The sequence below is a fragment of the Constrictibacter sp. MBR-5 genome (genome assembly GCF_040549485.1).
GTDB lineage: Bacteria > Pseudomonadota > Alphaproteobacteria > JAJUGE01 > JAJUGE01 > Constrictibacter.
This window is the reverse complement of the sequence record NZ_JBEPTK010000011.1, coordinates 57260-167115: the sequence shown is the minus strand read 5'-3', so window position 1 is coordinate 167115 and position 109856 is coordinate 57260. Positions and strand designations below refer to the sequence as shown.

Here is a 109856-nt window from a genome sequence, read left to right as displayed (position 1 = left end):
GGCCGGCGCGCCGCGGCCGCTCCGCCTCGCCTATCTGGGACAGGTCCTGCTCGCGCGCGGGCGCCAGTTGCGGCCGCAGCGCCAGTTCCGCCAGGCCGGCATCGAGCTGATCGGCTCGACCGCGCCCGAGGCCGACGCCGAGGCGATCGTGCTGGCGGTCACCGCCCTGTCGGCGCTCGGCCTGCGCGACATCACCGTCGACCTGAACGTGCCGACGCTGATCCCCAGCCTGTGTGCCGACCTGGGCTATGCCGGCGGCGCGCTGACCCGTCTGAAGGCGGCGCTCGACCGCAAGGACGCGGCGGCGGTGGCGCGGCTGGCGGAGAAGGGCAGGGAGACCCTGCTGGCGCTGCTCGACGCGGCGGCACCGGCCGAGGAGGCGCTGGCGCGTCTCGAACACATCGCGCTGCCGGCGGACGCCGCGGCGGCGCGCGCCGAGCTGGCGGCGATCGTGCCCTGCATCCGGGCGGAGCTGCCCGACCTGACGCTGACGGTCGACGCGGTGGAGCATCGCGGATTCGAGTATCACAGCGGTACGAGCTATACGATCTTCGGGCGCGGCCTGCGCGGCGAGCTCGGCCGCGGCGGACGGTACATGGCCGGCCACGGGTCGGACGGAGAGCCGGCGGTCGGCATGACGCTGTTCATGGACGCCGTGCAGCGCGCGGTCCGGCAGCCGCCGGCGCCGCCGCGCGTGTTCCTCGCCTACGGGACGCCGCCGGAGGAGCGGCGCCGTCTGCAGGCGGACGGCTGGATCACGGTGGCGGGCCTCGAGCCCGCCGACGACACGCGCGCCGAGGCGCAGAGAATGGCATGCACGCACGCGCTGATCGACGGCGTGGTGGAGCAGTTGGAGGATCGCGGCTGATGGGCAACGTTTCGGTCGTCGGCGCCCAGTGGGGCGACGAGGGCAAGGGCAAGATCGTCGACTGGCTGTCGGAACGCGCCGACGTCGTCGTGCGCTACCAGGGCGGCCACAATGCGGGGCACACGCTGCAGGTCGGCAACCAGACCTACAAGCTGAGCCTGCTGCCCTCGGGACTGGTGCGCGGCAAGCTGTCGATCATCGGCAACGGTGTCGTGGTCGACCCCTGGGCGCTGCTGGCCGAGATCGAGCGCGTCGCCGCACAGGGCGTGAAGGTGACGCCGGAGAATCTGCGCCTCGCCGAGAACGCCGTGCTGATCCTGCCCTTCTACGGGCAGCTCGACCGCGCCCGCGAGGAGGCGCGCGGCGAGGCCAAGATCGGCACGACCGGCCGCGGCATCGGAATCGCCTACGAGGACAAGGTAGCGCGCCGCGCGATCAGGGTGTGCGACCTGGCCGATCCGGCGGTGCTGGAGCAGAAGGTGCGCGACCTGCTGCTGCACCACAACGCCTTCTTCCGCGGCATGGGCCAGCCGGAGATCGCGCTGGACGACGTGCTGCCGCCGCTGACCGAGGTCGCGCCGAAGGTGGCGCCGTTCGTCGACCGGGTATGGGAGCGGCTCGACGAGGCACGGCGCGCCCGCCGGCGCATCCTGTTCGAGGGCGCCCAGGGTGCGATGCTCGACATCGACCACGGTACCTATCCCTACGTCACCTCGTCCAACACGGTCGCCGGCGCGGTCGGCCCGGGGTCGGGCATCGGGCCGGGGTCGGTGGGCTACGTGCTGGGCATCACCAAGGCCTACACGACGCGGGTCGGCTCCGGGCCGTTCCCGAGCGAGCAGCTGAACGACATCGGCAAGCTGCTCGGCGAGCGCGGCCGCGAGTTCGGCGTCGTCACCGGCCGGGCGCGGCGCTGCGGCTGGCTCGACGCCGTGCTCGTGCGCCAGGCGGTGAAGGTCGGCGGCATCCACGGCATGGCCCTGACCAAGCTCGACGTGCTCGACGGCCTGCCCGAGATCAAGGTCTGCGTCGCCTACGAGCACGAGGGCAAGCGGCTCGACCATTTCCCGGCGTCGCAGCGCGTCCAGGCGGAGCTGACGCCCGTCTACGAAACCATGGAAGGCTGGAGCGACAGCACGCGCGGCGCGCGCAGCTGGGCCGAGCTGCCGGCGACCGCGGTCAAGTATGTGCGGCGCGTCGAGGAGCTGGTCGGCGCGCCGGTGGCGCTGCTGTCGACCAGCCCCGAGCGCGACGACACGATCCTGGTGCGCGACCCGTTCGAGGACTGAGGCGGCGCTGCGCCTCGCTCAGAGCGGCCAGAAGAGCAGGATCGCGGGCACGCCGACCGCGACGACCAGAAGTTCCACCGGCAGGCCCAGGCGCCAGTAGTCGCCGAAGCGGAAGCCGCCGGGCCCCAGGATCAGCGTGTTGTTCTGGTGGCCGATCGGCGTGAGGAAGGCGCAGGAGGCGCCGACGGCGACGGCCATCAGGAAGGCGTCGCCGTCGACCTGCAGCCGTGCCGCGGTGCCGATGGCGATCGGGCACATGACGGCGGCGGTCGCCGCGTTGTTCATGAAATCCGACAGCGTCATGGTCACCACCAAGATGAGGGTCAGGGCGATCACCGCATGGCCCTGCGCCACCCCCTCGATGAGGATCCGGGCGACGAGGTCGGCCGCGCCGCTGGTCTCCATGGCCGCGGCGACGGGGATCAGCGCGCCGAGCAGCACGATCACCGGCCAGTCGACGGCGTCGTAGACGCCGCTCGGCGGCACGACCCGCAGCACCATCGCGGCGAGGACGCCGAACGCGAAGGAGATCGCCGCCGGCAGGAGCCCGAAGGCCGCACCCGCGACCGCGAAGACCATGATCCCCGCCGCAATGGCCGCCTGCCGCCTGTCGGGCAGCCGCAGGGCGCGTCCGGCGAGGGGCACGCAGCCGAACTGGCTGGAGAAGGCGGACAGGCTCTCCGGCGGCCCCTGCATGAGCAGCACGTCGCCGTGGCGCAGCGGCGTCGTGCGCAGCCGCGTCACCGACCGCTGGCCCTGCCGCGAGATGGCGAGGAGGTTGACGCCGTAGCGGCTGCGCAGGCCGATGTCGCGCGCCGAGCGGCCGGCCAGGTCGGAACTGGGCAGCACGACCAGCTCACCGAGGACGACCTCGTCGGAGGCCGGCGAAGGTTCCTCGTCCGCCGCGGCGTCCTCTTCCTCCGCCGCGGCGGCGCTCGACGGAGGCCGATCCGCAACCGGGGCGGCGGCCGGGTCATCGGGAGTGTCGGCGGCCTTCCCCTTCTCCTCCGCTTCCGCTTCCGCTTCTTCCTCCTCCTCTTCCTCCTTGCGGACGGCCTCCTCCAGCCGCACGCCGAGGTCGGAGAGGACTGAGGCGAGGGCACGGGGTTCCGCTTCGATCAGCAGGATGTCGCCGGCGCGGATCTCGCGCTGCGGGTGCGGGGCGGAGATCCGGACCTCGTTGCGGATCAGGCCGACGATCTGCGCCTCGCCCTGCTCCAGCAGCGCCTCGACGGCGTGCAGCCGCATGCCTGCGGTCTTGCTGTCCTCCGGCACCCGGACCTCGGTGAGGTACGAGCCCGTCTCGAACGTCTCCGTGTCCGTCCGCGCGCGGACCGGCACCAGCCGCCAGCCGACCAGGACGACGAAGACGACGCCAGCGAGCGCGACCGCCGCCCCGACCGGCGTGAAGTCGAACATGCCGAAGCTGCCCTCGCCGGAGCCCGCCCGGAAGCCGGAAACGATGAGGTTCGGCGGCGTGCCGATCAGGGTGGTCATCCCGCCGAGAATCGACCCGAAGGCGACCGGCATCAGGATGCGGCCGGGCGGTATCCCTTCGCGAGTCGCGACCTGGATGGCGACGGGCATGAGCAGCGCGAGCGCGCCGACATTGTTCATGAAGGCGGACAGCACGGCCGCGAGGATCGTGAGCGCCCCGATCATGACGGTCGGGCCACCGGACCGCGGGAGCAGGGTGCCCGTCAGTATGTCGACCGCGCCCGACGTCTGCAGGCCGTGGCTCAGGATCAGCACGCACGCCACGGTGACCACGGCCGGGTGGGCGAATCCTGCGAACGCTTCGGGCGCCGGCACCAGTCCGGCGACGACGCAGGCCAGGAGCGCCGCGATCGCGACCATGTCGTGGCGCCAGCGGCCCCAGACGAACAGTCCCATGGTCGCGGTCAGGATCGCGAGGATCGCGGCTTGATCGTTGGTCATTCGGAGAGCGGTCCGGAAGGCGGTGAGGCAGGGTCCAACGTCGCGGCAGGCGGCGCGGGGGTCAACCGTCGCACGATGCTACGCCGCCGGAACGTCTTCGGCGTTGCCACGTTGAGGATGATCGGGGGAGTCGCGCAAAGCGGCGGTCACTCTGCAGAAGGAGCGGGAGACGGTATCCGGAGACGGTCGGCCGGCAGGTAGCCGGGACTCGTCTCTGCATGGTGCGAGGCCTCGATGTACGCGAACCGTCTGGTCGTGATCCTGGAAGACGACCCCGGCATCATCGCCGTGGCACGACGGGTGTGCGATGCGGCCGCCATACCGGCACTGAGCTTTTCGACCGTGGCCGAGTTCCTCGCGGGGCCGCTCGTCCCGGACAGCGCCGTGATCCTGCTGGACCTGGGCCTGGGCGACGGCAACGGGATCGACATCCTGCGGGCCTTGGCTGCCCGTCGCTGCGGCGCCGTGATCTACCTGATGAGCGGCCAGGACGACCGGCTGCTCGGCACGGTCCAGAAGCTCGGACAATCCTATGGGCTGGACGTGCGCGGCATTCTGCAGAAGCCTTTCTCCCTTGCGGACCTCCAGGCGGCGATCGAGGCGAAGCCCGCCGGGACGAATGCGGCCGTCGCCGGCGCGACGGTCGTCGAGGAACTCCACCGCGCCATCATCAGCGGCGAGTTCTGCCTCCACTACCAGCCGAAGATCGCGGTGGCGACGGGCGCCATCGTCGGCTGCGAGGCGCTGCTCCGCTGGGAGAAGCCGGGTGTCGGCCTCGTGCAGCCGGGGGAGTTCCTGCCGATCGCCGAGGAGGCCGGCCTGATGAACGCCATCACGCGATGGGTCCTGCGCGAGGCCGTGGCACAGGCAGCGCACTGGCGGGCGGAAGGACTGCAGTTCGGCGTCGCCGTCAACATGCCGGCCGACATGCTGAACGAGATGCACCTGCCCGGACTGATCGACGGCCTGCTGCGAACCTACGAGTTGCCGGGTCGGCTGCTGACGCTCGAGGTCACCGAAGCGGCCGCGATGAAGAATCTGCTGACGGCGGTGGACGTGCTCGCCCGGGTGCGTCTCCTGGGCGTAACGCTGTCGATCGACGACTTCGGTACGGGCCACGCGTCGATCGTCAAGCTGCGGCAACTGCCGTTCAACGAGATGAAGATCGACCGGTCCTTCGTGCGCGACATCGATCGCGATGCGGATGCGCGGGTGCTGGTCGGGGCGATGATAACCATGGGGCACAGCTTCGGCATGACGACGGTGGCCGAGGGTGTCGAGCACGCCCACGATCTGGGCCGCCTCGAAAGCCTGGGCTGCGTCGCGGCCCAGGGCTTCCACTTCAGCCGGCCGTTGCCCCCGGCCGACTTCCTGTCGTGGACAGCGCGCCACGGCGCCGGCGATGGCGAAGCGCTGCGACCGCACGCCGTGGTATGATCGGCGGCCGTCGCTCGCGAGTCGCCGGGGCGAGGCGCGAGAGAGGCGGTACCTCTCGGTGCAGAATCTAAATGCCGGGATACCGCGCGGGCATCAAGCTCTCAGGTCCCCCTGAAACGCCCGAGGGCCCAGCCGTTTCCGGCTGGGCCCTCGGTTTGTCTGGTGGAGCCAAGGGGAGTCGAACCCCTGACCTCTTGAATGCCATTCAAGCGCTCTCCCAACTGAGCTATGGCCCCAGAGTGCGAGCGGCGCGGCGCCGCCCGCGGCATGAAATAGTCGGCCGTGCGGTCTGAATGCAAGGCCTAAAATCGCATCCCGTCAGCGATCGGGATCGTCGTCGTCGCCCTTGTCGATGACCTCGGCGACATCCTCGTCGTCCTCGCCGATGTCGGCCGTGTCCTCGAAGACCTCGTCCTCGTCCTCGTCCTCGACCTCCACCTCGATGTCGGCCTCCTCGTCGGAAGCCTCGGGCGACACCGCGGCCGCCGGCGCACGCTTCACCTTCGGCATCGCGTCCGCGGCCGTCGAGCGAAGCCGGCGGTTGCGTGCGAAAAGCTCCGCGGTGTGCTCATGGCCGCACTTCGGGCAGATGATGACGGCTCTGTCGAGGTCGTAGAAACGTGCACCGCATTGCAGGCACGTCCGCTTCGTCCCCAGTTCCGGGTTCGCCAAGTCTCAATCTCCGCTTCGTGCCGCACCTTTCGGGGGCGGCGCGTGCAATTGCCAGATGCGCCGCAGCCTGTCAAAAGGAAACGCAAAGGTGCGATGGGTTTCTCGCTGCGCTGCGCGCCCTTATGTAGTGCGCCGCGACGGTTTTGGAGTGCGATAATGGTCGAAAAGCGCGTGCCCGATGCGGAAGGCGCGGCACATGACGCCGCCGGCGGGCCGCTGCGGTCGTCGCGCTGCGAGGCGCTGTCGGGCACGATCGCCGTGCCGGGCGACAAATCCATCTCGCACCGCGCCGTGATCCTCGGCGGGCTCGCCGTCGGCGAGACGCGCATCACCGGCCTTCTCGAAGGCGAGGACGTGCTGCGTACCGCCGCCGCCCTGCGGGCGCTCGGCGCCGAGGTCGAGCGCTGCGGCGAAGGGGACTGGCGCATCCACGGCTGCGGCGTCGGCGGCCTCGCCGAGCCGTCCGACGTGCTCGACATGGGCAATTCCGGCACCGCGGCCCGCCTGCTGGCCGGCGTCGTCGCCACGCACCCGATCACGTCCTTCATGACCGGCGACGCGTCGCTCCGGCGCCGGCCGATGCAGCGCGTCATCGCGCCGCTGTCGCAGTTCGGGGCAGGGTTCGTATCGCGGCAGGGCGGCCGGATGCCGCTGTCGATCATCGGCGCGCGCACGCCCGTGCCGATTACCTATGAACTGCCGGTCGCATCCGCGCAGGTCAAATCGGCCGTCCTGCTCGGTGGCCTGAACGTTCCCGGCCGAACCACGGTGATCGAACCGGAAGCGACGCGCGACCATACGGAGCGGATGCTGCGCCACTTCGGCGGCACCGTCGACGTGGTCCTGGACGGCGGCGTGCGGCACATCTCGGTGGTCGGGCAGCCGGAGCTGCTCGGTGCCGCGGTCGACGTGCCGGGCGACTTCTCGTCGGCCGCCTTTCCGATCGTCGCGGCGCTGCTGCTCCCCGGCTCCGACATCGTCATCGAGAATGTCGGGATGAATCCGGGCCGCAGCGGCCTTCTGACGACGCTGCTGGAGATGGGAGCGCGCATCGACCTGCTGAACGCGCGCGAGCGCGGCGGCGAGCCGGTGGCCGACCTGCGGGTCAGGGGCGGCGCGCTGCACGGGATCGAGGTTCCGGCCGAGCGCGCGCCCAGCATGATCGACGAGTATCCGATCCTCGCGGTGGCGGCCGCCTTCGCCGACGGACCGACGGTGATGCGTGGCCTCGCCGAGCTCCGCGTCAAGGAGAGCGACCGGCTCGGTGCCACCTCCGACGGTCTCGCCGCCTGCGGCGTCGAGGTGCGGGCGGGTGCGGACGACCTGACCGTGGTCGGCGGTGCGGTGCGGGGCGGCGCCGAGATCGCGACGCAGCTCGACCACCGGATCGCGATGGCGTTCCTCGTCCTCGGTGCCGCCAGCGAGCAGCCGGTGCGGGTCGACGACGCCGCGCCGATCGCAACCAGCTTTCCGGGCTTCGTCGCCCTGATGAACAGCCTCGGCACCGCCATCGGCCCGGCGGCCTGACCGATGACGTCCGGACCTCTCGTCATCGCGGTCGACGGTCCTGCTGCGGCCGGCAAGGGGACGCTCTCGCGGCGCCTCGCCGACCGGCTGGGCCTCGCCTATCTCGATACCGGGCTGCTCTATCGCGCCGTCGGCCGCCGTGTGCTGACCGCCGGCGGCGACCCGTCCGACGCGGCGGCGGCGACCGCGGCGGCCGCCGCGATCGGGGTGGCCGATCTCGATCATCCCGACCTGCGCGACGAACGCGTGACCGACGCGGCCTCGAAGGTCGCCGCCGTGCCCGAGGTGCGTGCGGCGCTGCTGGCCTTCCAGCGGAGCTTCGCCGCCGCGCCGCCGCCCGGTGCGGCCGGGGTGGTGATGGACGGGCGCGACATCGGCACGGTGGTCTGCCCGGACGCCGGGGTGAAAATATTCGTGACCGCGTCGCCTGAAGAGCGAGCGCAGCGTCGGCATAAGGAGTTGCTTGGGCGCGGTACGGCTAGTATATATGCGCGCGTTTTGGCTGATGTCATTGCGCGCGACCAGAGAGATAGTGAGCGTGAAGCTGCGCCGCTGAAGCGGGCAGCGGATGCGTTCGTACTGGATACGACCGCTCTCGATGCCGATGAGGCTCTTGCAGCTGCTCTTCGCCATATCGAAGCCGTAACCGGGGGCGATCCGTGTCGATGACCCTTCGGCAAGTTTCGTTTTGGTCGTCGCGCTTGGCTGACCGCCCGACACATCACACGGGATTTCCCGCGGCTCGCCCGAACGTCGGGCATTGCGGCGGGTCATCTATTGGAGAAACCGACCGGATCCATGGCTGAAACCTTCACTGCAACCCAAACCGAAGCCGGCTCCCACATGGGAGAGGACTTCGCTGCGCTTCTCGCTGAATCCCTGGGCGATACGGCCGCCTTCGAAGGGACTGTCGTCAAGGGCACCGTCGTCTCGATCGAGAACGACATGGCCCTCATCGATGTCGGGCTGAAATCCGAGGGGCGCGTGGCGCTCAAGGAGTTCGCGGCGCCGGGGCAGCCTTCCGATCTCAAGGTCGGTGACGTGGTCGACGTCTATGTCGAGCGTCTCGAGGACAAGAACGGCGAGGCCATGCTGTCGCGCGAAAAGGCGCGGCGCGAGGAGGCGTGGACGCTTCTGGAGAAGTCCTTCCAGGATGCCCAGAAGGTCCAGGGCGTCATCTTCGGCAGGGTCAAGGGCGGTTTCACCGTCGATCTCTCCGGTGCCGTGGCATTCCTGCCGGGCAGCCAGGTCGACATCCGCCCGGTGCGCGACATCGGCCCGCTGATGGGCACGCCGCAGCCGTTCCAGATCCTCAAGATGGACCGCAGCCGCGGCAACATCGTCGTGTCGCGCCGGTCGGTTCTCGAGGAGTCTCGCGCCGAGGCCCGCAACGAGCTGGTCGCGACGCTGAAGGAAGGCCAGATCCTTCCGGGCGTGGTGAAGAACATCACCGACTACGGTGCCTTCATCGACCTGGGCGGCGTCGACGGCCTGCTGCACGTGACCGACATCGCGTGGCGCCGGGTGAACCACCCGAGCGAGGTGCTGCAGATCGGCCAGAACGTCGAGGTGCAGGTCATCCGCTTCAACGCGGAAACCGGCCGCATCTCGCTGGGCATGAAGCAGCTCCAGGCCGACCCGTGGGAGGGCGTGCAGCTCAAATACCCGGTCGGTGCGCGCTTCAAGGGTCGCGTCACCAACATCACCGACTACGGCGCCTTCGTGGAGCTGGAGCCGGGCGTCGAGGGTCTGGTGCACGTCTCCGAGATGAGCTGGACCAAGAAGAACGTCCATCCCGGCAAGATCGTGTCGACCAGCCAGGAGGTCGAGGTCCAGGTTCTGGACGTCGATCCGGAGAAGCGGCGCATCAGCCTCGGCGTCAAGCAGACGATGGCGAACCCCTGGGACGACTTCCTGGCCAACCATCCGGTCGGCAGCGAGCTCGAGGGCGAGGTCAAGAACATCACCGAGTTCGGTCTGTTCGTCGGCCTCACGCCGGAAATCGACGGCATGGTGCATCTCTCGGACATCGATTGGGAGCGTCCGGGCGAAGACGCGATCAAGGACTTCGAGAAGGGCACCCAGGTCCGGGTCAAGGTTCTCGACGTCGACGTCGAGAAGGAGCGCATCAGCCTCGGCATGAAGCAGCTGGCCGAGGATCCGTTCGAGACGGCGGTCGGCGGCATCCGCAAGGGCCAGGTGGTCACGGGCACGGTCACGTCCGTCCATGACGGCGGCCTGGAGCTCTCGCTGCCGGGCGAAGCCACGGGCGTCATCCGCCGGGCGGAACTGTCCCGCGACCGCGGCGAGCAGCGTCCGGACCGGTTCGCCGTCGGCGAGAAGGTGGACGCGAAGGTCACCTCGATCGACCGCAGCGCCCGCCGGATCACGCTCTCGATCAAGGCGCTGGAGTCCGAGGAAGAGAAGAAGGCCATGGCTCAGTTCGGCGCCACCGACAGCGGTGCCAGCCTGGGTGACATCCTGGGTGCGGCCCTCCGCGGGCGGCAGGCGGCGGCCAAGACCGACGACGACCAGAAGTAAGGGCACGCCAGTGCCCCTACCCGCTCACTGGTGCCGCGAAAGGCACGTAGACGACCTATGAGCCTCGAAGCGGATACCATCGTGCACAGCCGGCGCCTCAGGCGCCGGCTGATTTTTTGGCGGACGCTGGCGGTGATCGCTGTCGTGGCGATCGCGGTCGCCGTCGTCCAGCGGCTCACCGCCGGCGATCTGGGCCGGTTCGGCCAGTCGGCCTACGTCGCCCGGATCAGCCTTTCCGGCGTCATCACCGACGATCGCGACCTCCTGGAGACACTCGAGGACGCCGCGTCCGACGCGCGGGCCAAGGCCATCATCGTCGCCATCGACAGCCCCGGCGGCACCGTCGTCGGCGGCGAGGCGTTCTACGCGGCGCTGCGGGAGGCGTCCGCCGAGAAGCCCGTCGTCGCCGTGATGGGGACGACCGCGGCCTCCGCCGCCTACATGGTGGCGATCGGCGCCGACCGGATCTTCGCCCATTCGGGTACGGTGACCGGTTCCATCGGCGTGCTGCTGCAGACGGCGCAGGTGACCGACCTCCTGCAGTCGATCGGAATCAGCCCGATCTCGATCAAGAGTTCGCCGCTGAAAGCGGTGCCGTCGCCGGTCGAGGAACTGACCCCCGCCGGCCGGGAGGCGGCGCAGGAGGTGGTCGACGCCATGTACCGGATGTTCGTCGACATGGTCGGCGACCGGCGCGGCCTGTCGGGCGAGCGGCTCGCCGCGGTCACCGACGGGCGCATCTTCACCGGGCGGCAGGCGGTCGAGCTGGGTCTGATCGACAGCGTCGGCGGCGAGAAGGCCGCGCGGAAATGGCTCGCGGACGAGAAGGGCGTCGACGAAGACCTGCCCGCCGTGGACATGGATCCGGACGAGGAATTCTCGTTTCTGGGCACCGCCAGTTCCATGCTGTTTGGAAAAAGCCTTTCCTCAGAGAGGCTTATCCTTGACGGTCTGATTTCGGTCTGGCACGCTGACCTTCGGTCGTAAGCTCGCCCGCGTCCGCGTCGTCGAGCTGGAGCGTCCGGGGAGCTCGTGCTGATGACCAAGTCCGAACTCATCGCCCGCCTCACGGAACGCAATCCGCACCTCTACCAGCGGGACATCGAGCGCATCGTTTCGACGATCTTCGAGGAGATCGCGGTGGCGCTGATGAACGGCGATCGGGTGGAACTCCGCGGCTTCGGCGCATTCTCCGTCCGCCGCCGCGAGGCCCGCGCCGGCCGCAATCCCCGCACGGGCGACACCGTCCAGGTGGAGGCCAAGCAGGCGCCGTTCTTCAAGGCGGGCAAGGAACTTCGCGAGCGGCTCAACGCTTCGAACGAATGACGGCGACCGCCATCGGTATCGCCCGCCCGTGCGCGGGAGTGATACTGTCGCGGTTCAGCGTACCGGATCGAGCCCCAGCCCGGGCGCCCCATAAGGATTACGAGCAGGCCTGATGCGTATCATTTCGTGGGTGGTCGCCCTCATCGTCGGCATCGCCATCATCCTCTTCGCCGTCTCCAACCGGCAGATGGTCGACATCGGCCTCTGGCCGCTGGACGGAACGCTGGCGGTCCGGCTCTACATTGCGGTCCTGGTCTGCGGCCTGGTCGCCTTCCTGGCCGGCGGCGTCGTGAGCTGGCTGTCGGCGGCGCCGACGCGCCGGCTGTCGCGGCACCGCAAGCGCCGGATAGAGGATCTCGAGCGGCGCCTCGCGCAGATGGAACAGCGCGAGCGGACGCGCGCCGATGCGGCCGTGGCGGCACAGGCGGCAGCGTCGGCCGAGACGGCACCGCCGTCGCGCCAGCTCGCCGCCGTCCGCGCCTGACGCCGTGCGGCAGCTCGACGCCCGGCAGGTCGCGGACGCCCTGCCGTATCCGGGCCTGATCGAGGCGCTGCGCCAAGGGTTCCGCGACGGCGCCACGGTGCCGCTGCGCAGCCACCACACCATTCCGACCGGCGGTACCGACGCCACGCTGCTGCTGATGCCGGCCTGGGCCGAGGGCGGTCCCGTCGGGGTCAAGATCGTCACGGTCTATCCGGACAACGGCGCACGGGCACTGCCGGCGATCCATGGGCTCTACCTGCTGCTGGACGGTGCGACGGGCGTGCCGACGGCGCTGCTCGACGGGCCGACCCTCACCGCCCGGCGCACCGCCGCCGCGTCGGCGCTGGCGGCCTCCTATCTCGCGCGCGCGGACGCGAGGGAACTCCTGCTGGTCGGGACGGGCGTGATCGCCGAGCAGCTCGCCCATGCGCATGCCGCCGTCCGGCCGCTGACGCGGATTTCGGTCTGGGGCCGGTCCGGGGAGAAGGCGGCCGCTCTGGCGGCGCGCCTCGCCGCCGAGGGCCTGCCCGCCGACCCGGTGGCGGATCTGCAGGCCGCGGCGTCGGCCGCCGACATCGTGTCGTGCGCGACGCTCTCGTCGACGCCGCTGATCGTCGGCGACTGGCTGCGCGGCGGCGCGCATCTCGACCTCGTCGGCGGCTTCACGCCGCACATGCGCGAGGCGGACGACAGCGCCGTGCGGCGGGCGCGCCTGTTCGTCGACACCCGCGACGGCGCGCTGAAGGAAGCGGGCGATATCGTCGATCCGCTGCGGCGCGGCGTCTTCAGCGAGGACAGGGTCGAGGCCGACCTGTACGACCTGTGCCGGGGAACCCATCCCGGCCGGACGTCGGACGGCGACGTCACGCTGTTCAAATCGGTGGGGACGGCGATCGAGGACCTCGCAGCGGCGCGGCTTGCCGTCTCGGCGGGTTAGGCGCGTCGGCCGACCGCGCCGGTCAGGCGCTGGCGCGGAGTTTCAGCTTCAGGCTGGTCACGGCGTAGATGTCGAGGCCGGTGATGTCGGCGACGGCGCTCAGGCTCAGACTGGTCTCGTTCAGCAGGACCTGGGCGAGGGCGGAGGGGCTGCGGCCGCCCCGCCCGCGCGACTTGCGGGCCGTCCGCGGCGGTTGGCGGTGGTGGACGCGGTGCAGTTCCTCGTCCAGGCCGCGCGCACGCGCCGCCCGCAGGGCTTCCTCGCGCCGCCGCTTGTCGGCGACGATGAAGGCGTCGGTGAGGTGTGCGCTGCGCACGACGCCCGCCCAGAAGGGATCGACGGGCGGCGGCACCACGTCGGGATCGGGCGGCGCATCGTAGGCGGCGGCCTCGTTCAGCGTCATGCCGTGGCGGGCCGCCAGGCGCTCGGCGGCCGCGAGGGCATTCTCCCGCTCGCCCGGAAACGAGGTGCGTGCCGCCAGTTGGAGCAGGTTGTTGAACCGCTCCCTGTCCGCCGTCGTGAAACCTTGCGTCACCGAATCCATATCCGTCACGTGGGGCCAGCAAACTTAATGGCCACTTAAGCGCGGCGAAAGGGCAGGGACAGCCCCATCGTCCCGCGATCTGTGGACGGGGCGGGCAGCCTGCGCTACACCGCGAGTCATGTCTGGCGAGGGAGCAACTATGCCGATCGGTGCTGCTGAACGCATCATCTGCGCCATCGATACCCATGATCAAGCGGTTGCCGAGTCCCTCGGCGGCCGGGTCGGCGGCCGCGTGGGCGGGTTGAAGCTCGGCCTGGAGTTCTTCCTGGCGCACGGCCAGGCGGGCGTGCGGCGGACGGTGGGCGACAGCCGGCTCTTTCTCGACCTGAAGCTGCACGACATTCCGAACACGGTGGTCGGCGGCCTGCGCTCGGTCCTGACGCTGCGTCCCTGGTTCCTGACGCTGCATGCCGCGGGCGGCGGCGAGATGATGCGGCGCGCCGCGGAGGCCGCCAAGGCGGCGGCCGACGGCGAAGCGCGGACGAGGCTGCTGGGCGTCACGGTGCTGACCAGCCTGGGCGACGCCGACCTCGCCGCGACGGGCCAGTCGCGGCCGGTTCTCGACCAGGTGCTGCGGCTGGCGCGCCTGGCGCGCGAGAGCGGTCTCGACGGGGTGATCGCGTCGCCGCACGAGGTGGCGGCGGTGCGGGCCGAATGCGGCCCCGACTTCCTGATCGTCACGCCCGGCGTCCGCCCGGCCTGGTCGGCCATGGACGACCAGAAGCGCGTCATGTCGCCGGCCGAGGCGGTGGCCGCCGGTGCGGACTATCTGGTGATCGGAAGGCCGATCACCCGGGCCGACGACCCGCGTGCCGCGGTGCATCGAATCGTCGAAGAGATCGAGGCGGTCCATTGAGCATCGAGACGAAGATCTGCGGCGTGAACGCGCGCGCGGCACTGGATGCCGCGATCGATGGCGGCGCGTCGCTCGTGGGTTTCGTGTTCTATCCGCCGTCGCCGCGCTCGCTGACGCCTGAGGAGGCGGCACCGCTGGCCCGGGCCGCCGGGTCCGCCGTAGTGCGCGTGGGGCTGTTCGTCGATCCGACCGACGACGAACTCGACCGGACCATCGGCAAGGTGCCACTCGATCTGCTGCAGCTGCACGGCAAGGAGAGCCCAGACCGCGTGGGGGCGATCCGGCGCCGGTTCGGGATTCCGGTGATGAAGGCGATTCCGGTGGCCGTCGCGGCCGATCTCGCCGTGGCGGCGGACTATTTCGACGTGGCGGACCGCCTGCTGTTCGACGCCAAGCCGCCGAAGGACCTGAAGAACGCCCTGCCGGGCGGCAATGCGGTCAGCTTCGACTGGCGGCTGCTGGCGGGCCGGACGTGGCCGCTGCCCTGGATGCTGTCGGGCGGCCTGCATGCGGACAACCTCGCCGAGGCGGTGCGCATCACCGGCGCGTCGGCCGTCGACGTGTCGTCCGGCGTCGAGGAGCGTCCGGGCCGCAAGGATCCGGCGCGGATCGGAGCCTTCCTGACTGCTGCACGGCGCATCGGCTGATGGCCACCGCAGACCCGATGCCGGCGCCTGCGCCGTCGGAGCGTCCCGTCGTCCGCGCGCTGCCGCGCAAGCATCAGCGGATGAAGGCCGGCCACCCCTGGCTCTATTCCAACGAGATCGAGATGACGGCGGCGCTGAAGGCGCTGCCCGCCGGCTGCATCGTGGACATCGTCAATGCGGGCGGCGAGCCGCTCGGCTCGGCGATGTTCAACGCGCGCTCGCTCGTCGCGGCCAGGGCGATCGCGCGGGCGCCGGGCGTGGCGCTCGACCGTGCGCTGATCGAGGCGAAGCTGCGCGCGGCAGTCGCGTTGCGCGACAGGATCGTCGGCGTTCCCCACTACCGCCTCGTCCATGCGGAAGCGGACGGGCTGCCCGGCCTGATCGTCGATCGCTTCGACGATGTCGTGGTGGTGCAGGCGAACACGGCCGGCATGCAGCGTGCGGAAGAGGCGGTGCTCGACGCGATCGAGGCGGTCCTGGCGCCGCGCGTCGTGGTGCTGCGCAACGACAGCCCGGTGCGGACCCTGGAGGGGCTCGATCTCGGCGTCCGCCTCGTCAAGGGCGCGCTGGACGGCCCGATCGCACTGGTCGAGAACGGCGTGCGGTTTCTGGCAGACCCCAGCGTCGGGCAGAAGACGGGCTGGTTCTTCGACCAACGCGACAATCGCGCCGCCGTGGCGGCGGTCGCGCGCGACGCCCGCGTGCTGGACGTCTTCGCCTATACCGGCGGCTTCGGGGTGACGGCCGCCGTCAACGGCGCGCGCGAGGTCACCTTCGTCGACCGGTCCGACGCAGCCCTCGCCCTGGCCGAGCAGTCGGCCGGCCTCAACGGCGTGGCCGACCGCTGCCGGTTCGTGCGTGCCGCCGCCTTCACCGAGATGGAACTGCTGAAGGCGAACGGAACGGTCTTCGACGTGGTGGTCGTCGACCCGCCCGCCTTCGTCAAATCGCGCAAGGATCTGGCGGCCGGGTCGCGCGGCTATGTGAAGGTGACCCGCATGGCCGCTGAGCTGGTGGCGCCCGGCGGGTTCCTGTTCACCGCGTCCTGTTCGCACAATGTCGGTGCGGAGCTGTTCGCCGACCTGGTGCGCAAGGGCCTGGAGACCGCCGGCCGCAGCGGGCGCATCCTGCGCTCGGCGGGCGCGGGGCCGGACCATCCGGTCCACCCCTTCCTGCCGGAAAGCGCCTATCTGAAGGGCCAACTGCTGCAGTTGGATTGAAGTATCGTAGCTGGTTCCAGCGATCTCACTTCGACTGTCCTCCCCGGGCAAGGGGCGGAGCCCCGCCGACCCGGGGACCCAAGGGTGCGGCGCAGCGCTTGCCCTGGGTCCTCGGGTCTGCGCTTCGCTTCGCCCGAGGATGACAGTCGGAGAGCGGTACGGTCAGAGCGAGTGCGTTCAGGTCGTCAGGATCGCGACCGTCTGGCCTTCCTCGATGCCTTCGCCTTCCTCGACCAGGATCTCGGCGACGGTGCCGGCCGAAGGGGCGCCGACCGGGATCTCCATCTTCATGGACTCCACCATGATGATCGCGTCCTCCTCGCCGACCTTGTCGCCCACCGACACCTCGATGCGCAGGACGTTGCCGGGGATTTCGGACTTGATCTCGATCTGGCTCATTCTGGTCTCCTGATGACGAAGGGGTGGCATCGCGTACCGCGTCACGCCGCGGCCGCGATCTCCTCGAAGAAATGACAGGCCGCGCGGTGTCCGTCACCTGCGTCGCGCAGGAGCGGTTCCTCCTCGGCGCAGCGCGGCCGGGCGAAGGGGCAACGCGTGCGGAAGCGGCAGCCGCTGGGCGGGTTGATCGGGCTCGGCACCTCGCCGGACAAGCTGACGTCCTGGAAGACGGCCCTGGGCGGCGTCGTCGCGGTCGCGGCCCGCAGCAGCGCCTGCGTATAGGGATGCAGCGGCTTGCGGTACATGTCCTTGCCGGCGGCGGTCTCGACCATCTTGCCGAGATACATGACGGCGACGCGGTCGCTCATGAATTCGACGACCGCGAGATCGTGGGCGATGAACAGGTAGGTGAGGTTCAGCCGACCCTGCAGGTCCTTGAGCAGGTTGAGCACCTGGGCGCGGATCGAGACGTCGAGCGCCGACACCGGCTCGTCGAGGACGATGAAGGCGGGATCGACCGAGATGGCGCGCGCGATCGCGATGCGCTGGCGCATGCCGCCGCTGAACTCGTGCGGGTACTGGTCGAGGCTGGCGGCGGGGAGGCCGACGAGGCGCAGCAGTTCAGAGACGCGCTCGCGCAGTTCGGCCCGCCCGACCTTCTGCTGCACCGAGATCGGCTCGCCGATCAGGTCGAGCACGGTCTGGCGCGGGTTCAGCGACCCGTAAGGGTCCTGGAAGACCGCCTGAACCGACCGGCGGTAGTCGAGTTCCCGGCGCTGCGACATGTTCGCGAGATCGTGGCCCGCCACCGTGAGCTTCCCGGCGGTGACCGCCTCCAGATAGAGCATGAGCCGGCCGAGCGTGGTCTTACCGCAGCCCGATTCGCCGACGAGGCCGAAGGTCTCGCCGTGCCGGATCTCGAAGCTGACACCGTCGACCGCATGCACCACCTGCGGCGCGCCGCGCCAGGAGCGTCGCGGCTGATGGAAATGCTTCACCACGCCCTCGGCGCGGACGAGGGGGTCGGGGCTCACTGGGCGGTCTCCGGGACGCGGTCCGTGGCGTGCAGCCAGCATCGGGCGGCGCCGCTGCCGACGGGGAAGGCGGGCGGATAGGCTTCCGAGCAGCGCGCATGGGCGTGCGGGCAGCGCGGCGCGAAGCTGCATCCCGGCGGCAGGTCGCGCAGGTCGGGAATGGTGCCCTCGATCGCCTGCAGCCGCTCGCGCGTGTCGCCCATCTGCGGGATCGAGGCCAGCAGGGCACGGGTGTAGGGATGCTGCGGCTTGGCGAAGATGTCGGCGGTCACGCCGCTCTCCACGATGCGCCCGGCATACATGATGACGACGCGGTCGCAGAGGCGGCGGACGATGCCGAGGTCGTGCGTCACCAGGATGATCGAGGTGCCGAGCCGGTCGCGGATCTCGGCCAGGAGGCCCAGGATCTGCTCCTGGATCGTCACGTCCAGGGCGGTGGTCGGTTCGTCGGCGAGGAGCAGGCCGGGCTTCAGCGCCGTCGCCATGCCGGCGAGGACGCGCTGCTTCATGCCGCCGCTCATCTGATGCGGATAGTTGGAGAGCCGCTCCTCGGGAGAGGGGATGTGCACCTGGCGCAGGATCTGGATCGCGTTGGCCAGGCGCTCGCGCGCCCCCAGCGGCGAGTTGAATTTCAGCACCTCGCGGATCTGGCTGCCGACGGTGAAGACCGGATCGAGCGCCGTCATCGGGTTCTGCTGGATCATGGTGATGTCGCGACCGCGCAGCGCGCGCATCTCCTCCTGCGACTTGGCCAGCAGGTCCTCGCCGCGGAAGCGGATGCTGCCGCTCACCTGGGTGCCTTTCGGCAGCAGCCGGACGAGCGACGAGCAGAGGGTGGACTTGCCGCAGCCGGACTCGCCGACGATGCCCAGGATCTCCCCCGGCGCCACGTCGAAGGAGACGCCGTCGACGGCGCGGACGGGGCCGCGGTTCGACGGCAGGTGCGTCTTCAGGTCCTCGACCCGGAGCAGGGGCGCGGATGCGGTGGTTCCGTCCATGCGTTCAGTCCATCTGCTGGCGCGGGTCGAGGCGGTCGCGCAGCCAGTCGCCGGTGACGTTGAGGCTGAGCACGGTCAGCAGGATGGCGAGGCCGGGCATGACGGTGATCCACCATGCGACGGTCATGTAGCTGCGGCCGTCGGCCAGCATCAGGCCCCAGGAGATGGCCGGCGGCTGCACGCCGAGACCGAGGAAGGAGAGCGAAGATTCGAGGATGATCACGCGCCCCAGGTCCAGCGTCGCCAGGATGATGATGCTGTTCGTGATGTTCGGCAGCACGTGCTTCACCGCGATCCGCCAGCGCGGCTGGCCGGCGACGCGCGCCAGCGCCACGAAGTCGCGATGCTTGATCGACAGCACCTCGCCGCGGACCAGCCGGGCGTAGCGGGCCCAGTTGGTGATCGCCATGACGATGATGATGTTGGTGATGCTGGTGCCCAGCGCCGCGACGAAGCCCAGCGCCATCAGGATGAACGGCATCGCGAGGAAGGCGTCGACGACCCGCATGATGAGGGCGTCGATCGCGCCGCCGATATAGCCGGAGGTCAGCCCCAGGATGATGCCGACAGCCCCCGCGATGGCGATGGCGAAGAACGATATGAGCAGCGACAGCTGCGCGCCGTAGATCAGGCGGGACAGCACGTCGCGGCCGAGATTGTCCGTGCCGAGCGGGTAGGCGAGCATGCCTTCGTCCTGCCAGACCGGCGGCGTCAGCGAATGCAGGAAGCTGGCTTCGGCGGGATCGTGCGGGGCGATCCAGGGGGCCAGCAGTGCTGCGACGAGGAATATGACGACCATGACGGCCGCGGCGATCGGCAGGCCCTTGAAGTTGCGGCGCAGGCGGCCGGCGAAGGTCGTGCGCGGCAGCGAGGCCGAAGGGGAAGCGGGTATGGTTGCCACGGTCAGTACCTGATCCGGGGGTCGAGCCAGCTGTAGACCAGGTCGACGGCGAGGTTGATCAGCAGGAACAGCAGCGACGCGACGAGAACCGCGGCCTGGACGACCGGGTAGTCGCGGCTGTTGATCGCCTCCACCACCATCTGGCCGAGGCCCGGCCAGGCGAAGACGCGTTCCGTCACCACGGCGCCGGACAGCAGCACGCCGAACTGCAGCGCCATGTAGGTGATGATCGGGATCGCCGCGTTCTTCAGGGCGTGGCGCGTGACGATCACCCATTCCGGCAGCCCGGAGAGGCGTTCGAACCGAACGAAGTCGCTCTGCATCATCTCCAGCATGCTGGAGCGCGTGAGCCGCGCGATGGCGGCGGCGGAGTACCAGCCGAGCGTCACCGCGGGGAGGATGAGGTGGCTGAGGCCGCCCCGGCCCGAGGAGGGCAGCAGGCCGAGATCGACGGCGAACACCATGATCAGGATGAGGCCCAGCCAGAAGGTCGGCGTCGACTGGCCGACCGTGGCGAACCATCGCGCCAGCTTGTCGATCCAGCTCCCACGGCGGACGGCCGCGAGCACCCCGATCGGGATCGCGATCAGCACCGCGAGGATCATCGACGCCACCGCGAGTTCGAGCGTCGCCGGCAGCCGGTCGATCACGAGGTCGAGGGCGGGCTCGCGATAGCGGAACGAGGTGCCGAGGTCGCCGCGCAGGGCGTTGCCCATGAAGGTGAGGTACTGCTCCGGCAGGGAGCGGTCGAGGCCGAGCTGCTTGCGGAAGAACTGGCGGTCCTCCTCGGTCGATTCCGTCGGCAGCAGCAGCAGCGTCGGATCGCCCGTCAGCCGCGCGAGCCCGAAGACGATCATCGTGACGAAGATCGCCGTGACCACGGTCTGGCCCAGCCGCTTGATGATGTAGCGCATCATGTCGGAAACGATCCGGTACGCGGGGCCGGCGCGCCCCGCCCGGTCCAGGCGTGGACGGGGGCGGGGGCGCCGGCGCTGCCGTCCGCTGCGGTCACTGCTTGCTCAGCTGCCAGAAGACCGGCCAGGAGACGTTGGCGCGCGGCTTCCAGTCGACGTTCTTGCGCGCCGCGTCCGTGTTGTCGGTGGTCCAGAGGATGATCCACGGCGGGTCGTCGTAGAGCCGCGTGAAGATCTTGCGCAGGTGCTCCGTCCGCTCCTTCGGATCGACGATGCTGTTCGCCTCGTCGATCATCGGATCCAGTTCCGGATAGCTCGACCAGGAGAAGTAGCCGTCCGTGCGGATGTTGCGCGGCAGGCGGCCCATCGGGTCGTTGTTGTAGTCGGTCCAGTTCTGCCAGAAGAGGCCGTAGGTATCGAACTCCTTGGCGCCCAGCTTCGCCAGCCACGCCCCGTATTCCAGGAACTCGGTCTCGGTCTTGATGCCGACCTGGTTGAGATAGAAGGCGACCGCCTCGAGCACTTCCTTGCTCTGCGCGGCGCGGCCCGGCGCCAGGCCGAACATGCGGTAGGTCTTGGAGAAGTCGAACTTCTCCTCCTCCAGCATCTTCTTCGCCTTCTTCGGGTCGTAGGCGTAGGGCTCGCGGTCGATGTCGCAGCCGATGATGTCCTTGTGGCAGGGCCCGGTGGACTGGGTGGCGAAGCCGAACATCACCTTCTTGATCAGCGTCTGCTTGTCGACGGCGTGGTTCAGCGCCTGCCGCACCTTGGTCGAGGCGAACGCCTTGTCCGACCCGCGCATGTTCAGGACGATGAAGATGTTCTGGAAGCTCGGGCTGACCACCATCTTGGTGTCGGTCCCGGCGTCGACAGATTTCGCCAGCTGCGGCGGCAGGTTGATGGCGATGTCCGCCTCGCCGGTCTGCAGCATCGCGACGCGGGTCTGGGCGTCGGGCACGATCTGCAGCGTCAGCTTCTCGACCCCAGGGACCTGCCCCCAATGCTCCTTGAACGCCTCGAGCTGAATATTTTCCTTAATGCGGCGCGAGACGAACTTGTAGGGCCCCGTGCCGACCGGCTGCTTGCCGAAGGTCTCGTTGCCGACCTTCTCGGCATAGTCCTTCGGGATCATGTAGAAATACTCGCCGAGATTCTCGAGCAGGGACGAGTTCGGCTTGGTCAGGTGGAACTTGACCGTGAGGTCGTCTACGATCTCGACGTCCTTGATGTTCTTCGTGACGATGCTGGCGCGCGGGTTCTTGATCTCCGGATCGTTGGACCGCTTCCAGGAATATTTCACGTCCTCGGCGGTAAACGCCTCGCCGTCGTGGAACTTGACGTTCGGCCGGAGCTTGAACGTGTAGGTGAGGCCGTCCGCGCTCACCTCGTGCGACTGCGCCAGATGTGGCACCAGCTTGCCGTCGAGGTCGTGGCCGTAGAGCGATTCGAACACGTTCGAGAAGAACATGTACTCGCCGCCGCCGGTGATCTTGTGCGGGTCCCCGGTGGTGATGTCGATCCCCACGGCGGCGACGGCGTGCTGTTTGTCGGGGGTCGCCTGGGCGCCGCCGGCGACCAGCGCCGCGAGCGCGATCCCGGCGAAGACCGATCGCGAGAACACTGACATCAACTCCCTCCTTCTGGCTTTCTTGTGTGCGCCGATGTGGCGGTACCGACGTCCGTGCAGCCCCGGTCGCAGCGCGGCGATGGGGCTCGGGACGGGCTGAGACGCCCGGTTTTCGCGGCTGGCGGCATTTCCTCTCCATCGCCGGCGAGCGGCGCTGCCCGGTTGATGTCCGGACTATTGCGGCCGAACGATGACCCGAGATAAGTTGACGATCAAGTGGAAATTTATTCCACTATGCAGAATAAGAAATGCGGCTGCTGGAGCCGGCAGGGGAGACGTTCGATGAGCGAGACCGCGTCGGCAGCGCGGCGACCGGGTGGCGGGCGGCGGTTTCCGCCGCCGACGGGGGCGGACTGACGCTCATGGGCCGCACCTCGCGCAAGCTCGTCGACGCCGCCGACGGCCCGGCCGCCGGCGACCGCGGCTTCGTCAACGCGGTCGCCAAGGCCTTCGACGTCCTGCGCTGTTTCGAGGGCTATCACGTGCGCCTCGGCAACCAGGAGATCGCGCGCCGCACCGGCCTGCCCAAGTCGACCGTGTCGCGCCTGACCTACACGCTGACGCGGATCGGCTATCTGGCCTACCTGCCCGAGGACCTGAAGTACAAGCTGGGCGAGGGGGCGGCGGCGCTCGGCAGCGGCATCCTGCGCGGCATGGACTTCCGCGTCGCCGTCCGCCCCCACCTGCAGGAGCTGGCGGACCACATCCCGGCCGTCTGCGGCATGACGATCCGCGACCGCGCCGACATGGTCTATATCGAGCACGCGATCGGCCACCGCGCCGCCAGCGTCAATTCCGCCCTCGGCGCGCGGATTCCGATCGGCGCTACCGCCGCCGGGCGCGCCTATGCGGCGGCGCTGGCGCCGGCCGAGCGCGAGGCGCTGCTCTGCGACCTGCGCCACCAGGACCGCGAGCAGTGGGAACTGCTCGCCGCCTGCCTGCCGCGGGCCCTCGCCGAGCAGCAGCGCCACGGCTACGCCCTGTCGCTGGGCGAGCACATCGAGCACATCAACGGCGTCGCCGCGGCGCTCTGGTCGCCGGCGCACGCCACCCACTTCGTCTTCACCGTCGGCGGACTGGCCGCGACGATGCCCGAAGATCGCATCCACGCCGACATCGGGCCGCGCCTGCTCGGCATGCTGGCCAAGGTCCGCGACCTGCTGACCGGCGTCGAGCAGCACCGCGTCCGGCCGCTCGCCGAAACCCTGTAGCCCATCACCCAACCGCCGCCGAACCGGCACCCGCACGAGGAGAAGACATGAACTGGCAGCCCGAACTCGACGACCTCCGCCTGCGCGAGAGCATGGCCCGCGAGCTGGGCGGTCCCGACAAGGTGAAGCGCCAGCACGACGGCGGCCGCCTGACGATCCGAGAGCGGGTCGACGGGCTGGTCGACAAGGGCAGCTTCCGCGAGATCGGCACCGTCGCCGGCAGCGCCGAATATGACGAGGACGGCAAGCTGATCCGCCTGACGCCGTCCAACTGCGTCATCGGCCGCGCCACCATCGACGGCCGCCCCGTGGTCGTCACCGGCGACGACTTCACCGTGCGCGGCGGATCGGCCGACGCGACGATCAAGGAGAAGCAGCTCTACCCCGAGCGCATGGCGCAGGAACTGCACCTGCCGATCGTGCGCATCGTCGAGGGCTCCGGCGGCGGCGGCTCGGTGAAGACCATCGAGACCACCGGCCGCGCCAACCTGCCGGGCGGCCTCACGCCGTCTACACCGCAGTTCCACTACATCACCGAGAACCTGTCGCACGTGCCGGTGGTCGGGCTCGGCCTGGGGTCGGTCGCGGGACTGGGTGCGGCGCGCCTCGCCTCCTGCCACTATTCGGTGATGACCAAGGAGACGGCGGCGATGTTCGTCGCCGGTCCGCCGGTGGTGAAGCGCACCGGCCAGGACCTGACCAAGCAGGAACTGGGCGGCTGGAAGATCCAGTGCCGGTCCGGCGGCGTCGACCATGCCGTCGACACCGAGGCGGAGGCCTTCGCCTGCGCGCGGCGCTTCCTCTCCTACCTGCCGTCCTCGACCCACGACGTGGCGCCGCGCGCCGAGCGCAGCGACGATCCGGAACGGCGCGAGGAGATGCTCTTCAACGCGGTGCCGAAAGACTATCGCAAGGTCTACAAGATGCGCCCGATAATCGAGGCGCTGGTCGACAAGGGCTCCTTCTTCGAGATGGGCCAGCTGTTCGGCCGCTCGATCATCACGGGCTTCGCCCGGCTCGACGGATTGCCGGTCGCCGTGATGGCGGGCGACCCGTACTTCTACGGCGGCGCCTGGACGGCCGAGACCTGCCAGAAGGTCGTGCGCTTCGTCGACATGGCCGAGACCTTCCACATGCCGGTGGTCTACCTGCTCGACTGCCCGGGCTTCCTCATCGGCCTCGAATCGGAGAAGGCGGCGACCATCCGGCACGGCGTGCGCGCCATGGCGGCGGTGAACCAGACGACGGTGCCCTGGTGCACCATCGTCGTGCGCAACGCCTTCGGCGTGGCGGGCGCGGTGCACGCGCCGGCCAACCGCTTCGCCATGCGCTATGCCTGGCTCACGGCGCGCTGGGGCTCGCTGCCGCTGGAGGGCGGCATCGAGGCCGCCTACAGCGGCGACATCGCGGCGGCCGAGGACCCGGCGGCCAAGCTCACCGAGATCGAGACCCGCCTGAACAAACTCCGCTCGCCGCACCGCACGGCCGAGGCCTTTTGGGTGGAGGAGATTATCGACCCCCGCGACACCCGCAAGCTCCTCTGCGAGTTCGCCGACCTGGCGGCGCCGCTGCGCAAGCCGGGCCGGCGGACCTTCGGGATGCGGCCGTAAGGGCAGCGTCCTTTCGTCGGGGCGGCGCACCTAAAGCCATCTTCCCGGACGCGGCGCGCCAGCGCCGCGCGCCGGGAAGGTGGGGAGGGGGGAACCCTGTTCAGCGGGCGTTGATGAAGCGTTCCAGCTTGCCGAGGGTCTGCTGGCCGAGTTCGATCGCGCCGAAGCCCTTCGCCGTCTGGAATTCGGCGGCGGTGCTGAAGATCATGCCCAGCGTGACTTCGGTGGCGCCGCCGCGGTCCTCGAAGGAGGCCCAGGCGTCGGCGTGTTTCGGACCGTTCTCGCCCCACAGGAGCGTGTAGGCGAAGCGCTCCTCGGGCCGGACCTCGCCGTAGCGGTGGTGGTTGGGGAAGACCGTGCCGTCGGGCGCGATCATGTCGAACACCCATTCGCCGTCCGTGCGCAGATCGATCCGCTTCGTGCGGCAGGAGAAGCCATCCGGTCCCCACCATTGCGGCAGCGTCTCGGGGTTCATCCAGGCGCCCCAGACGATCGATCGCGGCGCGCGGATCACCCGCTGCAGCAGCATGGTGCGCTCGGCCGCGCCCGCGAGGTTGTCGAGGCCGGCGCCGAAGCCGTCCCGGTAGTCGGCCGCCATTTCGGCCGCATCCAGGTCGGGCGCGAGGGCCGAAAGCTGTACCGTCACGGCCAGCCGGCTGAGCTGGTCCGTGCCCGCGATGTCCGCCGTCACCAGCGCCGCCGAGCGCGGCGCGCCGGCGGTCGAGATCACCTCGCAGTTCACGCCGCGCAGCGGCGGCTGCAGCGCCAGCCAGCCGCATTCGCACCGGATGTCCGGCCGGCCCTCCACCTTGCAGAGCGAGACCTCACGGCCGCCCACCCTGGTGTCGGCCTCCAGAAAGTCGACGGTGACCGACGGCGACGGCGCGGCCCAGACCGCGCGGGCGGCCGGCGCCGTCCAGGCGTGCCACAGGGTCTCGGCGGGGGCCGCGACCTCCCGCTCGAAGGCGAGGGTGGCGAAACGGCCGCTCATCGCATCAGGCCCTTCGCATAGGTCTCCAGCTGCGTCACGACCGTGCCCCAGCCGTCGAAGAAACCCATGTCCTCGTGCGTCTTGCGGGTCTCCGGATTGCGATGGCGGGCGATGGCGGTGTAGGTCGTGCCGCCGCCGGGTGCGTCGGCGAGCAGCAGGATCGCGGTCATGAAGGGCTCGGGGGCGGGCTTCCAGCCTTCGGTATAGGCATCGGTGAAGACCAGCTTCTCGACCGGCACGACCTCCAGATAGACGCCGCGATTGTCGATGACGGCGCCGTCCACCTCGAAGACGGTGTTGAAGCGGCCGCCGACGCGCAGGTCGATGTCCACCGCGGTCACCTTGTGCGGGGCGGGAATGAAGAAGTGCGGGATGTGCCGGGGCTGCGTCCAGCAGTCCCAGACCAGCTGCCGCGGCACGGCCAGCGTGCGCGTGAAGCTGAGGTCGGTGTTCGGATCCAGGTCGGGCATCATGATTCGCGCTCCTTCATCAAGGTCATCACGTAGTCGTCCAGCCGATCGAGCCGGGCTTCCCAGATGGCGCGCTGCTCGTCGAGCCATGTCCGCGCCGGTTCCAGGGCCTGGGGGACGAGGGTGCAGGTGCGGGTCCGGCCTTCCTTGGCCGTGGTGATCAGCCCCGCCTCCTCCAGGACGGACAGGTGCCGCATCACCGTCGGCAGCCGCAGCCCGGTGGGATCGGCCAGATCCGTCACCCGCGTCGGCGTTCCGGCGAGGCGCGTCAGGATCGACCGGCGTGTCGGGTCGGCCAGCGCGTGGAACAGCAGCGACAGGTTGGGATCATGCTTAGTCATGTGGCTAACTGTACCTCGGAGCGCCGATGGTGCAATGAAAAACTTCGCCGATTGGCTAAGTTTTCCGTTCCGGCCGCCGCTCGATCAGCCTTCGACCACTCGGTCCCTGGCGCGGCAGGCCGAACGGCCTATGTCGCCTGTCGAGCGCGCACCGGTCACAGCCGACGGAATTGGGATATGTCGACATGGGCGAAGGATCGCATCGGCCTCCAGGGCCCGACGGGTGACGGGGCGACGCATCCGTAGCGACGGACCCGATCAGATGCACCGACGCACCTTCATGTCGTCCGCCGGCGTGCTGATGCTGGGCGGCCCGCTGATACGGTCCGCCGCCGCCCAGCAGGCCGGGGCGTTGGGCGATGCGTTCGGACGCCTGACCCAGATGCATGCGCTGCTCGTCCGGCGCGGCGACGAGACCGTCTTCGCCGCAGCGCGCCGGGGCGGCGGGCTCGAGTCCGCCGCCAACATCAAGTCCTGCTCCAAGAGCCTCGTGGCGCTGCTGCTGGGGGCCGCCATCGCGCGCGGCGAGATCGCGAACGTCCAGGCGCGCCTGCGCGACGTGGCGCCGGGCCTGATTCCGCGCGACGCGACCGAGGGCGTGGCCGACATCACGATGGAAGATCTGGTGACGCTGCGGGCCGGGCTGGCGAGCACCTCCGGTGCGAACTACGGCGCGTGGGTCGGTTCGCGCAACTGGGTGTCGTACGTCCTGCGCCAGCCCATGGTCGCCCGTCCGGGCGGCCGCATGATCTACTCGACCGGTTCGAGCCATGTCCTCGGCGCGGCGCTGGCCGAGGCCACGGGCAAGACCCTGCTCGTCCAGGCCCGGGAACGCCTCGGCGGGCCGATGGGCATCGAGATCCCGGCCAGGACGGCCGACCCGCAAGGCTACTATTTCGGCGGCAACCAGATGGCGCTCACGCCGCGCGCCATGCTGCGGATCGCCATGATGATTCGGGACGGCGGTCGCCACGACGGGCGGCAGATCGTGTCGCCGGACTGGATGCGGGCCTCGCTGCAGCCCCGCACCCTGTCGCCCTTTTCCGGGATGGCCTACGGCTACGGCTGGTTCCTGACCGACAGCGGCTACGTGCTGGCGCGGGGCTATGGCGGACAGGTGATCGCGGCGCATCCCGAACGCCGGCTCGCCGTGGCGATCACCTCCGATCCGACGCAGCCGGCACGGTCGGCGGGATATTTCGGCGACATCATGGACCTGCTCGACGGACCGGTCCTCTCGGCGTGACCTGAACGGTTTCGCGGCCGCGTGGTGCGGCGATCCCTTCCCGAACCCCTCCGGTTGAACCGGCCCCTCCGCGCCTTGTTTCTGCGACGGCGGCAAACGGCCGCCGGCGCGGGAGGGACGGCACGGGATGGAGATGGGCGATCCGACGCTGTTCGACCTGGACTGGGCGCGGGTCCTGCACGACCTGCTGCGGATCGGGCTGGCCATGGCGCTGGCGCTCCCGATCGGCTGGGAGCGCGGGCACGGGAGCAGCAGCGTCGGCCTCCGCACGCTGCCCGTGGTGGCGATGAGCGCCTGCGGCTTCGCGCTGATCGCGGCGTCGATGCCCGACGCTTCGGCGGAGACCCAGGCGCGGGTGCTCCAGGGCATCATCACCGGCATCGGCTTCATCGGCGGCGGGGCGATCGTGCAGCGCGGCCCCGACGTGCGCGGCCTGGTGACCGCGGCCAGCGTCTGGAACGCCGGCGCCATCGGTGTCGCGATCGCCTATTCCCGGCTGGAGATCGCCATCGTGCTGAGCGTCGTGAACGTCGTCATCCTGCTGGCGCTGACGCCGCTGGTCGAGAACGGGAAAAAGGGCGACGACGCAGAGGAGTGAGGGCGCGCTAAACGGCCTGACCGGCCGCCCATCCCGAGGCCCAGGCCCACTGGAAATTGTAGCCGCCGAGCCAGCCGGTGACGTCGACGACCTCGCCGATGAAATGGAGGCCGGGGATGCTGCGGGCGGCGAGCGTGCGGCTGTCGAGGGCGGCGGTGTCGACGCCGCCGCGGGTGACCTCTGCCGTGCGCCAGCCCTCGGTGCCGGCGGGGACGATGCGCCAGCCGTTCACCGCGGCATCGAGGGCGCGCAGGGTACGGTCTGGAAGGTCGGCGAGGTTGGGGGCGCGTGCTTCCCTCTGGGTGCTTCGAGACGCGCTTTCAGCGCTCCTCAGCATGAGGGGGTCGAGGGTGTTGGCGACAATTTCCTCCGCCAGGCGCTTCGGCAGCCATTGGGCCAGTGCTGTGTGGGGGGACTGGCGGGGGTTGGCGGTGCGCTGGGCGCGCAGGGCCTCGAAGATGTCGGTGCCGGGGGCGAGGGTGACGGCGATTTCCTCGCCGTGGCTCCAGAAGGAGCTGATCTGCAGGATCGCGGGGCCGGAGAGGCCGCGGTGGGTGAAGAGGATGGGCTCGGCGAAGGCGGTGGGCTTCGGTGCCTTCCTGCCCGACGCGGGAGCGGGAACGGTGGCGACGCGCGCCTCGACGGCGATGCCGGCGAGCGGGCGCAGGCGCTCCAGGGTCGGCTCGTCGAAGGTGAGCGGGACGAGGGCGGGGAAGGTCGGCGTGACGGGCACGCCGAACCGCTCGGCCAGGTCGTAGCCGAAGCCGGTGGCGCCCATCTTCGGGATCGACAGGCCGCCGGTCGCCACGACGAGGCTGCGGCATTCGACCGGGCCGTGGGAGAGTTGGAGCCAGAAGCCGGACCCCTCGCCGACGTCGGGCGGGCGCTCCACCGCCTCGACCTTCGTCGAGAGGGAGAGTTCGCCGCCGGCCGCGGCGAGTTCGCCGGTCAGCAGGTCGACGATCTGCTTGGCCGAACCGTCGCAGAAGAGCTGACCCGCGGCCTTCTCGTGCCAGGCGATGCCGGCGCGGTCGACCATCGCGACGAAGTCGCGCGGGGTGTAGCGCGACAGGGCGGAGACGCAGAAGCGCGGATTGGCCGAGAGGAAGTTGGCCGGCGTCGCGTTCAGGTTGGTGAAGTTGCAGCGCCCGCCGCCGGAGATGCGAATCTTCTCGCCGGGCGTGCGGCCGTGCTCGACCACCAGCACCGACCGGCCACGGCGCGCGGCGGCGATGCCGCACATCAGGCCGGCCGCGCCGGCGCCGATGACGACGGCGTCGTAGGTCGGGGTGGTCATGTGACCGCTCCCCTATCGCCGTCATTGCGAGCGAAGCGAAGCAACCCAGGGCCGCAGCCCGGGCGGCCGGCGTCGGTGCGCCGGCCCTGGGTTGCTTCGGCGCTGCGCGCCTCGCAATGACGGGGAGAGGGGTGGTGGCGCTCGTGCTCGGCGTCGGGGTGGGTCCCGGATCTACGCTTCGCTTCGTCCGGGAAAGTGCGAAAGAAGGGCACGAGTCAGCGGGTGCGGTAGGGCTGGCGTCCGGGCGCGTCGGGGCGGGCATCCGCGCGGGCGGCGCGCTTGCGCATCGGGGGGCGGTCGCCGGCGGCGGTCTTCGGGATGGGCTTCGGCTTGTAGGTGCGCGTGGGGGCCGTCCGCTCCGGTGCTGCCCGCTCGGGAGCCTCCTGTGCCGCCGGTCGCGCCGCGACCTTGCGGGTGACGTCGGGTTCGATCTGGGCGAAGCGGGCCTTCATCGCGTCGGCGAGCGGCTCGATGCGGACCTCGCCGCCGGCCGGGACGGCGCGGACCGAGGCCATGAAGCGGTCGGCGACCTGTTCGTCGATCTCGAACTTGGTCTCGCGCTCGAAGACGCGGATGGCGCCGATCTCCTGCTTGGTCACCTTGCCCTGGCGGCAGATGATCGGCAGCAGCCAGCGCGGGTCGGCGTTCTTGGTGCGGCCGACGTCGAGCTTGAACCAGACGGTGGCGCCGGCGGGGCCGGAACGGCCGCGCGGGGCGCCGGATTCGGGGCGGGGGCCGCGGTCGGCGCCGCGATGATCAGCACTGGGGGCCGCGTTGCGCTCGGCCCCACGGTCGGCATAGGGGCGGCGGGGGCTGTCGCCGGGATCGACCACGTCCTCGGGCGCGGGCAGGCGCTCGCGGTGCAGGCGCACCAGGGCGGCGGCGATCGCCTCGGGCGACAGGCGCTGCATCAGCGCCTCGGCGGTGGCCGCGTCCTCCTCGGTGTTCTCGCCGGTCAGGAGCGGGCTGGCGAACAGGCGCTCCTGGTCGAGGGCGCGGATCTCCTCGGCGGTCGGCGGGCCGCTCCATTCCGGCTTGATGCGGGCGTCGGCGAACAGGCGCTCGGCGCTGCGGCGGCGCGACACGGGGACGAGCACGACGCTCACCCCCTTGCGGCCGGCGCGGCCGGTGCGGCCGCTGCGGTGCTGGAGCACCTCGGCGTCGTGCGGCAGGTCGGCGTGCACGACCAGGCCGATATGCGCGAGGTCGATGCCGCGGGCCGCGACGTCGGTGGCGACGCAGACGCGGGCATGGCCGTCGCGCAGCGCCTGGATGGCGTGATTGCGCTCGTTCTGGCTGAGTTCGCCGGAAAGGGCGACGGTGGTGAAGCCGCGCTCCAGCAGCGTCGCCTGGAGGTGGCGCACCGCCTCGCGCGTGTTGCAGAAGACGATGGCGCCGGGAGCCTCGAAGAAGCGCAGCAGGTTGACGACGGCCAGCTCATGCTGGCGCGGCGCGACGCGCACGGCGCGGTACTCGATGTCGGCATGGCCGCCGGCGGCACCGGCCGAGACCTCGAGGCGCAGCGCGTCCTGCTGGTAGCGGCGGGCGAGGTTGACGATGGCGCGCGGCAGGGTGGCGGAGAAGAGCAGCGTGCGGCGGCCGGCGGGCGTGGCGTCGAGGATGAACTCCAGGTCCTCGCGGAAGCCCATGTCGAGCATCTCGTCCGCCTCGTCGAGGACGGCGGCGGCGAGCGCGCCCAGGCGGAGCGCCCCGCGCTCCAGATGGTCGCGCAGGCGGCCGGGCGTGCCGACGACGATGTGCACGCCGGACGCGAGCAGGCGGGCCTCGCGCCGCGGGTCCATGCCGCCGACGCAGGCGACGACGCGCGCGCCGGTCTGGCGGTAGAGCCAGTCGAGCTCCTGCTGGACCTGCAGCGCCAACTCGCGCGTCGGCGCGATCACCAGCGCCAACGGATCGCCGGCTGCACCGATCGTGTCGGCGTCGCCGAGCAGGGTGGAGGCCAGCGCCAGGCCGTAGGCCACGGTCTTGCCGGACCCCGTCTGCGCGGAGACGAGCAGGTCGCGGCCTTCGGCATCCGGCGCCAGGACGGCGCTCTGCACGGGGGTCGGGTCGTTGTAGTCGCGTTCGGCGAGCGCACGCGCGAGCGGCGCGCTCGTAGCGGGAAATGACACGGTGGGGACAGCCGGAGTCTGTTGCCTGGATAGGCCGCAGATGGGGGCTGTCGCGCCGCAGTGCAGCAATAAAGTGGCGGCACCGGTGGCGCCGCCACCAGGATCAGTTCTTATGCATGCCGTGGCCCTTGGCACCATGATCCATCGTGCCGTGGTTCATGCTCCCGTGATCCATCGCACCCGGGCCCGCACCCGGACCCGCACCCGGGCCCGCACCCGGACCGGCCGCGCCGACGCCGGCGACCGTTACGTCGACGGCGCGGGTGCCGTGCTTCTCGAAGACGAGGTTGATCGTGAAGGTCTCACCCTCCTTCAGCGGCCGGTGCAGGCCGATCAGCATGATGTGCTCGGCACCCGGCTTCAGCGCTGCCGAACCGCCGGCGGGCACGGCGACCGCCTCGACCGGACGCATGCGCATGCGGTCGCCGTCGCGCTCCATGGTGTGCAACTCGACCGCCTCGGCGACAGGGCTGGAGGCGGCGACGATGCGGTCGTCGGTCTTGCCGTTGTTGACGACGGTGACGTAGGCGGCACCGGTGCGCGCAGCACCCGGGGTGGCGCGCGACCAGGCCTGCTCGATGCGGATCTCGTCCTGGATCGGATCGTTGGCCCGGGCGGCGGCCATGGGCAGCAGCAGGGCGGCGGCGAGGGCGATGGTGCGGAACATGCCGTTTTCTCCTGTTCGGACGGGTCGTTACCAGCTGAGGGTGAGGCCGGCATAGGCGCTGGCGCCGGAGCCGGGCTCGTAGAGAGGCGTGGTCGGCGTGGCGACGGTCGCGACGCTGGCGCTGGCGATGTAGCGCTCGTCGGTGATGTTGCGGGCGTCGAGGAAGACCGAGCCGTTCAGGCCCTGGAAGGCGAAGTCGTAGCCGGCGCGCAGGCCGAGCAGGGCATAGGACCTGGTCTTCTGCGTGTTGGCGTTGTCGACGTAATAGGCCTCCGGCACCCACTCCACGTTCGGGCCGGCGTAGAAGCCGGCCGGATGGCGATAGAGCAGCTCGGCGCGGAGATAGTGTTTCGGCGCGCCCGGCAGGTCGTTGCCGCCATAGACGCCGTCGTCGAAATGGAAGTCGCTGAAGGTGTAGGACTGGCGGAACCAGAGGTCGTCCCGGGCGGCGCCGTCGGCGAACAGGCCCTTCAGCAGGGTGACGTCGAAGGCGAGTTCGACCCCCTGGTGGACCGTCCTGTCGGCGTTGCGCGCCGCCGTCCTGCCGCCACCCAGGTCGAAGAGCTGGATCTCGTCGCGCAGCCAGGCGCGGTAGAGCGCGACGTCCCAGCCGAAGGATTCGCACCGGCCGCGCGTGCCGACCTCGATGGTGGTGGCGGTCTGCGGGTCGATCTTTGTGAAGCCGTCGGCGGCGGTGGGGCTGAGGTCGGACAGCGTCGGGACTTCGGTGCTGCGGCTGAGGTTGGCGAACACCTGGGCGGCTCGTCCGGCGGTCGGCGGCTCGACGTCCCAGATCACGCCGACCTTCGGATTGAAATAGTCGTAGGTCGCCTTGCCGCTGTCGTCGCCGTTACTCAGGAAGCGATCCTCGGACCGGCGCTTCGACCAGCCGAGCTGGCCGCCGAGGACGAGCGCCACGGCGTCGGTCACGAAGAACTGGTTCTCGGCGTAGAGGTCGGCGTTGACCGCCGTCTCGTCGGTGTCGAAGGTCTTGGCGCCCTTCGAACCGCCCATGTTCTGGTAGCGCTCGTTGTCGTTCGTGCCGGCGTGGAGGTTGGCGCCCACGGTGAAGGCGTTGCGATGGCCGAACGCCTGCGCCTCGCCGGTGGCGCGGGCGAAGCCGCCATAGTCCCGGAAGTGGTTGTCGAGCACCTGGAAGATCGGGTGGTCGAGCCGCTTGTCGACGTAGAAGGCGCCGAACGACAGTTCGACCGCGTCGAGCATCACCGTCGTGTTGTTGGCGATCCGATAGGATTCGATGTTGCGCTCATAGTCGAGCAGCAGATTGCCCGCCGCCGCGGCGCGCGGATCGTGCAGGGCGGCATGGCGGGTCACCGACCCGGGAATCTCCTGCTCGATGTCGGCATAGCCGAAATAGAAGCGGGTCTCGGCGTTGGAGGAGATGCGGTAGCCGATGTTGCCGTTGACGCGCACGCTCTCCTGCTCGCTGTGGTTCCGGAAGCCGTCCTGCTCCACCCAGGTCGGCGTGACGTAATAGTCCCAGTCGCCGATAACCATGCCGGAGCCCAGCTGTACGCGGCGGAAGCCGTCGCTGCCGATCTCGGTGCGGACCAGGGCGGCGGGCGCGTCGTGGCCGGTCGGGCTGACGAAGTTGACGGCACCGCCCAGGGTCATGGCGCCGTACTGCAGGGCGTTGGCCCCCTTGTACACCTCGGCGTAGCGCAGCGAGAGCGGGTCGATCTCCTGGAAGTCGCCGCTGCCGTCGGCCTTGGTCAGCGGGATGCCGTCCTGGAGCAGCTTCACGCCGCGCAGGTGGAAGTTGCGCGCGAGGCCCGAGCCGCGGATCGAGAAGCGCGTGTCCTCGCCCCATTTCGGCTGGGCGAAGACGCCGGCGACGTAGTCGAGCATGTCCTTGGTGGTGAGGGCCCGCGTGTCCGTGAAGTCCTCGGCCGGGACGACGGCCACGGCGCCGGGGGTGCGGTCGATGCGGCGTGCCGCCTCGGCGGCGTCGGGGACGGTGAGGGAGCCGGTGGCCTGGCCGGTCACGGCGATGGGGTCGAGGACGATGGTGCCGGACTGCTGGGCGTGGGCGGGCGCGGTGATGGCGATGGAAAGCGCGGCGAGCGCCGCGCGCGGAATGCGCATGGACATGGGAAACCTCGGTGGAATCGCGGATGCGATGCCGACAGGGCCGCGTGTTTGAGGATCTCTCGGCGCTTTCCCGGACGCGCCGCCGACGGCGGCGGCGATCCGGGATCCACGGCAGACGCGGGCGCAGGCGTGGGCCCCGGATCGCCGCTGCGCGGCGTCCGGGGAAGCGAAACGAGAGTGCGGCGTCCGGGACGGTACGCGCGCGGCGCTTCTCGAACGGTCGGGCGGACCGTCGGCGCGATGTCAGCCGAGGAAGATGGGCGGGGCGCGGGAGCCGAGGGGCGGGCCCTGGGGCGGTGGGCGCAGGTCGAGCGGCCGCGGCGCGGCCGTCGCGACCGCCGCCGCAACCGCGAGGAAGGCGGTGGCGACCAGCGTCGGGACGTCGAACGCCTTGGCGAAGGCGGTGCCGAACGGACAGTCCTTGGCGAAGGCCGCGTCGGCCGGGTCATGTCCGCCGCCGTCCGGGTCGATGGGCTTGCCGTCGGCGTCGACCGTGACGGCGGTCGGTCCTTGAGCGGTACAGAGGACGATCTGGAAGCCGCCCTGCTTCAGCAGGCCCAGGTCGGGCATGAAGCCGACCGGCAGCAGGGCGCGCAGCGCGAACAGGAGCAGCGTCAGGCGTGCCAGCCTGCGCCAGTCCGTGTTCCTCGCGATGATGTGTCCCCCCGTCATGGCGGCGAGTGTCGCGGCTCACGCGTCCAGTGTCGAGGCTTCGGCCCTGCGGCGTGCTGCCGCTCACTCGCCGCGGCGAACACAGCCGGGTAGCGTGACGTCGCAACGACGCACGAATGGGGGGACGCCATGATACTTCCGCGCGTCCAGGGCGTGTTCGTCCTGGTCAACACGATGCTGCCGCCGCTGGTGGTGCTCGCGATCGGCTGGACGGCCGTGGCCTTCGGCGGGCGGGTCGACGCCGGCTGGCAGGAGACGCGCGGCGCGCTGGTCTCGATCGCGGCGCGCGCCGGGGATTCCGCGCAGCGCGTGGCCGATGTGGCGGAGCGCAGCCAGGCGCAGATGAACCGCGCGATGGCGCGCTTCGAGGTGGTGGGCGCGGGCCTGTCGCGTGCCGCGTCGGAGGTGCGCAAGCCGGTGGACGCCGTCGCGTCGCTGAGCGTGCCGACCGTCGCGATGAAGATGTCCGACCTCTACATCGATCCGCCGGGCCCCATCCCGCGCTTCAAGGCCGGACCGTTCAAGCCGGAGATCACCTCGGGCAGCTTCGCGTTCGGCGAGATGATCGCCAAGCCGTTCCGCGTGATCTTCGATGCGCTATCGAGCCTGTCGGCGCCGTTCGACGATCTGGCCAAGGTGGCGAAGGAACTGGAGAAGCTGAACGCGCTGCAGCCCGAATTCGCCGTCCTTCAGGCCGAGATCGGCCTCGTCGCCCGCAACGCCGTCGCCTTCTTCGGCGCGGCGTCGGACGCCGTCGGCTGGTTCGCCTACGGGCTAGCCGGGCTGCTCGTCTGGGGCGCGCTCTGCTACCCGTTCTGGGCCATCGGGCGGTTGCAGCGCGGCTGGGCGTTGCTGATGCACGGCCGGTTGCCGGCGTGAGAAGGTTCGCGCAACCACCGACGTCAGATGCGGGCGTCGCCGATTGTGCCGAGAACGAGTTCGGCCGTCGCGGCGAGATCCTCAATCCGGTCCGAGCGCGACAGACGCCAGATCGGCACTTCGGATGCCAGGGAGGCGAGTTCGGCGAGGCGCGCCTGTCGGCTCGATCCGGCCGCGCCCCATTGCCCGTGCGGCACGATGGCGGCCATGGCGGCGGCCGGCGCCAGCCTGTGGAGGGTCGGCCGGCAAGGTTCGGGACGCCGCGGCTCCAGGACGACGATCCCGGCGAGCGGAACGCGGGCGGCGTCGGGGACGGTCTCGGGGCGGCGGTTCGCGGTCAGGCGGTATTTCTGTTCGTCGGGCCGGGCGTTCTGCCAAAGCGTCGGCCAGGCGGTGCGGTCGATGCCGAGCCGATCGAGGGTGGGGCCTTCCGCCAAGATCTCGTGGTGGCCGGGCCAGGCGTACCATCCGCCCGCCATCCGCACGGGACAGACGACATCGTCGGCGAGCGGCGGGGCGCCGGCCCGCATCAGGGCGATGGCGAGGGACGACTTGCCGGCTCCGCTATCGCCGAGGACGGCGACGGCGCCGGTGGGCCCGAGCGAGAGGTTGCCGTGCAGCATCGGCGCACCGAGCCGCGCCAGGATGGAGCGGATCGCGACATGGGTCAGCACGGTCCAGCGATCATGGGCACCGTCGGGATACGTGTCCGACACGTGGAGGCGCGTCCCGTCTTCCGACAGGACGACGCTGCAGCATCTTTGAAAGCCGCCGGGTACGGCGTCGACCACGTCGATCTGCCATCCCTGCGGCGTCGCGGCCGCCCGGTGCCAGGCCGCCACCGGTACGCTGTCCGGGAGGGGCGGCAGGTCCGCGCGGGCGACCGGGGATAGGGTGATGGTACGCAGCAGGTCCGCCGCGATCGGAGCAAACGTGCGGCGCGATCCAACTGGGCGAAGGCGCAGTCCGTAGGCGGCCACCTCCGTCACCGGCACCGGGGCGATTTCCTTCAAGAGTGGCGCATCCTGTTCCCGCCGTGCCTGCCGAGGGCCCGATCTTGTAGCCGACTCTCGACTTCGCCATACGTGGAGGATAAACGATGTGACCCGTGTTCGGCTCGCCACCCGGTACCTCCGGATTCGGCGCGCCTGTTTCGGTCTTGACCCGGGAGGGTGTAGTGGAATTCGAAGTCGACCGCAGCGAATCGGAACCGAAGGCCGCATACCAGCCGCCCATTCTCGTGGATTACGGTCTTTTGGCCAAGGAAGCCGCCGAGGGGGGGCTGGTAGCGGCACGTTCGATGGCATCAGCTACTCGTGAGGTAGGTGTCTCCTGAGATAGGTGTCGGGCGGGACCGCTCGAGCTAAAGATGGCACCGCGATCGTCTGCCGGATCATCATAGGTGGTGGAGTGTCGGATGCGTCCCTCGTGGCAGGCTCCCGACAGGAAGTACGCGGCGCCGCAAGCCTTCTGCATCTGAGGACGGGGGCCGACGTCAGCTCGGCCGTCGCGCGGTGCGGGCACTTGATGTCGGGTCTGCCGCGGCTGGCGGTTGAGATCGACCTCGGGCCGCCGGCCGAAGTGCTGGCGCTTCATCAGTATGTGCGGCGGTCGGAGGCTGGGACTCTGCTGCCGGATACGGGATCTGCGCGGCGTCCCGCCGATGTACTCGTGGATCTGTGGCGGATGGATGGCTCCGCCTTGGGGCTTTGGGCCGAGACCTGCTTTCTCGAGACGGACCTCACCTCGAACGGGACGCCTAGTGGAACGAGCGTTTTTTTCCGCGGGAGTGCCGCCGCCGGTCGGCACCATGCCGAAGCGATCGACTCCGCTGTGCGCTTTACCCTCGGCCATGCGGTCGCAGACCGCGCCGCGATGTCGATCGGTGCCATCGGATCATGTTTGCCGCCCGGCGCCGGGATCGGATCCCTGGGTCTTATGGCGGGCCGCGGTGGGTCGGTGCGCCTGAATGTCACCGGCTTGCCGCTGGGTGCGCTGGCCGGTTTCGCGTACACATCGGACCTACAGGATTTTCCCGAGGATGGTGTGGCCCTGTTCGACCTGCTGGTCGAGACGGTGGACAAGGTCACGCTGGCGCTCGACCTGTACCTGCCGGCCGGATCGCCGCCCTTGCTCCGCCTCTCGGGGTTCGAGTGCTTCATCGAGGAGGCGTTCGAAACCGACAGCCGCTGGGGCCGGCTCGCGGCGATCGCCCGCGAGCGCTGCGGCGCCGACCCGGCTGCGATGGATAGCGTGCTTGCATCCCCGTGCCGTATCCTGCCCGGTGATCCCGCGGTGCAGTGGCCGGATGCATGGCTGCTGGATGCACTGACAGCGCCGCCGGGGCGGGTGCCGTCGGCGCGGGTCTGGATATCGCATCTCAAGTTCATGCCGGCGACTGCCGGGGGTGGCTGGCGTACCAAGGCCTACGTGGCGGCGGAGCGCGTGCCCTTGGCCGCTCCGACGCCTCTTCCGTCCTGGCCGTCCTCGATGCCGGCCCGTGATGCGCTCGTGGAGGCGCGCGACGCGGGCGTGCGTTTCCTGCTGCGTCGTCAGGACCAGGCGGGTCTCTGGCGCGACTTCGTGTCGCCGCTGGGTGCCGGCGACGAATGGCCGAGTGCGGTGATCGGTTACTGCCTAGCGGGTATCGGCCCGGACGGCCATGCGGCGGCCATGCGCGCGCAGGCGGCGCTGCGCCGCCGGCAGCGGCCATCGGGCGGCTGGGGCTTCAATGCCTGGACGCCGCAGGATGCCGACAGCACCGCCTGGTACCTCCACCTCTCGCGGGCACTCGGTCTGAGCGGTGGAGCGTCCGAAGATGCGGCCCGCGCCTTCGTGGCGCGGCATGTGTCCCCGGACGGCGGGGTGGCGACCTATGCGGCCGAGACGCCGATCCGCTTTGAGGGGCGTCTGGAAGGCTGCGACGACAGCGGATTCCGGGCGTCCCACGGCTGCGTCTCCGCGGCGGCGGCGGCGCTCGTCGGGGAACCCACGCGGGCGTTCGTGACGCGGTCTCAGGCAGCGGACGGCAGCCTGCCCGGCTACTGGTGGGACGAGCCCTCCTATCCGACGGCGCTGGCCCTCGTTCTCGCCGAGGGCGCGCCGGCGATCGATGCGGCGCGTGGTGCGGCCTGGCTGTCGGACCTGCCGAACGAAGGGCTGCAGCCGTTCGCGGCGGCCTGGCGGCTGGCGGGCCTCGCCGCAAGCGGACAGGCCATGGACGCGGCTGTCGGAAAGCTGGCGGGGCTGCTCGTCGCATCACAGCGCCAGGACGGCGGTTGGCGCGGAGGCGCCTGCATGCGGACGCCGGATCCCTGGGTCGTCGCACCCGCGCCGGGGGAAGGGCGCATCGACCTCGACGTGCGCGGCCTGTTCACGACGGCAGGGGCGGTTCTCGCCCTCGACCTGCTGATCGGGGCATACTCCGTATGAGTCTGCAATCGGCGATGGCCTTCATCGCGGCCTGCCGGAGCGGCGGGGTCGATCTCGCCGCGGTGGCCGCGGGAGACCCCGCAGCCGTCCGTCCGGCGCTCTTCGCCCGCGCGCGGACGTCGGGCTACGATTTTTCCCAGACCGAGTTCGAACGGGCGCTGCGGCTGGACATCCTGGCGCGGCTGGCGCCCGCCTACCGTTCGTCTCCGGGGGCGGCCGGGCGGTGAGCGGTTACTCGCGGGGCGCCTGTTCGCCGATGCCGATCAGTCGGCGTGCCAGAAGGTTTTCCAGCAACCCTTCGAGATCCGCCTTCGCCTGCGCCGCGGGCACGTCGTAGCGGGCGAGAATGGCGGCGAGGGCGCCACCGACCGTGGTACCGCTGACGATCGCTTCCCAGGCCTCGATACCGGCACCGCGCAGGCCGAAGAAATGCTCGGTCCTGGGGTCGATGGCGATAATCTCGTCGTCGACCCGCGTCCAGACGACGCCCTCCGCCACGGTGATGATAGTCTCTTCTGACAACTGGCTGCTTTCCGCCGTCGACATGCTTCGCTTCGCTCTCTGTTAGGAATGTCGTTCCCCCGCGACTCGTGTCGAGGGCTTCGACTGCGGTGCGCAGTCCGTGCTGGTGCTGCGTAGACGATCGCGGAGCCGCCGCATCACAGATGCCGGATTCGCGTCCAACACCCGTTGCGCGGACTTGCGATAGGCCTCGAACTCCGCCAGATGCCGTTCGACATTGTCGGGGGTGAGAGTGACGCCGATGGCCGGCCCATCCGGGCGCTCCAGGTCGGAAACGACCAGCGCGCCGAGCTTAGGCGAAAAATGCAGCTGATCGTACCACCAGTCCATTTGGGGCTCCTGCACTGAATCCGCCGCCGATGACGGGAAGCCTTCATCGAGGTGCATGCGGGGCATGTTGAAGTCGACGACGCGCAGAAGTGGTCCGCCATTCAGGTCTGCGATCAACGCGACCACGCTGCGCAGCCATGTCGCATACCGGCGTCCGACACCCAGGCGGTCGTAGGTCTCCCTCATCATCAGGTGTTGCGGCAGTTGCACGACGGAGAGGCGCACACCAGCGTTCAGTGTCGTGCGCGCCAGATCGGCCAATTGATCGTACATGGAATTGCCACGCCAATCGAAACCGAAGCGGCTGTCGAGGCAGTGTTCCGTAGCGAATCTCGCCGCAATCACGCCGCTGGCCCGGCTAAAAAGCGGCCAAGCGGTATCGTATCCTCGCGAGATTATCGAGGGAGCGGCAGCCGGGTTCAGGCGGCCGTAGTCAGGTGCGAGCCGCCACGTTGCCACACGCAGGGCGTCCGCCAGAGATGCCGGCTGGAGCGAGAGTTTCGCCAGATCATAAGCGATGCGTCGTAGCGAATCCGAGGGGACGACGACCCGACGCCATTCCCGGTGGATCCCCAGACCCGCGAAATGCACCAGGTCGACCGACACGACCGCCTCGCGCAGTTGGCCGCGGCTCAACGCTTTCTCCAGGTAGAATTTATCGTCCTCCAGGGATTGGAACGGCTCGGCTGCCTTGTAGGCACGGATCGAACCGGCTCCGGTCGACGTCACCGGCAGGCCCCATTGCACGTTCGACGCACCCATGTACAGGATTTCGGCTCTCGTCAGGTCGGCGGAGCGTGCGTGTACACGCGCCCCGTCGGCCAGCCAAGGGAAGGTGGCCGGGTTGCGCCAGAGCAGCGTCGCCGTGCCCCAGATACCATAGGGGTCGACGGCGATGCTGAGCAGCGGCGCCATGCCGAACGTGCCCGCAGCGGCGAAGAGCAGGATTGCGAGGAAGCGGCCGGGCCTGGACATCGTGGTCCTGTACTCAGAACACGAAGTAGACGAAGGGCGATGAACGGCCGAGCGACATCAGGAACCCGACGCCGAGAAGGATGCCGGCTGAAATCGCCCATGACGAGGTCAGACGGAACTCGACCGGCGACCGCGCGAGGGGGATGCGCGGGTCCAGGATGAATGGCCGATAGCGTCGGAAGACCTCTGCGGTATTCGGCAAGAAGAAACCACCGATGCAGATCGCGGCCAGTCCGGCGATGTGCAGACTGCCCGGCAGCGGTCCAGCCAGGAGAGGACCGCCCGGCCAGACCGCTAGGGCCAGCGCTTCCACGCTACTCATGCTCTCGGCACGAAAGACGGCGGTACTGGCGGCGAGACAGGTGAAGGTGAGAAGCTGGCGCCAGACGCGGGGCCAGCCGGCCGGCGGTCTTCCCGACCTGCGGCCGCGTGCTGCAAAGATGCTGTTCACGGAGACGAACACCGCATGCATCGTACCGAACAGGACGAAGGTCCAGTTCGCGCCGTGCCAGAGGCCGATGAGAAGGAACGTCGGGATGATCGGCACGACATCGGCGAGCCTGGAGCGCCACACGCCGCGCTCGCGCCGCCGCCGAAGCGCCGACGTACCGACGCGGGTCACCCACCATTCCGCGATCGCCCGGTAGAGGTGCCCGGTGAAGAAGCGCGTCAGCGTCATGTGCCAGCGGCGCCAGAACTCGGCCATGGTCGTCGCGCGGAACGGCGACATGAAGTTGACGGGCAGGACGACGCCGAACAGCCGGGCGAGGCCGGTCGCCATGTCGGAATAGCCCGAAAAGTCGAGCGCCAGCCCGGTGATGAAGCCGAAACAGGCGATCCAGCCCTGGACGAAGCCGATCGTCTCTCCCCGCTCGGCGGCAGCATAGATCGGGTCGATCATGCCGAGGATGGGGTCGGCGAGGAACACCTTCTTGCCCAGGCCGAATGCGAAGATCGCCGCCCCGACCGCGAGGTCGATCCGGCGGAACGCCAGGAAGCGCTTCAGCTTCGTCTGCGGCTGGAACTCCTGCCAGCGGACGATCGGGCCGATCACGAGTTGCGGGAAGAAGGCGATGAAGAGGGCGTAGTCGCGAAAGCGCGTCCGGCGATCACCTTCGCCGCAGCCGTCCCGGCGCGGCGCGATCAGCAGGTAGCCGATCTGCTGAAAGGTGAAGAAGGAGAGCGCCAGCGGCACCGGCGGCATGTCGATGTGCGCCGACGGCGCCACCGCCCCGAGGTCGATCAGGATGTCGACCGCGAAGCCGCGATACTTGAACCAGGCGAGGGCCGTGAGGTTGAGGACGACGCCCAGCGTTTGCCATGCGTGACCGCGGGTGCCTTTGCGGTCGATGCGCTCGCGGATCTGCCAGTTGACGAGGATCGACAATGCCAGGAGCGGGGTGTGTTCCGGGATCCAGCTGGCATAGAAGACGAGCGACAGGAGGATCAGGACGACCCGCGCCGCACCCGACCCGCGCTGCATCGCCGCCGCGACCAGGGCGAGCGTCGCCGGCAGGAAGCCCGCAAGGAAGTAGAACGACTGGAACAGCATCGCAGAGCGGGACTTTCGGGATCCTCTGTTTCCAGGATCGCGGTGCTTACGCGACCGCGCCATGCGACGCAATGACGGAACAATGTCGTATAGTTCTAACGATTCGCTGCGGTACCGGGTTGGTTTCGGAACGTGGCCAAGGACGAGCCGATGATCCCCTGGAAAGTCTTGACCCTGGACAAGAAGGCGTTCTCCGCAAGCATCGAGGACGCCTCTGCCGCACAGCTAGCGGATTATGCAGATACCGACTTCCTGGCCAGCGAGGACGGCGCCGATGTCGTCGCCTGGAGCAGTGCCGCGGCCCGGGCGGTGCTCGACGAGCAGGGACTTGCGAACGCGCATGGCCTGCATACAGCCCAAGAGTCTAGTTTACCGTCGGCGCCACAGGCCGCAGCAGTGATGGCGGAAATCGATCGCTCCGTGCCCGTGTTCCTGGAGGGCGCCGCCCATACGCATTTCCGCAGGCTGGCGATCGAGCGCTACAGGGCCTATGCGGCCGACATGAAAGCCCATGCCGCGCCCTGCGTTGCCGCGCTGGTGGCGGACCTCGACCGGTCGCGGCCGGCCGCCGATCGTCGGTGGCACATCAACACCCATTGCAACCGCATCTTCGTGCAGGCGGCGGGGCTGAAAGAGACTGACCTGCCGCTGGTCCTGTCGTTGCGCGACCAGATGGTGACCGTGGACGGGCGCCTGCGCCTCAGGAGCAGCCTCCATTTCCAGATGAGCAGCGTCTCGCTCTTCGGACACATGCGGCGGCGGCGATCCGGTGGCGGCGTCCGGGCGGGCAGCTTCCTGGCAGCCGCCCATGTAACCGACGCGCCCGACGACGAGGACGCAATGATCCTGTCACAGGCCGTCTCGCTGTTCGTTGCGTTGAACGAACTCGTGCCGGAGGCGCTACTCCTGATCGACGACCGCCTGCACGCGGAGCGGGCGATGTGGCCGGCCTTGGCTGCGGGCTCGGTGCGGATTACGCATTTCGTCGACGAGGCGCTCCGGTTGGCATTCCGGTCGTCGACGGTGATCGCGCGACGCGTGCCTGAGGCGCGCACGGTGGCGGGATGTCCGTTCGCGGCCGGCACCCGAATCATCGTGAACATCGCCGCTGCGAGCGTCGACCGGCGCGTCATGGATGCCGGCACAGGGTTTCGGCCGGGGCCGCAGTCCGCCTATCACTTGATGTTCGGCGCCCGACGCCGCCATTGTCTCGGCCGCTGGTTCGTTGCCTGGCTCGGCCGGCGGCTCGTCGCGGAGCGCCTGCGGCAGGCCGGGGTGGCGTGCGCCGGCGCCGGATTGTAAACGCCCCTGCCGCGCACCATCTACCCGTACTCCTACGACATCCGAATTCTGTTCGCGCCGTGCGATGCCAGTCCGCGTCGCGCGTCGGCATGGGGGCTGCGTCGCCGCCGTGCGGCGTGCGGACGTGGAGGGCTTGGCCGTGCCGATTCTCGCTGTCCACCATGTGACCACCTACCGCTATCGCAAGCCGGTGGGGTTCGGCGAGCACCGGATCATGTTCCGGCCGCGCGAGGGGCACGACCAGAAGCTGATCGAGACCAGCCTGACGATCACGCCGGAGCCGAGCGACCTGCGCTGGCTGCACGACGTGTTCGGCAACAGTGTCGGGGTGGTGCGCTTCGAGCGAAAGCGGGCGGCGGAGCTGCGGTTCGACAGCCGGGTCGTGCTGGACCATACGCCGACGAACGCGCTCGATTTTCCGATCGAGGCCTATGCGGCCACATATCCCTTCTCCTACGACATCGACGACCTGCCCGATCTGGCGCGGTCGATCGAGCGGCAGTATCCCGACCCCGACCACGAGGTCGAGCGCTGGGTGCGGCGCTTCGTGCGGCCGGAGGGGACGAACGGCACGCGCGAACTGCTCGCCACACTGACCCATGCGGTGCGCCAGAGCTTCGACTACGTGCCGCGCACCGAGCGCGGCGTGCAGGAGCCGACGCGGACGCTGCGCCTGGGCAGCGGAACCTGTCGGGACTTCGCGGTCTTCATGATCGAAGCGCTGCGCTCGCTCGGCCTCGCGGCGCGCTTCGTGTCCGGATACATCTACGTACCCCAGAAGAGCGGCAGCCTCGGTGGTGGTGCGACCCATGCATGGCTGCGGGTCTACGTGCCGGGGGCGGGCTGGGTCGAACTCGACCCGACCAACGGCATCATCGGCAACCGCGACCTGATCCGCGTCGGGATCGCCCGCGACCACCGCCACGTGCTGCCGTTGCACGGCACCTGGAGCGGCGGGCCGGGGGACAGCCTGGGGATGACGGTCGAGGTGGACGTGACGGCGAGCGGCCCGAGCGCCTGAGCGAGCCTCACGGGTCACGGCACCATTCGTTTCGAGGAGACCAGTATGCGTATCAGTGCCGGCTGCCGGATCGCCTACGACTGCCTGCAACCGACGCCGATGCTGCTGATGGTCAGCCCGCACCCGTCGCGCGAGGCGGACCTGATCGGCGCACACGAGGTGCAGTTCGATCCGCCGATCCCGTGGCACCAGTACACGGACGGTTTCGGCAACGTCTGCACGCGGATCGTGGCGCCGCCCGGCCGCCTGACCCTGACGACCCGGCTGCTCGCCGAGGATTCGGGCGAGGTCGACGCCGTGGTGCCGGATGCGTTCCAGCACCGCGTCGAGGACCTGCCCGACGAGATCCTGGTCTACCTGCTGGGCAGCCGCTACTGCGACACCGACACGCTGTCGGACATCGCCTGGGCGCTGTTCGGGCAGGGGCCGACCGGCTGGGGCCGGGTGCAGGCGATCTGCGACTATGTGCACAACAGGATCCGCTTCGACTACCAGACCGCACGGCCGACACGCACGGCGCAGGAGGCCTACAACGAGCGCCAGGGCGTGTGCCGCGACTATGCGCACCTGGCGATCGCCTTCTGCCGCTGCCTGAACATCCCGGCGCGCTACTGCACCGGCTTCCTGGGCGACATGGGCGCGCCGCCGCCCTACGGCCCGATGGACTTCGCCGCCTGGTTCGAGGTCTATCTGGGCGGTGCGTGGCACGTGTTCGACGCGCGCAACAACGTGCCGCGCATCGGCCGCATCCTGATGGCGCGCGGCCGCGACGCGACGGACGTCGCCATCGTCACGACGTTCGGACCCTGCACGCTCGCCGACTTCGCCGTTTTCACCGACGCCGTCGAGGGCTAAGGAGAGGCGAGGCGCAGCGGGAGGGGAACGGCCGATGGAAGCGAACGACGCGGCGTATCCGCCGGCGGTGACGGTCGTCAACGAGGCCGGCACCGCGCCGGTGGTGCTGGTCTGCGAGCACGCCTCGAACCACATTCCGGCCGCCTATGCCGGGCTGGGGCTGGCGCCGGAGCATCTGACCCGGCACATCGCCTGGGACATCGGTGCGGCGGCGCTGGCGCGGCGCCTGTCGGCGCTGCTCGACGCGCCGCTGTTCCTGTCGGGCTATTCGCGCCTGCTGATCGACTGCAACCGGCCGGCCGGCGTGCCGTCGAGCATCCCGGTGCGCAGCGAGGACACCGACATTCCGGGCAACCTGGACCTCTCGCCGGAGGAGGTCGCGCGCCGCACCGCGCTCTGCTTCACGCCGTTCCAGGAGGCGATCGCGCGCCATCTCGACGGCCGCGTCGCGGCCGGGCGCGAGACGGAAGTCGTCGGCATCCACACCTTCACGCCGGTCTATCTCGGCGTGGCGCGGCGGTGGCATGCCGGGGTGCTGCATCCCGGGGCGATGACCGGGGCGACGGACGCGCTGGCGCGGCGCCTGCTCGACGGGCTGCGCCGCGACGGCGACCTGGTGGTCGGCGACAACGAGCCCTACGCCGTCGGCCCGACCTCGGACTACACGGTGCCGGTGCACGGCCTCGCCCGCCGCATCCCGGCCGCCCTGATCGAGGTGCGCAACGACCTGCTCGGCGACGCGGCGCAGGTCGAGACCTGGGCGCGGCGGCTGTCCGGGATCCTGGCGGGCTAGGCAGCGTCGCGCAGGCGGCCGCGCCGCTTGCGGATCCAGACCGCGATCCCGGTGATCGACAGCATCGCGGTGCCCAGGCCGGCGGCAGCCACCAGGATGCGGCCGGGCAGGCCGCCGAGCTTGCCGCCGTGCAGGGGGCGGGGCAGGTCGACGATGATGTCGGCGGCGGTGCCGGTCAGCGGTTCGCTGTGGCCGAGGATGCGGCCGTCGCCGCCGTCGACATAGACGGTGGGCGCCCCGATGGCGCGCTCCGCATACCGCGCGCTCTGGAAGGCGACGGCGTAGATGCCGGTGTGCAGGTCGTAGGAGGCGGCGGTCGGCGCGTCGGTCCAGCCGAGCCGGTCGCGCTCGGCCGTCGCGAGCGGCAGGACGGCGCGCAGCGGCAGGACCGGCGCGACGTCGGCCTCTGCCTCGCCGCGCAGTTCGTAGGGCGACGGGGTCAGCGAGGAGAAGTGCAGCAGGAGCGGGCGCACCATGTCTTCGCCCACCCGAAGATAGAAGCCGGTGAGCGCCAGGAGCAGCAGGACGAGCCACAGCCACAGGCCGCCGGCGCGGTGCAGGTCGAGCGTGCGGCGGTAGGGGCCGGCCCGCCGCTTCAGGGTCCAGGCGCGCAGCCAGTTGCCGGGGCGCGGCCGGGCGCGCGGCAGGGTGAGCGATGCGCCGACGAAACAGTCGATCGCCCACGCCGCGGCGAGCAGGCCGAGGAACCAGCCGCTGAGCGCTTCGGGCAGGAAGAGGCTGTAGTGGATCTCGTAGATCGCCGGCAGCAGGTGCGCGCGGTCGAAGGCGAAGGCGCCCCACTGCCGCCGGCCCAGGATCGCGCCCGTCACGGGGTCCGCGAAGACCTGGTTGTAGCCGAGCCGGTAGGGCCGGCCGGTCGCCGGGTCGACGCGCGGCTTGACGAAATAGAGCGCCGAGCGGCCGGCCTGGAAGGCGAGCGAGGCGAAGGTCACCATGCCGCGCGGGTCGGCGGCCTCGATCCGGTCGACGAAATCGAGCGGATCGGCGGTCGGCACGCCCGTCGCCGCGCGCCGCAGATGCGGGTTGAGCCAGCCGTCGATCTCGTCGGTGAAGGCGATGACGGCGCCGGACAGGCCGGCGACCGTCAGGAAGAGGGCGAGCGCCAGGCCGACATACCGGTGCGCCCGCGTGGCGGCCCGCCGCCAGCCCATCACGGCGTCACCAGCGGTATTTCAGCGTGGCATACACCGTCCGGCCGGTGCCGTAGTAGCAGGTGTTGATGTTCTGGCACTCGGTGACGTGGCGCTTGTCGAACAGGTTCGTCGCGTTCACGGCGAGGCTGGCGCCGTCGAGCATCGGGCCGAGGCCGCCCAGGTCGTAGCGCAGTGCGGCGTCGAACAGCCAGTAGTCCGGCACCTCGAAGGTGTTGGCGGCGTCGCCCCAGGTTTCGCCGACATAGCGGGCGCCGACGCCGCCGCCGAGGCCGGCCAGCGCGCCCTCCCGGATGGTGTAGTCCCCCCAGAGCGAGGCCGTGTGGCGCGGCTGGTAGACCGGCACGTTGCCCGCGACGCCGTCGTTCGACTTCGTCACCTCGCTGTCGAGGAAGGCGTAGGCGGCGATCAGGTTGAGGCCGTCGAGCGGGTTCGACTTCAGTTCCGCCTCGATGCCGCGCGTCTCGATCTCGCCGGTCTGCACCTGGAAGAAGGTGTTGACCGGGTCGGCGGTCAGCACGTTCTGCTGCTTCAGCGTGTAGGCCGAGAGGGTCAGCAGCGAATTCCAGCCCCGCGGCTCGACCTTCACGCCGACCTCGTACTGGGTTCCGGTGGTCGGCTCGAAGGGGTTGCCGCCGAAATCGGTGCCGGTCACCGGCTGAAAGGATTCCGACCAGCTCACATAAGGCGCAATGCCGTTGTCGAAGCTGTAGAGCAGCCCGACGCGGCCGGTGAAGGCATCGTCCTCCTGCTTCGTGCGGCCGCCGCCCAGCTTGTCATCGGTCTCGGACTCGGCCCAGTCCTGGCGGCCGCCGAAGACCAGGGAGAGGGCGCCGATGTCGATCTGGTCCTGCAGGTAAAGGCCGATCTGGCGGATGTCCTGCTCGTGGCTGAGGAAGGGGCTGGGGTCGGCGATCGCCTGGCCGTAGACCGGGTTCAGATAGTCGATCGAGGGCGCGCCGCCGAAGGCGTCGGTGCGGTCGTTGAAGGTGCGCTGATAGTCGACGCCGCCGACGACCGTGTGGCCGGCGATGCCGGTATCGAACTTCGCCTCGAGCTGGTTGTCGAGCGTGAGCGCGTCGGTGTCCTCGGTCGCGGCATAGGCCGAGCGGTTGATCGTGTGCTGGTCGGCCTGCAGGTTGCCGACGACGAGGATCTTGTAGTCGCCCTCGATGCGCATGTAGCGGGCGTTCTGGCGCAGGGTGAAGGTATCGTCGAGCTGGTGGTCGAAGGCGTAGCCGACGGAATACTGCGTACGCTCCTGCCGGTCGAAAGTCCGGTCGCCGCTGTAGAAGTCCTCCGGAATGCGGCCGTTCGGGTTGTCGAGCACGGTGCCGACGGCCGGCAGTTTGTAGTAGGCGCCGGAGAAGGGGTCGTGCGTGTAGCTCGACAGCAGGGTGAAGCTGGTGTCGTCGCCGGGCTTCCAGGTGAAGGAGGGTGCGACGTAGAGCCGGCGTTCCTTGGTCTGGTCGATCTGGGTGTCGGCGTCGCGGCCCAATGCCACGAAGCGGTAGAGGAAGCGCCCCTCGTCGTCGAGCGGCCCGGTCAGGTCGACCGCACCCTGGACGCGGTCGAAGGTGCCGCCCTGGAGCTGGATCTCGTGCTGCGCCTCGTCGAGCGGACGCTTGGTGACCAGACTGGCGAGGCCGCCGGGCGAGGCCTGGCCGTAGAGCACCGAGGCGGGGCCCTTCAGCACCTCGACCCGCTCCAGCCCGAAGGAATCGATCTGCGGGATCGCCCAGGTGCCGGAGAGCAGCCGCAGCCCGTCGAGATACTGGTCGAGGGCGAAGCCGCGGGAGAAGAGATAGTCGGTGCGCTGGTCGGCGCCGTTGCGGTCGGTCAGCACGCCCGATGTGTAGCGCAGCGCCTGCGGCACGGTCTGCGCGCCCTGGGCATCCATCTGGTCGCGCGTGACGACGAGGATGGTCTGCGGCGTGCGTGCGATCGGCGTGTCGGTCTTGGTGGCGGTGGCGCTGCGGTGGGCGACGACGCCGTCGACGGGACCCCAGGCGGTCTCGGTGCCGGCGGTGACGCTGATCGGGTCGAGCGTCAGCGCGGCACCGTCGGCGGCTGGCCGCTCCACCTTCACCGTCGACGGATCGGTGAAGCGCCAGGCGAGGCCGGTGCCGGCCAGGAGGCCGTCGAGCGCCTGGGCCGGGGTGAGATTGCCGCTGGCGCCGCGCGTCGACAGGCCGCGCAGCAGCGCCCCGTCGACCGTGACCTGCAGGCCCGAGCGGCGACCGAAGCCGGTGAGTGCGTCGGCGAGTGGCTGGGCCGGGATGTCCCAGCGCAGGGTCGCGTTCGCCTGCGCCAGTTGGGCCATGTCGTTCGGTTCGGCCGGTGTGGCCGACGCGGTGGCCGGCAGCAGTGCCAGCGCAGTGCCCGACAGCAGGAGCGATATGCAGGCGGCGGCGCGCCGCGCGGCACGCCGGGATGTGATGCGGACCAAGTCTTCCCCCGTTCTTCTGTCGGCGCGACGGTTGGGCGCGTTTGCGGATGCGTCCCATTCGCGCCTCTCCTGCCTACGACGATGCCGCGGGTGGAATTTTCGGGAGAAATTTCGCCTGTCCCGGCGAATGTGGCTCAGGGCCGCAGGACGAGCAGCCAGGGGGAGATCGCGGTGACATGCGCGTCGTGGGCGGCGGCGATGGCGCGCAGGGCCTCGGCCGGATTGGAGAGGTCATAGACGCCGGTGACCGGGCGCCGGCCGAGATCGGCGTCCGCCACCAAGACATAGCCGGCGAAGAACGGTCGCAGCCGGTCGACGACTTCGGCGAGCGGGCGGTCGCGGGCCACCAGCTTGCGGTCGATCCAGGGGGCTGCATCGGCGGGATTCCGGCGCCCGCGCCTCGTCTGTTCGGACCCGATGCGGATCCAGTCGCCGGCGGCCAGTTCCTCGGCCACGGGCGGGCGTGCCGCCGGCGCCTCGACACGCACGCGGCCCTCGGCCACCGCGACGCCCGTGGCATCCGCCGTCGAGCGGCCGCGCGCGACGGCGAAGGCGGTGCCGACGGCGGTCGCGGACACGGCGCCGGCGGCGACGCGGAATGGGCGGGCCGGATCGCGCACCACCTCGAACAGCGCCTCGCCGGTGAGCAGGTCGACGTCGCGCGCCGTCTCCTCGAAGGCGAGGGCGATGGCGCTCCGCGGTGCGAGGTGGGCAGTGCTGCCGTCGGGAAGGCGGATGGTGCGGATCTCCGCCGTGCCGGTGACATGGTCGGCGCGCAGCTGCAGCAGCAGGCCGGGCAGCATCAGCAGCATCAGGCCGGCGGCGACGGCGGCGCCGACGAGGCCGGCGGTGACCCGGCGCGGCCGGGGCCGTACCAGCCACGGCCGGCGCAGGCGCACCGCCGTCGGGCGGGGCGGGGCTGGGGCCTCGGCGCTCCGCTCGCGCCATGCCGCGGGGTGCCGCGGCACCGTGCGGGCATAGAGAGCGTCGAACCGGCCGATCTCGGCCCAGGCCGCGGCGTGTGCCGGATCCGCCGCCAGCCAGTGGCGGAACCGCTCCAGCAGCGCCTCGTGCGCCTGGACATCATCATCGTCCGGCGCCTCCTGCAGGGCGATCAGCCATGCGGCCGCCGCATCGGCCGCCGCGTCGGCCCCCACACGGGCGGCACCGTCGTCCTGGTCGTTCGGCTCAACCGGCATGCGATGCCACTCCGGGTTTCGCTCCGTGTCCAGGAGACGTTCGGACTCCGGCGATTTTCGGCTCCTTCTTGCGTCTCATGGCCGTTTCAGACGCCTGCGGCAATGGGCGATGCCCTCGGCGACCAGCGTATGGGCGGTCGTGACGGATACGCCCAGCCGGTCCGCGATCTCCTTCAGCCGGCAGCCGCCGAAGCGGTGCATCTCCAGCGCCATGCGCGTGCGCGCGGGCAGCTCGGCCAGGGCCGCCTCCAGGGCGGCCAGCGCGTCGCGGTCGATCGCTTCCGTCTCGGGCGATGGGGCATCGGCGGCGACCGCTCCGGCCGGTCCCGCAGGATCGCCCGGCGCGAAGCGGGCACGTTCGCGCCGGGTCCGGCGCAGGCGGTCGATGGCGAGGTTGCGCACGATGCGGAAGAGATAGCCGAGCGGCGCCTCGACCCGCGTCTCCGCCGCCGCGGCGTCGAAATGCAGCCACGCCTCCTGCACCACGTCCTCGGCGTGGAAGCGGTCGCCGACGATCCCGGTCGCGAAGGCCACGAGTTCGTGCCGGTGCGCCGCGAACAGCGCTAGTCTCTCGCCGTCTCGGCGCACGTCGGTACCGGAGTGGTGGGCGGGCAGTAGGCGCAGCAGTGGCGGGCGCGGCTGTCTTGCGAATGGCTCGCAGTTTTCTAGCGGCAGACCGGCGGTGCCACAATCGCTTTCCGGGTTGGCCCCGGTGACGCTCGCCGCGAAGAGGAACGCACATGACGCAGCATATCGGCATCGTCGGCTGCTCCGCCGAAGGGGCGGCGCTGTGCTATCGGACGATCTGCAGCGAGGGGGCGGCTGCCATGGGCGGGCAGGGTGGCGGACATGCCCACCCCGAGGTGTCGATGCACACCCACTCGCTCGCCGACTATGTGGCGTGCCTGGAGCGCGGCGATCTCGCCGGCGTCGGCGACCTGATGCTCTCCTCCGCGCGGAAGCTGGCGCGCGCCGGTGCCGACTTCCTGATCTGCCCGGACAACACGATCCACCAGGCCTTCGACCATGTGGCGGCACGTTCCCCGCTGCCCTGGCTGCACATCGCCACCGTGGTGGCCGACGAAGCGGCGTCGCGCGGCTTCCGGCGCGTCGGCGTCACCGGCACGCGCTGGCTGGTCGACAGTGCGGTCTATCCGGAGAAACTCGCCGCGCGCGGCATCGCGGCTGTGCGGCCGACCGACGCCGAGCGCGATGCGATCGACCGCACCATCATGGACGAACTGGTCCGCGGCCTGTTCCGGCCCGAGGCGGTGGTCCGTTTCCAGGCCGTCTTCGCGCGGATGAAGCAGGCCGGCTGCGATGCCGTGGTCCTCGGCTGCACCGAGATCCCGCTGGTCATGCACGACGGCAATTCGCCGCTGCCGACCCTGGACTCGACGCGGCTGCTGGCGCGCGCGGCGCTGCGCCGGGCAACGGCCTTCGCGGGCGAAGGCGGGCCCTAAGCCATCTCCGGCCTGTCGGCGAGACATTCCTGCACCAGGGCGAGCAGCGCCGTCGGCGTGAACGGCTTCCGGATCGTTCGCGTGGCGCCGAGCTTGGACGCGAAGCCGAGATACTGATCGCCCAGTTCCGCCGTCGTCATGGCGTGCGACCGCGTCGGCCCTCCCGTCATCACGATGACGGGCAGGTGCGGCGCCTCCGCGCGAAGCCGCCCGACCAGTTCGAGCCCTTCCATCACCGGCATGAAGATGTCGGTGATGACGAGGTCGAGTTCATCGAAAGGGGAGGCGGTCAATGCATCCCGACCGTCGATCGCGACGACGACCGTGTGTCCCGCCCGCGTCAGTTGTAGAACGATGCTGCGCCGCACGAGCACGTCATCGTCGACCAACAATATTCTCGCCATCTATCGCAGGTCCGAATGAGCTTCCAGGTGGGAGGATTCAGCTGAAGTGCACTCGTTTATCTAGAACCTCGCGAACCTTCCTTGCGAGATCCGCCTGGCGATACGGCTTGTTGAGCAGATCGACGCCGGTATCGAGATGGCCGTGGTGGACGATCGCATTTTCGGTGTAGCCGGAGGTATAGAGGACCGGGAGCGCCGGGATGATTTTCTGCGCTTCATCCGCCAGCCTGCGGCCGCTCATGCCGCCCGGCATGACGACGTCGGTGAAGAGCAGGTCGAAGACCCCCCGCCGACGATCAGCGACAGTGCTTTCGGTCCGTCTTCCGCCGTCACCACGGCGTAGCCGAGCGACCTGAGTTGTGCCGCCGCGTGGGCGCGGACGAGCGGATCGTCCTCCACCAGGAGGATGCGCTCGCTGCCGCCGGCAAAGGCCGCGCCGGACGGCGGTGCGACCGCCTCGACCCCGCGGCCGAGGGCCCGGGGCAGGTACAGCTTCACCGTCGTTCCCTGCCCGAGCTCCGAATAGATCTTCACATGGCCCTTCGACTGCTTGATGAAGCCGTAAACCATGCTGAGACCCAGGCCCGTACCCTTGCCGACCGCCTTGGTCGTGAAGAACGGGTCGAATGCCCGGGCGGCGACCTCGGGCGGCATGCCGCTACCGGTATCCGATACGGCGACCAGCACATAGTCACCGGGCGTCACCTCGTCGTTCCAGCCGGCATAGGTTTCGTCGAGATGGACCTTGCCGAGTTCGATCGTCAGCCGGCCGCCGTCCGGCATGGCGTCACGGGCATTGATTGCCAGGTTGAGCAACGCGCTCTCGAACTGGGAGGGATCGACAATGGCCTGCCAGACGTCGGGCGCGGCGGCGATCTTCACGTCGATATGTCCGCCCAGTGCCCGTTCGAGCAGGCCGCGGATGCGCGCGACCAGATCGCCGAGATCGGTCGTCTCGACCGTCAGCGCCTGTCGGCGGGAAAATGCCAGGAGATGGCGCGTGAGATCGGCGCCGCGCTCTCCGGCCTGCACGATCATGGCCGCGAGTTCGTGCTGTGCCGGCATATGCTCGAGTTCCTCGGACAGCAGCTCCGCGTTGCCGAGGATGACGGTGAGCAGATTGTTGAAGTCGTGCGCGACGCCGCCGGTCAGCTGGCCGACGGCCTCCATCTTCTGTGCTCGCGTCAACTGTTCGGACAGGTGCTTGGCATGCGTGACGTCCCGCACGTAGAGCAGCATTCCGCCGTTGAACGGGTGGATCAGCATCGCCAGCCAACGGTCGTCGGACAGGAGCTTGACCTCGTGGCGCACCGGTTGGCCGGTCTCCTTCGCCGTCACGAAAAGGTCCTCGCATCCGGTCTGACTGATCCAGGGAAACCGGTCGAACAGCATCTGCGAGGTGGTCTGCTCGCGCGCGAGGCCGGCGGCAGTCGCGTTGTACAGGACCACGCGGCCGTCCGGGTCCGTCACGACGACGGCGGCGTCCATGCTCGCGAACGCCACGTTGAGCATGACCTGGGCTTCGCGCCGGAAACGTTCGCGCCGCGTGCGGGATCGGTCGGCGGCAAATGCACCCGTCATCACGATCAGGGCGAAGGCGCCCAACAGCCCGCCCGTCCCGGACACGCGGCGGTGCCAGCGGGCGAGTGCATCGGCCCTGCTCATTCCCGCCAGGATGTACGCACTCTCACCCGCGACCTCCGCCCGTGTCGTGAGCAGGTCGTCGGCATCCCACCAGGGCGCCTCCTCCCCGGCCGGATCGTCCAGGCCGGGAAGATCGGGCATGGCTTCGGCATCCGATGCGTCCGGCGAACTGATCACCGATATGGCGCGGCCGTCACCGGCCTGAAGAATCACGAAGACGGTATCGGAGATGCTCAAGCCGGCGAACGTTCTTGCGAGGTAAGCGGAATCCAGCGTCGCGACGATCACGCCCATAAAGGCGCCGGTATCCGACCAGACGCCGCGGCTCACCGGGACGATCGCTCCAGTGCCCGCCGTCGCGATGCGGCTGCGGACCGCATGGCCGACATGGAGGCTATCGGCGGTGGCGGCTGTATGAACCCGATAATAGTGACGGTCCGATACGTCGACCGGGTCCTTCAACAGGAATCGCGAGGTGGCGTACAGAGTGCCGGCGGACGCGACCATCGCATAGTTGACGGGCAGGGCCGTATGTTTGCGTGCCGTACGGAGGGCCCGGAAGACGGCCTCCGGACTGTCGTCGCCTCTCGCGATGTCCTCGATGACGCTCTCCCGGGCGGCGATGAGCCCGCGGTCGAGAGACTCCAGGATGATGTCGACGTTCGCGGCGAGCGGCACCGCGACGTTTTCGATCCGTGCCGCCGCCGTGTTCAGCGTCTTCCGCCGGTCGTCGATCTTGAGCGAGACGAAGAACAGCAGGGCCGGCAGCACGCAGGCGAGTGCGGCCACAAACAGCGGATGCCGGCCCAGCCAGCCGAACCGGACGTCGCTCAGATCACCGAGGCTCGTCGGGGGCAGGCTGGGCGACATCGTCTATCCTTGCGGCGGCACGGCGGAATTCGACCGGCCAAATGTCTGGCGCGGCGGGTGGTGGTACTTTGATATGAGGAAAGCGCCTCTGCATGTGGAGAGGCGTAAACAAATGGTATAATATTGGTGCAAATGCGACGCAAGTCGTTGCCATCGGATCTGCATCCGGCAGTGTCGTGGCAAAACGCCACGCCATCGTTCCGCGCCCGGTACCACGCGCCGCTCCCGATCCGCGCTCGGCTGGGCGGGGTGTCCTCGGGCCGCCGCCGAGGCGGGGATCATCGCCGAAGGGGCGGCGGTCGCGATCCGTACTGCGGCCGCCGTCCTACCGGTGCGCGGCTTGACATGGCGGGGTCCGCCGCCAGATAGAGCCGGATGAGCACGTCACGCGCCCCGATCTTCCGGATCCACCCGATCGCGGAATCCTAGCCCCTGGGACGCGGCCCGTGCGCCCCGCGTTCCGGGGGCGTGCGGCTGCTTGGTGCAGCACCTCCAATCCGGCGCATTCACGAGTAACGACAACGGGCGACATACGCGCCGCAACGCTGCGGGCGCCGTGCCGCCGTGGGTACAGGAACGCGGGGTCGCCATGACCGAACTCAGAAACAACGAACACAGGAACGCGGGCAGCAATAAGCCCCGAGTCGTCGTCAGCGAGACCGATCATCAGCGGCTGACCGAACTGGCCGCCGGGGCGGAGGAGCGGTTCCCGGCGGTCGCCGAGGAGCTGGCGGCGGAGATGGACCGGGCGGACGTGGTCGCCGACGGGGCGGTGCCGGCCGAGGTGGTGCGGATGGGCTCGACGGTGGTCTACCGCTCCGATACGGGGCAGGAGCGCAGGGTGACGCTGGTCTTCCCGCCCCAGGCCGACATCACGGCCAACCGCATCTCGATCCTGACGCCGATCGGCACCGCACTGATCGGGCTTGCCCCCGGTCACGCGATTCGCTGGCGGGCGCCGGACGGGCGCGAGCATGCGCTGACGGTGGTGAGCGTCGAGCCGCCGGCTGCGGACTGAGCGGCGATCGGGTTCAGTCCGCCGCGACGCTGCGGCGGACGCAGGCCGCGAACTCCCGCGCGATCGGACTCGGCGTTTCTGCCTCGTAGAGGTTGATGCAGAACATCGGCAGCTTCGGCAGGCGGCCGGGGGCGTCCCCGTCCGCCTCAACGATGTCGAGGCCCTCGGGTACCGAGTGGCTGAGCAGCGGTGCCACCGCGAGGTCGGCCTCCAGCGTGGCGCGCACCGGCTCCATGTTGCTGACCTCGCAGACGGCCTGCCAGTCGCGGCGCGCCTTCTTCAGCGCCGCGACGGCGACCGGCCGGAAGACGCAGGTCTCCGCCCCCAGGGAGACCGGCAGCGGGTCGCGCGCATGGGCGCTTCCGCCGCGCGCCCCCGTCCAGACCAGCCGGTCGCTGCGCAGCGTGTCGCCGCCGCGGCCGCAGCCGATCTCGGTGGTCAGCGCCACGTCGATCTCGCCCGCGCGCAAATCGGCGAGCAGCAGCAGCGTGTCCAGGCAGACGAGCCGGACGCGGATGCTCGGGAAGGCCGTGCTGAAACGGCGCAGGATGGGCGGCGCGTAGCTGCCCATGATGTCGTAGGGCGCACCGAACCGCACCTCACCCTCGAACACCGGCTGGGACAGCGACGCCAGCAGCTGGTCGTTGGCCGCCAGGAACTGCTTGGCCGCCGGCACGAGCCGCTGGCCCTCGGGCGTCGGCGCGATGCCGCGGCCGTCGCGGTGGAAGAGCCGGGCCGTCGAAAGCTGCTCCAGCCGGCGGATCTGCTGGCTGATCGCGCCCTGGGTGAGGTTGAGCTGGCGCGCGGCCAGCGTGACGCTGCCGGTCTCGACCACGGCGAGGAAGGCGCGCGCCACCGCCACGTCGATGTTGCGGATCATGCCGCTCCCCATCTATTAGTTCGCGTGAAGCGACATATTAGAACGTTTAGATATCCTAATTCACGCCGCCTCGCTTACCCTCGTGGAGATCATCGAGGGAGGACGGCCATGCCGAGCACGCGCATTTCCACGGGCATCTGGGCCGAGGCCCGCGGGCAGGAGGTTCTGGAGGCCGTGCAGGCGGCCCTGGTGGAGGGCCTGAAGATCCCGGAGGGCGACCGCGACGTGGTCCTCGACATCCACGGCGCCGACCGCCGCATCATCCGTCCCACGCGCTCGGACCGGTTCACGCGGGTCGAGGTGACGCTGTTCGCCGGCCGCTCGCTCGACGCGAAGCGCCGGCTCTACGCGGCGCTGGTCCGCAACCTCGCCGCCCTCGGTGTGCCGGAGACGGAGGTGAAGACGGTGCTGATCGAGGTGCCGCCCGAAAACTGGGGCCTGCAGGGCGGGGTGCCGGCGTCGGAACTGGACCTGGGGTTCGAGATCGAGGTCTGACGTTCTTGCGTTTGCCTTTCACAAACCCTACAATGTGAAATGAAAACGCAGTCTCTCGGTTTCGTGAGGTACGACCATGAGCGGTGCAGTCGCCAGGATCGTCGACGACCTCCGCACGCGTGGCGGGCTCAAAGGGACGGATCTCGCCAACATTACGGAGGTTTCCCAGGCGACCGTCTCTCGCTGGGTCTCGGGCAAGGCGTCGCCCCATCCGAAGACGCAACTCGTCATCTCCGACCTGAAATATGTCGTGGATCGGCTCGCCGACTTCTATACGCCGGAAGAGACCCGGATCTGGCTCTATGCGAAGCATCCGCTGATGGACGGCGCACGCGCGATCGACCTCATCCATGACGGCCACACCGACCGCGTCCTGAACGTGATCGAGAGCCTCTCCGACGGCACCTACACCTGAGTATGGCGGGCCGGCGCCATGATCGGGTCGTCCTCGATGCCCTCGAAGCCATGGAGCCCGAGGCCTTCGCGGGCGATGTCTGGAGGGTCGCGGCCCGCGACCGCGATCCGCTCCGCGGTTCGACGGCGGAAGGCCGATGGAGCCCCGCCGGCGAGTTCGAGGTCCTCTACACCAGCCTCGAACGGGATGGCGCGCTGACGGAGATCGGCTACCGGCTGTCGTTGGAACCCGTCTGGCCCAGCCAGGTGCAGCATCAGGTGCACAGGATCGGCGCACGAATGGAGCGGTCCCTGCGCTTCCCGGACGTGGCGTCGCTGGCACCGCTCGGCGTCGAACCGTCCCGCTATTCGAGCTTCGACTATGGGCCGACGCAGGCCATCGCGGCAGCGGCGCAGTTCCTCGGGTTCGAGAGCCTCACCGTTCCGAGTGCGCGATCGCCGGCGCTGCATCTGGTGGTCTTTCTGGATGCCATCCTCGACGGTCGGGCGCTGACCGTCCTCGAAACGGAAGATGTCGACTGGGACGCTTGGCGACGGAAGCGGCGGTAACAACACGGAGCGGGCGGCGTCGCGGAAGAGGGATTGCCCTGTCGGACGGCCGACACGCTCGGACCGGTTCACCCGGGTTGAGGTGCCACCCGAGAACTGGGGCCTCCAGGGGGCCGTGCCCGCGTCGGAACTGGATTTGGAGTTCGAGCCCAGGATTTGAGATGCGGGCGGTGGTAGCGGCTGCGCGAAGACGGCGCGTGGGACGCGGGCATCACGATCACCCTCATTCCGTCTTTGCGAGGAGCGTAGCGACGAAGCAACCCAGGGCCGGCGCGCTTGCCTGGGGTTGCTTCATCTTCGGTTCGCAAAGACGGTGGTGTGGGGAGCGGCGCGTTGCCGCATCACCCGAACGGTTTGCTCTTCGGGAAGCCGTGCGGGGGCATGTGGCCGGCGCCGGCGCGGCGGCCGAGCCAGCGGGTGAGGTCGATCTCGCGGCGCTGGCGGTCGCCGGACTGCCAGGTCAGGCCCTCGGCGGCGGTGATGCTGGCGAGGTCGTCGAGGCTGCCGGTGCGGTACTTCTGCAGGGTGACGCCGCGGCCGCGGGTCATCTCCGGCAGTTCGTCGAGCGGGAAGACGAGCAGGCGGCGGTTCTCGCCCATCACTGCGACGAGGTCGCCGACGACGGGCGTGCAGATCTTCAGCTTCGCCCCCGGGGCCAGGTTCATCACCTGCTTGCCGGCGCGGGTCTGCGCGACGATGTCGTTCTCCGCCACCTGGAAGCCGCGGCCGTCGGAGGAGGCGAGGATCAGCTTCCCGTCGGGGCGGTGCAGGCGCAGTGTCACCACCTCGTCGTCGTTGGCGAGGTCGGCCATCAGGCGCAGCGGCTCGCCCATGCCGCGGCCGCCGGGCAGCTTGTCGGCGCCGATGGTGAAGACGCGGCCGCCGGCCGAGACGACCAGCAGCTTGTCCGTCGTCTGGGCGTGCAGGCGGAAGCGCTCGCTGTCGCCTTCCTTGTATTTGACCTCGGCGTCGGGGGCGAGGTGGCCCTTCATCGCGCGGATCCAGCCCTTGTCCGACAGCAGGACCGTGACCGGCTCGCGCTCGATGACCGACTCCAGCGATATCTCGACGGCCGCGGGGGCGCCGGCGATCTCGGTGCGCCGCCGGCCGAGCTTTGTCTTCGGGCCGAACGTCTCGCGCAGCGACTTCAGCTGGCCTTCGATGGCCAGCCACTGCTTCGCCTCGTCGGCGAGCAGGTCGTTCAGCTCGGCCTGTTCGGCGGAGAGCGCGTCGTGCTCGCGCCGGATCTCGATCTCCTCCAGCTTGCGCAGGGCGCGCAGGCGCATGTTGAGGATCGCCTCGGCCTGGACGTCGGTGAGGCCGAACGTCGCGATCATCACCGCCTTGGGCTCGTCCTCGAAGCGGATGATGCGGATCACCTCGTCGATGTTGAGGTAGGCGATCAGGTAGCCGGCCAGCACCTCCAGCCGGTGGGCGATTTTCTCCAGGCGGAAGCGACTGCGCCGCTGCAGCACCTCCTGGCGGTGCGCGAGGAAGGCGGCCAGCATGTCGCGCAGTGGCATGACGCGCGGGACGCCGTCGGCGTCCAGCACGTTCATGTTCATGTTGAAGCGAGTCTCGAGGTCGGTCTGGCGGAACAGCGATTCCATCAGCGCGTCCGGCTCGACCGTGCGGGCGCGCGGCACCAGGACGAGGCGGATCTCGTCGGTGGACTCGTCGCGCACGTCGCCGAGCAGCAGCGCCTTGCGGTTCTCGATGAGCTCGGCGAGGCGCTCGATCAGGCGCGCCTTGGGCACCTGGTAGGGGATCTCGGTGACGACGACCTGCCAGGTGCCGCGGCCCAGGTCCTCGGTGGTCCAGCGGGCGCGCACGCGCAGCGCGCCGCGGCCGGTCTCGTAGGCCTGGGCGATGGTGGCGGCGTCCTCGACCAGGATACCGCCGGTCGGGAAGTCGGGGCCGCGGACGATGCCGATCAGCTTCGCCGTGGTGGCGGCCGGATGGCGGATCAGGTGGACGAGGGCGTCGCAGATCTCCGCCACGTTGTGCGGCGGGATGTTGGTCGCCATGCCGACGGCGATGCCCTGCGACCCGTTGGCCAGCAGGTTGGGGAAGGCGCCGGGCAGGACGACCGGCTCGCGGCCTTCGCCGTCGTATGTCGCACGGAAGTCGACCGTGTCCTCGTCGATGCCCTCCAGCATCGCCTCGGCGACGGCGGTCATGCGCGCCTCGGTGTAGCGCATGGCCGCGGCGTTATCGCCGTCGATGTTGCCGAAATTGCCGTGGCCCTCGACCAGCGGCCAGCGGACGGCGAACTCCTGCGCCAGGCGGACCATCGCCTCGTAGATCGAGGCGTCGCCGTGCGGATGGTACTTACCCATGACGTCGCCGACGACGCGCGCGCACTTCTTGTAGGCGGCGGCCGGGTCGAGGCCGAGTTCGCGCATGGCGAAGATCAGCCGCCGGTGCACCGGCTTGAGCCCGTCGCGCACGTCGGGCAGCGAGCGCGACATGATCGTCGACAGGGCGTAGGCGAGGTAGCGCTCGCCGAGCGCGTCGGTGAAGTTGACGGGCCGGATCTCGCCGGCGTCGGCGTCGCTCATGGGGACCCTTCGGGTTCCGGTGTCTGTGCCCCGGGACCGTCGGGGTCCGGGGTGTCGGCCGTTTCCGCGCGGTGCACGCGCCGGGCGTACATGTCGGCGAGGCGCAGGCGCGCCTGCGGCAGGTCGCGATCGGCGGGCGCGAAGACGTGCCGGCGCAGGAAATAGCCCGTGAGGTCGAGCCCCGCAATCACGTCTTCGTCGGCGAGGTCGCCGCCGCCGACCAGGAAGCCGGGCAGCGGCAGCAGCTTCGTCGCATAGGGTTCGCCCGCTTCGCGCGACACGGCGCGGCCGGAGCGCGGCGACACCCAGGCGAGGTCTTCGGTCGTACCCGTCACGGCGCAGGCGTCGAGCCCCAGGCCGTAGCCCAACTCGGCCAGCAGTTCGATCTCCCAGCGCACATAGGCGGCCGGCCAGACCTCGGAATCGAGGCAGGCGAGGAAGGCCGCCATGCCGTGATAGAGCGGCGGGTGCGGCTCGCGCTCGGGCAGGGCGGACTCGGCGACCGCGCAGGCGGCGCCGATGCCGGCGAGGCGGAAGGCGTCGTCGAGCCAGCCGGCGGCATGGCCGTGCACGGCCTCGCAGGTCAGGTTGCCGAGCTGGTCGGCGAGCCGCGCCCGCCACACCGCCGCGACCTCCGTCCCCGGCTGGTAGGTGCCGCGCTGCCGGCTGGAGGAGCCGCCACGCGCCAGTCCCGCATGGCGCCCGCGCGTCGCGGTGAGCAGCTGCACGATCGCCGACCCCTCGCCGTGATGGCGGGCGGACAGGACGATCGCTGCGTCGGTCCATTCGATCATGGGGCGTGGAGCAAGTTCATGGTTGTCCGATCACGCTTGATGTCGGGACAATGCTGTCATGCGTGTCTTCCATCCAAGATTTGATGCGAACTACGCGTGCTATCGAGCCTGTGGGGTGGATTGCCTTTGGGAAGTGTAGTTCTAGGCGCTATATAAGAGGCCGTGTAGCCGATGGCTGTCTATAAGACGAAGGAGTTTTCCCGGTTCGCACGAAAGGCCCGCTTGCGGGACAATTCCCTGACGGCGGCGGCAGAGGCGGTCGCTGCCGGCCGATGGGATGCAGACCTGGGCGGGGTGTGTTCAAGCAGCGCATCGCGCGTGAAGGCGGCGGCAAATCTGGCGGGTTTCGTACCATCGTTCTGTTCAGGATCGGCGGGCACAGCTTCTTCGTGCAAGGATTTGCGAAGAGCGACAAGGCGAACGTCACGGGCACGGAATTGAAGGCGCTGAAGGCACTCGCCGGGGTGCTGCTCGGACTCGACGCCGAAGGGCTGAAGCTGGCGAAGGCGGCCGGTGAAATCATGGAGATCGAAGGCGATGGCAAAGAGGACCAGCCGACCCGAGGGCGGCATCCTCGGCACGGTCCACAGGACGGCAGTCGGTCTGCACGGCGCCGGGGTGATCGACAAGGAGACGATGCGCGCGTTCGACGCCCTGTGCCTGACCCCGGTGGCGCCGATGGCGCCGGAGGAGATCAGGGCCCTTCGCGAACGGGAACAGGTGTCGCAACCCGTGTTCGCGCTCTACCTGAACGTTCGCAAGGATGCCGTCAGCAAGTGGGAACGCGGCGAGAAGCGTCCCAACGGTCCGTCGCTCAAGCTGCTGAGCCTGGTGAAGGCGAAAGGGCTGCGGGCTATCGCCTGACGTGCGGGGGGGGCATGCGCTATGCCATAGAACTCACGCCGGACGACAACGGAACGGTCATGGCAACCTGTCGCGACCTTCCCGAGGTGACGAGCTTCGGCGAGGACGAGGACATTGCCCGGATGCGGGCGGTCGACGCGGTCGAACCGCGCTGCAGGGCCGGATATCCAACCGTGCCGAGATCCCGCTGCCGGTTGCCGAGGGGCCCGACTTCGTGGCCCTGCCGGCGCTCGCCCCGTAAAGGTGGCGCTCTACCGCACGATGCTCCAGCGGGGGATGCGAAAGGCCGACCTGGCCCGCCTGACGGGCGCGAAGCCGATGCAGGTGGACCGCCTGCTCGATCTGTCGCACGCCTCCAGGCTCGCTCAGATCGAGGCGGCGCTGCGGGCGCTCGGCAAGGAGATCCCGATCGAAGTACGGGACGCGTAGGCCGGGTCGCCTGGGCTCCGTGCTTCGAGCCGTCGCCTGCGGCGGCTCCTCAGCATGATGACCTACTTCTGGGCCGCTGGTCATGGCGATACCCATCCCGAGGAGCCCGCGTCAGCGGGCGTCTCGAAAGACGGCCGCCGCTTCCTCAGACCTTGTGGTCGAGCCCCATCGCGCGGTAGCGCTCCGGGTCTTCGGTCCATTGTTCGCGGACCTTGACGTGCAGGAAGAGGTGGACCTTGCGTTCCAGCAGTTCCTGGAGCTCGGTGCGGGCGGCTTCGCCGATGGCGCGGATCTGGCGGCCGCCCTTGCCGAGGATGATGGCGCGCTGGCCCTCGCGCTGGACGAAGACGACCTGGCCGATGCGCACGTCGCCATTGTCGAACTCCTCCCAGGTCTCGGTCTCCACCGTGGCGGCGTAGGGCAACTCCTGGTGCAGCTGCAGGAACAGCTTCTCGCGCGTGATCTCGGCGGCGAGCTGGCGCATCGGCACGTCGGACAGCTGGTCCTCGGGAAACAGCCAAGGACCGTCCGGCAGGCGCTTGGCGAGATGGTCGAGCAGGTCCGAGACGCCGTCGCCGGTGAGCGCCGAGATCATGAAGATGTCGGTGACGACCCCCGTCTCGTTCAGCTTGGCGGCCAGTTCCAGCAGGTTGGATCGGCGGACCAGGTCCACCTTGTTGAGCGCGACCACCACCTTGCGGCCGCCGTCGTGCAGGTTGGCCAGGATGCGGTCGGCGTCCGCGTCGATGCCACGCTCGGCGTCGATCAGCAGCAGGACGAGGTCGGCGTCGCCGGCACCTTCCCAGGCGGCGTGCACCATCGCGCGGTCGAGCCGGCGGCGCGGCTGGAAGATGCCCGGGGTGTCGACGAAGACGACCTGGGCGTCGCCCTCGATCCGGATGCCGAGGACGCGGCTGCGCGTCGTCTGCACCTTGGGGCTGACGATCGACAGCTTGGTGCCGGCGAGCAGGTTGAGCAGCGTCGACTTCCCGGCGTTCGGCGCGCCGATGATGGCGACGTAACCGCAGCGTGTCTGGGCGCTACGATCGGCTTCGGTCTCGGTCATTACCCTCCAGGTGGTGCAGCAGGGCCGCAGCGGCGGCCTGCTCGGCGGCTCGTTTCGACATGCCCTCGCCGCTCGCGGGCGGCGCGCCGGACAGGCGCACCTCCACGGTGAAGCACGGTGCGTGCGGCGGACCCTCGCGCACGGTGACCGCATAGGCGGGCAGCGGCAGCCGCCGCGCCTGCGCCCATTCCTGCAGCGCCGTCTTGGCGTCGCGCGGCGGACGCGGCGTGGCGTCGACCAGCGCGGTCCAGGCGGCGTGGATGAACCGGCGCGGCGCCTCGATGCCGCCGTCGAGATATAGGGCGCCGATCAGCGCTTCGCATCCGTCGGCGAGTGCGGTGTCCAACCCCTGGTCGCGGCGGCCGGCGGGGACGGCCGCCACCTCGATGAAGCGATGCAGGCCGATGTCCTGCGCCACCTTCAGCAGCGCCTCGCGCCGCACCAGGCCGACGAGGCGGCGCGACAGCTCGCCTTCGTTCTCGGTGGGGAATCGTTCGAAGAGCAGTTCGGCCACGATCAGCGCCAGGACCCGGTCGCCGAGGAATTCCAGCCGCTCGTAGCCGGCCGGACCGCCGTTGCCGCCGCCGCCGATGCTGCTGGGGTGGGCGATGGCCGAGCGCAGCAGCGACGGATCGCGGAAACTGTGCCGGAGGATGGCCTCCAGCTCGGCGAGGGCGGGCGGCTCGCTCAAGGCCCTACGCCGGTGAAGATCCGGTTCCAGCGGATCGCCCACGGCCAGTTCCAGACCTGCCAGATGCTGGAGCTGCCATCGACCGAGAAGAACAGGAACTCGGCGCGGCCGATCAGGTTCTCGACCGGAATGAAGCCGACCGAGGCGCGGCTGTCGAGGGAGTTGTCGCGGTTGTCGCCCATGGCGAAATAGTGCCGCGGCGGCACCTTGAAGACGCGGGTGTTGTCGAACTGGCCGTCGTCGCCGCTGGATTCGAAGATCAGATGCTGACGTCCGTTCGGCAGCGTCTCGACATATTGCGGCACGCGCACCATCCGGCCGAAGCCGTCGTCGACCTGCGCCGGATCGATCGGCGTGCGCTCGACGAGGGTGCCGTTGATGTAGAGCCGTCCGCCGCGCATCTGGATCTCGTCGCCGGGCAGGCCGATGATGCGCTTGATGTAGTCGGTCTTGCCGTCCGTCGGCAGCTTGAAGACGGCGACGTCGCCGCGCTCGGGCTCGCTGAAGAGGACGCGGCCCGGGATGAGCGGCAGCGACAGCGGCAGCGAGTGCCGGCTGTAGCCGTAGGAGAATTTCGAGACGAAGAGATAGTCGCCGACCAGCAGGGTGGGCAGCATCGAGCCGGACGGAATGTTGAACGGCTCATAGGCGAATGTGCGGACGAACAGCGCGATCAGGACCGCGTACACGATGGTGCGCACATTCTCCCAGAAACCGCTCTTCTCCCCCGCTTCCTTCACCCGCGCGCCCTCATAAGCCATTGAAAATCCGCCCTATTGCGAGCGGGCCGGGGCGACCTTGCGGCGGCCTCCGCCCCCTGTCAAGCGTCCGCGGTTCGCGGCACGGCCGAGATGATGACGATCGCCTGCGCCAGCGGCGGTTCGTCGGTCAGGCTGACGTCGATCTGCAGCGTCATGCCCGGCGGCGTGAGCGCGGCGAGCCGCTCGGCCGCGCCGCCGGTGAGCGCCATGCTGGGCTTGCCGCCGCGCAGGTTCACCACCCCCATGTCGCGCATGAACACGCCGCGCCGGAAGCCGGTGCCGAGGGCCTTGGAGCAGGCCTCCTTGGCGGCGAAGCGCTTGGCGTAGCTGGCCGCACGGTCGGCACGGCGCTCCGAGCGCGCCTGCTCGATTTCGGTGAAGCAGCGGTCGATGAAGCGCGCACCGAAGCGATCGAGGGTCTTCTGGATGCGGCGGATGTCGGTGAGGTCGCTGCCGATGCCGATGATCATGCCGCCGACCCGGCGGCGACCGCTTCGTCCATGGCGGCCCGCATCCGGCGAATGGCGGCGTCGAGGCCGACGAAGATCGCCTCGCCGATCAGGAAATGTCCGATGTTCAGCTCCACGACGTTCGGGATGGCGGCGATCGGCGCCACCGTGTCGTAATCCAGCCCGTGGCCGGCATGGCATTCGAGGCCGAGTTCGGCGCAGCGCGCCGCGGCCGCGCGGATGCGCCGCAGATGGTGCGCGCGCGCCTCGCCGTCCGCCTCGCAATAGGCGCCGGTGTGCAATTCGACGACGGGCGCGCCCAGGGACACCGCCGCCTCGAGCTGGGCCGGGTCCGCCTCGACGAAGAGCGAAACGCGGCAGCCGGCGTCGCGCAGGCGCGCCACCATCGGCTTCAGCTGATCGTGCTGGCGCACGGCGTCGAGGCCGCCCTCGGTCGTCACTTCCTCGCGCCGCTCCGGCACGATGCAGCAGGCGTGCGGGCGGTGGCGGAGGGCGATCGCGACCATCTCCTCCGTCGCCGCCATCTCGAAGTTCAGCGGCAGCGGGATCTTCGTCGCCAGACGCTCGATGTCGGCGTCGCGGATGTGGCGCCGGTCCTCGCGCAGATGCGCGGTGATGCCGTCGGCACCGGCCTCGGCGGCCAGCAGCGCGGCGCGCAGCGGGTCGGGCAGACTGCCGCCGCGGGCGTTCCGTACCGTCGCCACATGATCGATGTTCACGCCCAGGCGCAGTTGCCGCATGGCGTCCTCAGCCCCCTTGGCCTCAGCCTTTCGCACCCGCGCTCAATGCGGCAGACCGACGGGCCCGGCCGCTCTGCAGGCGTACCTCGCGGGTCCGCTTGTAGGCGCCGATGACGGGGAAAAGCAACAGAAAGAACGCCAGCCATACCGCGACGCCGATCAGGCTGCCGCCGACCATCATGGGCTCCAGGATCGGCCCCGCGGCGTGCGCGACGCCGCCCAGGTCCAGGTTCCACAACGCGTCGCAGGCCCGCTGGAAGCGGCTGACGAAGTCGATCCGCTCGCCCTCGACGCCGCCACCGAAGCCCAGCCAGCGGCCGGCCTCGTAGGTGACCAGCCAGATGAAGGGAAAGGTCCAGGGGTTGCCGACGATGGTGCCCACGGCGGAGGCGATGACGCTGGCGCGCATGCAGAGCGCCAACAGGCCCGCGGCGACGAAGTGGAGCCCGACCAGCGGGGTGAACGAGACGGCGGCGCCGCAGGCGAAACCGGCAGCCAGGCTGTAGGGCGACGCCTTGGTGCGCGCCAGCCGGTGGATCATGTACTGGCCGCTGCGGCGTATGCCGCCGACCGGCCACAGCCACTGCCGGAACCTCGCCTTCCCGCCACGCTTGCTCCGGCGTCCGAACATTCGATCCCTGCCTCAGCCTCTCGCCCGTTCGACGGACGAGATCGAAGGATGCGTGCGAAGCGCCGCGATGATGTTCGTCAGGTGCTTCACGTCGCCGACTTCGATGTCCACGAGCATCTCGAAGAAGTCTCGACTCCTATTCGTAAATTTCAGGTTCGTGATGTTGCCGTGGTTCTGCGCGATCATGGTCGACAGCGATCCCAGGTTGCCCGGCGCGTTCGCGACGATCAGGTGGACGCGCCCGGTGAGCGCGCCGTCGGCATCGGCCGCCCGCTCGTCCCAGTCGACTTCCAGCCAACGCTCCGGCGTATGGGCGAAGCTGACCAGGGTCTCGCATTCGGCCGTGTGAACGGTAACACCCTTGCCCGTCGTAACGATCCCGACGATTCGGTCACCCGGCAGCGGATGGCAGCAGCGGGCGAAGTGCAGCGCCATGCCCGGGATGAGGCCGCGCAGCAGGATCGGCTGCTCCTTGCCGCGGCGCTCGCTGCGCGCGCGGGAGATCGGCACGATCTTGTCGTTCGCCGGCTGCGGGGCCGGCGCCGGCTGGATCGCCTGCATCACGTCGCGCCCGGTGTGCGTCCCCTCGCCGAGGGCGGCGTAGAGATCCTCCACCGTCTTGACGCCGAGCGCCTTCAGCGCCGGCTCCAGGGTGCGTTCGCTGGGCTCCAGGCCTTCGGCGCGCAGGGTGCGCTGCAGAATGGCACGGCCCAGGTCGATATACTGGCCGCGCTGCTGCTGGCGGACGATGCGGCGGATCCGCGCCTTGGCCTTGCCGGAGACGACGAAACGCTCCCACTCCGGCGAGGGGCTCTTGGCGCGCGAGGTGATGATCTCGACCTGGTCGCCGTTGCGCAGCTGGCTGCGCAGCGGCACGAGGCGGCCGTTGATCTTGGCGCTGGCGCAGTGGTCGCCGATCTCGGAATGGACGGCGTAGGCGAAGTCCACCGGCGTCGCCGCCTGGGGCAGGGCGATCAGGTCGCCCTTCGGCGTAAAGCAGAAGACCTGATCCTGGAACATCTCGAGCTTGGTGTGCTCGAGGAAGTCCTCCGGCCCGGCGGCGTGTTCCAGGATGTCGAGGAAGTCGCGCAGCCAGCGATACTGCCGGCCGTCGGTGCGCGGATCGCCGCCCTGCTTGTAGCGCCAGTGCGCCGCGACGCCGATCTCGGCGACCTCGTGCATCTCGCGCGTGCGGATCTGGATCTCGATGCGCTGGCTCTCGGGGCCGATGACGCCGGTGTGCAGCGAGCGGTAGCCGTTCGGCTTGGGCGTCGAGATGTAGTCCTTGAAGCGGCCGGGAACGACGCGGTAGGCGGCGTGGATGATGCCGAGCGCGGTGTAGCAGTGCTCGATCGTGTCGACGATGACCCGAAAGGCCATGATGTCGGCGAGCTGCTCGAACGCGACGTCCTTGCGCTGCATCTTCTGCCAGATCGAGCGCGGCCGCTTCTCGCGGCCGGAGACCGTGGCGTTCAGGCCGGCGTCGCGCATCGTCTGCGACAGCTCGTCGATGATCCGCCCGACGACGTCCTGTCCTTCGCGCCGCAGGAACTCCAGGCGCTTGGTGATGGACTCGCGCGCCTCGGCGTTGATCTCGGCGAAGGCGAGATCTTCGAGCTCGTCCTTCCACTCCTGCATGCCGATGCGCTCGGCGAGCGGGGCGTAGATTTCCATCGTTTCGATGGCGGTGCGCCGCCGCCGCGCCGGGTTCGCGACGTAGCAGAGGGTGCGCATGTTGTGCAGGCGGTCGGCCAGCTTCACCAGGAGCACGCGGATGTCCTCGGACATCGCGACGACCAGCTTCTGGAAGTTCTCGGCCTGCTTGGTGTGGTCGGACTGCAGTTCCAGCCGCGACAGCTTGGTGACGCCGTCGACGAGGCGGGCGATCTCGGCGCCGAACATCTTCTCGATGTCGGCGAGGGTGGCGTCGGTGTCCTCCACGACGTCGTGCAGCAGGGCAGTGACGATCGACGCCGTGTCGAGCCGCATCTGGGTCAGCAGGCCCGCCACCTCGAGCGGGTGCGAGAAGTAGAGTGCCCCGGACTCGCGGCGCTGCGAGCCGTGCATCTTCATCGCGTAGACGTAGGCGCGATTCAGGAGATCCTCGTCCGCCTGAGGATCGTAGGCCCTGACCTTCTCGACAAGCTCGTACTGGCGGATCATGCGGGTCTTGGAGGACTCACCGTTGCCGGAGGCTGCCCCTGGAGAGGGGAGGCGGGCTCAGTCTTCCTCCCGGCGCTGAAAGTCGCCGACTTCGGCCGCCAGTTCGCGGGCGAGGGATTCGAGGTCGCTGTCTTCGCCCTCGGCCTCGTCGCCGGCCTCGTCCGACATCGGCTGCATCGCCAGTTCCGGCGTGAAGCTCTCCAGTTCGAAGCTCTCGGCCTCGACGTCCTCGAGGGTCTCTGCCTCGACGTGCTTCTGCTGACCCTTGATCAGGGACTCGTGCAGGACGTCCAGCTCGACCGTCTTCTCGGCGATCTCGCGCAGGGCGACGACGGGGTTCTTGTCGCGGTCGCGATCGACCGTCAGCTCCGCACCGGACGACACGTCGCGCGCCCGCTGGGCCGCCAGCATGACCAGCTCAAACCTGTTGGGGACTCTGAGGACGCAGTCCTCGACGGTGACGCGCGCCATGGCAAACTCATCGATTCCGGAAAGATGGGCGAAATATAAGAGCCGCGGCCGGCGCCCGCAACGAATCGCGGGGCCGGCGAAGACTTTCCGCCGGCCCCGCCGCTATTGTTGCACCCGCGCCGCGGTGCGGCGCCCGGTGTCCCGCGGTGCCGGGATCAGGCCGCCCGGACCGTGGCCAGGAAATCGTGGACCTCGCCGCGCAGCTGCTCGGCCTGCTGCGCCAGTTCGCCGGCCGCGCCGAGCACCTGTGTCGCCGCGGTGCCGACCTCGGATGCGGCCTGGGTCACGCCGGCGATGTTCTGCGACACCTCCTCGGTTCCCTGGGCCGCCTGGGCGACGTTGCCGGAGATCTCGCCGGTGGCGGCCCCCTGCTGCTCGACGGCCGCGGCGATGGTGGTCGCGGTCTCGTTGATGCCCTTGATGGTCCGGCCGATGCCCCGGATGGCGGTGACGGCCTGGCCGGTGGCGGCCTGCATCTCGTCGATCTGGCTGCGGATCTCCTCCGTCGCCTTGGCGGTCTGGTTGGCCAGGCTCTTCACCTCGGAGGCGACGACCGCGAACCCCTTGCCGGCGTCGCCGGCGCGCGCCGCCTCGATGGTCGCGTTGAGCGCCAGGAGGTTGGTCTGGGCGGCGATCGAGCTGATCAGCTCCACCACGTCGCCGATCTTCGCGGCGGCCTTGGCGAGGAAGTCGACGCTGGCGTCGGTGCGCTCGGCCTCGATCACGGCCTCGGTGGCACTCTGCGCCGACTGGGAGACCTGACGGCCGATCTCCAGGATCGAGGAGTTCAGCTCCTCGGTGGCGGCGGCGACGGTCTGGACGTTCGCCGTGGCCTGGCCCGAGGCGGCGGCGACCGTGGTCGCCTGGCGGCTCGTCTCCTCGGCGGTCGCGGACATCGACTGGGCGGCGTTCTGCATCTCCGTCGCCGCCGAGGCGACGGCACCGACGATGCCGCCGACCGACCGTTCGAAGCTGTCGGCGAGCCGCAGCATGGCGGCGCGGCGGTCCTCCTCGGCCTTGAGCTTCAGCGCTTCCTGCTCGTCGCGCAGGCGGTCGGCCTCGATCATCTTCTCCTTGAAGACGGCGACGGCCTTGGCCATCGTCCCGATCTCGTCGGCGCGCGTCAGGCCGGGGATCTCGGTCGTCTTGTCGCCATCGGCGAGGCGGGTCATGGCGCCGGTCATGCCGGTCACCGGCCGCGTGATGCTGCGCGCGATCAGGTAGGCGAACAGCAGGCCGATCAGGATCGCCGCTGCCGACGCCGTCAGGTTCACTGTTCCGGCGCTAGCGATCTCGCCCTCCGCCTTCGCGCGGATGTCGCCGAGCGCATTGCGCTGCGCCTCGACCGCCGCCGCCGACTGCGTCGCGAAGGCGTTCGCCTGCTGCGTCATGACGAGGTTCAGGAGTTCGTCCATCGCCGTCGTGGCGTCGACGACCGCGGAGAAGGCGGCGAGGTATTTCGGCCCCAACTCGTGCGCGTCCTTCGCCAGGTCGATCCGGTCCTGGTCGTACAGGCGGCCGAGCAGGGCGGTGACGCTGGCGTCGAAGAGCGCGAACTGCGCCCGCGCGGCGGCCACGGTCTCGGCGCTCGGAGCGCCGATGAAGCGCAGCGCTTCGAGGCGGCCGAGAAGCAGCGCCTGCTGCGCGGCGCCGGCATAGGCGGCATCTTCCATGTCGCCGGTGGCCATGGCCGCATCGACGATCTGGTTCAGGTCGCGCGCGATCGCAGTGCCCATCGGGTTCATCTGGTCCCGGACCAGCGCGTCGCGCTGTTCGCGCAGCGACACCAGCCGGTCGAAGGTGGCGGTGTAGCCGGCGAGCAGGCCAGAGAGTTCCTCGACCTGCGCCCGGCGTTCCGGATCGATCGTCAGCCCGGCTGCCGTTTCGAGATCGGCCGCGATTTCCGCGGCGACGGCGCGCACGCGCTCCGCATCTTCCAGCTTGCCGCCGGTTGCGAAGGCGAGGGCGTTCTCGCGCATGCCGGTGACGCCGCGCTCGATGGCCTGGATGCGGAGCGTGTTGTCCGTGATCTGCGCATACTCCTGGAACCCGTGCCGGGACGCGGAGAGGCCCTCATACCCGACGAAGGCGACGCCGGTGAGGATGACGAGGACGCTGCCGAAGCCGGCGTAGATGCGGTGACCCACTCGGAGGCGGGAGGGCAAGGTCAGAACGCTCAATTTCGATCTCCTGCCTGGGCGCGCGCGTCCGCGCGTCTTTTCTGGTGCAAGTCCTCCGACATCCGTTGCCGAAGACGAGCATGTTGAATGCACGGACAACGTCCGCTCACCCCGTGTTTAGCGGTGCAGGGTAACGAATGACTTAAAACGCGACTTGCGCGACGGCCGCGGGTCTACGGTGCCGGCAGCGGCTCCGCCCGCTGTTCGGCCGGCAGGGCCGCCAGCAAGGCGGCGGTTCCGGCGCCGCTGACGGGGTGGCGCCACGGCACGCCGAGCCGCGCCGTCAGGTCGGCGAGCGGGCGGACGACGAAGGCCCGTTCGGCGAGGCGCGGATGCGGCAGGGTCAGGTGCGGCTCGTCGATCACGAGGTCGTCGTAGGCGAGCAGGTCGAGATCGATGCCGCGGGCGGCGTCGCGCCGTGTGCGCACGCGGCCGAAGGCGGCCTCGACGCCGTGCATGAGCGCCAGAAGCCGGCGCGGGCCGAGGTCGGTGGCGAGGGCGGCGACGGCGTTGACATAGTCCGGCTGGTCCGAGGCCGGCACCGGCGCGGTGCGGTACCAGGGCGACACGGCCACGACCGCGACACCCGCGGCTTGCAGCCGCTCCAGCGCGGCTTCCAGCGTTTCGCGCGGGCCGGCATGGCCTGGCGTCGGCAGATTGGCGCCCAATCCGATCAGAATCATCGTCCGTCCCGTCCCGCCGTTGGCTTGCCGCAGTGCCCCCCCGACATTACCTTGTCGCGAAGGATTCGGTGTTTTCCAAGGTTATCGCGAGGCCGAGCCGACGCCGGTTCTCTCCCCTCATATTCACAGGTACATCCATGGTTTCATATCCGGACGAGCGGATCGCTTTGTTCATTGACGGCGCCAACCTCTATTCCGCGGCGCGCAGCCTCGGTTTCGACATCGATTACAAGAGACTTCTCGATCATTTCGCCCAGCGCGGTCGCATGGTGCGCGCCTTCTATTATACGGCACTGGTCGAGGATCAGGAATATTCGCCGATCCGGCCGCTCGTCGACTGGCTCGACTATAACGGCTTCACCCTGGTGACGAAGCCGACCAAGGAGTTCACCGACGCCAGCGGGCGGCGCAAGATCAAGGGCAACATGGACATCGAACTGGCGGTCGACGCCATGGAGATGTCCGAACACCTGGATCACATCTACCTCTTTTCCGGCGACGGCGACTTCCGCCGGCTGGCCGAGGCGCTGCAGCGCCGCGGCGTGCGTGTGTCGGTGGTCAGCACGATCCGCACCCAGCCGCCGATGATCGCCGACGAACTGCGCCGGCAGGCGGACCATTTCATCGAGCTGCAGACGCTGGCGCCGCTCATCTACCGCGACCATCCGAACCGCGACCGCAACGCGCCGCAGGGCGGGCGGGACGCGGGCGACACGGACTATGCCGAAGTCGACTGAAATAGCGGGGTAGGCCGCGAAGTAACCGCCTGGAAAGGATAGTGCGCGATCCTGCCGTTTCCTACAACGCGGCGGATCGCGAGCCGGGCAGGCGATGACTACAGCAGCGGGTGGCAGGGGCGAGGATTCGGGCGCTCCGGCGACCGTCACATTCGAACACCCGTTCTTCGCCGCCGTCGGCGACGGGCAGTTCCGCATGTCGGATCACACCCAGGCGCCGGCGCTGATGGTGAAGTTCGGCGACGGGGATGCGGCGCTGTCCTTCGCCGGCATCCGGCGCGAACTGCGGCTAGCCGACGGGTCGGCGGACGCCGCGATGCTCGACACGATCGCCGCGGCGCTGCAGTTCGTATCGCTGCTGAGGATCGGCGACCCGCTGCCGGCCGAGATCCTGAGCGGCGAGGCGTCGTGGGAGATCGAGCCGCGGCACCGCGAACTGGCGCTCGCGCGCCTGACCATGCAGCTGGTGACCTGGTCGTCGGGGGACGAGACGGCGATCACCGACGCGGAGGCGCTGAGCCAGGTGGCGGACGACCCGGCGACCCGCGCCAAGGCGGAGCGGGCGGCACTCGACGTCGCCGAGCGGCTGTCGATGGCCGACCAGGACGTCAAGACGACCCTGCGGGAGCTGGCCGAGGAACTGGCCTATATCGAGGCGCTGCGCGAGAAGTTCGCCGGCATTCTCGCGATGCAGGCGAAGATCGATGTGCTGAAGCGGAAGTTCAGCAACGAGCGCAGCGTCCTGGAGATCGCCGTCGCCGTGCGGCGGCTGATGACCATCGCCGTGAAGCGGCTGAGCAACCTGTTCGAGCAGATCGACGCGCAGACGGGCGAGATCGTCGGCATGCTGAAGAATCCGAAGGCGCAGATCGAGTATATCCGCGGCAAGCGCGACGAACTCTACTGCCGCATGGTCGCGTGGCGCGAGATCCTGGCGCGCTGGGACAAGTGCGACGGCCGGCCGAGCGAGGGCAATGTGGGGCTGCTGCGGGAAACCTATCGCTTCCTCGCGCCGCGCTTCATGCCGACCCAGCAATGGGTGCTGACCAGTCAGCTTCTGCAGCGCGGACCGCAGAACGGCGGCCGGCGCGAGATTCCGAATTCCGTCAGTTGGTAGCGCCGGCCCGTTGGTAGCGCCGACGTTGCGGATTATATCCAGCTTCGGCCCGCCGGACCCGACGCACGGGCGGCGCGCATTTTTGTGGGTTCCACGGCCATGGACGCGATCCTCGACGCACTGACCGATGCTGTGCTGAAGGGGGACGACGCGGAGATCGCCGACTTCTTCGCCAGACACGGCGCCGATCCCTGCACGGTCGCATGGTCGCCCGAGGCCGGGACGGTCGGCGAGCAGGAACTGCAGTTCCTGCTGCAGTTCTGGCATGCGCACCGGCACGAGGACGGGCTGCTGCCGCGCTCCGTCATCGATCCGCTCCGTTTGCGCCCGGCGCTGGGCTTCATCATGCTGCTGGACGTGATCGACGATGGGGCCGACTTCCGCTACAGCCTCTACGGCAGCCTGATCGCCGAGCGCACCGGCTTCGACTGGACTGGACGCCGGCTGTCCGACATGATCGCCCGGTCGTTCACCGGCATCTTCTACGCGGCCGTGTACCGGGCCGTGATGCGGCGGCGCTTGCCGATCTATACGAAGAGCTGGTCGCCCGGCCACGTCGCCGCGACGGGCTGGAGCCGGCTGATCCTGCCCGTCGGCCCGCGTGGGGACGTCGGGGCGGCCCCCGTGGACCGATTCCTCGTCGGCAACGTCCCCGGCGCCTGGCGGCCGCCCGGAACCGCGGCGTGAGCGTGGAACGGCCCGCGTGAGCGTGGAACCGGATGGTCGGCGCGGCCGTTTGCCCGCTACAGACTTACCGGGGAGCGCATGATGCCGACCACCACCCATACCACCAGCGACATCGCCGACAAGGCCGCGGCGGGCGCCGAGAAGACCAGCGACGACCTGCGCGAGCAGATGCGCGAACTGCGCCGCGAGACCGAGCAGCGCCTCGACCGCATGGCGCATCAGGTGCGCAGCTACGGTTCCGGGGTGGCGCGCGACACGCAGAGCCAGATTCGCGAGCATCCGTTGAGCAGCGTCGGCGGCGCCTTCGCGGTCGGCATGGTGGTCGGCTGCCTGCTCGCCAGCCTGGGCGGGATGGCGACGCGCCGCTGAGGCTTCGGCGGCACCTACGAAAAGAGCCCGCCGTCGCCGGCGGGCTCGAGGCTCGGGGGCTCCGGCAGCGATGCCGGAGCCCTTTCGCGTGGGATCAGTATTCCCACTTGTCCATGATCGGGATCAGGCCGGCCTCGGTCAGGGCTGCGGCACGCGTCGCCATCCAGCCTTCGTTGAAGGCCGCGTCGTCCTTGTCCTTCGACTTTTCGACATAGGCCTTCCAGGCTTTGCCCAGGACGTCCTGCCGCTTCATGTTGCGGTCGTGGACCTCCTGGTATTCCGGCTTCCAGATGCCGGCCTCCTTGTAGTAGCGCAGGGCGCCCTCGTGGTAGGGCAGGAAGACCTCGCCGAAGACCTGCCGCTTCACGTCCCAGCCGTTGGCGCCGGGCGAGGCGTCCTTGTACTCGTCGAAATACTCGATCATCGCCTTGGTCATGTTGTAGGCGAGATCCTCCGGCTGGTTCGAGGTGGTCACCAGGATCGGATAGGCGGTGTTCGCCATCTCCTGGCCTTCCTTCGGGATCGCCGCACCCAGGGTCGCCTTGTGCTTGAAGAACCAGGGCACGACCTTGTTCAGCCGCTTCCAGCCCTCGACGTCGTCGTGCGGCACCGGCGGGAAGTAGAGGCCGCGCGGGCTCGCCTCGACCTTCAGGAAGGGCGGCGAGTTGGTGGCGCCGTTGAGGGCGTCGAGCTGGCCCTCGATCATCGCGTTGACCGACGCGCCGTAGCCGCCGACCTCCACCTTGATGACGTCGTCCCAGGTGTAGCCGCCGAAGGCGAGGTAGGATTCGACCGCCTTGTTCAGCGCCGGCGCGCCCTTCACCCAGGCGACCCGCTTGCCCTTCAGGTCGTAGAGCGTCTTGATGTTGGCGTCCTTGGCCGTCGCGAGGCTGGTCGACGCCGCGTCGGACACGTTCAGGATCACCAGCCGGACGTTCATCGGCCCCCAGTCGCGGTAGCCGAACGTGTACATCGCCTCCTGGGCGTACACGCTGTCCGAGCCCGTCGCCGAGAACTGGACCTTGCCCTCGCGCAGCGGGGCCATGCGCGACACGTCGTTCTTGCCCGGCAGCACGCGCAGGTTCGAGCCGACCTTGTTCTTGATGACGCTGCCGACGCCGACGGCCTGGTTGTAGCCGGTGGTGCCGACGTCGTAGGCGGTCCAGGCGATGGTGGGCGGCAGCTTCACGTCCGCTGCGTGGGCGGATCCCGCCGTGAAGGCGGCGAGCGAGACCAGGGCCGCGAGGCCCCCTCTGGGCATGTACATACGTCCTCCCGTCTTGTTTTGAGACGCGCTGGCACGAAACCCGCGCGTCCATTAGTACTGGCGCATCGCACGCTCTTGGCGTCTTCGCGCCATACGGACCGAGCCTAGGGGACCAGCCGAGTTGTCGTCAACTTCAGCGGATCGGCGCGTCGGCGCCGGCCTGGCGACGTTCGCCATGTGCGCCGCCCAGGTCCTGGGCATGCTGGCCTTCGCGATCTACTCGGCGAACGTGCCGGGCTTCATCGCCGAATGGGGGATGAGCAACACCGAAGCGGGCTGGCTGGGCGGCGTCTTCTCCTTCGGCAACCTGCTCGGCATCCCCGTCCTGGTCACCCTGACCGACCGGTTCGACGCCCGCCGGATCTGGCTTGGCTCCATGGCGGTCATGGGCATCGCGCATCTGGGATTCTCGCTGTTCGCCGAAGGGTTGTGGAGCGCCATGCTGTTCCGCGGCCTCTCCGGCATCGGCTTCGCCGGCACCTACATCCCGGGGCTGCGCCTGCTGTCCGAGCACCTGGAGGGCAAGGCGCAGGCGCGGGCGATCACCTTCTACAGCGCGGGGACCGGCCTCGGCGGCGCGACGTCCTTCTTCATGTGCGGCATCGTCCTCCAGCGCTACGGCTGGGAGGGCGCCTATGCCGTCGGGGCAGCCGGCTGCGCCGTCGCGCTGCTGATCGTCCTGGCGGTGATGCCGGCGTCGCGGCGGTCGGCCGGCAGCCATTCCGGCCCGCTGCTGAACCTGGGGCCGGTGGTCCGCAACCGCCCGGCGCTCGCCTACGTGCTCGCCAACATGGGCCACAGCTTCGAGAACTACGGGGCGCGCGGCTGGACGGTCGCCTTCCTGGTCTTCTCGATGGGCTATCTCGGGCTGCATGGCCTGCCGTTCGGCCTGTCGGCGCCGAGCCTGATGGCGGCGATCGTCCTCGCGGGATCGTTCGGCGGCTATTTCGGCGGCACCCTGGGCGAGCGATTCGGCCGGCGGCCGATCGCGCTCGCGGTGGTTGCCGCCTCGTTGGTGGCCGCCGTGCTGGCGGGCCTGTCGCCGATGCTCTCGCCGATCTTCCCTTTCGCGGTGGTCTTCGGTCTGGTGGTGATCCACAGCGTGACCATGACCATGGACAACGGCGTGCTGAACGCCGGCGCGCTGGCCGCGGCGCAGCCGGAGCTGCGCGGCGCCACCATGGCGGTCTACGGCTTCTTCGGCTTCATCGGCGCCATGCTGGGCCCCACCGTCTTCGGGCTGGTCCTCGACCTGGTCGGCAGCGACCACGTGCTCGGCTGGGCCGCCGCCTTCGGCACGCTCGGCTTGGTCGGGCTGCTCTGCGCGTCCGGCCTGTTCTTTCTGCGCGAGGACGAGCGGCGATAGTGCCGCGTCCCGCCATCCCGTCCCAGGAGGTGTCCATGCAGCCTGCCGCCGACTCGCCTGCTGTCCGTCCGTCGCGCGACGAGGATCTTCCGCAGATCCAGGCGATCTATGCGCACCACGTCCTGCATGGCTTCGGTTCGTTCGAGGAGGTGCCGCCGGACGCGGCCGAGCTGGGCCGGCGGCGGGGCGACGTGCTGGGCCGCGGGCTGCCCTATCTGGTGGCGGAGATGGAGGGGCGGATCGTCGGCTATGCCTATGCCGGCGCCTATCGGCCGCGGCCGGCCTATCGCCACACGGTGGAGAATTCGGTCTACGTCGCGCACGGTCAGGCGGGGCGCGGCATCGGCCGGGCGCTGCTGAGCGAACTGATCCGGCTCTGCGCGGCGGCCGGCGCCCGGCAGATGATCGCGGTGATCGGCGACAGCGGCAATGTCGGCTCGATCGCGCTGCACGCCGCGCACGGCTTCGCCTATTCCGGCCTGCTGCGGGCCGTCGGCTTCAAGCACGGCCGCTGGGTCGATTCGGTCATCATGCAGCGGTCGCTCGGCCCCGGCGACTGCACGCTGCCGGACGGCACGCCGGCGCGCTGACGGTTCAGGGAACGAACAGCCAGACCATGCCGGCCATGGCGCCGAGGCTGAGCGCGGTCAGCTTCAGGCTGGTGGCGAGGCGCAGGCGCAGGCTGAAGAACAGGACGTAGCCCAGCACCGACAGCGCCAGGATGAGGCCGGCGCTGATGTCGATGAAGGCGCTCCAGACGCTGCCGGCGTTCTTGCCGCGGTGCAGGTCGTTGAGCAGGGCCATCGCCGTGGCGCGCCGGATCTCGATCTCGGCGGTGCCGGTCGTCAGGTCGACGATCAGGTCCGAGGTGCCGGTGACGCCCTCGAAGCGGAGATAGGCCTCGTCGCCGACGATCTCGCCGCTGCGGAAGGCGCCGCGCAGCGACGTCGTCCGCGCCACCGCGGCGGCGATGGCCCGCACCGGATCGGGGGCGGCCTTCGCCTGCGCCAATGCCGCCGGGGGGATGTCGACGGTCGCCACGTCCGCCGCCTTCTTGCCGCTGCCGAACCATTCGGGATGGTTCAGCGTGATGCCGGTGACGGCGAAGAACATCAGCGTCAGGAAGGCGAAGGCCGAGATGTAGGTGTGCAGCATCCGGCACTGGCGGTAGAAGGCCGCCTTGTTGAAGCGCCGCCGCGGCAGGATCGCGCCGTCCGTGCCGGCGGCGGCATCGCGCCGCCGCCGGCGCTGCCGATGGGGATGCGGATGGACCTCGACGGTCACGGCGTCTTTCCGTACCGCATGGTCAGGGCGCCGAGTTCCTCCTTCGCCGGGATCGACACCTCCGCCGGCTCGCCGCCCAGGTCGAGTTCGGCCGACTGGTAGGTGTGGCCGCCGTGCTCGCGCGCCGCCTCGACGTGGATCAGGTAGCGGCCGGGGGCGGCGCGGGCGCCGTCGTCGGTCGTGCCGTCCCAGACGGCGCTGTAGGTGCCCGGCTGGCGCGACGGCTTGGTCATCGTGTGGAGACCCTCCGTCTTACGGCCGTAGCGGCGCCACCAGACATAGTTCGAATCGAGCCAGCGCGCCTCGTCGCCGAGCAGCAGCAGCGTGCGGATCAGCTGGCGCTTCTCGTCGGTGATCCAGATCGCGACGTAGGGGGCGCGGTAGTTCTCCGCCTCGATCTTCGGGATCTGGTAGCCGACCGTCAGCGCCTCGCCCTCGGGCCAGGCGGTGGCGGCGTCGCTGCTGCGCCGCAGGGCGGCATCGCCGGCGGTCAGACCGTCCCAGCCGTCGGTCAGCCAGGTGCGCCCGTCGTCGGCGACGATCATCGCCTCGACGCCCGGCAGGCCCGCCGCGATCCGCAGGCTGCGATCGGGCGGCAGCAGGGTGAAGGCGGTGGCGAGCGCGTCGGCGTCGGCGGTGCTGCCGGCGACCACCGTGGCGGCGTGCAGCCGCGCGGCCGGACGGCCGTCGGCGGGCGACAGGATGTGGCCGCCGCGCGCCGCGCTGCCGCTGGAGGCGACCGCCCTGTCGGCGAGCGCCAGGACGGCCGCGGCGGGCGCCGTCTCGTCCATGCGGCCGGCGGATGCCACGCCGATGCGCCAGCAGCCGCCGGCCGGGCCGCTGCCCCAGCAGCGCACGTCGCCGCCGATGTCGATCATCAGCCCGGCGAGGTCCGGCGCCGCCCGGCGGGCGGCCGCGACGGCGGCGTCGACGATCCAGCCCTTCGCGACGCCGTCGAGGTCGAGCCGCAATCCGTCGGGCCGGGTGACGGTACGCGCCGCCGGATCGAGGCCGACCGCGCCAGGCATTGGCCCGTCGGCATCGACGCGGCGGGTGTCGAAGACGCCGTCGCTCGCGGCGCGCCAGCGTTCGGCCGCGGCGACCACCGCGAACAGGTCGTCCGAAACGGCGATCGCGGCGCCGTCCGCCACGCGCCGGTTCAGGGCGGAGACTTCGCTGTCGTCGCGCCAGCCGCTGAGGATACGGTCCAGGCGGGCGATCTCGGCCCGCGCTGCGGCCACCGCGACCAGTGCCGAACCCTCGCCGCCTACAGCCACCACGTCCAGCGACGTGCCGAGGACGTGGTCGTCGTGGAAGCGGTGCGACTGCGCCGCCGCTGGTGCGGCGGCCGCGGCGATTGCGGCGATACCGGCACCGGCCGACAGCGACCGGAGCCAAAGCGACTGACCCATTGTGCGACTACCCCTGGACCGCGCGGGCCCGCCCACCGGGGCCCTCCATCCGCGCCGGAGGCACTATCTTGAAAACAGTTCGCAATCGCAATATAGCTCGTCGCCGATCGATCGGCGGTCTGGCGGAAACTTTTCGGGGTAGGGCGATGAAGCGAACGGGACTGTTGACGGCGACGGCCGTGGGACTGGCGATGGCGGCGATCGGCCCCGCGGCGGACGCCCATTCGCCCTATCTCCAGCCGACCCAGTTCGCGCCGACGCGCGGCTATGTCGCCGTGCTCGCGGCCCTGACCGAAGAGGTCTATTTCGTTCCGGACTTCGCCCTGCGCGGCGAGGGCTTCTTCCTGGTCGACCCCGAGGGCCGGCGCAGCGAAATCAAGAACGTCGCCCCGATGAAGTCCTTCGTCGCCGCCGAGGCGGACCTGCCGGCGGACGGCACCTACCGCATCACCACCGGCGACCGGGCCGGCCGCAGCGCCAAGTTCGCCAAGATCGACGGCCGCTGGCTCGCGGTGCGCCAGCCGCGTCCCGGCCAGCAGCAGCGGCAGGAGGGACAGCAGCGGCAGCAGGCCGAGCGCCAGCGGGCCGGCCAGATGGAGCGCGGCGGCCCGCAGGGTGCCCCGGCGGCGGGCGGCGAGCGGCCGCGCGCCATCGACGAGGCGGACCTGCCGGCCGGCGCCGAGATCGCCGAGATGCGGGCGGTCGTGGTCGCCGAGACCTATGTGACGCGCGGCGCGCCGTCCGATGCCGCGGTGAAGCCGACGGGCAAGGGCTTCGAACTGAAGCCGCTGATCCACCCGAACGAGATCTTCCTCGACACCGGCTTCCCCTTCGAGATCCTGATGGACGGCAAGCCGGTCGAAGGCGTCGCGCTGGAGGTCTTCCGCGGTGGCAACGCCTACGAGGACAAGAAGGTCTACGGCGAGGTCACGACCGACGTGGCGGGCCGCGCGACGGTCGCCTTCGATAGGCCGGGCGTCTACGTCCTGACGACCCGCTATCCCGGCCGCCCCGCACCGGGCGAAGCCCCGCCGCCGCGCAGCTACAGCTACGCCCTGACGGTCGAGGTCACGCTCTAGGCGCATCGGCGGCGCCGGTCGTGCTAACCGTGTCCGGCGGATTCCGCTGGACGGTTGGCAGATGCGCGTTCTCGTCGTCGGCGCCTACGGGCTGATCGGCTCGCATGTCCTGGTCGCGCTGCGGCGCGGCGGGCACGACATCGTGGCGGCCGGGCGCCGGATCGAGGCGGCCCGGCGCGCCTATCCCTATGCCCGGTGGATCGCGGCGGACCTCGCGAGTATGCGACGGCCCGACGACTGGGCGCCGCTGCTGGCCGGGGTGGACGCCGTGATCAACTGCGCCGGCGTGCTGCAGGACGGACCGCGGGACGATCTGCGCGGCGTTCAGGTGGACGGCACGGTGGCGCTGTTCCAGGCCTGCGCGGCGGCCGGCGTGCGTCGCCTCGTCCATGTCTCTGCCGCCGGGGTGGGGCCGGGGGCGGGCACCGCCTTCTTCGCGACGAAGCACGAGGCCGAGACGGCGCTCGCCGCGATCGACATCGCCTGGGTGGTGCTGCGGCCCGGCCTCGTCCTGGCGCCGATGGCGTATGGCGGCACGGCCCTGCTGCGCGGGCTCGCCGGGTTTCCGTGGATCGTGCCGGCCGTCCATGCCGACAGCCTCGTCCAGACCGTGGCGGTGGACGACGTCGCCGCCGCGGTGCTGCGGGCGCTCGACCCGGCGGCACCGGCGCGCGTCGCGGTCGACGTCGTCGCGGACGAGCCTGCGCGCCTCGGCGACCTGCTGACGGCGCTGCGCGCCTGGCTGGGACTGCCGCCGGCGCCGGTGGTGCCCCTGCCGGCCTGGACTGCCCGGCTGACCGCCGGCGCCGCGGATGCGGCGGGGTGGGCCGGCTGGCGCAGCCCGATGCGCAGCACGGCGATGGCGCAGGCACGCGACGGCGTCATCGGCACGGCCGGCGCCTGCCAGCGCCTGCTGGGGGTGCGACCGAAATCCCTCGCCGAGACCCTGGAGGCCTGGCCCGCCGGCGTGCAGGAACGCTGGTTCGCGAGGCTCTATTTCGTCAAGCCGCTGGCGCTAGTCGTGCTGGCGCTGTTCTGGCTGGTGTCGGGGCTGATCGGGCTGGCGCGGATCGGCGATGCGGCCGCCGTCCTGACCGTCGCCGGGTGGAGCGGCGGGGCGGCGACCGCCGCCGTGGTCGCCGGGTCGCTCGTCGACATCGCCCTGGCGGCGCTGGTCTGCTTCCGCCGGACCGCGCCGGCCGCGCTGATCGGCATGGTGGCGGTCAGTGCCGCCTATCTCCTCGCGGCGACGGTCGTCCGGCCCGATCTGTGGCTCGATCCGATGGGGGCGCTGGTCAAGACGGTGCCGGCGGCGCTGCTGGCGCTGGCGACCCTGGCGGTCATGGACGAACGGTAGGGGCGGCGGGAATGGACGACTGGTTCCTGCCGCTGAAGGCGCTGCACATCGTCGGGGCGGCCGTGCTGCTGGGGACCGGTGCCGGCATCGCCTTCTTCATGGTGATGGCGCACCGGACCCGCGACGCGCGGATCGTGGCGCACACGGCCGGCGTCGTGGTGATCGCCGACATGCTGTTCACCGCGTCGGCCGTGGTCGTGCAGCCCCTGACCGGAGCCGCCCTGGCGCAGCGCGCCGGCTGGCCGCTGCTCGATGGCTGGGTGGCGGCCAGCCTCGGCCTCTATGCCGTGATCGGCCTGTTCTGGCTGCCGGTGGTCTGGATGCAGTGGCGCATGCGCGACCTCGCCCGCGCCGCCGCGGCGGCCGGCGAACCGCTGCCGCCCGCCTATCACGCCCTCTACCGCTGGTGGTTCGCCTTCGGCTTCCCCGCCTTCGCCGCCGTGCTGGGAATCGTCTGGCTGATGGTCGCGAAGCCGGACATTTGAGGAGACACATGCCGTCCGTTATGCGTCAGGGAGCATAAAGTCCACTTGTCGCATCCAGCGCATAAGCCGGCCCCCAGCTGCGGTGCAGCTACAGGCTGCGGCCGTGCCAGACGATGCGCCCCAGGACATGGAGGCGGGCGGCGTCCTGGGGGTGGAGGGCTTCGGCCTGGTAGTGCGGGTCGTCGCTGAGCAGCAGGACGGCGCCGTCGAAGCGGTGCTGCACGCGGCGGACGACGATGCGGTCGTCGACCGCGAAGGCGTAGAGGCCGCCCTGGCCGACGCCGGCGTCGCGCCGGTCGCACAGCGCCAGGTCGCCGGCGCGCAGGGTCGGCTCCATCTCGTCGCCGGCCACCGTGAACAGGACGATGTCGTCGGCACCGCAGCCCAGGCGCTCGGCCAGCCAGCTGGTGCGGAAGGCGACGGCGTCGGTCGCCTGCGGCCAGTCCGCCGGCGGCGCATCGGCTCCGCCGTCACCGCCGCGGTCGACGAGAGGCGGAACGGCATAGTCGGCGAGTGCCGCCGCCGCGAGGATCTCGCCGTCGAGCGACTCCGGCGGGGGCTCGTCCTCTTCGGGCGCCGTTTCCGCGGGGGGCTCGGGCCGCATCATCTCGCCCTCGCCGGACCACAGCCAGTTCAGGTCGACGCCGGCCGCCGCCGCCAGCCGTGCGACGACCACGAAGGACGGCGCACCGCGGCCGCGGGCATGCGCGGCCAGCTGGTCCGCCGGCACCTCGGCGATCTCGGCCGCCTCGGCGGGGCTGTCGAACAGGTCGAGCAGCGCCGCAAAGCGCACGCCGACATCGAGCGGCCAGCTCTGCGCGGCGGCGCCCAGCTGCAGGTAGGGCTCGGCCCGCGGGGCGTCGCCGAATCGCGATGGCGTCTTCATCCGCAGCAGGTAGGGGGCGCGCCGCCCGCTGGCTAGAGGTCGCCGGTCGGAGACCGGCCGCTGGCGAGCGCCGGCCGCTGGCGAGCGGCGGAAGCCGGCGATATCATCCGGCCCGTCGCGTACCGCAGAAGGCGCTTCTGCCGGCGCTGCGAACAGGAGAAGGACAATCTCCCGCCCGAAACGCCCCGCCGCTCCGGCCCTCAGCGAGCCGGAGAGCCCCTATGCCTGGTTCCGCCTGCTGGCCTCGCTGATGCTCAGCACCCTGGGCGGCGTCGGCATGTGGTCGATCGTCGTCGTGCTGCCGGCAGTGCAGGCCGACTTCGGCGTCGACCGGGCGGACGCCTCGCTGCCCTACACGCTGACCATGGTGGGCTTCGTCTTCGGCGGGACGCTGATGGGCTGGCTCGCCGACCGGTTCGGCATCGTGGCGCCGGTCGTCGGCGGCAGCCTCGCGCTGTCGCTGGGCTACGTCCTGGCGAGCCGGGCCGACAGCCTGCTGGAGTTCGCGCTGATCCACGGGGTGCTGATCGGCTTTCTCGGCAGCTCCGCCACCTTCGGGCCGGTCATCGCCGGCGTCTCGCTGTGGTTCGACCGGCGGCGCGGCATCGCGGTCGCCATCGGCGCCAGCGGCGCCTACATGGCGGGCACCGTCTGGCCGCTGGCGATCCAGGGCGTGACCGACGCGCTGGGCTGGCGCGACGCCTATTTCGCCATCGGGATCTTCTGCCTGGTGACGATGCTGCCGCTGGTCCTGGCGCTGCGCCGGCCGCCGCCGCTGCAGCCCGCCGTCGAGGTGTCGCCCGGCGGCTTCACCGGCGAGACGCGGCCGCTCGGCATGCGCCCCAACCTGCTGCAGGGCATGCTGATCCTGGCGGGGATCTCCTGCTGCGTCGCCATGGCGATGCCGCAGGTGCACATCGTGGCGCTGTGTGCCGACCTGGGCTACGGCGCGCAGCGCGGGGCGGAGATGCTGTCGCTGATGCTGGGCTTCGGCATCGTCAGCCGGCTGGCGTCGGGCTGGATCGCCGACCGCATCGGCCCGCTGCCGACGCTGCTGCTGGGCTCGGTGCTGCAGGCTGTGTCGCTGCTGCTCTACATGACCTCGCAGAGCGTCGGCTCGCTCTACGTCGTCTCGGCGCTGTTCGGCCTGTTCCAGGGCGGCATCGTGCTGAGCTACGCGTTGATCGTGCGCCAGTTCTTCCCGGCGGCGCAGGCCGGCACGCGCATCGGCCTCGTCCTGTCGGCGACCCTGGGCGGCATGGCGATCGGCGGCTGGATGTCGGGCGCCATCTACGACCTGACCCTGTCCTACGACGCCGCCTTCCTGAACGGCTTCTTCTGGAACCTGCTGAACATCGCCATCGCCCTGTTCCTGCTGGTCCGCGGCGGGCCGCGGCGGCGCACCGCACCGGCGATGGTCTGAGCGGTCAGTCGGCTCGACCGCTCAGTCGGCTCGACCGCTCAGTCCGCTTCCTGGGGCGAGGGGGTGCGGGGGCGTTTCCAGAAGAGCTGGGACAGCCAGGTGGCGAGGAGGACGACCAGGAAGATGCGCGCCGTGTGGTGGATGGCGACGAAGGCGACCTCGATGCCGAGCGACAGCGCGATCAGGTTCATCTCGGCGAAGCCGCCCGGCGCGTAGGCCAGCAGGATGCCGCGGAAATCGAGACCGGTCGCGGCACCCATGACCAGGGCGAACACGTAGGCCAGGACGACCAGCCCCGCCGTCGTGATCGCCGAAAGCACCATCGGCCGGGCGAGCTGGTTCCAGCCGATGCCGGCGAAGCGCGCGCCTGCGCCGGCGCCGATGATCACCTGGGCGACCGCCAGGATCTCGTAGGGCGGCCGCGCCGCGGTGATGCCGCCGACATGCACGACGGCGCTGAACAGCATCGGGCCGGTCATCTGCCAGGCCGGGAAGCGCAGCCGCTTCGCCACGACGGCGCCGACCACGCCGCAGGCGGCCAGGATGGCGAGGTCGAGCAGCTCGGTGCCGACGATGCTGCCGCCGGAGCCGAGGTCGGCCGGCGGCACGTAGCTGGAGAAGATGCGGAAGGCCGGCGGCAGGATCAGCATCACCATGACGATGCGCGTCGCGTGGATCAGCGCGATCTGGCGCTCGTCGGCGCCCATCGTCGGGCCGATCAGGATCATCTCGCTGAGGCCGCCCGGTGCCGCGGAGAAGAAGGCCGTCGGCCCGTCCATGCCGCCGACGCGCATCAGGAAGAGGGTCGCGAGGCCGCCGCCGACCACGACGAAGACCAGCATGCCCAGCAGCGTCCAGGGCCACGCGCCGATCTGGTCGAGCAGGTGCGGCGTGAAGGCGCTGCCGAGCAGGACGCCGAGGACGATCATCATCACGCGGCGCAAGTCCGGCGGCAGGTAGAGCTTGGCGCCGCCGAGCGCGCTGATCGAGGTGAAGGCCAGCGCCCCAAGCATCCAGGGCAGCGGCGTGTTGAGCCATGTGAACAGCGCGCCGCCGACGGCACCGATGGCGATGGTCTTCAGCAGCAGCGGCATGCGCTGCCGCCAATCGCTCTTGCGCGGGGGGCGCTTTACACTCACGACAGGAACTGCTCCTTCAGGACGCGCTCCTCCAGGTCGTGTTCGGGATCGAACAGGAGGGTCAGGCGGGTGTCGGGGTCGTCGCGCACCTCGACGCGGACGACGTCGCGCACTTCGGTATAGTCGGCGACGGCGCTGACCGGGCGCTTGTCGGCCTCGTTCACCTCGAAGGTGACCTCGGCGCCGCGCGGCAGCAGCGCGCCGCGCCAGCGCCGCGGCCGAAAGGCGCTGATCGGCGTCAGGCACAGCAGCTGGGTGCCGAGCGGCAGGATCGGCCCGTGCGCCGAGAGGTTGTAGGCGGTGCTGCCCGCGGCCGTGGCGACCAGGACGCCGTCGCAGGTGAGTTCGTCCAGGCGCACGACGCCGTCGACGCGGATGCGGATCTTCGCCGTCTGGCGCGTCTCGCGCAGCAGCGAGACCTCGTTGACGGCACGCGCCTCGACCGTGCGTCCGTCGCGGGTGTGGGCCGTCATCAGCAGCGGCGTCAGCACCACCGGCCGGGCGCGCGCCACGCGCTGCACCAGGCCGAGCGGACCGTAGCCGTTCATCAGGAAGCCGACGCTGCCGCGGTGCATGCCGAAGATCGGCTTGCCGCACCCGTCGCGGCCGTTGCTCATGAAGCGGTGGAGCGTTTCCAGCATCAGCCCGTCGCCGCCCAGCGCCACGATCACGTCCGCCTCTTCCGGCGCGACGTGCGGGTAGGCGGCCTCCAACTCGGTCAACGCACGCTGCGCCGCCTCGCTGTCGGCCGCGACGAAGGCGATGCGGGGTTCGGACATGACGATCCGTGCCGGCGACGGGCGGGAGGCGCGAGTATAGCGGAGGGGCGGGGGGATGGTAGCCCCGGGGCGGCCTGCCGGTCGCGGTCAACATTTGATCTAGGACAAGGACCAACGACCGGTTCGCGGCTATCCATTCGCCACCGTCACGGCCAGCGCGCCGCCGACGCCAACGGAGGAGAGCAGCGATGAACGATGTTCCCGCGAAAGCCTCGAGCACATCCCAATCCGAGACCCAGCCGTCGCCGGCAGAGCCCAGGTCCGCCGCGGCACCATTCCCCGCCTTCGCGTCGCTCCGCGAGGAGATGGAGCGCGCCTTCGACGACATCCTGTCGGGCTTCCCGCTGATGCCGTTCGGCCGCCGCGCCATGGAGGTCGAGCCGCGCCGGCGCCTGCCCGGCGTCTTCGGCGGCCAGCTGCCGACGGTCGACGTGGTCGAGCGCGACGGCGAATACTGCATCACCGCCGAACTGCCCGGCAGCGAAGAGAAGGACATCGACGTCTCCCTCGCCGAGGGCATCCTTACCGTGAAGGGCGAGAAGAAGCAGGAGCGCGAGGAGAAGAAGGACAGCTACTACGTGTCCGAGCGGCGCTACGGCTCGTTCCAGCGCTCCTTCCGTGTGCCGGATGACGCCGACGCGGACGGCATCGCCGCCACCTTCAAGAACGGCGTGCTGACGTTGACGCTGCCGAAGAAGCCGGAGGCGAAGCGGGCGGAGAAGAAGATCGCCGTCAAGGCCGCCTGAGTCCGTCTCCTTCGACGGGACGGGGCGCGGCGCACGGGCGCGCGCCCCATCCTGCCGGCCCACCAGAACGCCCGCCCGCATCCGAGGAGACGCAGCATGGCAATCCGCACAATCCTGGTTCACGTCGACGCCGGCCCGGCCTGCGCCCGGCGGGTGGAATTCGCCCTCGCGCTGGCGGCGGAGCACGGGGCGCACCTGGCCGGCCTGCACGTGCGCGACAATGCGAGCCTGCCCTTCTACATCGAGCCCAGCCTGGAATTCATCGAGAAGCAGAAGAGTTGGGCGGCCCGGGAAGCGACCGACGCCAAGGCGATCTTCGACACTGCCGTCGCCCAGGGCGCCCAGGGGCCGACCGAGTGGCGGACGGTGGAGGGCGACGTGCTGCGGACGGTGGCGGCGGCGGCGCGCTGCGCCGACCTCACGGTCGTCGGCCAGCACGACCCCGACGCGCCCGGCTACTTCACGCCGGCGACGCTGGCCGAGGACCTCGTCTTCGCGGCGGGCGGGCCGGTGCTCGTCGTGCCCTATATCGGTGCCGCGCCGAAGCTGCGCCGCGTGCTGATCGGCTGGAACGGCAGCCGCGAGGCGGCGCGCGCGGTGCACGACGCGCTACCGCTGCTGCTGCGGGCCGAGCAGGTGACGGTCCTGTCGATCGCCGCAGCCGGTGCGGACCCGCAGGCGGTGCCGGGCGCCGACCTCTGCCAGGCGCTCGCCCGCCACGACGTGCCGGCCGAGGCGGCGACCACCGTCGCCGCCGGCATCGAGCCGGGCGAACTCCTCCTGTCGGAGGCGGCGTCGGGCTCGGCCGACCTGATCGTCATGGGCGCCTACGGCCGCAGCCGCGCCCGCGAGATGCTCCTCGGCGGCGCCACGCGCAGCGTCCTGCGCCAGATGACCGTGCCGGTGCTGTTCGCGCACTGACCGGGGGCGCCGGGGCAGGGCGCCGCGGGCTGTCCGGCCCGCGGCTGCCGGTGCGTCAGGCGGCCTTGATGTTGGAGCGCTTGACGTGGTCGAGGTTCTTGCCCTCGATTCGGATGAGCTTCGTCATGCCGTCGCGCTTCGGCGAGTGGACCGCGCCGACGTCGTAGACCTGGCAGTCGCCGGGCTGCATCAGGTAGGTCTTGACCGGCTCGACAAGCGTCGGCTGGTCGCCTTCGCCCTTCTTCACGATACGCCAGTCGGTCATCTCGGTGTCGCCCTCGGCGACGCCGTAGATCGCCCAGCTGGAGCCGTGGTCGTGCGGCGCGCCGTGCGCCCCGTTCTCATAGACATGGCCGCAGATGCAGAAGCCCATGTCGGGGTCTTCGTAGAGCACCTTGCGCGGCTTGCACTGTTCGCTGGTCAGGTGCTTGGCGACGAACTCCTTGTCCACCAGCGCCTTGGCCACCAGACCGCAGATCGCCTGCTTGCCGGTCGTGCCGTCGTCGTTCTTCAGGACGCCGCGGATGTCGCTGCTCAGCTGTTCCAAGGTATAGGCCATTCGTCTTCTCCACCGTTCTTCGCGCATCGGCAGGCTGCCCGACACGCCGAGCCAAGCCGGAACGCCGTGACGATAGCCCCGCTGGGACGGCACGGCTAGCCCGGGCCGTCCGTGGCGCCCAGCGTCATCCTTGCAAATCGAAAGGCAGACTTTGAATTTGCAAGGATGACGGGGTGCCATCGCGGTGCCGCTCGTCAGAAGCTCCAGCCCTTCGCCTTCAGGAAGCCCTCGAAGTTCGTGCAGGCGATGCCGAAATGGGCGCAGACGTTGGGGATTTTGGCGCCGTTGGGCTCCGATTCTCCTGGGTTACATCCGGGCCGCTGCAGGTATAACGGCCGCCCTTGTTCCCGTCGGAGGTTCCATCGCATGGGCCTTGGCAAGTCGATCCTTCTGCGGATGTTCGGGCGTCCTCGCGGCCTGCTCGGCCGCATCGGCGGGTGGATCATGGCGCGGATGAACGACGACGCGGGAGCCTGGGCGGTCGGCCTATTGGAAGTCGGGCCGGCCGACCGCGTGCTGGAGATCGGATTTGGTCCAGGCGTGGCGTTGAAGCGGCTATCGGGGTTGGTGACGAAGGGGCGGATAGCCGGCGTCGACGTATCGACGCGCATGATGGCTCAGGCCAAGGCGCGGAACGCGGCCGCGATCCGCCGAGGCCGGGTCGAGCTGCACCGGGGGGTAGCGGAGAGCCTTCCGTTCGCGGAGGCATCGTTCGAGAAAGTCCTGGCGGTCAACTCCGTGCAGGTCTGGAGCGATGCTGCAGCAGGACTGGCGGAGGTGCGGCGGATCCTCGTGCCCGGCGGGCAGGTTGCTCTTTGCTTCACGCGGCACGCGGGGCAGCGCGAGGAGGACATGGTAAAGGCGCTTCGTGAAGCGGGCTTCTCGGCACCGCGGCTGATGCGCGGAGAAAGGGCCTTCTGCGTCCTGGCCACTCGGCCGTAACGCGAAGGCCACTTGGCCCTCACCCCCCCGTCACGCTCATATGCCGCGGTACCGACACGCGGCCGCGGCGGCGGTCGATGATGAAGTCGTGGCCTTTCGGCTTGCGGGCGATGGCGTCGTGGATGGCGGCTTCGAGGGGCGCGTCGGATTCGCTGCTGCGCAGGACGGCGCGGAGGTCGGCAGCGTCTTCCTGGCCGAGGCACATGTAGAGGGTGCCGGTGCAGGTGAGGCGGACGCGGTTGCAGCTTTCGCAGAAATTATGCGTCAGCGGCGTGATGAAGCCGAGGCGGCCGCCGGTCTCGCGCACGGTGGAATAGCGCGCCGGGCCGCCGGTCGTGTAGTCGCTCTCGTCCAGGGTCCAGCTGCGCGCGATGCGGCTGCGCACCATCGAGAGCGGCATGTACTGGTCGAGCCGGTCCTCGCCGATGTCGCCCATCGGCATGACCTCGATGATGACGAGGTCGTAGCCGCGCTCGCCGCACCAGGCGATCATGCGGTCGAACTCGTCCTCGTTGACGCCGCGCAGGGCCACCATGTTGATCTTGATCTTCAGCCCGGCGCGGTCGGCGGCGGCGAGGCCCTCCATCACCTTGTCGAGCCGGCCCCAGCGGGTGATCGCCGCGAACTTGTCGGCGTCGAGCGTGTCGAGCGACACGTTGAGCCGCCGCACGCCGCAGTCGTAGAGCTCGTCGGCGTAGCGCGCGAGCAGGCTGCCGTTGGTGGTGACGGTCAACTCGTCCAGGTTGCCCTCGGCGATGTGCCGGCCCAGGCCGCGGAACAGGCTCATCACGTTGCGACGCACCAGCGGCTCGCCGCCCGTCAGGCGCAGCTTGCGCACGCCCATGCGCACGAAGGTGCCGCACAGCCGCTCCAGTTCCTCCAGCGTCAGCAGGTCCGCCTTGGGCAGGAACGACATGTTCTCCGACATGCAGTAGACGCAGCGGAAGTCGCAGCGGTCGGTGACCGAGACGCGCAGATAGGTGATTGCGCGGCCGAACGGGTCGACCGCCGGCGCGGACTGGGGAATGGCGTGCGGTGTGGCGGTGAGGTCGGTCATGCGCGTCCCTGATGCTCTGCCCGGCGGGTGGAGGGTTCGGGTCGGATCAGGAGAATATAGGGGCGCCGCGGGCGGATGTCGCCCCCGCGGGCAAGCGGCAGGGGGTGGACGCGCCGCATGGCGCGCGGCGGGTGGACGTCGCCGCGGCGCTGGTCGCGAGCCTAGCGCCGGCGCGGGTCGTCGCCGACGATCTCCAGGTCGACGCGATCGGCGTTCAGGACGACCTTGCCCTCGTGCTCGAAGTTCACGGTCACCCGCGCGCCGATCGACGACTGCACCTGGCCCAATCCCCAGTCGGGCCGTGCCGGGTGGCGCACGATCATACCGGGCGTGAGAAAGGACGGCATTGTGGTACGTCCGAGCATAACGGTGGGGGCGAAGGGGTTTGCGTCGGGTCGGGCATAGAACCTAGTCTAGGCGCAGGCGCCGGATGGCGCGACCGGATGCAGGAGGCACCATCTTGGCGACCGACATCGACATGCGGGTCCTGGAACTCGTCTGCTCGCGCCTGTGTCACGACCTGGTCGGCCCGGTCGGTGCCGTGAACAACGGCATCGAGCTGCTGGAGGATTTCGACCCGTCGATGGCCGACGACGTGCTGCCGCTGCTGCAGAACAGCGCGCGGCAGGCCTGGCGGCGGCTGGACTTCTTCCGCCTGGCGTTCGGTGCGGCGGGTGGCCGAGACAGTTGGGCGATGGCCGAACTCGGGCGCTGCGCCGCCGGCTGGTTCGAAGGCGGGAAAGTGGCGCTCGACTGGCCCAACGACCCGCGTACCCAGGGCGTTGAACTGGAGGCGACGCGCGCCAAGCTGCTGCTGCACCTGACGCTGATCGCCGGCGAGGCGCTGCCGCGCGGCGGCACGGTCGCGATCGTCGCCGACGGTGGGCCGGTCCCGACGGTGACGGCGGACGGGCGCGGCGCCGCCCTGCATCCCCAGGTGGACGCGGCGCTGCGGGGTGCCGCCGTCGAGGAGCTGGACGCGCGTTCCATCCAGGCGCACGTGGCGATCCTGATGGCGGGCCGAGCCGGCGTCGACATCGTCGTCGAGCCCGGCGCGGACAAGTTGTCCCTGCGCAGCCGGGCCGCCGCATAGCATGCTTTACGGCCTCTTCACACCTTGAGGTTACGGTCCACGAAGGTTCCCCCGAGAGGGGAGAGCAAACGTGGAGCGCATAGATGGACGACCTGCTCGGGGAATTCCTAACCGAGACTGCGGAAGGGCTGGCCGAACTCGATACCGAGCTGGTCAGGCTCGAGCGGAACCCGAACGATCCGAATCTTCTGGGGAAGATCTTCCGGATCGTCCATACGATCAAGGGCACCTGCGGCTTCCTCGACCTGCCGCGCCTGGAGCGGCTCGGCCACGCCGCCGAGAACGTGCTCGGCAAGTATCGTGACGGGGAGCTGTCGGTCTCGGCCGATTCGGTGACGCTGATCCTGCGCACCCTCGACCAGTTCAAGACCATCCTGGGTGCACTGGAGCAGACCGGCGCCGAGCCCGACGGCGACGACGGCGCGCTGATCGACGAACTGAACCGCACCGCCGACGGCGAAGCGCCCGTCTGCCCTCACGCCGCGGCCTACGCCGCCCCCTCTGTCGCGGCCCCCTCGGCCGCTCCCAAGGCCGCCGCAGAGCCTGCGCCGTCCTCCGAGGACGGCAGCCTGTTCGAGCGCATCGGCGGCATGCCGGCGATCGAGGCTGCAGTCGATTCCTTCTATGCCAAGGTCATCCGCGACCCGCGGCTTTCGCCCTTCTTCGAGCACACGATCCTCGAAGTGCAGAAGGCGATGCTGCGCGACTGGCTCGCCCGCGGCTTCGGTGGCCCCAACGACTATGCCGGCGGCGACCTGGCCCAGGCGCATGCGAGCCTGGCCGGCCAGCTGAACGACTCGCATTTCGACGCGTGGATCGGCCATCTCGTCGATGCGGTGCGTGAGATGGGTACCGCCGAGGCGGTGATCGACGACGTTCTGGGCGTGCTGGAAGGCGTCCGCCGCGACATCGTTCCCGCCCCGATCGCCGCTGTCACGAGCGCCGGCGCGCCCCAGGCGCCCGCCGCAGCGGCGACCGCGCCTGCCGCAGCGGCCGCCAGGGTCGAGGCGCCGCGCGCCGACGACCATCCGGTCGAGTTGAACGCCGCGAACCAGTCGATCCGCGTCGGCGTCAGCGTCCTGGAAAACCTGATGACCATCGTCAGCGAGCTGGTGCTGACCCGCAACCAGCTGCTCCAGATGGTGCGGACCCGCGAGGACAGCGAGTTCGCCACGCCGCTGCAGCGCCTCAACCAGATCACGTCGGAGCTGCAGGAAGGCGTCATGAAGACGCGCATGCAGCCGATCGGCAACGCCTGGTCGAAGCTGCCGCGCATCGTCCGCGACATCGCGCAGGACCTGGGCAAGAAGATCGAGCTGGAGCAGACCGGCGCGGAGACCGAGCTGGACCGCCAGGTGCTGGAGCTGATCAAGGATCCGCTCACCCACATGGTGCGCAACTCGCTCGACCACGGCATCGAGCGGCCGGAAGAGCGGCGCGCCGCCGGCAAGCCGGAGACCGGCCGCATCCGCCTGCAGGCCTGGCACGAAGGCGGCCACATCATCCTGCGCATCGCCGACGACGGGCGCGGCCTGTCGATCGCCAAGATCCGCGAGAAGATCGTCAAGAACGGCCTCGCCAGCGCCGCCGAGGTCGAGCAGATGCCCGACCACGTGGCGCAGCAGTACATCTTCGCAGCCGGCTTCTCGACCGCCGAGCAGGTGACCAACGTCTCCGGCCGCGGCGTCGGCATGGACGTGGTGCGCTCGAACATCGAGAAGATCGGCGGCTCGATCGAGATGAACTCGGTCGTCGGCAAGGGCACCGAGTTCAACATCAAGATCCCGCTGACCCTCGCCATCGTCGCCTCGCTGATCGTCGAGTGCGCCGGCCAGCGCTTCGCCATCCCGCAGCTCAGCGTGCTGGAACTCGTCCGGTCCTCCAAGACCAGCGAGCACCGCATCGAGACCCTGGACCACACGCCGGTGCTGCGCCTGCGCGACCGCCTGCTGCCGCTCGTCTCGCTGCGTGAACTGCTCGAACTGGGCGAGATGGAGGACGGCGAGCAGGACGTCTTCATCGTCGTCAGCCAGGTCGGGACCTACACCTTCGGCATCATGGTCGACCGGGTCTTCGACACCGAGGAGATCGTGGTGAAGCCGATGGCGCCGATGCTGCGCGACAACCCGGTCTTCTCCGGCAACACCATCCTGGGTGACGGCAGCGTCGTGATGATCCTTGATCCCAACGGCATCGCCTCGCGGCGCGGCCAGGCGAAGGCGGGCGACCGCGACGCCGGCATGGTCGCGGCCCACGCGGCCGGCGGCGACGAAAAGGTTGCCCTGCTGCTGTTCCGCAGCGCCGGTGCCACCCCGAAGGCGGTCCCGCTGTCCCTCGTGGCGCGGCTGGAGGAGATCGACGTCACGGCCATCGAGTATGCCGACGGCCGCCCGGTGGTGCAGTATCGGGGCACACTGATGCCGCTGGTCGGCACCGCCGGCGAGGTGCGCTTCGCCGAGACCGGCCGCCAGCCGGTCATCGTCTTCACCGACCGCGACCGCACGATGGGCCTCGTCGTCGACGAGATCCTCGACATCGCCGAGGAGGTGCTCGACTTCCAGCTCGACGGCCAGTCGAGCAGCGGGACGATGGGCACCGCCGTGATCAACGGCAAGGCGACCGAGGTCATCGACCTGGGCTGGTACCTGTCGCAGACCTTCGCCGACTGGTTCGGCACCAAGGCCGGTTCGGCCGCCAAGTCCGACGGCCAGCGCCGCGTGCTGCTGGTCGACGACAGCGCCTTCTTCCGCAACATGCTGTCGCCGCTGCTGAAGCGGGCCGGCTACGAGGTCACCAGCGTCGAGAGCGCGGACCGCGCGATGGCACTGCACGACCGCGGCCAGGACTTCGACGTCATCATCAGCGACATCGACATGCCCGGGATGGACGGCTTCGGCTTCGCCGAGGCGGCCCGGCGCAGCGACCGCTGGCAGGACACGCCGATGGTGGCGCTCTCCGCCAAGGTGTCGCCCGGCGACATCGACCGCGGCCGCCAGGTCGGCTTCACCGACTACGTTCCCAAGTTCGACCGTGACGGACTGCTCGAGACCCTGTCGCAGTCCCTCACCCTCACGCGAGGTGCCGCCTGATGAGCCCGGCATACATCAAGAAGGACGACGCGGCGGCGGACGCCGCCTCGGGCCACCTGATCACCGTCACCGTGGGCGGCCAGCTGTTCGGCATCCCCGTGCTGCATGCCCAGGACGTCCTGAACCCGCAGCGCATCGTGCGCATCCCGCTGGCGCCGAAGGCGATCGCTGGTTCGCTGAACCTGCGCGGCCGGATCGTCACCGCCATCGACCTGCGCAGCTGCCTGGGCCTGCCGCCCTGCGCCGAGCCCAGCAAGAGCATGAGCGTCGTGACCGAGCGCGAGGGCGAGCTCTACAGCCTGCTCGTCGACTCGGTCGGCGAGGTGATGACCCTGTCGCCCGACAGCTTCGAAGCGACGCCGCCGACGCTGCGCCAGCTCTGGCGCGAGGTCTGCGACGGGATCTACCGCCTGGACGGCCAGCTGCTGCTGGTCCTGAACGTCGCCCGCGTGCTCGACGGCATCCGCACGGCTGAAGCGGCCTGAGCACCTGAAAGCGAGATGCCGGAGGAAATGATGAAGACCTGTCTCGTCGTCGACGACTCCAAGGTCGTCCGCATGGTTGCCCGCAAGATCCTCGAAGGCCTCGAGTTCGAGGTCGAGGAGGCGGAGGACGGCAAGGTGGCGCTGGCGAAGTGCGTGGCGCACATGCCCGATGCGGTGCTGCTCGACTGGAACATGCCGGTGATGAACGGCATCGACTTCCTGCGCCGGCTGCGCCGCGTCAACGGCGGCGCCGAGCCGATCGTCGTCTTCTGCACGACCGAGAAGGACTTCAGCTTCATCCAGGAAGCGCTGGCGGCGGGCGCCAACGAATACATCATGAAGCCCTTCGACAAGGAAATCGTCGAAGCGAAGTTCGAGCAGGCGGGACTGCTCTGATGGCCGCCGCAGAGCCGCGGCGGGCCACGGCCCCGCCTGGACGGGCGGAGTCCCCCTATCGTGTCATGGTGGTCGAGGACTCCCTCGTCATCCGCGGCTTGATCGCCCGCATCCTCGAGGCCGACCCGCGCATCGCCGTCGTCACCACGGTCGCCAACGGCGAGCTGGCCATCAAGGCGCTCGACCGCAACGAGGTCGAGGTCGTGGTGCTCGACATCGAGATGCCGGTGATGGACGGGCTGACGGCGCTGCCGCTGCTGATCCGCAAGGACCCCAACCTGCAGATCATCATGGCGTCGACGCTGACCCGGAAGAACGCCGAAGTCAGCATCCGCGCCCTGTCGGCCGGTGCCGCCGACTATGTCGCCAAGCCGACGACGTCGCGCGAGGTGAACACCGCCGACGACTTCCGCCGCGACCTGACCGAGAAGGTGCTGACGCTCGGCGCCCGGCGGCGCCAGCGGGTGCCGGCTTCCGCCGCGCCGACGCCCGGCAGGGTGGCGGCGGTGCCGAAGCAGGCCGCGGCGCCCGCGGCGCCGGTGCTGCGTCCCACCCAGTGGCTGCGGCCGCCGACGGTCATCGGCATCGGCAGCTCGACCGGCGGGCCGCAGGCGCTGCTGAAGGTCCTGGGCGGCTTGGCGCCGATGCGCCAGCCGATCCTGATCACCCAGCACATGCCGGCGACCTTCACGACCATCCTGGCCGAGCATATCGGCCGCGTCGCCTCGATGCCCTGCGCCGAGGCGGTCGACGGCGAGCCGGTGGCCGGCGGGCGGATCTATCTCGCCCCGGGCGACCACCACATGAGCGTGGTGGCGCGCGACGGCGGCCGCTTCATCAAGCTCGACCAGGGCCCGCGCGAGAATTTCTGCCGACCGTCGGTCGACCCGATGCTGCGCAGCATGTCCGCGGTCTGGGGCGACGGCGTCCTCGCGGTGATCCTGACCGGCATGGGCAGCGACGGCCTCGGCGGCTGCCGCACGGTCGTGCAGGCGGGCGGCAAGGTGCTGGCCCAGGACGAGGCGACCAGCGTCGTCTGGGGTATGCCCGGCGCCGTGGCGCGCGCGGGCGTGTGCAGCGAGATCCTCGCACTTTCAGAAATGGGACCGCGTCTGGCGCGGATCGCGGGCGGAGCAGAACGATGACGCCGCAGGAATTCGACTTCGTCGCAAAGCTCGTCCGCAAGGAATGCGGGCTCGTCCTGTCGGCCGACAAGGCCTACCTGGTCGAAAGCCGCCTGGCCCCGATCGCCCGCAAACAGGGTTGCGGCACCGCCGACGCCTTCGTGCGCGAACTGATGAAGGACACGCGCGCCGACCGGGTGCGCGAGGTCGTCGAGGCGATGGTCACGAACGAAACCTTCTTCTTTCGCGACAAGAAGCCCTTCGACCAGTTCAAGGACTACGTCCTGCCCGCGCTGCTGAAGGCCCGGGCGGCCCGCAAGCAGATCCGCATCTGGTGCGCGGCCAGCTCGACCGGCCAGGAGCCCTACTCGATCGCCATGCTCTGCAAGGAGGCCGCGGCACAGCTCGCCGGCTGGCGGGTCGAGATCCTGGCGACGGACGTCTCCAACGAGGTGCTCCGCATCGCCAAGGAGGGAGTCTACTCGCAGTTCGAGGTGCAGCGCGGCCTGCCGATCCAGCTGCTGGTGAAGTACTTCGTCCAGCAGGGCGACAAGTGGCAGCTGAAGCCCGAGATCCGCTCGATGGTCAGCTACCGGCCGTTCAACCTGCTGACCGACCCGGCCTCGCTCGGCAGCTTCGACGTGGTCTTCTGCCGCAACGTCCTGATCTACTTCGATACGGACACGAAGACGCGCATTCTCGACGGCATCGCCAAGGTGCTCGCCGCGGACGGCCACCTCTATCTCGGCGGTGCCGAGACGGTGCTCGGCATCAGCAGCCGGTTCCAGCCGGTGCCCGCCCAGCGCGGCCTCTACGCCGTCGTCGATCCGGGCGCCATGCGCGCGGCGGGGTAGCCCCGCCCACGCTTCGTCCACATCGGTCGGGGGCGGATGCCCGGGCCGCACCGGCGCCGCGAGGCCGCCGTGCGCGCCCGGGTTTTCCGTCTCGGGCCAGCCCGCATGCTGTCGCGCATGCCGATCGAGAGCGTCCCGCGCGGCCCGCGGCTGCGCTATACCGTCCACCGGACACGGCGGAGGACGGCATGCAGATCCGCGACGCGGGCGAAGGCGACATCGACGGGATCACGGCGATCTACAACGACGCCGTCGCCAATACCACCGCGATCTGGAACGAGACGGTGGTCGACGCGGCGAACCGCGCGGCGTGGCTCGCCGACCGGCGGTGCCAGGGCTATCCCGTGCTGGTCGCAGTCGACGACGACGGCACCGTGCTGGGCTACGCCTCGTTCGGCGACTGGCGCGCCTTCGACGGCTACCGCCACACGGTGGAGCACTCGGTCTATGTGCGCGGCGACCGGCGCCGGGGCGGGGTCGGCCGGGCGCTGATGGTGGCGCTGATCGCCCGCGCCCGCGCGCTCGGCAAGCACGTGATGGTCGGCGGTATCGAGGCGGGCAACGCCCCGTCGATCCGCCTGCACGAGACGCTGGGCTTCGAGCGCGTCGGGCTGTTGCCCCAGGCCGGCGCGAAGTTCGGCCGCTGGCTCGATCTCGCTTTCCTGCAGCTCATCCTCGACGACCGCACCGACCCGGACGCGCCGCCCGCTGCCGGATGATGCCGCGGGCCCACGCGTTCAGCCGCGGCCGGACGCCTGGCGCCGCAGCGCCTTCACCTCCTCGAAGCGGGCGGTGTTGTCGCGCATGATCGCGGCGATGCCGTCGACCCCGCCGTCCCCGGCGTGCAGCATGGCGATGGTGAACTCCACCGAGAGGCGGCGGCCGTCCTTGTGCAGGGCGGGGACACTCAGGACGTCGCCGGCACCGTAGCGGCTGCGGCCCGTCTCCATCACCGTGGCGTAGCCGCTCCAGTGAACCGCGCGCTGGCGCTCCGGGATGATGATGTCGAGCGACCGGCCGACCGCCTCGGCGGCGGCGAAGCCGAACAGCCGCTCCGCCGCCGCGTTCCAGAAGCGGATGATGCCTTCGCGATCGGAGAAGACGACGGCGTCGGGTCCGTGGAGCAGGGCCTGCGCGAGGCGTGCGGCGTCCGGGGCGGAGAGCGTGTCGGGGGGCGTATCGGTGGGCATGGTTCGGCCTGCCTTGGTCGTTGGGTGGAAGGTTTCCTCATGGTGTCGCGTCGTCTGCCGCGGCCAGGCGCCGGCGCAGCGCCTCCAGGCCGTCGCGCACCGGGGACGGCTGGATGCGCATCAGGGTTTCGTCCAGCAGTGCCGCTCCGCGGCGCTTCGCCTCGGCCGAGAGGCCGTCAATGCGCGGTGCCGTGCCGTGCCGCAGCGCCGCGCACAGGCGTCCCGCGACAACGCCGCCGCCGCTGGCGACGAGGCCCTCGATCCGCGACAGCAGGTCGTCCAGTTCGGCGGCGCCCATATAGCCCAGATATTCCGGTGCCAGTTCGTGCATGAAGCAGGGCGGCGAGCTGAAGCCCTCCGCTTCCTGCCCGTCTTCTCCGCGCCCGTCTTTCCCGCGCTCCTCGCCGGGCCGGTGTGTGCGGTCCTTCGCCATCTTCGTCCTCCCTGCTGCGGGATCAGTCCGATGCGGGCGCGATGCCGCGCTCGCGCAGCCACTCGCGCATGGCGTCGATCTCGCGCCGCTGCTCCTCGATGATGTGCAGCGCCAGCTCCCGGTTCGCGGGGTCGCTGCCATAGCGCAACTGCACCTCCGCCATCTCCACCGCGGCCTGGTGATGCGGGATCATGCCGCGCACGAAGTCGATGTCGGGGTCGCCGGAGGCGGCGGCCTCCGCCATGGCGGCGTGCATCCTGTCCATGATCACGCGGTTTTCCGCCATTGCGCGGTCGGTGGCGCGATCGCCCGGGCGGCGCGCGGCGGGTGCGGCACGGCCGGCATCGACCCCGATGCTGGCCAGGGCCTGCGGGCCGTGCGGGTGCTCGGCGCTGTAGGAGTGGGTCGCCCGCTCCGGCAGTGCGGCGACGGCCACGCCGCCGATTCCGTACAGCGCCATGTGCAGCCCCCAATAGCCGGCGACGAAGACTGCCAGTGCTGCGGCCAGTCCGCCCGGCACGCCGGCGAAGGAGCGGCGCAGCGACGGCAGGACGTGGAGGTCGCGCGTGTGGTCGGCGGCGATGGCGACGATGATCGCCATGATCAGCGCGTGGCCGATCAGGTCGATCCGGCCGAACGGATAGACGGCGGCGTTGAAGATGACGAAGAGCGCCACCGCCGACATCCGGCGCACCAGCGGCGTCCAGAGCAGGCCGAAGCCCATGGTGAACTCCGCCACGCCGGCCATCGGGATGAAGACGTCGCGCGGCATGCCGAAGGTGAGGAACGGCTTCTCCTCGACCAGCGGATAGAACCAGTCCGGGTAGGCGAACTTCTCCAGGCTCGACCACATCAGCGCGATCGCCACGCCCCAGCGCAGCACCTCGAACCGGTGCCGGCGCCATTCAGGCCTGTCCGACGCGGCCAGGACCAGATAGGCGGCGACGGCGACGCCGAGCGCCAGGTAGTCGAGCAGGTGGAAGATGTCGTAGTCGCGCAGCGCGAGCACCCACAGGCCGATGATCCCGACGGCCGACAACGGCATCGTCCGGCGCGAGAACAGGCCCGCGGCGATCAGCAGCTGCAGCCAGGAGACCCACTCCGCCGGGGTCTTCAGGTCGGGGGTCAGGTAGACGCCGCCGACCGCGAAGACGGCGACGAAGAAGGCCGCGATGACCACGCGCAGGAAATCGTCGAGCCGCCGCCAGAGCGGGTCGGTGACCCGGTCCATGCCGGCCAGGATCGCGGTGCCGGCGCCGGTGCGCTCGACGGCGCGCGTCGCCAGGAAGAAGCCGAGGACGAGTGCGAGGGCCAGCCAGAACCAGCTATTGGCCAGCGTGTCTCCGACGGGCGCCGGTGCGGCGCCGACGATGTAGGGCGCGAACCACTTCACGTGCGCGGAAGCTGCAGCCGGCCACAGCAGGGTGGACATCGCGGCGGTCGCCGCGGCGGCGAGCGGAAGGGCGTCGGCGCCCGCGCGCCGGCCGGGATCCGCGTCTGTACGATGCTCGCTCATGGGAACTCTCTGTTACGCCGGCGCCGGTCCCCACCAGGCACGGGAGCGGCAGCGCGGATCGCGGTGTTTTATGGGCTTCAGGGTCGCGCGGGCCTGCGGCCCGGGCGGAAGAACAGGGCGAGCTGCAGGCTTTCGGCGATGCGCTCCGCCCGCGCCTGCAGCAGCGCGGCGGCGGCCGGCGCCATCGTCTCGGCGGTCGCCCCGCGCCATAGCGCCAGCCACCGCTCGAACATCGCCGGGCTCAGGCGCCCGGCATGCCGGGCATGCGCCGTCATCGGGTTGCCGGTGTAGCGCCCGGTGCGGAGCACGACCGACGACCAGAAGGCGGCCAGCTTCTCCAGGTGCGGCGGCCAGTCGTCCACCGCGTCCTCGAAAACGGGGCCGAGCATCGCGTCCGCCCGTACCCGCTCGTAGAACCGGTCCACCAGCCGCTTCAGTCCGGCTTCGTCGATGTCCGTCGCGTCCGCTTCCATGGCGCTCGTCCGATCAAGGTCGACCAATCATGTACAGCTGGTACATATATAGCGGCTCGCCAAAGATGTATAGAAAGAGCATATATCGACGTGGCGGCGCGATGCCGCAGCGGGGACGACGGATGCGGCTGACGCGCTACACCGACTATGCGATGCGGGTGCTGCTCTATCTGGGCGCGAAGCCGGACGCGCTCTGCTCGATCGCCGAGATCGCGCGCGCCTACGGCATCTCGCAGAACCACCTGATGAAGGTCGTGAACGACCTCGGCCGTGCCGGCTACGTGACCAGCGCGCGCGGCCGCTTCGGCGGCGTGCGCCTCGCCCGTCCGGCGGCGGAGATCAACGTGGGCGAGGTGGTGCGCCGCATGGAGGACGATTTCGCCCTGGTGGACTGCGCCACCTGCATCCTCGCCCCCGGCTGCGGCCTCGCCTGCGTGCTGGCCGAGGCGCTGGCCGCCTTCATGGCGGTGCTCGACCGCCACAGCCTCGCCGACCTGCTGGCGAAGCGGGAACTGGCGGACGCCTTCGGACTGCAGCCCGCTTGACGGGCCGGCGACTTCAGCCGCTCCGCTCGGCGGCCGCCCGCAACGCGTTCAGGTGCAGGCCGGCGGCCTGTTCGGCCTTGCTCTCGATGGCACGGTAATGCGCGACCAACTCGCTGCCGAACGGGGTGAGGGCGGCGCCGCCGCCGGCGCGCCCGCCCATCTGCGTCGACACGACCGGCTTGCCGAAACAGCGGTTCAGCTCGTCGACCAGGGCCCAGGCGCGCTTGTAGGACATGTTCATCGACCGCCCCGCGGCGGAGATCGAGCCCAGCGCCCCGATCTGCTCCAGCAGCCTGATCTTTCCGGGACCGATGCGTCCATGGTCGTCGATGTCGACGCGAAGGCTGAGGCTGATCATGGCGATGCCAGTCCGGCGGGCGGTGTGCTGCGGTCGGACGGCAGTGTAGCGCGGCGGGGCGGGCAGGGGCACGGGATTGTCCCTCCGGGAAACGCGTGCCGGTCCGCCTGTCGGAGCGATCGGTCGTCATCGCGATCGTGTCGTACGGGACGCGCCGGGCCTCGATGAATAAGATCGCGGCCGCCCGAACGCCCGACGGACGCGAGATGCCGACATCGAATTCCTACTACAGCGGTCCGGTGTCGGATCATTTCGACGGCGTACGTTTCTTCAATCCGGGCGAGCCCGGCACCGATCGCCGGCTGCGCGACCTGCTGCGCTGGCGGCGGACCGCGCCGGACAATCCCTGGCCGAAGAACGTCCCGGTCCGGCCGACCAAACCGGATGTGCGGGTGGATGGTCTGCGGGTCACGATGGTCGGTCATGCGACGCTGCTGATCCAGGTCGCGGGTCTCAACATCCTCACCGATCCGGTCTGGTCGGATCGCGCCAGTCCGGTCGGCTTCGCCGGGCCGAAGCGCGCGGCGGCTCCCGGCATCGCGCTCGGCGATCTCCCGCCGATCGACGCGATCCTGCTGTCGCACAATCACTACGACCATCTGGACATCGCGACCCTGCGTACCCTCCAAGCCGGGCACGCGCCCCTGATCGTGACGCCGCTCGGCAACGACGCCATCGTCCGTCGCCGCCTGCCCGCAGCGCGGATCGAGGCGCGGGACTGGGGCGGCCGCGTGTCGATCGCTCCCCGGGCGGAGGTGCACGTCGTCCCGGCGAACCACTGGTCGTCGCGGGGTCTGCGGGACCGCCGCATGGCGCTATGGGGCGGCTTCATGCTCCGCGCGGCGACGAAGCTGGTCTATTTCGCCGGCGATACCGGCTACGGCACGGGCAGCATCTTCCGCAGGATGCGGGCCGCGTTCGGGTCGCCCGATCTCGCCCTGCTGCCGATCGGCGCCTACGATCCGCGGTGGTTCATGGCGGCACAGCACGTCGATCCCGACGAGGCGGTCCAGATCCTGTGCGACCTGGATGCGCGCGCGGCGCTCGGCACTCACTGGGGCGTCTTCAAGCTGACCGACGAGGCGCGGGACGACCCCGCCAAGCGTCTGTCATCGGCGCTCCGGGCGCGCGGTATCCACGAGAGCCGCTTTGACGCGATGAGCCCCGGCGACGTCAGGCAGTATTCTTGAGGGTGCCGGCGCAATGGTGGGCCGCCCCTGCCGGTGATCCATCGATGCGGAGGCGGCGCCTCGGCAACGTTCAGCGCACCCACACCACCTCGCCGTGGATCGTGCAGTCGGGGGCGGCGAGGTCGAGCATGGCGTCGGTCAGCGCCTCGGGCGGGCGGAGCGACATCGGGTCTTCGCCGGGGAAGGCGTCGGCGCGCATGCGGGTCCGCACGGCCCCCGGGTCGACCGTGTTGATGCGGAGCGGCGTCTTGACGCTCTCGGCCGCCCAGCAGGAGACGAGGGCCTCCAGCGCGGCCTTGGAGGCGGCGTAGGCGCCCCAGTAGGCCATGCCGCCGCGGGCCGCACCGGAACTGACGAAGATCGCCCGGCCGGCGTCCGAGGCGCGCAGCAGCGGGTCGAAGGCCCGGATCAGGCGGTAGTTGGCGGTGACGTTCACGTCCATCACCTCGTTCCACACCTTCGGCTCCAGGTGCGGCACGGGTGTCAGCACCCCGAGCGCGCCGGCGTTGCCGACCAGGATGTCGAGGCGACGGAAGCGCTCGAAGATCGCGACCGAGAGCTGCTCGATCGTCTCCGGCTTGCGCAGGTCGAGCGGCACGCCCGTGGCGCTGCCGCCGGCCGCGGCGATGCGGTCGTAGACCTCTTCGAGGCCGCCCTGGGTGCGCGCCACCAGATAGACGTGCGCGCCTTCGGCCGCATAGCGTTCGGCGATGGCGGCGCCGATGCCGCGCGACGCGCCCGTGACCAGGGCGACGCGGCCCGCGAGGCGGCCCCCGTTCTTCGTCCCCTCGCTCATCCTGCGACGGCCTCGACGAGATGGATGCCGCGGGCGCGCTCCGCGGCCGCATGGTCGATCAGGCCGATGGGATAGTCCCCCGTGAAGCAGGCATCGCAGAAGCCGGGCCGCACCGGATCGCGGCCGGCGACGCCGAGCGCCCGGTAGAGTCCGTCGATCGAGATGAAGGCGAGGCTGTCGGCGCCGATGATCTTCGCCATCTCCGCCGTGTCGTAGCGCGCCGCCAGCAGCTTCTCGCGGTCCGGCGTGTCGATGCCGTAGAAGCAGGAATGGGTGGTCGGCGGGCTGGAGATGCGCATGTGCACCTCCCTGGCGCCGGCGGCGCGGACCATCTCGACGATCTTCCGCGAGGTGGTGCCGCGCACGATGCTGTCGTCGACGAGGATGACGCGCTTGCCCTCGATGTGCACCCGGTTGGCGTTGTGCTTCAGCTTCACGCCGAGATTGCGGATCGAGTCGGTCGGCTCGATGAAGGTGCGGCCGACATAGTGGTTGCGGATGATGCCGAGTTCGAACGGGATGCCCGCGGCGCCGGCGTAGCCGATCGCCGCCGGCACGCCCGAGTCGGGCACCGGCACGACCACGTCCGCCTCGACGCCGCTCTCGCGCGAGAGTTCGACGCCGATGCGCTTGCGCGCGTCGTAGACGCTGCGGCCCTCGATCACGCTGTCGGGGCGGGCGAAGTAGATGTACTCGAAGACGCAGGGGCGCGGCGGCACCTGGTCGAACGGGCGCAGGCTGCGCAGCCCGTCGCCGTCGACGACCACCATCTCGCCCGGCTCGATGTCCCGCACCAGTTCGGCGCCGATGATGTCGAGGGCACAGGTCTCGGACGTCAGGATCCAGGCGTCGCCGAGCCGGCCGAGGACCAGCGGGCGCACGCCGAAGGGATCGCGCACGCCGATCAGCTTCTTCTGGGTGAGGGCGACCAGAGAATAGGCGCCCTCCACCTTGCGCAGCGCGTCGGTGATGCGGTCGATCACGTTGCCGGCATGGCTGCGCGCGATCAGGTGGACGATGATCTCGGTGTCCGTCGTCGACTGGAACAGCGAGCCCTGGCGGACCAGATCCTTGCGCACCGCGACCGCGTTGGTGAGGTTGCCGTTGTGCGCCACGGCCAGCCCGCCGAACGCGAAGTCGGCATAGAGCGGCTGCACGTTGCGCAGCAGCACGTCGCCGGTCGTGGCGTAGCGGTTGTGGCCGATGGCGGCATAGCCGGGCAGCTTCTTGATCGTCTCCTCGTCGCCGAAATTGTCGGCGACGTGGCCCAGGCCGCGATGCGAGTGGAAGCCGGCGCCGTCGAAGCTGACGACCCCCGCCGCCGCCTGGCCGCGGTGCTGCAGCGCGTGCAGGCCAAGCGCCACGTGCGCCGATGCGTCATCGTGCCCGTAGATCCCGAACACGCCGCACTCCTCGTGCAGCTTGTCGTCGTCGAACGGGTTGGTGGTGGCGACTGCTTCCAAGACGGCGTCCATGGTCACTGGGTCCCCTTGATCAGGCGTTCAAGGTCTCGGCGCTCTTGGTCGGTATAGCCGGGACGGTCCTCGCGCGGGGCCTGTTCCGGTACCGTGGGCTGCGGCGTGTTGAGCCGCCGCAGCAATTGCTCGGTCTCCGCCGCCTCGCGGCTGCGCCGTTCGGCGCGGTTCACGATGGAGCGGCCCTCCATGCCGAAGCCGGCGGGAACGATGGCCTCGATCTCGCCCGCGGCCTCGCGGATCAGCGGTGTCGTCCGCGCCTCCCGCAGCCATGCCGGCTGCTCGTCCCAGGGTATGACCCAGGTCACCACCAGATAGGCGATGGTGACGAGAAGTCCACCGCGGACGAGTCCGAACAGGAAGCCCAGCGACTTGTCGACTGCCCCGTGGGCCGATTCTCCCACCGCCTTGGCGATGCGGCCGCCGATGACGCTGAAGACGATCAGGGCGATGGTGAACAGGCCGAGGGCCGTCGCGACGTTGGCGAACAGCTCGATCGGGATGAACTCGCCGACATAGGGCTGCACCGTCTCGAAGGCGTAGACGGTCACGACGACCGCGCCGACCCAGGAGACGAGGGACAGCACTTCGCGCACGAAGCCGCGCGAATAGGCGACCACCGCCGAGAGCAGGAGCAGGCCGATGACGGCGATGTCGAAGGTGTGGATGTCGCTCACGTCTGTCCCGTGCTGTAGGAGCGGCGGCCTTCGCCCCGTGTATCGCCGGACCGTGTCTCGCCGGGCTGCGTGGAAGAGGCGGGCGCGCCTTCGGGGCGATGCTCCGGCGGCTGCTCGCGGATGATGTCGACCAGTTCCTGAAGGCGCGCCAGTTCGCGCACCTGGATGCCGGGCGTCGCCTGCTCCCGCTTCGGCTTGCCTGCTTTCGCCCCACCAGTGCGGCGCGGCATCAGGGCGCCGGCGAAGCCGAGCTTGGCGGATTCCTTCAGGCGGGCCTCCGGCTGTGCCACGGGACGGATCTCGCCGGACAGGCCGATCTCGC

General features: G+C 70.1%; 113 protein-coding genes, 1 tRNA gene and 1 pseudogene (2 of these 115 running past the window's edge). 55 read left to right on the top strand and 60 right to left on the bottom strand.

Annotation, left to right across the window (positions count from 1 at the left end; all coding sequences use genetic code 11):
* Together ABIE65_RS20380 and ABIE65_RS20375 are read left to right on the top strand one after the other, a co-directional pair.
* Positions 1-868, top strand: partial view of an ATP phosphoribosyltransferase regulatory subunit gene (locus tag ABIE65_RS20380; protein ID WP_354080291.1) — the 3' portion only. Its footprint begins 299 nt before the window's first position; 868 of the gene's 1167 nt are visible here — the last part of the coding sequence; its start codon lies off the left edge, out of view; it ends in the stop codon at positions 866-868.
* On the top strand, positions 868-2157 hold the full coding sequence (locus tag ABIE65_RS20375) for an adenylosuccinate synthase (protein ID WP_354080289.1): 1290 nt from the start codon (positions 868-870) through the stop codon (positions 2155-2157). Before ABIE65_RS20380 ends, ABIE65_RS20375 begins: the two co-directional genes overlap by 1 nt.
* Positions 2158-2175: 18 nt before the next feature.
* Here ABIE65_RS20375 and ABIE65_RS20370 read toward each other — a convergent pair whose 3' ends face one another.
* Positions 2176-4095 (bottom strand): SLC13 family permease, encoded by a 1920-nt coding sequence (locus ABIE65_RS20370; RefSeq protein WP_354080288.1) that lies wholly within the window; start codon positions 4093-4095, stop codon positions 2176-2178.
* A 234-nt stretch (positions 4096-4329) separates the two neighbouring features.
* On the opposite strand from ABIE65_RS20370, the gene ABIE65_RS20365 reads away from it, so the two are divergent.
* A complete protein-coding gene (locus tag ABIE65_RS20365) occupies positions 4330-5532 on the top strand; it encodes an EAL domain-containing response regulator (RefSeq protein WP_354080287.1) in 1203 nt (400 codons plus the stop codon).
* Positions 5533-5692: 160 nt separating this feature from the next.
* Here ABIE65_RS20365 and ABIE65_RS20360 read toward each other — a convergent pair.
* A tRNA-Ala gene (locus ABIE65_RS20360) sits at positions 5693-5768 on the bottom strand.
* A gap of 82 nt (positions 5769-5850) precedes the next feature.
* Positions 5851-6204: a TIGR02300 family protein gene (locus ABIE65_RS20355; RefSeq protein ID WP_354080285.1), complete on the bottom strand. Its 354-nt coding sequence runs from the start codon at positions 6202-6204 to the stop codon at positions 5851-5853.
* Positions 6205-6360: 156 nt separating this feature from the next.
* Between ABIE65_RS20355 and aroA the strand changes: the two genes are divergently transcribed.
* The 7 genes from aroA (at position 6361) to lhpI (ending at position 13019) form a co-directional block, all read left to right on the top strand.
* On the top strand, positions 6361-7731 hold the full coding sequence (gene aroA / locus ABIE65_RS20350) for a 3-phosphoshikimate 1-carboxyvinyltransferase (RefSeq protein WP_354080284.1): 1371 nt from the start codon (positions 6361-6363) through the stop codon (positions 7729-7731).
* Between the two features lie 3 nt (positions 7732-7734).
* Positions 7735-8400, top strand: a complete 666-nt coding sequence (cmk, locus tag ABIE65_RS20345; protein WP_354080283.1) for a (d)CMP kinase — start codon at positions 7735-7737, stop codon at positions 8398-8400.
* A 129-nt stretch (positions 8401-8529) separates the two neighbouring features.
* Complete coding sequence (gene rpsA, locus ABIE65_RS20340) at positions 8530-10272, top strand: 30S ribosomal protein S1 (protein WP_354080281.1); 1743 nt, start codon at positions 8530-8532, stop codon at positions 10270-10272.
* Positions 10273-10329: 57 nt separating this feature from the next.
* Complete coding sequence (gene sppA / locus ABIE65_RS20335) at positions 10330-11259, top strand: signal peptide peptidase SppA (RefSeq protein WP_354080279.1); 930 nt, start codon at positions 10330-10332, stop codon at positions 11257-11259.
* A 51-nt stretch (positions 11260-11310) separates the two neighbouring features.
* On the top strand, positions 11311-11598 hold the full coding sequence (locus ABIE65_RS20330) for an integration host factor subunit beta (RefSeq protein ID WP_354080277.1): 288 nt from the start codon (positions 11311-11313) through the stop codon (positions 11596-11598).
* 112 nt (positions 11599-11710) lie between these two features.
* Entirely contained in the window at positions 11711-12082 is a 372-nt protein-coding gene (locus ABIE65_RS20325; protein WP_354080275.1) for a lipopolysaccharide assembly protein LapA domain-containing protein, read from the top strand.
* A 4-nt stretch (positions 12083-12086) separates the two neighbouring features.
* Entirely contained in the window at positions 12087-13019 is a 933-nt protein-coding gene (lhpI, locus tag ABIE65_RS20320; protein WP_354080273.1) for a bifunctional Delta(1)-pyrroline-2-carboxylate/Delta(1)-piperideine-2-carboxylate reductase, read from the top strand.
* A 22-nt stretch (positions 13020-13041) separates the two neighbouring features.
* Here lhpI and ABIE65_RS20315 read toward each other — a convergent pair whose 3' ends face one another.
* Positions 13042-13554, bottom strand: a complete 513-nt coding sequence (locus tag ABIE65_RS20315) for a DUF2786 domain-containing protein (RefSeq protein WP_354080271.1) — start codon at positions 13552-13554, stop codon at positions 13042-13044.
* 148 nt (positions 13555-13702) lie between these two features.
* On the opposite strand from ABIE65_RS20315, the gene pyrF reads away from it, so the two are divergent.
* The 3 genes from pyrF to ABIE65_RS20300 are packed head-to-tail and all read left to right on the top strand — an operon-like array spanning position 13703 to position 16286.
* Positions 13703-14419, top strand: a complete 717-nt coding sequence (pyrF, locus tag ABIE65_RS20310; protein ID WP_354080270.1) for an orotidine-5'-phosphate decarboxylase — start codon at positions 13703-13705, stop codon at positions 14417-14419.
* Positions 14416-15066: a phosphoribosylanthranilate isomerase gene (locus ABIE65_RS20305; RefSeq protein WP_354080269.1), complete on the top strand. Its 651-nt coding sequence runs from the start codon at positions 14416-14418 to the stop codon at positions 15064-15066. The genes pyrF and ABIE65_RS20305 overlap by 4 nt, the downstream gene beginning before the upstream one ends.
* Positions 15066-16286, top strand: coding sequence for a class I SAM-dependent rRNA methyltransferase (locus ABIE65_RS20300; RefSeq protein WP_354080267.1), 1221 nt, complete (start codon positions 15066-15068; stop codon positions 16284-16286). Before ABIE65_RS20305 ends, ABIE65_RS20300 begins: the two co-directional genes overlap by 1 nt.
* 177 nt (positions 16287-16463) lie before the next feature.
* On the opposite strand, the gene ABIE65_RS20295 is transcribed toward ABIE65_RS20300, so the two are convergent.
* The 6 genes from ABIE65_RS20295 to ABIE65_RS20270 form a co-directional block, all read right to left on the bottom strand.
* Positions 16464-16685, bottom strand: a complete 222-nt coding sequence (locus ABIE65_RS20295; RefSeq protein ID WP_354080266.1) for a biotin/lipoyl-containing protein — start codon at positions 16683-16685, stop codon at positions 16464-16466.
* A gap of 41 nt (positions 16686-16726) precedes the next feature.
* A complete protein-coding gene (locus ABIE65_RS20290) occupies positions 16727-17719 on the bottom strand; it encodes an ABC transporter ATP-binding protein (RefSeq protein ID WP_354080265.1) in 993 nt (330 codons plus the stop codon).
* Positions 17716-18717, bottom strand: coding sequence for an ABC transporter ATP-binding protein (locus tag ABIE65_RS20285; protein ID WP_354080263.1), 1002 nt, complete (start codon positions 18715-18717; stop codon positions 17716-17718). Before ABIE65_RS20285 ends, ABIE65_RS20290 begins: the two co-directional genes overlap by 4 nt.
* Positions 18718-18721: 4 nt before the next feature.
* Positions 18722-19618 carry an ABC transporter permease gene (locus tag ABIE65_RS20280; RefSeq protein ID WP_354080262.1) on the bottom strand — a complete coding sequence of 299 codons (897 nt, stop codon included), beginning with the start codon at positions 19616-19618 and terminating at the stop codon, positions 18722-18724.
* A 2-nt stretch (positions 19619-19620) separates the two neighbouring features.
* Positions 19621-20535: an ABC transporter permease gene (locus tag ABIE65_RS20275; RefSeq protein ID WP_354080261.1), complete on the bottom strand. Its 915-nt coding sequence runs from the start codon at positions 20533-20535 to the stop codon at positions 19621-19623.
* A gap of 91 nt (positions 20536-20626) precedes the next feature.
* Entirely contained in the window at positions 20627-22159 is a 1533-nt protein-coding gene (locus ABIE65_RS20270; RefSeq protein WP_354080260.1) for an ABC transporter substrate-binding protein, read from the bottom strand.
* A gap of 248 nt (positions 22160-22407) precedes the next feature.
* On the opposite strand from ABIE65_RS20270, the gene ABIE65_RS20265 reads away from it, so the two are divergent.
* Positions 22408-23370 carry an IclR family transcriptional regulator gene (locus ABIE65_RS20265; protein ID WP_354080259.1) on the top strand — a complete coding sequence of 321 codons (963 nt, stop codon included), beginning with the start codon at positions 22408-22410 and terminating at the stop codon, positions 23368-23370.
* A 47-nt stretch (positions 23371-23417) separates the two neighbouring features.
* On the top strand, positions 23418-24980 hold the full coding sequence (locus ABIE65_RS20260) for an acyl-CoA carboxylase subunit beta (protein WP_354080257.1): 1563 nt from the start codon (positions 23418-23420) through the stop codon (positions 24978-24980).
* 100 nt (positions 24981-25080) lie between these two features.
* Here ABIE65_RS20260 and ABIE65_RS20255 read toward each other — a convergent pair whose 3' ends face one another.
* The 3 genes from ABIE65_RS20255 to ABIE65_RS20245 are packed head-to-tail and all read right to left on the bottom strand — an operon-like array spanning position 25081 to position 26782.
* Positions 25081-25971, bottom strand: coding sequence for an SRPBCC family protein (locus ABIE65_RS20255; RefSeq protein ID WP_354080256.1), 891 nt, complete (start codon positions 25969-25971; stop codon positions 25081-25083).
* Positions 25968-26444, bottom strand: coding sequence for an SRPBCC family protein (locus ABIE65_RS20250; RefSeq protein WP_354080255.1), 477 nt, complete (start codon positions 26442-26444; stop codon positions 25968-25970). The genes ABIE65_RS20255 and ABIE65_RS20250 overlap by 4 nt, the downstream gene beginning before the upstream one ends.
* Positions 26441-26782, bottom strand: coding sequence for an ArsR/SmtB family transcription factor (locus ABIE65_RS20245; protein ID WP_354080254.1), 342 nt, complete (start codon positions 26780-26782; stop codon positions 26441-26443). The genes ABIE65_RS20250 and ABIE65_RS20245 overlap by 4 nt, the downstream gene beginning before the upstream one ends.
* 262 nt (positions 26783-27044) lie before the next feature.
* Between ABIE65_RS20245 and ABIE65_RS20240 the strand changes: the two genes are divergently transcribed.
* Together ABIE65_RS20240 and ABIE65_RS20235 are read left to right on the top strand one after the other, a co-directional pair.
* Positions 27045-28028, top strand: a complete 984-nt coding sequence (locus ABIE65_RS20240) for a serine hydrolase domain-containing protein (protein WP_354080252.1) — start codon at positions 27045-27047, stop codon at positions 28026-28028.
* Between the two features lie 127 nt (positions 28029-28155).
* Entirely contained in the window at positions 28156-28626 is a 471-nt protein-coding gene (locus tag ABIE65_RS20235; protein ID WP_354080251.1) for an MgtC/SapB family protein, read from the top strand.
* A gap of 7 nt (positions 28627-28633) precedes the next feature.
* On the opposite strand, the gene ABIE65_RS20230 is transcribed toward ABIE65_RS20235, so the two are convergent.
* From ABIE65_RS20230 to ABIE65_RS20210, 5 genes are all read right to left on the bottom strand, one after another.
* Entirely contained in the window at positions 28634-29923 is a 1290-nt protein-coding gene (locus ABIE65_RS20230) for a BaiN/RdsA family NAD(P)/FAD-dependent oxidoreductase (protein WP_354080249.1), read from the bottom strand.
* A 215-nt stretch (positions 29924-30138) separates the two neighbouring features.
* Positions 30139-32055: a DEAD/DEAH box helicase gene (locus ABIE65_RS20225; protein ID WP_354080248.1), complete on the bottom strand. Its 1917-nt coding sequence runs from the start codon at positions 32053-32055 to the stop codon at positions 30139-30141.
* Positions 32056-32158: 103 nt separating this feature from the next.
* Positions 32159-32722 (bottom strand): copper chaperone PCu(A)C, encoded by a 564-nt coding sequence (locus tag ABIE65_RS20220; RefSeq protein WP_354080246.1) that lies wholly within the window; start codon positions 32720-32722, stop codon positions 32159-32161.
* A 27-nt stretch (positions 32723-32749) separates the two neighbouring features.
* Entirely contained in the window at positions 32750-34834 is a 2085-nt protein-coding gene (locus tag ABIE65_RS20215) for a TonB-dependent receptor family protein (RefSeq protein ID WP_354080245.1), read from the bottom strand.
* Between the two features lie 243 nt (positions 34835-35077).
* A complete protein-coding gene (locus ABIE65_RS20210; RefSeq protein ID WP_354080243.1) occupies positions 35078-35506 on the bottom strand; it encodes a DUF2946 family protein in 429 nt (142 codons plus the stop codon).
* Positions 35507-35635: 129 nt separating this feature from the next.
* Here ABIE65_RS20210 and ABIE65_RS20205 point away from each other — a divergent pair, with 129 nt between their 5' ends.
* The gene (locus ABIE65_RS20205; RefSeq protein ID WP_354080242.1) at positions 35636-36385 is read left to right on the top strand and encodes a hypothetical protein; all 750 of its coding nucleotides are present in this window, start codon (positions 35636-35638) and stop codon (positions 36383-36385) included.
* A gap of 23 nt (positions 36386-36408) precedes the next feature.
* Here ABIE65_RS20205 and ABIE65_RS20200 read toward each other — a convergent pair whose 3' ends face one another.
* Entirely contained in the window at positions 36409-37398 is a 990-nt protein-coding gene (locus ABIE65_RS20200) for a hypothetical protein (RefSeq protein WP_354080241.1), read from the bottom strand.
* A 164-nt stretch (positions 37399-37562) separates the two neighbouring features.
* On the opposite strand from ABIE65_RS20200, the gene ABIE65_RS20195 reads away from it, so the two are divergent.
* From ABIE65_RS20195 to ABIE65_RS20185, 3 genes are all read left to right on the top strand, one after another.
* Positions 37563-37721 carry a hypothetical protein gene (locus ABIE65_RS20195; protein WP_354080240.1) on the top strand — a complete coding sequence of 53 codons (159 nt, stop codon included), beginning with the start codon at positions 37563-37565 and terminating at the stop codon, positions 37719-37721.
* 623 nt (positions 37722-38344) lie between these two features.
* Positions 38345-39817, top strand: a complete 1473-nt coding sequence (locus ABIE65_RS20190) for a prenyltransferase/squalene oxidase repeat-containing protein (RefSeq protein ID WP_354080239.1) — start codon at positions 38345-38347, stop codon at positions 39815-39817.
* A complete protein-coding gene (locus ABIE65_RS20185) occupies positions 39814-40044 on the top strand; it encodes a hypothetical protein (protein ID WP_354080238.1) in 231 nt (76 codons plus the stop codon). The genes ABIE65_RS20190 and ABIE65_RS20185 overlap by 4 nt, the downstream gene beginning before the upstream one ends.
* 4 nt (positions 40045-40048) lie before the next feature.
* Here ABIE65_RS20185 and ABIE65_RS20180 read toward each other — a convergent pair whose 3' ends face one another.
* The 3 genes from ABIE65_RS20180 to ABIE65_RS20170 are packed head-to-tail and all read right to left on the bottom strand — an operon-like array spanning position 40049 to position 43196.
* Positions 40049-40339, bottom strand: coding sequence for a PqqD family protein (locus ABIE65_RS20180; RefSeq protein ID WP_354080237.1), 291 nt, complete (start codon positions 40337-40339; stop codon positions 40049-40051).
* A 42-nt stretch (positions 40340-40381) separates the two neighbouring features.
* Positions 40382-41644 (bottom strand): hypothetical protein, encoded by a 1263-nt coding sequence (locus tag ABIE65_RS20175; protein ID WP_354080236.1) that lies wholly within the window; start codon positions 41642-41644, stop codon positions 40382-40384.
* 13 nt (positions 41645-41657) lie between these two features.
* Positions 41658-43196: an MBOAT family O-acyltransferase gene (locus tag ABIE65_RS20170; protein WP_354080234.1), complete on the bottom strand. Its 1539-nt coding sequence runs from the start codon at positions 43194-43196 to the stop codon at positions 41658-41660.
* Positions 43197-43346: 150 nt separating this feature from the next.
* Between ABIE65_RS20170 and ABIE65_RS20165 the strand changes: the two genes are divergently transcribed.
* From ABIE65_RS20165 to ABIE65_RS20150, 4 genes are all read left to right on the top strand, one after another.
* Positions 43347-44498 carry a hypothetical protein gene (locus ABIE65_RS20165; protein WP_354080233.1) on the top strand — a complete coding sequence of 384 codons (1152 nt, stop codon included), beginning with the start codon at positions 43347-43349 and terminating at the stop codon, positions 44496-44498.
* 139 nt (positions 44499-44637) lie between these two features.
* A complete protein-coding gene (locus ABIE65_RS20160) occupies positions 44638-45519 on the top strand; it encodes a transglutaminase family protein (RefSeq protein WP_354080232.1) in 882 nt (293 codons plus the stop codon).
* A gap of 45 nt (positions 45520-45564) precedes the next feature.
* Positions 45565-46374, top strand: coding sequence for a transglutaminase-like domain-containing protein (locus ABIE65_RS20155; RefSeq protein ID WP_354080231.1), 810 nt, complete (start codon positions 45565-45567; stop codon positions 46372-46374).
* 34 nt (positions 46375-46408) lie between these two features.
* Positions 46409-47167, top strand: a complete 759-nt coding sequence (locus ABIE65_RS20150; RefSeq protein WP_354080230.1) for an N-formylglutamate amidohydrolase — start codon at positions 46409-46411, stop codon at positions 47165-47167.
* Here ABIE65_RS20150 and ABIE65_RS20145 read toward each other — a convergent pair.
* The 4 genes from ABIE65_RS20145 to ABIE65_RS20130 form a co-directional block, all read right to left on the bottom strand.
* Positions 47164-48339, bottom strand: coding sequence for a PepSY-associated TM helix domain-containing protein (locus ABIE65_RS20145; RefSeq protein ID WP_354080229.1), 1176 nt, complete (start codon positions 48337-48339; stop codon positions 47164-47166). The genes ABIE65_RS20150 and ABIE65_RS20145 overlap by 4 nt on opposite strands.
* Before the next feature lie 7 nt (positions 48340-48346).
* Positions 48347-50788, bottom strand: a complete 2442-nt coding sequence (locus tag ABIE65_RS20140; RefSeq protein ID WP_354080228.1) for a TonB-dependent siderophore receptor — start codon at positions 50786-50788, stop codon at positions 48347-48349.
* Between the two features lie 134 nt (positions 50789-50922).
* A complete protein-coding gene (locus ABIE65_RS20135; RefSeq protein WP_354080227.1) occupies positions 50923-51987 on the bottom strand; it encodes a FecR family protein in 1065 nt (354 codons plus the stop codon).
* Positions 51988-52062: 75 nt separating this feature from the next.
* The gene (locus ABIE65_RS20130; protein ID WP_354080226.1) at positions 52063-52575 is read right to left on the bottom strand and encodes a sigma-70 family RNA polymerase sigma factor; all 513 of its coding nucleotides are present in this window, start codon (positions 52573-52575) and stop codon (positions 52063-52065) included.
* Between the two features lie 152 nt (positions 52576-52727).
* On the opposite strand from ABIE65_RS20130, the gene ABIE65_RS20125 reads away from it, so the two are divergent.
* Positions 52728-53450, top strand: coding sequence for an aspartate/glutamate racemase family protein (locus ABIE65_RS20125; RefSeq protein ID WP_354080225.1), 723 nt, complete (start codon positions 52728-52730; stop codon positions 53448-53450).
* On the opposite strand, the gene ABIE65_RS20120 is transcribed toward ABIE65_RS20125, so the two are convergent.
* Genes ABIE65_RS20120 through ABIE65_RS20110 form a run of 3 tightly spaced genes read right to left on the bottom strand, consistent with a single transcriptional unit; the run spans position 53447 to position 56368 of the window.
* On the bottom strand, positions 53447-53839 hold the full coding sequence (locus ABIE65_RS20120; RefSeq protein WP_354080224.1) for a response regulator: 393 nt from the start codon (positions 53837-53839) through the stop codon (positions 53447-53449). The genes ABIE65_RS20125 and ABIE65_RS20120 overlap by 4 nt on opposite strands.
* 52 nt (positions 53840-53891) lie before the next feature.
* Positions 53892-54107, bottom strand: a complete 216-nt coding sequence (locus ABIE65_RS20115) for a hypothetical protein (RefSeq protein ID WP_354080223.1) — start codon at positions 54105-54107, stop codon at positions 53892-53894.
* On the bottom strand, positions 54092-56368 hold the full coding sequence (locus ABIE65_RS20110) for an ATP-binding protein (RefSeq protein WP_354080222.1): 2277 nt from the start codon (positions 56366-56368) through the stop codon (positions 54092-54094). The genes ABIE65_RS20115 and ABIE65_RS20110 overlap by 16 nt, the downstream gene beginning before the upstream one ends.
* A gap of 589 nt (positions 56369-56957) precedes the next feature.
* Between ABIE65_RS20110 and rnk the strand changes: the two genes are divergently transcribed.
* Positions 56958-57386 (top strand): nucleoside diphosphate kinase regulator, encoded by a 429-nt coding sequence (gene rnk / locus ABIE65_RS20105; protein WP_354080220.1) that lies wholly within the window; start codon positions 56958-56960, stop codon positions 57384-57386.
* Positions 57387-57399: 13 nt separating this feature from the next.
* Here the strand turns inward: rnk and ABIE65_RS20100 are convergent, their stop codons facing one another.
* Positions 57400-58266: a LysR family transcriptional regulator gene (locus tag ABIE65_RS20100; protein ID WP_354080218.1), complete on the bottom strand. Its 867-nt coding sequence runs from the start codon at positions 58264-58266 to the stop codon at positions 57400-57402.
* Between the two features lie 108 nt (positions 58267-58374).
* Between ABIE65_RS20100 and ABIE65_RS20095 the strand changes: the two genes are divergently transcribed.
* The 3 genes from ABIE65_RS20095 to ABIE65_RS20085 all read left to right on the top strand — a co-directional run bounded on the left by ABIE65_RS20095 (position 58375) and on the right by ABIE65_RS20085 (position 59724).
* Positions 58375-58761, top strand: coding sequence for a tautomerase family protein (locus ABIE65_RS20095; RefSeq protein WP_354080217.1), 387 nt, complete (start codon positions 58375-58377; stop codon positions 58759-58761).
* A 76-nt stretch (positions 58762-58837) separates the two neighbouring features.
* A complete protein-coding gene (locus ABIE65_RS20090) occupies positions 58838-59176 on the top strand; it encodes a helix-turn-helix domain-containing protein (protein WP_354080216.1) in 339 nt (112 codons plus the stop codon).
* Positions 59177-59178: 2 nt separating this feature from the next.
* Positions 59179-59724 carry an RES family NAD+ phosphorylase gene (locus tag ABIE65_RS20085; RefSeq protein ID WP_354080215.1) on the top strand — a complete coding sequence of 182 codons (546 nt, stop codon included), beginning with the start codon at positions 59179-59181 and terminating at the stop codon, positions 59722-59724.
* A 341-nt stretch (positions 59725-60065) separates the two neighbouring features.
* On the opposite strand, the gene parC is transcribed toward ABIE65_RS20085, so the two are convergent.
* Positions 60066-62285: a DNA topoisomerase IV subunit A gene (gene parC, locus ABIE65_RS20080; protein WP_354080213.1), complete on the bottom strand. Its 2220-nt coding sequence runs from the start codon at positions 62283-62285 to the stop codon at positions 60066-60068.
* Positions 62282-63079 (bottom strand): DNA repair protein RecO, encoded by a 798-nt coding sequence (recO, locus tag ABIE65_RS20075; RefSeq protein ID WP_354080212.1) that lies wholly within the window; start codon positions 63077-63079, stop codon positions 62282-62284. Before recO ends, parC begins: the two co-directional genes overlap by 4 nt.
* 171 nt (positions 63080-63250) lie before the next feature.
* Between recO and ABIE65_RS20070 the strand changes: the two are divergent.
* The 3 genes and pseudogenes from ABIE65_RS20070 to ABIE65_RS20060 all read left to right on the top strand — a co-directional run.
* A pseudogene (locus ABIE65_RS20070) lies at positions 63251-63597 on the top strand (type II toxin-antitoxin system RelE/ParE family toxin); the annotation flags it as partial.
* A gap of 19 nt (positions 63598-63616) precedes the next feature.
* Positions 63617-63943 (top strand): helix-turn-helix domain-containing protein, encoded by a 327-nt coding sequence (locus ABIE65_RS20065; protein WP_354080211.1) that lies wholly within the window; start codon positions 63617-63619, stop codon positions 63941-63943.
* A gap of 276 nt (positions 63944-64219) precedes the next feature.
* Positions 64220-64372 carry a hypothetical protein gene (locus ABIE65_RS20060; RefSeq protein ID WP_354080210.1) on the top strand — a complete coding sequence of 51 codons (153 nt, stop codon included), beginning with the start codon at positions 64220-64222 and terminating at the stop codon, positions 64370-64372.
* Positions 64373-64517: 145 nt separating this feature from the next.
* On the opposite strand, the gene era is transcribed toward ABIE65_RS20060, so the two are convergent.
* The 10 genes from era to folK form a co-directional block, all read right to left on the bottom strand.
* On the bottom strand, positions 64518-65438 hold the full coding sequence (gene era / locus ABIE65_RS20055) for a GTPase Era (protein WP_354080209.1): 921 nt from the start codon (positions 65436-65438) through the stop codon (positions 64518-64520).
* Complete coding sequence (gene rnc / locus ABIE65_RS20050) at positions 65413-66129, bottom strand: ribonuclease III (RefSeq protein ID WP_354080208.1); 717 nt, start codon at positions 66127-66129, stop codon at positions 65413-65415. The genes era and rnc overlap by 26 nt, the downstream gene beginning before the upstream one ends.
* Positions 66126-66890 carry a signal peptidase I gene (lepB, locus tag ABIE65_RS20045; protein WP_354080206.1) on the bottom strand — a complete coding sequence of 255 codons (765 nt, stop codon included), beginning with the start codon at positions 66888-66890 and terminating at the stop codon, positions 66126-66128. Before lepB ends, rnc begins: the two co-directional genes overlap by 4 nt.
* Positions 66891-66949: 59 nt before the next feature.
* A complete protein-coding gene (gene acpS, locus ABIE65_RS20040; RefSeq protein ID WP_354080204.1) occupies positions 66950-67360 on the bottom strand; it encodes a holo-ACP synthase in 411 nt (136 codons plus the stop codon).
* Positions 67357-68100, bottom strand: coding sequence for a pyridoxine 5'-phosphate synthase (locus ABIE65_RS20035; RefSeq protein ID WP_354080202.1), 744 nt, complete (start codon positions 68098-68100; stop codon positions 67357-67359). The genes acpS and ABIE65_RS20035 overlap by 4 nt, the downstream gene beginning before the upstream one ends.
* Before the next feature lie 22 nt (positions 68101-68122).
* Positions 68123-68731: a DUF2062 domain-containing protein gene (locus ABIE65_RS20030; protein WP_354080200.1), complete on the bottom strand. Its 609-nt coding sequence runs from the start codon at positions 68729-68731 to the stop codon at positions 68123-68125.
* A 12-nt stretch (positions 68732-68743) separates the two neighbouring features.
* The gene (locus ABIE65_RS20025) at positions 68744-70894 is read right to left on the bottom strand and encodes a RelA/SpoT family protein (RefSeq protein WP_354080198.1); all 2151 of its coding nucleotides are present in this window, start codon (positions 70892-70894) and stop codon (positions 68744-68746) included.
* Between the two features lie 57 nt (positions 70895-70951).
* On the bottom strand, positions 70952-71365 hold the full coding sequence (rpoZ, locus tag ABIE65_RS20020; RefSeq protein WP_354080196.1) for a DNA-directed RNA polymerase subunit omega: 414 nt from the start codon (positions 71363-71365) through the stop codon (positions 70952-70954).
* A 155-nt stretch (positions 71366-71520) separates the two neighbouring features.
* Positions 71521-73545: a methyl-accepting chemotaxis protein gene (locus ABIE65_RS20015; protein WP_354080194.1), complete on the bottom strand. Its 2025-nt coding sequence runs from the start codon at positions 73543-73545 to the stop codon at positions 71521-71523.
* Between the two features lie 173 nt (positions 73546-73718).
* Positions 73719-74228, bottom strand: coding sequence for a 2-amino-4-hydroxy-6-hydroxymethyldihydropteridine diphosphokinase (gene folK, locus ABIE65_RS20010; RefSeq protein ID WP_354080192.1), 510 nt, complete (start codon positions 74226-74228; stop codon positions 73719-73721).
* 137 nt (positions 74229-74365) lie between these two features.
* On the opposite strand from folK, the gene ABIE65_RS20005 reads away from it, so the two are divergent.
* From ABIE65_RS20005 to ABIE65_RS19990, 4 genes are all read left to right on the top strand, one after another.
* Positions 74366-74965, top strand: coding sequence for a LabA-like NYN domain-containing protein (locus tag ABIE65_RS20005; RefSeq protein WP_354080190.1), 600 nt, complete (start codon positions 74366-74368; stop codon positions 74963-74965).
* Positions 74966-75059: 94 nt separating this feature from the next.
* Positions 75060-76082 carry a hypothetical protein gene (locus tag ABIE65_RS20000; protein ID WP_354080189.1) on the top strand — a complete coding sequence of 341 codons (1023 nt, stop codon included), beginning with the start codon at positions 75060-75062 and terminating at the stop codon, positions 76080-76082.
* A gap of 99 nt (positions 76083-76181) precedes the next feature.
* Complete coding sequence (locus ABIE65_RS19995) at positions 76182-76769, top strand: PAS domain-containing protein (RefSeq protein WP_354080187.1); 588 nt, start codon at positions 76182-76184, stop codon at positions 76767-76769.
* An 81-nt stretch (positions 76770-76850) separates the two neighbouring features.
* On the top strand, positions 76851-77138 hold the full coding sequence (locus tag ABIE65_RS19990) for an ElaB/YgaM/YqjD family protein (RefSeq protein ID WP_354080186.1): 288 nt from the start codon (positions 76851-76853) through the stop codon (positions 77136-77138).
* 94 nt (positions 77139-77232) lie between these two features.
* Here ABIE65_RS19990 and ABIE65_RS19985 read toward each other — a convergent pair whose 3' ends face one another.
* On the bottom strand, positions 77233-78399 hold the full coding sequence (locus ABIE65_RS19985) for a TAXI family TRAP transporter solute-binding subunit (protein WP_354080185.1): 1167 nt from the start codon (positions 78397-78399) through the stop codon (positions 77233-77235).
* Between the two features lie 127 nt (positions 78400-78526).
* Here ABIE65_RS19985 and ABIE65_RS19980 point away from each other — a divergent pair, with 127 nt between their 5' ends.
* Entirely contained in the window at positions 78527-79771 is a 1245-nt protein-coding gene (locus ABIE65_RS19980; RefSeq protein WP_354080184.1) for an MFS transporter, read from the top strand.
* 35 nt (positions 79772-79806) lie between these two features.
* Complete coding sequence (locus ABIE65_RS19975) at positions 79807-80361, top strand: GNAT family N-acetyltransferase (protein WP_354080183.1); 555 nt, start codon at positions 79807-79809, stop codon at positions 80359-80361.
* A gap of 4 nt (positions 80362-80365) precedes the next feature.
* Here the strand turns inward: ABIE65_RS19975 and ABIE65_RS19970 are convergent, their stop codons facing one another.
* Positions 80366-81055 (bottom strand): PepSY-associated TM helix domain-containing protein, encoded by a 690-nt coding sequence (locus ABIE65_RS19970; protein ID WP_354080182.1) that lies wholly within the window; start codon positions 81053-81055, stop codon positions 80366-80368.
* Positions 81052-82467 (bottom strand): DUF2271 domain-containing protein, encoded by a 1416-nt coding sequence (locus ABIE65_RS19965; RefSeq protein WP_354080181.1) that lies wholly within the window; start codon positions 82465-82467, stop codon positions 81052-81054. The genes ABIE65_RS19970 and ABIE65_RS19965 overlap by 4 nt, the downstream gene beginning before the upstream one ends.
* A gap of 146 nt (positions 82468-82613) precedes the next feature.
* Here ABIE65_RS19965 and ABIE65_RS19960 point away from each other — a divergent pair, with 146 nt between their 5' ends.
* From ABIE65_RS19960 to ABIE65_RS19950, 3 genes are all read left to right on the top strand, one after another.
* Positions 82614-83546 carry a DUF4198 domain-containing protein gene (locus ABIE65_RS19960; protein ID WP_354080180.1) on the top strand — a complete coding sequence of 311 codons (933 nt, stop codon included), beginning with the start codon at positions 82614-82616 and terminating at the stop codon, positions 83544-83546.
* Positions 83547-83607: 61 nt separating this feature from the next.
* On the top strand, positions 83608-84903 hold the full coding sequence (locus ABIE65_RS19955; RefSeq protein ID WP_354080179.1) for an SDR family oxidoreductase: 1296 nt from the start codon (positions 83608-83610) through the stop codon (positions 84901-84903).
* Between the two features lie 11 nt (positions 84904-84914).
* Positions 84915-85388, top strand: coding sequence for a DUF2269 family protein (locus ABIE65_RS19950; protein ID WP_354080178.1), 474 nt, complete (start codon positions 84915-84917; stop codon positions 85386-85388).
* An 88-nt stretch (positions 85389-85476) separates the two neighbouring features.
* Here ABIE65_RS19950 and ABIE65_RS19945 read toward each other — a convergent pair whose 3' ends face one another.
* Positions 85477-86274 carry a S24 family peptidase gene (locus ABIE65_RS19945; protein WP_354080177.1) on the bottom strand — a complete coding sequence of 266 codons (798 nt, stop codon included), beginning with the start codon at positions 86272-86274 and terminating at the stop codon, positions 85477-85479.
* Positions 86275-86524: 250 nt separating this feature from the next.
* On the opposite strand from ABIE65_RS19945, the gene ABIE65_RS19940 reads away from it, so the two are divergent.
* The gene (locus ABIE65_RS19940; protein ID WP_354080176.1) at positions 86525-87697 is read left to right on the top strand and encodes an MFS transporter; all 1173 of its coding nucleotides are present in this window, start codon (positions 86525-86527) and stop codon (positions 87695-87697) included.
* A gap of 38 nt (positions 87698-87735) precedes the next feature.
* Here ABIE65_RS19940 and ABIE65_RS19935 read toward each other — a convergent pair whose 3' ends face one another.
* Entirely contained in the window at positions 87736-88836 is a 1101-nt protein-coding gene (locus tag ABIE65_RS19935) for an AbrB family transcriptional regulator (protein WP_354080175.1), read from the bottom strand.
* Positions 88833-89615: an NAD kinase gene (locus ABIE65_RS19930; protein WP_354080174.1), complete on the bottom strand. Its 783-nt coding sequence runs from the start codon at positions 89613-89615 to the stop codon at positions 88833-88835. The genes ABIE65_RS19935 and ABIE65_RS19930 overlap by 4 nt, the downstream gene beginning before the upstream one ends.
* A gap of 188 nt (positions 89616-89803) precedes the next feature.
* On the opposite strand from ABIE65_RS19930, the gene ABIE65_RS19925 reads away from it, so the two are divergent.
* Both ABIE65_RS19925 and ABIE65_RS19920 read left to right on the top strand, forming a co-directional pair.
* A complete protein-coding gene (locus ABIE65_RS19925; protein ID WP_354080173.1) occupies positions 89804-90361 on the top strand; it encodes an Hsp20/alpha crystallin family protein in 558 nt (185 codons plus the stop codon).
* A gap of 96 nt (positions 90362-90457) precedes the next feature.
* Entirely contained in the window at positions 90458-91282 is an 825-nt protein-coding gene (locus ABIE65_RS19920) for a universal stress protein (RefSeq protein ID WP_354080172.1), read from the top strand.
* 55 nt (positions 91283-91337) lie between these two features.
* Here the strand turns inward: ABIE65_RS19920 and ABIE65_RS19915 are convergent, their stop codons facing one another.
* Entirely contained in the window at positions 91338-91841 is a 504-nt protein-coding gene (locus tag ABIE65_RS19915) for a hypothetical protein (RefSeq protein ID WP_354080171.1), read from the bottom strand.
* 453 nt (positions 91842-92294) lie between these two features.
* Between ABIE65_RS19915 and ABIE65_RS19910 the strand changes: the two genes are divergently transcribed.
* On the top strand, positions 92295-92783 hold the full coding sequence (locus tag ABIE65_RS19910; RefSeq protein ID WP_354080170.1) for a class I SAM-dependent methyltransferase: 489 nt from the start codon (positions 92295-92297) through the stop codon (positions 92781-92783).
* A 19-nt stretch (positions 92784-92802) separates the two neighbouring features.
* Here the strand turns inward: ABIE65_RS19910 and moaA are convergent, their stop codons facing one another.
* Complete coding sequence (gene moaA / locus ABIE65_RS19905) at positions 92803-93840, bottom strand: GTP 3',8-cyclase MoaA (RefSeq protein WP_354080169.1); 1038 nt, start codon at positions 93838-93840, stop codon at positions 92803-92805.
* Between the two features lie 161 nt (positions 93841-94001).
* Positions 94002-94187 carry a DUF3553 domain-containing protein gene (locus ABIE65_RS19900; protein ID WP_354080168.1) on the bottom strand — a complete coding sequence of 62 codons (186 nt, stop codon included), beginning with the start codon at positions 94185-94187 and terminating at the stop codon, positions 94002-94004.
* A gap of 113 nt (positions 94188-94300) precedes the next feature.
* Here ABIE65_RS19900 and ABIE65_RS19895 point away from each other — a divergent pair, with 113 nt between their 5' ends.
* From ABIE65_RS19895 to ABIE65_RS19865, 7 genes are all read left to right on the top strand, one after another.
* The gene (locus ABIE65_RS19895; protein ID WP_354080167.1) at positions 94301-94933 is read left to right on the top strand and encodes a histidine phosphotransferase family protein; all 633 of its coding nucleotides are present in this window, start codon (positions 94301-94303) and stop codon (positions 94931-94933) included.
* Between the two features lie 83 nt (positions 94934-95016).
* A complete protein-coding gene (locus tag ABIE65_RS19890) occupies positions 95017-98022 on the top strand; it encodes a chemotaxis protein CheW (protein WP_354080166.1) in 3006 nt (1001 codons plus the stop codon).
* Positions 98022-98507, top strand: a complete 486-nt coding sequence (locus ABIE65_RS19885) for a chemotaxis protein CheW (RefSeq protein ID WP_354080165.1) — start codon at positions 98022-98024, stop codon at positions 98505-98507. Before ABIE65_RS19890 ends, ABIE65_RS19885 begins: the two co-directional genes overlap by 1 nt.
* A gap of 30 nt (positions 98508-98537) precedes the next feature.
* Positions 98538-98903, top strand: a complete 366-nt coding sequence (locus ABIE65_RS19880) for a response regulator (RefSeq protein WP_354080164.1) — start codon at positions 98538-98540, stop codon at positions 98901-98903.
* Entirely contained in the window at positions 98903-100048 is a 1146-nt protein-coding gene (locus tag ABIE65_RS19875; RefSeq protein WP_354080163.1) for a protein-glutamate methylesterase/protein-glutamine glutaminase, read from the top strand. The genes ABIE65_RS19880 and ABIE65_RS19875 overlap by 1 nt, the downstream gene beginning before the upstream one ends.
* Complete coding sequence (locus ABIE65_RS19870; RefSeq protein WP_354080162.1) at positions 100045-100881, top strand: CheR family methyltransferase; 837 nt, start codon at positions 100045-100047, stop codon at positions 100879-100881. The genes ABIE65_RS19875 and ABIE65_RS19870 overlap by 4 nt, the downstream gene beginning before the upstream one ends.
* 188 nt (positions 100882-101069) lie before the next feature.
* A complete protein-coding gene (locus ABIE65_RS19865; RefSeq protein WP_354080161.1) occupies positions 101070-101600 on the top strand; it encodes a GNAT family N-acetyltransferase in 531 nt (176 codons plus the stop codon).
* An 18-nt stretch (positions 101601-101618) separates the two neighbouring features.
* Here ABIE65_RS19865 and ABIE65_RS19860 read toward each other — a convergent pair whose 3' ends face one another.
* The 4 genes from ABIE65_RS19860 to ABIE65_RS19845 all read right to left on the bottom strand — a co-directional run bounded on the left by ABIE65_RS19860 (position 101619) and on the right by ABIE65_RS19845 (position 104493).
* On the bottom strand, positions 101619-102071 hold the full coding sequence (locus ABIE65_RS19860) for a PAS domain-containing protein (protein ID WP_354080160.1): 453 nt from the start codon (positions 102069-102071) through the stop codon (positions 101619-101621).
* Positions 102072-102108: 37 nt separating this feature from the next.
* Positions 102109-102504 carry a hypothetical protein gene (locus tag ABIE65_RS19855; RefSeq protein ID WP_354080159.1) on the bottom strand — a complete coding sequence of 132 codons (396 nt, stop codon included), beginning with the start codon at positions 102502-102504 and terminating at the stop codon, positions 102109-102111.
* A 22-nt stretch (positions 102505-102526) separates the two neighbouring features.
* Positions 102527-104020 (bottom strand): CopM family metallochaperone, encoded by a 1494-nt coding sequence (gene copM / locus ABIE65_RS19850; RefSeq protein ID WP_354080157.1) that lies wholly within the window; start codon positions 104018-104020, stop codon positions 102527-102529.
* A gap of 77 nt (positions 104021-104097) precedes the next feature.
* Entirely contained in the window at positions 104098-104493 is a 396-nt protein-coding gene (locus ABIE65_RS19845) for a group III truncated hemoglobin (protein ID WP_354080155.1), read from the bottom strand.
* Positions 104494-104615: 122 nt separating this feature from the next.
* Between ABIE65_RS19845 and ABIE65_RS19840 the strand changes: the two genes are divergently transcribed.
* Positions 104616-105038 (top strand): RrF2 family transcriptional regulator, encoded by a 423-nt coding sequence (locus ABIE65_RS19840; RefSeq protein ID WP_354080153.1) that lies wholly within the window; start codon positions 104616-104618, stop codon positions 105036-105038.
* Positions 105039-105051: 13 nt separating this feature from the next.
* On the opposite strand, the gene ABIE65_RS19835 is transcribed toward ABIE65_RS19840, so the two are convergent.
* Positions 105052-105468 (bottom strand): winged helix-turn-helix domain-containing protein, encoded by a 417-nt coding sequence (locus ABIE65_RS19835; protein ID WP_354080152.1) that lies wholly within the window; start codon positions 105466-105468, stop codon positions 105052-105054.
* Between the two features lie 134 nt (positions 105469-105602).
* Here ABIE65_RS19835 and ABIE65_RS19830 point away from each other — a divergent pair, with 134 nt between their 5' ends.
* Positions 105603-106586, top strand: coding sequence for an MBL fold metallo-hydrolase (locus ABIE65_RS19830; protein WP_354080150.1), 984 nt, complete (start codon positions 105603-105605; stop codon positions 106584-106586).
* A 70-nt stretch (positions 106587-106656) separates the two neighbouring features.
* Here ABIE65_RS19830 and ABIE65_RS19825 read toward each other — a convergent pair whose 3' ends face one another.
* The 4 genes in view from ABIE65_RS19825 to radA are tightly spaced (at most 2 nt apart) and all read right to left on the bottom strand, a layout consistent with a single transcriptional unit that may run on beyond the window.
* Complete coding sequence (locus ABIE65_RS19825) at positions 106657-107382, bottom strand: SDR family NAD(P)-dependent oxidoreductase (RefSeq protein ID WP_354080149.1); 726 nt, start codon at positions 107380-107382, stop codon at positions 106657-106659.
* Positions 107379-108857 carry an amidophosphoribosyltransferase gene (gene purF / locus ABIE65_RS19820; protein ID WP_354080147.1) on the bottom strand — a complete coding sequence of 493 codons (1479 nt, stop codon included), beginning with the start codon at positions 108855-108857 and terminating at the stop codon, positions 107379-107381. Before purF ends, ABIE65_RS19825 begins: the two co-directional genes overlap by 4 nt.
* Positions 108858-108859: 2 nt before the next feature.
* Entirely contained in the window at positions 108860-109534 is a 675-nt protein-coding gene (locus ABIE65_RS19815; RefSeq protein ID WP_354080146.1) for a CvpA family protein, read from the bottom strand.
* Positions 109531-109856 carry the end of a DNA repair protein RadA gene (gene radA, locus ABIE65_RS19810; RefSeq protein ID WP_354080314.1) on the bottom strand. The gene runs 1180 nt beyond the window's last position, so 326 of the gene's 1506 nt are visible here — the last part of the coding sequence; its start codon lies off the right edge, out of view; its stop codon occupies positions 109531-109533. Before radA ends, ABIE65_RS19815 begins: the two co-directional genes overlap by 4 nt.

Coding starts and splice junctions, on each gene's coding strand:
- ABIE65_RS20375 (WP_354080289.1), top strand. CDS start 868: ATGGGCAACGTTTCGGTCGTCGGCGCCCAGTGGGGCGACGAGGGCAAG.
- ABIE65_RS20370 (WP_354080288.1), bottom strand. CDS start 4,095: ATGACCAACGATCAAGCCGCGATCCTCGCGATCCTGACCGCGACCATG.
- ABIE65_RS20365 (WP_354080287.1), top strand. CDS start 4,330: ATGTACGCGAACCGTCTGGTCGTGATCCTGGAAGACGACCCCGGCATC.
- aroA (WP_354080284.1), top strand. CDS start 6,361: ATGGTCGAAAAGCGCGTGCCCGATGCGGAAGGCGCGGCACATGACGCC.
- cmk (WP_354080283.1), top strand. CDS start 7,735: ATGACGTCCGGACCTCTCGTCATCGCGGTCGACGGTCCTGCTGCGGCC.
- rpsA (WP_354080281.1), top strand. CDS start 8,530: ATGGCTGAAACCTTCACTGCAACCCAAACCGAAGCCGGCTCCCACATG.
- sppA (WP_354080279.1), top strand. CDS start 10,330: ATGAGCCTCGAAGCGGATACCATCGTGCACAGCCGGCGCCTCAGGCGC.
- ABIE65_RS20330 (WP_354080277.1), top strand. CDS start 11,311: ATGACCAAGTCCGAACTCATCGCCCGCCTCACGGAACGCAATCCGCAC.
- ABIE65_RS20325 (WP_354080275.1), top strand. CDS start 11,711: ATGCGTATCATTTCGTGGGTGGTCGCCCTCATCGTCGGCATCGCCATC.
- pyrF (WP_354080270.1), top strand. CDS start 13,703: ATGCCGATCGGTGCTGCTGAACGCATCATCTGCGCCATCGATACCCAT.
- ABIE65_RS20300 (WP_354080267.1), top strand. CDS start 15,066: ATGGCCACCGCAGACCCGATGCCGGCGCCTGCGCCGTCGGAGCGTCCC.
- ABIE65_RS20295 (WP_354080266.1), bottom strand. CDS start 16,685: ATGAGCCAGATCGAGATCAAGTCCGAAATCCCCGGCAACGTCCTGCGC.
- ABIE65_RS20285 (WP_354080263.1), bottom strand. CDS start 18,717: ATGGACGGAACCACCGCATCCGCGCCCCTGCTCCGGGTCGAGGACCTG.
- ABIE65_RS20275 (WP_354080261.1), bottom strand. CDS start 20,535: ATGATGCGCTACATCATCAAGCGGCTGGGCCAGACCGTGGTCACGGCG.
- ABIE65_RS20270 (WP_354080260.1), bottom strand. CDS start 22,159: ATGTCAGTGTTCTCGCGATCGGTCTTCGCCGGGATCGCGCTCGCGGCG.
- ABIE65_RS20265 (WP_354080259.1), top strand. CDS start 22,408: ATGCGGCTGCTGGAGCCGGCAGGGGAGACGTTCGATGAGCGAGACCGC.
- ABIE65_RS20260 (WP_354080257.1), top strand. CDS start 23,418: ATGAACTGGCAGCCCGAACTCGACGACCTCCGCCTGCGCGAGAGCATG.
- ABIE65_RS20255 (WP_354080256.1), bottom strand. CDS start 25,971: ATGAGCGGCCGTTTCGCCACCCTCGCCTTCGAGCGGGAGGTCGCGGCC.
- ABIE65_RS20250 (WP_354080255.1), bottom strand. CDS start 26,444: ATGATGCCCGACCTGGATCCGAACACCGACCTCAGCTTCACGCGCACG.
- ABIE65_RS20245 (WP_354080254.1), bottom strand. CDS start 26,782: ATGACTAAGCATGATCCCAACCTGTCGCTGCTGTTCCACGCGCTGGCC.
- ABIE65_RS20240 (WP_354080252.1), top strand. CDS start 27,045: ATGCACCGACGCACCTTCATGTCGTCCGCCGGCGTGCTGATGCTGGGC.
- ABIE65_RS20235 (WP_354080251.1), top strand. CDS start 28,156: ATGGAGATGGGCGATCCGACGCTGTTCGACCTGGACTGGGCGCGGGTC.
- ABIE65_RS20230 (WP_354080249.1), bottom strand. CDS start 29,923: ATGACCACCCCGACCTACGACGCCGTCGTCATCGGCGCCGGCGCGGCC.
- ABIE65_RS20220 (WP_354080246.1), bottom strand. CDS start 32,722: ATGTTCCGCACCATCGCCCTCGCCGCCGCCCTGCTGCTGCCCATGGCC.
- ABIE65_RS20215 (WP_354080245.1), bottom strand. CDS start 34,834: ATGTCCATGCGCATTCCGCGCGCGGCGCTCGCCGCGCTTTCCATCGCC.
- ABIE65_RS20210 (WP_354080243.1), bottom strand. CDS start 35,506: ATGACGGGGGGACACATCATCGCGAGGAACACGGACTGGCGCAGGCTG.
- ABIE65_RS20205 (WP_354080242.1), top strand. CDS start 35,636: ATGATACTTCCGCGCGTCCAGGGCGTGTTCGTCCTGGTCAACACGATG.
- ABIE65_RS20185 (WP_354080238.1), top strand. CDS start 39,814: ATGAGTCTGCAATCGGCGATGGCCTTCATCGCGGCCTGCCGGAGCGGC.
- ABIE65_RS20175 (WP_354080236.1), bottom strand. CDS start 41,644: ATGTCCAGGCCCGGCCGCTTCCTCGCAATCCTGCTCTTCGCCGCTGCG.
- ABIE65_RS20170 (WP_354080234.1), bottom strand. CDS start 43,196: ATGCTGTTCCAGTCGTTCTACTTCCTTGCGGGCTTCCTGCCGGCGACG.
- ABIE65_RS20165 (WP_354080233.1), top strand. CDS start 43,347: ATGATCCCCTGGAAAGTCTTGACCCTGGACAAGAAGGCGTTCTCCGCA.
- ABIE65_RS20155 (WP_354080231.1), top strand. CDS start 45,565: ATGCGTATCAGTGCCGGCTGCCGGATCGCCTACGACTGCCTGCAACCG.
- ABIE65_RS20150 (WP_354080230.1), top strand. CDS start 46,409: ATGGAAGCGAACGACGCGGCGTATCCGCCGGCGGTGACGGTCGTCAAC.
- ABIE65_RS20145 (WP_354080229.1), bottom strand. CDS start 48,339: ATGGGCTGGCGGCGGGCCGCCACGCGGGCGCACCGGTATGTCGGCCTG.
- ABIE65_RS20135 (WP_354080227.1), bottom strand. CDS start 51,987: ATGCCGGTTGAGCCGAACGACCAGGACGACGGTGCCGCCCGTGTGGGG.
- ABIE65_RS20125 (WP_354080225.1), top strand. CDS start 52,728: ATGACGCAGCATATCGGCATCGTCGGCTGCTCCGCCGAAGGGGCGGCG.
- ABIE65_RS20115 (WP_354080223.1), bottom strand. CDS start 54,107: ATGCCGGGCGGCATGAGCGGCCGCAGGCTGGCGGATGAAGCGCAGAAA.
- ABIE65_RS20110 (WP_354080222.1), bottom strand. CDS start 56,368: ATGTCGCCCAGCCTGCCCCCGACGAGCCTCGGTGATCTGAGCGACGTC.
- rnk (WP_354080220.1), top strand. CDS start 56,958: ATGACCGAACTCAGAAACAACGAACACAGGAACGCGGGCAGCAATAAG.
- ABIE65_RS20100 (WP_354080218.1), bottom strand. CDS start 58,266: ATGATCCGCAACATCGACGTGGCGGTGGCGCGCGCCTTCCTCGCCGTG.
- ABIE65_RS20095 (WP_354080217.1), top strand. CDS start 58,375: ATGCCGAGCACGCGCATTTCCACGGGCATCTGGGCCGAGGCCCGCGGG.
- ABIE65_RS20090 (WP_354080216.1), top strand. CDS start 58,838: ATGAGCGGTGCAGTCGCCAGGATCGTCGACGACCTCCGCACGCGTGGC.
- ABIE65_RS20085 (WP_354080215.1), top strand. CDS start 59,179: ATGGCGGGCCGGCGCCATGATCGGGTCGTCCTCGATGCCCTCGAAGCC.
- parC (WP_354080213.1), bottom strand. CDS start 62,285: ATGAGCGACGCCGACGCCGGCGAGATCCGGCCCGTCAACTTCACCGAC.
- recO (WP_354080212.1), bottom strand. CDS start 63,079: ATGATCGAATGGACCGACGCAGCGATCGTCCTGTCCGCCCGCCATCAC.
- ABIE65_RS20065 (WP_354080211.1), top strand. CDS start 63,617: ATGGCAAAGAGGACCAGCCGACCCGAGGGCGGCATCCTCGGCACGGTC.
- ABIE65_RS20060 (WP_354080210.1), top strand. CDS start 64,220: ATGCGAAAGGCCGACCTGGCCCGCCTGACGGGCGCGAAGCCGATGCAG.
- era (WP_354080209.1), bottom strand. CDS start 65,438: ATGACCGAGACCGAAGCCGATCGTAGCGCCCAGACACGCTGCGGTTAC.
- lepB (WP_354080206.1), bottom strand. CDS start 66,890: ATGGCTTATGAGGGCGCGCGGGTGAAGGAAGCGGGGGAGAAGAGCGGT.
- acpS (WP_354080204.1), bottom strand. CDS start 67,360: ATGATCATCGGCATCGGCAGCGACCTCACCGACATCCGCCGCATCCAG.
- ABIE65_RS20035 (WP_354080202.1), bottom strand. CDS start 68,100: ATGCGGCAACTGCGCCTGGGCGTGAACATCGATCATGTGGCGACGGTA.
- ABIE65_RS20030 (WP_354080200.1), bottom strand. CDS start 68,731: ATGTTCGGACGCCGGAGCAAGCGTGGCGGGAAGGCGAGGTTCCGGCAG.
- ABIE65_RS20025 (WP_354080198.1), bottom strand. CDS start 70,894: ATGATCCGCCAGTACGAGCTTGTCGAGAAGGTCAGGGCCTACGATCCT.
- rpoZ (WP_354080196.1), bottom strand. CDS start 71,365: ATGGCGCGCGTCACCGTCGAGGACTGCGTCCTCAGAGTCCCCAACAGG.
- folK (WP_354080192.1), bottom strand. CDS start 74,228: ATGATTCTGATCGGATTGGGCGCCAATCTGCCGACGCCAGGCCATGCC.
- ABIE65_RS20005 (WP_354080190.1), top strand. CDS start 74,366: ATGGTTTCATATCCGGACGAGCGGATCGCTTTGTTCATTGACGGCGCC.
- ABIE65_RS20000 (WP_354080189.1), top strand. CDS start 75,060: ATGACTACAGCAGCGGGTGGCAGGGGCGAGGATTCGGGCGCTCCGGCG.
- ABIE65_RS19995 (WP_354080187.1), top strand. CDS start 76,182: ATGGACGCGATCCTCGACGCACTGACCGATGCTGTGCTGAAGGGGGAC.
- ABIE65_RS19990 (WP_354080186.1), top strand. CDS start 76,851: ATGCCGACCACCACCCATACCACCAGCGACATCGCCGACAAGGCCGCG.
- ABIE65_RS19985 (WP_354080185.1), bottom strand. CDS start 78,399: ATGCCCAGAGGGGGCCTCGCGGCCCTGGTCTCGCTCGCCGCCTTCACG.
- ABIE65_RS19975 (WP_354080183.1), top strand. CDS start 79,807: ATGCAGCCTGCCGCCGACTCGCCTGCTGTCCGTCCGTCGCGCGACGAG.
- ABIE65_RS19965 (WP_354080181.1), bottom strand. CDS start 82,467: ATGGGTCAGTCGCTTTGGCTCCGGTCGCTGTCGGCCGGTGCCGGTATC.
- ABIE65_RS19960 (WP_354080180.1), top strand. CDS start 82,614: ATGAAGCGAACGGGACTGTTGACGGCGACGGCCGTGGGACTGGCGATG.
- ABIE65_RS19955 (WP_354080179.1), top strand. CDS start 83,608: ATGCGCGTTCTCGTCGTCGGCGCCTACGGGCTGATCGGCTCGCATGTC.
- ABIE65_RS19950 (WP_354080178.1), top strand. CDS start 84,915: ATGGACGACTGGTTCCTGCCGCTGAAGGCGCTGCACATCGTCGGGGCG.
- ABIE65_RS19945 (WP_354080177.1), bottom strand. CDS start 86,274: ATGAAGACGCCATCGCGATTCGGCGACGCCCCGCGGGCCGAGCCCTAC.
- ABIE65_RS19940 (WP_354080176.1), top strand. CDS start 86,525: ATGCTCAGCACCCTGGGCGGCGTCGGCATGTGGTCGATCGTCGTCGTG.
- ABIE65_RS19930 (WP_354080174.1), bottom strand. CDS start 89,615: ATGTCCGAACCCCGCATCGCCTTCGTCGCGGCCGACAGCGAGGCGGCG.
- ABIE65_RS19925 (WP_354080173.1), top strand. CDS start 89,804: ATGAACGATGTTCCCGCGAAAGCCTCGAGCACATCCCAATCCGAGACC.
- ABIE65_RS19920 (WP_354080172.1), top strand. CDS start 90,458: ATGGCAATCCGCACAATCCTGGTTCACGTCGACGCCGGCCCGGCCTGC.
- ABIE65_RS19915 (WP_354080171.1), bottom strand. CDS start 91,841: ATGGCCTATACCTTGGAACAGCTGAGCAGCGACATCCGCGGCGTCCTG.
- ABIE65_RS19910 (WP_354080170.1), top strand. CDS start 92,295: ATGAACGACGACGCGGGAGCCTGGGCGGTCGGCCTATTGGAAGTCGGG.
- moaA (WP_354080169.1), bottom strand. CDS start 93,840: ATGACCGACCTCACCGCCACACCGCACGCCATTCCCCAGTCCGCGCCG.
- ABIE65_RS19900 (WP_354080168.1), bottom strand. CDS start 94,187: ATGCCGTCCTTTCTCACGCCCGGTATGATCGTGCGCCACCCGGCACGG.
- ABIE65_RS19890 (WP_354080166.1), top strand. CDS start 95,017: ATGGACGACCTGCTCGGGGAATTCCTAACCGAGACTGCGGAAGGGCTG.
- ABIE65_RS19885 (WP_354080165.1), top strand. CDS start 98,022: ATGAGCCCGGCATACATCAAGAAGGACGACGCGGCGGCGGACGCCGCC.
- ABIE65_RS19880 (WP_354080164.1), top strand. CDS start 98,538: ATGAAGACCTGTCTCGTCGTCGACGACTCCAAGGTCGTCCGCATGGTT.
- ABIE65_RS19875 (WP_354080163.1), top strand. CDS start 98,903: ATGGCCGCCGCAGAGCCGCGGCGGGCCACGGCCCCGCCTGGACGGGCG.
- ABIE65_RS19870 (WP_354080162.1), top strand. CDS start 100,045: ATGACGCCGCAGGAATTCGACTTCGTCGCAAAGCTCGTCCGCAAGGAA.
- ABIE65_RS19865 (WP_354080161.1), top strand. CDS start 101,070: ATGCAGATCCGCGACGCGGGCGAAGGCGACATCGACGGGATCACGGCG.
- ABIE65_RS19860 (WP_354080160.1), bottom strand. CDS start 102,071: ATGCCCACCGATACGCCCCCCGACACGCTCTCCGCCCCGGACGCCGCA.
- ABIE65_RS19855 (WP_354080159.1), bottom strand. CDS start 102,504: ATGGCGAAGGACCGCACACACCGGCCCGGCGAGGAGCGCGGGAAAGAC.
- copM (WP_354080157.1), bottom strand. CDS start 104,020: ATGAGCGAGCATCGTACAGACGCGGATCCCGGCCGGCGCGCGGGCGCC.
- ABIE65_RS19845 (WP_354080155.1), bottom strand. CDS start 104,493: ATGGAAGCGGACGCGACGGACATCGACGAAGCCGGACTGAAGCGGCTG.
- ABIE65_RS19840 (WP_354080153.1), top strand. CDS start 104,616: ATGCGGCTGACGCGCTACACCGACTATGCGATGCGGGTGCTGCTCTAT.
- ABIE65_RS19830 (WP_354080150.1), top strand. CDS start 105,603: ATGCCGACATCGAATTCCTACTACAGCGGTCCGGTGTCGGATCATTTC.
- ABIE65_RS19825 (WP_354080149.1), bottom strand. CDS start 107,382: ATGAGCGAGGGGACGAAGAACGGGGGCCGCCTCGCGGGCCGCGTCGCC.
- purF (WP_354080147.1), bottom strand. CDS start 108,857: ATGGACGCCGTCTTGGAAGCAGTCGCCACCACCAACCCGTTCGACGAC.